Genomic DNA, 113,507 nt, shown 5'->3' with positions numbered 1-113,507 from the left:
ACCAGGATCGCCAGGCCAGGCGGCATCGTCGCGCGCCGGCAGCGGGCGCAGAACGGGCTGATCGCGCTGATGTTCCTGCTCGTGCAGGTCGTCGTGTGGCTGGTCTGGTGGTCGTGGTGGGCCAGCCTGGCGGCGCTGGTGCTCTCCGTGCTGTTCGTCCCCGTTGTCATCACTCTTGCTTTCGACCGGAGGAACTGATGTCGCTCGTATTGCTGCCCGCCGTCGACGTGGCGGGCGGCCAGGCCGTACGCCTCGTGCAGGGGGAGGCGGGCACCGAGACCGGCTACGGCGACCCGCTCGCCGCCGCCCTCGCCTGGCAGGAGGCGGGCGCCGAGTGGCTGCATCTGGTCGACCTGGACGCCGCGTTCGGCCGCGGCTCGAACCGCGACCTCATCGGCGACGTGTGTAAGAGGATGGACATCAACGTCGAGCTGTCCGGCGGCATCCGCGACGACGCCTCGCTGGAGGCCGCGCTGGCCACCGGGTGCCGCAGGGTCAACATCGGCACGGCCGCGCTGGAGAACCCCGAGTGGTGTTCCAGGGTCATCGCCGAGCACGGCGACCGGGTGGCGATCGGGCTCGACGTGCGCGGCACGACGCTGGCCGGGCGCGGCTGGACGTCCGAGGGCGGCAACCTGTGGGAGGTTCTCGACCGCCTGGAGGCCGACGGGTGCGCCCGTTATGTCGTGACGGACGTGACCAAGGACGGCATGCTCCAGGGCCCCAACCTCGACCTTTACCGCCAGATCTGCTCCAAGACCGACAAGCCGGTCATCGCCAGTGGTGGCGTTTCCTCGCTCGACGACCTGACCGCGCTCGCCTCGCTCGTCCCCGATGGCGTCGAAGGTGCCATCGTGGGGAAGGCGCTGTACACCCAGGCGTTCACGCTTGAGGCCGCGCTGGCCGCGGTCGGAGGGGTGGGATGAGCATGGAGCGCGTCGGTGCGAGGGTGTTCTCCGGGGGGATCTGGGAGGACAAGTACGGCTATGCCAGGGCGGTCGTCGTCGGATCCAGGGTGCTGGTGTCCGGGTGCACGGCGACCGTCGAGGGCGAGGTGCGCAATCTCGGTGATCCGTACGGTCAGACGAAGACGGCCATCGGGATCGCGCTGGAAGCGGTGGAGAAGGCGGGCCTGACCCGCGAGGACGTGGTGATGGTCCGCTACTACGTGGTCGACCAGCGCCACTTCGACCAGGCGGGCTCCGCCATCGGCGAGGTGTTCGGCCAGGTCCGTCCCGCCTGCACGGGCGTGCGGGTGGCCGGGCTGGTGGACCCGCAGATGCTGGTCGAGGTCGAGATCGAGGCGGCGAGAGCATGACGGTCGCGGTGCGGGTCATCCCCTGCCTGGACGTCGACGCGGGGCGGGTGGTCAAGGGCGTCAACTTCGAGAACGTCCGCGACGCCGGCGACCCGGTCGAGCTGGCCAGGCGCTACGACGAGGAGGGCGCGGACGAGCTGACCTTCCTCGACATCACCGCCTCCTCCGGCGAGCGGGACACGATGTTCGACGTCGTCCGGCGTACGGCGGAGCAGGTGTTCATCCCGCTCACGGTCGGCGGCGGCGTGCGCAGCGTGGACGACGTCAACCGGCTGCTGCGCGCGGGCGCCGACAAGGTGTCGCTGAACACCGCGGCCATCGCCAGGCCCGAGCTGCTCACCGAGGCGTCGCGGCGCTTCGGCGCGCAGTGCGTGGTGCTGTCGGTGGACGCGCGGCGGGCTCCCGGCACGGCCAGCGGGTTCGAGGTGACCACGCACGGCGGCAGGCGCAGCGCCGGCCTCGACGCGGTGGAGTGGGCGGCCAGGGGGGAGGAGCTCGGGGTCGGGGAGATCCTGCTCAACTCCATGGACGGTGACGGCACGCTCGACGGCTACGACCTGGAGCTGATCCGGCTGGTCCGAGCCGCCGTCCGGGTGCCGGTGATCGCCAGCGGGGGAGCGGGCAAGCTCGCCGACTTCCCGCCCGCGGTCGCCGCGGGCGCGGACGCGGTGCTGGCTGCGTCGGTCTTCCACTTCGGCACCCTCAAGATCGCCGACGTGAAGGACACGCTGCGCCGGGCGGGCCACCCGGTCCGCTGACCCTTCCCGGCGCTTCCCTGGCGCCGTTACGGCGGCACGCCACCGCCGCTCGGTGACGCGTCCCTTGGAGGGACGGGTCCCCGTGCGGCGGGAGGCGGAGGGAACGGCCTGCCGTACCCCCTGGGGGTTTTCAGAAAACGCGCAGGTGGTTGAACGTCTCGTAGGCGGCGTCCTTGCCCTTGAAGGCCGTCGCCTCCGAGCGTTTCACCGCCAGATAGGCGGTACGGCGGAGCGGCCCGAGCGCCTCCATGAGCACCTCGTCGGCCTCCAGCGCGTCGAGCGCCTCGTCCAGCGACGCGGGCAGCCGCTGGTAGGCCGCCGGGTTGGTGTCCGGGTCGATGGTGACCGCCTCGCCAGGGTCGAGGCGGCGCCTGATGCCGTCCAGCCCCGCGTGCAGCACCGCCCCCAGCGACAGGTACGGGTTGGCGGAGGAGTCCGACGGCTTGAGCTCCAGGTTCTCCCCGCCCTCGCCCAGCGCCGAGCACACCCGCACGGCCGCCTCCCGGTTGTCCGGCCCCCACACCGCATAGGCGCTCGACCACATCCGGGGCGCCAGGCGACGGAAGCTGTTGACGCTGCCGCAGGTCAGCGCCGTCAGCGCGGGCAGGTGGGCGATGAGCCCGCCGACGAAGTGGGAGCGCAGGTCCGACTCGCCGTCGAACAGGTTGCGCGTGCCGTCCCACAGCGACAGGTGCAGGTGGCAGCCGTTGCCCGCCTGGTCGGCGATCGGCTTGGGCGCCAGCGACGCCCACATCGCCATCCGCAGCGCGACCCCGCGCACCGTCTCCCGGTAGAGCACCTGGTTGTCCGCTGCGCGCAGCGCGGGCGCGTGCCGTACGGACAACTCCTGCTGGCCCGCGCCGAGCTCCGGGTAGTAGTGCTCCACCTGGAGCCCCTGCCTCTCCAGCGCGCGGATCAGCCTCACCGTGTAGTCGTGCGCGGTGTCGAAGCCGGTGCCCGCGTAGCAGAGGCTGTCGTCGAGCGGCGCCAGCCGGTCGGGGCCGCCCGCCGGGTCGGGCAGGCGGCGGCCCAGGGTGAACTCCGGCTCGAACGCCGCGACGGCGGTGTAACCCTCCCCGGCCAGCTCGGCGATCGCGTCCTTCAAGAAGGTGCGCGGGCAGGCCGCCCACGGCGAGCCGTCCTGCGTGCGCAGGTCGGACAGCATGGCTGCGCCGCCGGGAGCATAGGGGAGGGGGACGAAGGTCGACGGGTCGGGTGTGATGCGCACCTCGCCGACCGGGCCCATCTGCTCGACCTCCTGGAGCTGGTCGAGCATGTTCATCGCCATCATCGCGACCGTGTGGCCGATCCCGGTGCCGATCCGCTCACCGAGACGCGACCTGGACGTGGCCTTGCCGCGAATCACGCCGCCATGGTCGGCGTAGAGGAACCGGACGAGCTCGATGCCCTCGATCTCGGCCCGTTCGATGACACGCTGCACGACCGGGTCGGTCGGGGTGTGGCGATCTCTCATCATCCTGTCTGCGTAACACGAACACGAGCGTCAACGCCAGACAGAGGCGGTGCGTCAGGTCAGAACAGCGCTAAAGAATGTGGCCAACTGGTTGGCGCCGTTGACAATCCCATCGAACACGCCGTTCACCGCGGCGGCGGCTTGAGCCGGCCGGGTGAACAGATAGAAGACCACGAACGCCACGAGCACGTACGTGAGTATCTTCTTGACCTGCATGGGGGGCCTCCTGCAGTCCGTTCCCAGCCGTATATACCCGGATCTGGGCGATCACTGGCACCTTCTTGAAGATGTTCTTGATCCTAACCGGGGGGCGTCTTTCCCGAGCCATGGTACGGGCAGAAGGTCTGGTGATCCGTGTCGGCGCGCCGAGCGGTCAGGCGGACGAGGAAGTACAGCGGCAGCGCGATCGGGGACAGCAGGACGGTGAACACCAGCATGGGCGCCATGACCAGGGGATGGACGCCGCGCTCCCGGCTGTCGAGATACATCCAGCGGCCGACGAACAGGTCCCAGGCGATGATCTGCGCCCACAGCGCGGCCAGGGCGTCCGGGTCGGTCACCAGCCGCTGCAGACCTTCCAGTGAGGGTCTCGTCACCACCGGCCAGAAGTCGGCGAACAGCGGCAGCATCAGCACCAGGTTCACCGCCACGGCAGGCAGGACGATGAGCGGTGAGGCGGCCACCCGGCGGGTGACCGACCACGTGGGCGCCAGGATCATCAGCGCCCAGAACGGGGCGGCCACGTAGAAGCTGAGGTCGAACAGGGTCATCGGACGGGTTCCTTACGGGTGACGGAGGCGGCGGCGCCGCCCAGGGTGACGACCAGCAGTACGGCGAGCGCGCTCAGGGTGAGCGCGTCGGGGTGGACGAGTGACTGGCCGCGCAGCGCCTGCCAGGTCACGATGCCCAGCAGCCCGGCGTAGGCGACCGTGGCCACCGCGGTCAGCCGCAGCGCCACGGCGGGGGAGACCAGGCGGGTCAGCGCGAACGCCAGCAGCGGCAGCAGTTGCAGGGCGTGCATGCCGATGAAGTGCGGCACCCGCAGGTCGCCGCCGACGGTGCTCCAGCCGAACAGCGGGAGCCCGGCCCCGCCGTCCTGGACGCCGACGCTGTGCGCGCCGGCCATGTCCTCGGCCCACGACTGGCCGGGGACGTGGACGACCATGAGGCCGCCGAGCGACAGGCCGATCGCGGAGATGACCAGGCCGGCGCGTACGGCCCAGGTCATGACGCGGTCGGCCTGGCGCTCCAGGAGTAAGAGGATCGCGGCGACGATGTTGGCCAGCAGCAGGACGCCGATGGTGACGCCCATGGCCTTCCATAGGGCGGCGTCGAGCTCGGTGGCCTCGTTGAAGTGGCTGTGCCTGTTCCTGGCCGCCTGGCCGAAGATGATCGCCACCTCGGCCGCGCCGGCGATCACCAGGGCGGTGCCCATCCACCAGCCCGTCCTGCTCGCCCGGTGGCGCAGGGAGAGCAGCCAGGCCCAGGTGAAGGAGTAGATGGCGAAGGAGGCGGCGAACTTGAGCGGCTTGGCCCAGAGGGGGACGCCGCCGAGGGTGCGCGGGTCGGTGAAGAACAGGACGAGGAAGACGGGGGTCAGGATCGCCATCAGGACGGCGAAGAACATGAGGGGACGGTGCCAGCGAAGCATTGGGGGGTCTCCTTAGATAGTGGATATTGCCACTTACTACTATCTATAGCTAAGCTATCCACGTACGGCAAGAGGGGATGTGAAAGAACGTGCGGATGGCGGAGCTCAGCCAGACGACAGGAGTCCCGGTCCCGACGATCAAGTTCTACATACGTGAGGGCCTGGTGCCCGCGGGGACGCCCACGGGGCGCAACCAGGCTGACTACGTGCAGGAACACGTGCGTCGGCTGCGGCTGGTGCGGGCGTTGACGCAGTACGGCATGGCGATCTCGGTGGTGCGGGAGCTGGTGGCGGCGCTGGATGATCCTGATCTGCCGCTGTTCCTGTTGCTGGGGGCGGCGCAGAAGACGATCACCGAGGTGGTGGAGCCGCCGGTCGGGGTGTCCAGGGAGAAGGCTGAGCGGCGGATGCTCGAGTTGCTTTCGGCTCGGGGGTGGCAGACGGAGCCGTTGGACGCGGGGACCCGGGCGGCGATCGGGGTGCTGGCGACGTTGGAGGAGCTGGGTCGGCAGGACGTGATCGATCGGTTGGACGATTACATGGCGGCGGCTGAGCAGCTGGCTTTGGCGGATCTGCGGGCGTTGGGGGATGTGAGTGATCGGGAGCGGGCTATCGAGCTGGTCATCATCGGGACGGCTCTGGGGGATGCGTTGACGGCTGCATTGCGGAGGATCGCGCAGGCGAACCTGGCGAAACCCCTTCTGGAGGCGGAGTCATAGCCCACCCCGAGGGGTCCTGAGAGGGCAGCGACCCCTGTGAGGGCCGAAGAGAGGGCACACCCTTCCGAGGGCCACCTTCCGAGGGGCGCCTTCCGAGGGGCGCCTTCCGAGGGGCGCCTTCCGAGGGGCGCCTTCCGAGGGGCGCCTTCCGAGGGGCGCCTTCCGAGGGGCGCCGTTCGAGGGGCGCCGTGGGGCCACCCCTCCCGAGGAAGTCGCTCGCCCTTCTGAGCGGGCGGCCCTCAGGAGCTCTCGAAGGTTCCGGGGTGTGGGGATTTCGGGGGCGCGGGGCCCCGGGGTGCAGGGGTGTGGGGTTTTCGGGGCTGCGGGGTCCCGAGGCGCCAGGGCCCCGGGTGCGGGGTTCCGGGGCCGCAGGGGGTGTGGGGTCCCGGGGTGTGGGTTCCGGGGTTCCGGGTGTGAGGGTTGGGGTGGTTAGAGGCCGAGGGGGGCGTTTGTGAGGCGGGCTGTGGCGGCGGTGTCGCCGGACAGCGTGACCTTCGCGTGAGCCTGCCGTCCGAAGCAGAACAGCAACAGCTCGCTGGCCTTCCCCGTCACCTCCACCTTCGGCCCCTCCTTGGGTCCGCCGAGCACCACCCCGCCCTCCGCCCGGTGCAACACCACCCCCACCGGTGACCTACGCAGCAGGACCCGAGCCCCCACGCTGAGCCGCTGCCAGAACAGGCGCTCCAGCTCGTCCGGCAGCTCCCGGGGCTCCCACGACGGCTGCGCCCGCCGTACGTCCTCGTGGTGGATGAACAGCTCAAGGGTGTTGACCAGCTCGTCGAGAAAGGGCATCAGCCCGTACACCCCGCCAGGCCGCCGCATCATCGACACGAGCTCAGGAAAGGGGTGCTTGGCCTTCATCCCGTCCTGCACGGAGGCCGTGTACCCGGCGAGCTGCTTGATCGTGATGCCCGGCCCGGCGTCCAGCCGCCGCTCGCGGGTCACCACATGAGCGGCCAGGTCGTAGGCGGACCACCCCTCGCACAACGTCGGTGCGTCTGGGCCGACCTGAAGGAACAGATCGCTGAGGGCGGAGCGTTCGGCGCGAGCGTGATTCACGTCCTCATCCTATGGAGGGAATAACCAGGTGATCTGACGTGATAGTCACTTGTATACAAGTTTTCCCCCTGTTGGAAGGATTCCCCCCGAGTGGCGAGCAAAGTCACCACCGCTGTCATGCGTCAAGGGCTCCGCGTACTAGGGGTGGCGATCCGTACGGAGAAGGCCGTGTTCGCGGCTGCCGTGCTGTCCAGCGCCCTGTATGGCGGAATGACCGTCGCCTCGGCGTGGGCGCTCGGCTGGGCCACGGAGAACGCCGTGCTGCCCGCCTTCTCCAAGGGTGAGATCACCTCCGGTGTGTTGTGGGCCGGAGTGCTGTTCATCATGGGGACCGCGCTGCTCAAGTCGATCGGCGTGGCCGGCCGCCGCATCTTCGCCGGGGTCCTGCAGTACCGCATGCAGGCCCGCTCCAGGCGCGACGTGACCAAGCAGTACCTGCGCCTGCCGCTGGCCTGGCACCACCAGCACCCGACCGGCCAGCTCCTGTCCAACGCCAGCTCCGACGCCGAGGCCGCGTGGGCGCCGCTCGCGCCGCTGCCCATGGCGGTCGGCGTGGTCGTGATGCTGTTCACCGCCGCGATCGGCATGCTGGTCGTCGACCCGGTGCTCGCCTTGGTCGGCTTCCTGATCTTCCCGGCCATCGCCGTACTCAACCTCGTCTACCAGCGCCGCCTCTCGCCGCTCGCCACCCGAGCGCAGCAGCTGCGCGCCGAGGTCAGCGAGATCGCGCACGAGAGCTTCGACGGCGCGCTGGTGATCAAGACGCTGGGCCGGGAGAACCTGGAGACCGAGCGGTTCCAGCGCCGCGCGCACGAGCTGCGCGACGCCAACATCGCCGTCGGCCGGGTGCGCGGGCTGTTCGACCCCATGCTGGAGGCGCTGCCGACGCTGGGCGTGCTCGCCGTCCTCATCGTCGGGGCCGTGCGGCTGTCCGGCGGTTCGATCAACTCAGGCGAGCTGGTGCAGGTCGCCTACCTGTTCACGCTGCTGTCCTTCCCGATCAGGGCGCTGGGCTGGGTGCTGGCCGAGCTGCCGCGCAGCGTCGTGGGCTGGACCCGGGTGCAGGCCGTCCTGGAGGCGACCGGCTCGATGGAGTACGGCTCGCGCAAGCTCGACAACGCCGAGCCGGCCAAGCTGGAGGTCGAGGGGCTCTCCTACTCCTACGGCGAGACCGAGGTGCTGCACGACGTCACCTTCGACGTCCCGGCCGGCCGTACGGTCGCCCTGGTCGGACCCACCGGGTCGGGCAAGTCCACGCTCGTGCAGACGCTGGTGCGCCTGGTCGACCCGGCCGAGGGCGCGGTCCGCCTCGACGGCACCGACCTGCGGGAGATCGCCTACGGCGGCATCGCGGACTCGGTGGCGCTGGTGCCACAGCAGACGTTCCTGTTCGACGACACCGTGCGCGGCAACATCACGCTCGGCCTGCCGCTGGACGACCAGGAGGTGTGGGCGTCGCTGCGGGTCGCCCAGGCCGACGGGTTCGTCAGCAGGCTGGCCTCGGGGCTGGACACGCGGGTGGGGGAGCGCGGAACGACGCTGTCCGGCGGGCAGCGGCAGCGGCTGGCGCTGGCCAGGGCGGTCGTGCGCAGCCCGCGCCTGCTGATCCTGGACGACGCGACCTCCAGCGTGGACCCGCAGGTGGAGGCCAAGATCCTGCGCGGGCTCTCCAGCCGGAGCGCAGGAGCTCCGGCGGAGAGAGCGAGGAACGATGCCAACGGAGCCGGAGCGGGCGCGACCATGGGCGCAGCGGCGTCGACGGTCGTGGTCGTCGCCTACCGGCTGGCCACGATCGCGCTGGCCGACGAGGTGGTCTACCTGGAGCACGGTTGCGTGGTCGACCGGGGCAGCCACGACGAGCTGATCGTGCGGTGCGTCGGCTACCGCAACCTGGTGACCGCCTACGAGCGGGAAGAAGCTGAACGCGCCGCCATCGATGCTGAGGAAGAGGTGAGCGCCTGATGGCTCTGCAGGGAGTGGAGCGCTCGGCGCTGGCCACCGTACGGCGTGGCCTGTCGCTGACGCCGGAGTTTCGCAACGGGCTGATCGGCACGATGGCGCTGGCCGTCGTCGCCACGGTCGGCAAGATCATCGTGCCCATCGCGGTGCAGCAGACCATCGACACCGGGCTGAAGAGCGGCACACCGGATATTCCGTACATCACGAAGGCTGTTCTGCTCTGCGCGGCTGCGGTCATCCTGACGGCCCTGGCCGGGTACGTCATGAACGTCCGGCTCTACAAGGCGACCGAGTCGTCGCTGGCGACGTTGCGCGTGCGCGGCTTCCGCCACGTGCACGACCTGTCCGTCCTCACCCAGAACACCGAGCGCCGTGGCGCACTTGTCTCCCGCGTCACCAACGACGTCGACCAGATCAGCACGTTCATGCAGTGGGGCGGGCTGATGATCATCGTCGCGTTCGGCCAGCTGTTCGTGGCCAGCGTGCTGATGTTCGTCTACTCCTGGCAGCTCACGCTGCTCGTCTGGGTCTGCTTCATCCCGCTGATGATCGCGCTGCCGCGCTTCCAGCGCTGGCTGTCGGCCGCCTACACGACCGTACGGGAGCGTACGGGCGACATGCTGTCGGCCGTCAGCGAGTCGGTCGTCGGCGCGGCCGTCATCCGCGCCTACGGCGCCGAGCGGCGCACCGCCGAGCGCGTCGACACCTCCGTCGACGCCAACAGGACGGCGCAGATCAAGGCGCAGACCATCGTCGGGTTCGTCTTCCCGCTCACCGAGATCGTGGCGGCGCTGGCCATCGCGGGCATCGTCCTGCTCGGGGTCAAGCTGGGTATCTCGGGCGACATCTCGGCGGGCAAGCTGGTGGCGTTCCTGTTCCTGGTGACGTTGTTCGTGTCGCCGCTGCAGATCGCGACCGAGGTGCTCAACGAGGCGCAGAACGCCGTCGCCGGGTGGCGGCGCATCCTGGGCGTCCTGGACACGCCGCCCGACGTGGCCGACCCGGGGGAGTCCGGGGTCGAGCTGCCGCGCGGGCCGATCTCGGTGGCGTTCGAGGACGTGCACTTCAACTACCCGGGCGGCGCGCCGGTGCTGCGCGAGCTGTCGCTGACCATCCCGCCGCGCTCGCGCATCGCGGTGGTCGGCGAGACGGGGTCGGGCAAGACGACGTTCGCGAAGCTGCTCACGCGGCTGATGGACCCGGTGTCGGGTCGGGTAACGATCGACGGCTCTGACCTGCGTGAGGTGCGGTTCTCCTCGCTGCGGGAGCGGATCGTGATGGTGCCGCAGGACGGGTTCCTGTTCGACGGGACATTGGCGGACAACATCCGGTACGGCAAGCCGTCGGCGACGGTCGCGGAGATCGAGCTGGCGCTGACCGAGCTGGGGCTGGCGGACTGGCTGGAGGGGCTGCCCAACGGGCTGTCCACGGCGGTCGGGCAGCGGGGGGAGTCGTTGTCTGCGGGGGAGCGGCAGTTGGTGGCGTTGGCGCGGGCGTATCTGGCCGACCCTGACCTGCTGCTGCTGGACGAGGCGACGTCGGCTGTGGACCCGGCTACGGAGGTACGGCTGGCGCGGGCGTTGGAGGGGGTTACGCGGGGGCGTACGGCTGTGTCGATCGCGCACCGGCTGTCGACGGCGGAGAACGCCGACGAGGTGCTGGTCTTCGACGCGGGCCAGCTGGTGCAGCGCGGCTCCCACGCGGACCTGGTCTCCGAGCCAGGTGTGTACGCCGACCTGCACGCCTCCTGGATCTCCGCCGCCCATTCCTAACCACCGCCCCACCGCTCACCCGCCCGCCCGCCCACCCACCCATCCACACGCCTCGCCCCGTCCCGCCTCGCCCGCGTGCGCCGCCCTTCTGACCCCAGCCCCGAGCCGGGGTCGGCAAGGCGGCGCGCCCCGGCCGTGCGTGGCCCTGGGGCGCTCCGAGGGCCCTCGCTCCGGCACCCCGCTCCTGTCCTGGGGTCCGCAAGGGCAGGGGAAGGGGTGCGCCTTCGGGCCCGTGTGAGGGCACTCGCTCCGTGTGTTCCTACCGAGAGCAGGAGCGAGGAGGGCCGGAGTCTTTGGACCCTCACCCGCGTGCAGGGTGGGGCGGGGACTGTCGGGTCCCTGCGGCACAATGAACGGCATGTCTCTTGACCCCAAGGTCGCCGAACGGCTCAAGCGCAACCCCGACGGCCTGGTCCCCGCCATCGTCCAGCAGCACGACACCGGCGAGGTGCTCATGCTCGCCTGGATGGACGACGAGGCGCTGCACCGCACGCTCACCACGGGCAGAGGCACCTACTGGTCGCGCAGCCGCGGGGAATACTGGGTGAAGGGCGCCACCTCCGGAAACGTCCAGCACGTCAAACACGTCGCGCTCGACTGCGACGGCGACACGATCCTGGTGAAGGTCGACCAGGTCGGCGCCGCCTGCCACACGGGTGACCGTACCTGCTTCGACGCCGGCGACCTCGAGGTGTCATGAGGAGGGAACTGACCGCCTGGATCGCCCTCACCGTGCTCGGCAGCGTGCTCGTCCTGTGGGCCTCCGGGCGCGCATGGGTCGAGTCGAGTACGGCGGGGCCGGGGGTGATCACCGCCTCCGGGAGTGAACTGAGTCCCGTGCTCACCCCGCTGGCCCTGGCCGTGCTCGCCGGGGTGGTGGCGGTGCTGGCCACCAAGGGCCTGGCCAGACGGCTGGTCGGCGCGCTGGTGGCGCTGTGCGGAGCGGGCGCCGCCGTCGCCGCCTGGCGGGCCACGGACACCGTCACGGTCCTGGACGCGGTCGGTGGAAAGATCACCGCGTGGGACACCACCGTCTGGCAGTGGGTGGCGGTCCTCGGCGGCGTGCTGATGGCGGCCGCCGGTGTGCTGGCCGTACTCCGCGGTAGCCGGTGGACCGGCATGTCGGGCCGGTACGATCGCCCAGGACCGCGCGAGGCCCGCCAGGACGACCGGTCCCTGTGGGACGCCCTCGACCGCGGTGACGATCCCACTTCCGAGGAGCACTAGATGGCCGATCACGACCACGGCAACACCCCAGCGGCCTGGACGGCGGTTTCGATCATGATGGTCGGTTCCGTGGTGAGCGGGATCGGCCTGATCGCCGGGTCCACCCTCTCCTTCGCCGCCGGGCTGGCCGTCGTGGCGGCGGGCGCTGCGGTGGGCAAGGTCATGCAGATGATGGGCCTCGGCAAGCAACCGGCGTGAGCCGTTCTTGCAATCCTGTTACAGATTGTCCACGCACTAGGCGTTTCTCCACGTGGATAGTGCTTTGTCGCTATGCTGCCGGGCGCAACTCGCCACACGATGACGACATGAGGAGTCATTAAAATGAGCTATGGGAACCAGGGCGGCAGCGGGGGTTACGGTGCCCAGCCCCCCGGCAGCGGGGGCTACGGCGCTCAGCCGCCCGGTGGCGGCGGTTACGGCGCCCCGCCGCCCGGCAGCGGCGGCTACGGCCCGCCCCCCGGCGGCTACGGCCAGCCCGGCGGTTACGGCGCCCCGCAGACCCCGCCCAACAACCACCTGGTCATGGCCATCCTGACCACGATCCTGTGCTGCCTCCCGCTGGGCATCGTCTCGATCGTGTTCTCCAGCCAGGTGAACTCCAAGTGGGCCGCGGGCGACTACCAGGGCGCCATCGACTCCGCGGAGAAGGCCAAGAAGTGGTGGATCGCCTCCCTCGCCACGGGCGTGGTCGTGGGCATCCTCTACATCATCCTCGTGGTGGGTCTCGGCATCTTCAGCGCCTCGACTTCGGGATACTGATGGCATGAGCTTGACGAGCGCCGAGCGGCGCGGCACGGACCGGCTGAAGTCCCTGCTGGCGCCGCTCGGGGTCGCCGCGGCCACCGGCGCCGTGGTGGCGTACGTCGGCTCGGTCGACCCCAACGAGGCAGGTCACTACCCGACCTGCCCCTTCCTGTTCCTGACCGGGCTCTACTGCCCGGGTTGCGGCTCGCTGCGCGCCATCCACGCGCTCGCGCACCTCGACGTGGTCGGTGCGCTGGACATGAACCCGCTGGCCGTGGCCGTACTCCCGTTCCTGCTCTTCTGGTGGGTCAGGTGGCTGGTGCGTTCCTGGCAGGGACGGCCGAGCCGGACGAACCTCGCGCACCCCAACTGGGTATGGGGCTTCCTGGCGGTCGTCATCCTTTATTGGATCGTCCGAAATCTGCCCTTTGGCGCCTTTCTTGCGCCTTAAGCGCAACCCTGTGGTGAGCTGGCCTCGGTGGGGCCGATACCATCGCAAGAAGGCCGGGTGACGTGACTCCTCAGCCACCCCCAACATCGTCGACCGGAGGGATCCCAAGCGCGTGAGTGAGCGGATCGAAGGGCCCAGTGTGCTCGACGACATCCTCGACGGGGTGCGCGCCGATCTGGCAGCACGGCAGCAGGAAGTCTCGCTCGAGCAGCTCAAGGAGCGCGCCGAGCGCGCGCCCTCGCCCAGAGACGCCTATGCGGCGCTGGGCGGCGAGCGGGTCTCGGTCATCGCGGAGGTCAAGCGCTCCAGCCCGTCCAAGGGCGCGCTCGCCGCGATCGCCGACCCAGCCGCGCTGGCGGCCGACTACGAGCAGGGCGGGGCGCACGTCATCAGCGTCCTGACCGAGCGGCGCCGCTTCGGCGGCAGCCTCGACGACCTGGCGGCCGTGCGCGCCCGGGTCGACATCCCCATTCTTCGCAAAGACTTCATCGTCACCTCCTACCAGCTGTGGGAGGCCAGGGCTTACGGCGCCGACCTCGCGCTGCTCATGGTCGTCTCCCTGGAGCAGGAGGCCCTGGTGTCGCTGATCGAACGGGCCGAGTCCATCGGGCTCACCCCGCTCGTCGAGGTGCACACCGAGGAGGAGCTGGAGCGGGCGCTCGCCGCCGGCGCCAGGATCATCGGGATCAACGCCCGCAACCTGAAGACGCTCGAGGTCGACCGCGACGTCTTCGCCAAGCTGGCGCCGAAGATCCCCGACGACGTCATCAAGATCGCCGAGTCGGGAGTGCGCGGCCCGCACGACCTGCTCGCCTACGCCAGGGCCGGCGCGGACGCCGTGCTCGTGGGCGAGAGCCTGGTCACCGGCAAGGACCCGAGAAAGGCTGTGGAGGCGCTGGTCACGGCCGGCGCCCACCCCGCGACGCGCCCCGACCACACCGCAGAGGGATAATCAGTGAGCGAGATCCTCACCCCCGCCGACCTGGCGGGCAACGGCGCCTACGGCAACGACCCGGATCTGCACGGCAAGTTCGGCATCTTCGGCGGCCGCTACGTGCCCGAGGCGCTCATCCCGGCGCTCGACGAGGTGGCCGCGACGTATGAGAAGGCCAAGAACGACGTCGGCTTCATCCGCGAGTTCGACCACCTGCTGCGCACCTACGCCGGGCGGCCGACCACGCTGACCGACGTGGCCCGCTTCAGCGAGCAGGCCGGCGGCGCGCGGATCATCCTCAAGCGCGAGGACCTCACGCACACCGGCGCACACAAGATCAACAACGTGCTCGGTCAGGCCCTGCTGACCAAGCGCCTGGGCAAGAAGCGCGTCATCGCCGAGACCGGCGCAGGACAGCACGGGGTGGCCACGGCCACCGCCGCCGCCCTGATGGGCCTGGAGTGCGTCATCTACATGGGCGCGGTCGACTGCGAGCGCCAGGCGCTCAACGTGGCCAGGATGAAGCTGCTCGGCGCCACCGTCGTCCCGGTGACGAACGGCTCGCAGACGCTGAAGGACGCCATCAACGAGGCGTTCCGCGACTGGGTGACCAATGTCGACACCACCCACTACCTGTTCGGCACCGTGGCCGGCCCGCACCCCTTCCCGGAGATCGTGCGCGACTTCGCCCGCATCATCGGGGTCGAGGCGCGCCGCCAGATGCTGGAGCTGACCGGCAAGCTGCCCGACGCCATCTGCGCCGCTGTCGGGGGCGGCAGCAACGCCATCGGCATCTTCCACGCCTTCCTCGGCGACAAGGACGTGGCGCTGCACGGCTACGAGGCCGCCGGGCGCGGCCTGGAGACGGGCGAGCACGCGCTCACCCTGACCGCCGGTTCGATTGGCGTGCTGCACGGCTCGCGCACCTACGTGCTGCAGGACGACGAGGGCCAGACGATCGAGTCGCACTCGATCTCGGCCGGTCTTGACTATCCGGGCGTCGGCCCAGAGCACGCCTGGCTCAAGGACAGCGGCCGCGCCACCTACCACGGCATCTCCGACGCCGAGGCCATGGACGCCTTCTCCCTGCTGGCCAGGACCGAGGGCATCATCCCCGCGATCGAGTCCTCGCACGCCCTGGCCGGCGCGCTGAAGCTGGGACGCGAGCTCGGTCCCGAGGCTACGATCTTGGTCAACCTGTCGGGCCGCGGTGACAAGGACATGGGCACCGCCATGAAGTACTTCGGACTGGGGTCATGACTACGCTGAAGGACGTCTTCGCCAAGGCGAAGGCCGAAAACCGCGCCGCGCTCATCGGCTACCTGCCCGCCGGGTTCCCGACCAAGGAGGGCGCGATCAAGGCGGCCACCGCCATGGTCGAGGCGGGCTGCGACGTCATCGAGATCGGCCTGCCCTACTCCGACCCGCTCATGGACGGTCCCACCATCCAGGACGCGGTGCACCTGGCGCTGAGCAACGGCACCCGCATCGCCGACGTGATGCGCACGGTCGAGGGCGTGGCGGCCAGCGGAGCGGCGACGCTCGTCATGACCTACTGGAACCCCATCGACCGCTACGGCGCGGCCAGGTTCGCCCAGGACCTCGCCAGCGCGGGCGGCTGCGGGACGATCACCCCTGACCTGACGCCCGAGGAGTCGGAGCCGTGGCGGCAGGCCTCGGCCGACGCCGGCATCGACACCGTCTTCCTGGTCGCGCCGAGCTCCACGCCCGAGCGCATCAAGGCGGTCACCGACTGCTGCACCGGCTTCGTCTACGCCGCCTCGCTCATGGGCATCACCGGCGCCCGCGACACGGTCAACGCCGCGGCCGAGGGGCTGGTGGCCCGCACCCGCGAGCACACCGACCTGCCGGTCTGCGTGGGCCTGGGCATCGGCACCGGCAGGCAGGCCGCCGAGGTGGCCGGTTACGCCGACGGCGTCATCGTCGGCTCGGCCTACATCCGCCGCCTGCTCGACGCCCCCGACGAGGCCGCCGGCCTGGCGGCGGTGTCGGAGCTGGGCCGCGAGCTGGCCGAGGGCGTCCGCCGCCCGTGAGGTTCGTCGACCTGGCCGAGAGGGAGATGACCGCCCTCCTCTCCGGTGAGCTGCCCATGCCCGGTCTCAGTGACTACTTCCTTGACGACCGGGCGCAGTGGTTGTGGCGCTACCGGCTCGGCCAGATGGCCGCCGACCCGGCCAACACCGCCTGGATGGTACGGCTGGCCGCCTACGACTCCGACGGGATGGCCGTGGGCCACTGCGGCTTCCACGGGCCGCCGGACGAGCACGGCATGGTCGAGATCGGCTACTCGGTCGCGCCCGAGTTCCGCCGCAGGGGGTACGGCAGAGCCATGCTCGTCGAGCTGCTGCGCCGGGCCGCGGCCGATCCGGGGGTCGCCGTCGTTCGGGCGACGATCGCGCCGGACAACGTGGCCTCGCTCGCCACGATCGCTGGGTTCGGCTTCGTGGAGACCGGCGAGCAATGGGACGAGGAAGACGGGCGCGAGATCATCTTCGAGGTGGCGCCCGCGCGCTAAGTGCAAGCACTGCGCCTGTTTGTCCATGGCTCTGGTGTGGTCCGCGCGGCCATCGTTGCGGCACACCAGATGCCTAGGAAAGGACGCTGATGCGTCGAGTTTCCGCTGCCCTCGTCGGCGTGCTCGCCTTAGCCCTTCCGGCCACCGCCACGGCAGAAACCGCGGCACAGCCGGACCCCGCAGCGACGAGCAGCCCGGCCGCGGGCGCCCCAACGCCGAGTGACGCGCCGCCCGACGTGCGCACCGCCGTACCGACCCCGTCACAGCAGGCGCCGACGGCCACCGCGAGCATCCCGGCCGTGGCGCCCACCACGGTCGCCGCCCCTGAAGTGGTGGCCTCGGAGCGGCTCAAGGTGGAGCTGGACCCGGCCTTTCCCCGCGTCCTGACCTACACCGACCTCGCGACCGGCGCCCAGCTGGGCGCCAGCACCACCCCGGTGGCGAGCGTCGTGCTGAACGGCAAGCCGTACCAGGTCAGTGCGGCCCTGACCGCCAACGACGGCAAGCAGGCCAGCTATACCCTGAAATTTCAGGACCTGGTGGGGGTTGAGCTGGACGCCTCCATCGGCGTCAACGACCGGGTGACCACCTTCAGGATCGACGCCGTCAGAGACACTGAGGCGTTCCGGGTCGGCACCATCGACATCCCCGGCCACGACCTCGTCTCCGTGGGCGCTGGCGGCGCGACCGCGTTCACCAGGCTCGACCCCAACTCCACCCGCACCGCCGACGTCTTCACCCAGGTCACCCCGCAGACCCCGGCAGAGGCGGCCCCGGCAGGAGCGGCGTACGCGATCGTCAGCACCGATCGCCTGGCCGCCGCGATCGAGTCCAACTCCACCTACGACAAGCCGAGCGGCCCCACCGACAGGGACGCCGCCCGCTTCTGGCACCAGGCGCGCAAGGACGCGGCGGGCAACGTCAGGGTCGGCGTGTGGAGCGGCCAGTGGACCTACCGGGCCACCACGGCGCCCTTCACCGAGGAGCTCCCGTGGACCAAGGTCGTCGTCACCCCCGACGCCAACGGTGACGGCGCGGTCGACTGGCAGGACGGCGCGATCGCCTTCCGCACCGTCGGCGTCAAGCCGCTGGGCGCCGACCAGACGAAGGACCGGGTGGTCGCGCACATCCCGTTCAACTTCGCCAGCCAGGCCACCCACCCGTTCCTGCGCACCCTCGACGACGTCAAGCGCATCTCGCTGTCGACCGACGGCCTGGGCCAGTTCGTGCTGCTCAAGGGCTACCAGTCGGAGGGCCACGACTCGGCCCACCCCGACTACGGCGGCAACTACAACAAGCGAGCCGGAGGCCTGGGCGACCTCAACGAGCTGCTGAAGAAGGGCAAGGGCTGGGGCGCGACGTTCGGCGTGCACGTCAACGCGACCGAGGCGTACGCCGAGGCGAAGGCGTTCGACGAGACGCTCGTCGACAGGAACGCGCGCGGCTGGGACTGGCTCGGCCAGTCGTACTACATCAACCAGCGCCGCGACCTGGCCAGCGGCGACCTGGCCAGGCGCTTCAAGCAGCTGCGCGAGGAGACCGACCCCAACCTCGCCCTCGTCTACCTCGACGTCTACTACAGCCACGGCTGGATCGGCGACCGCACCCAGGCCGAGCTGCGCAAGCAGGGCTGGCAGGTGGCCAGCGAGTGGTCGGACAAGCTGGAGCGCTCGTCCCTGTGGTCGCACTGGGCCAACGACCTCAACTACGGCGGAGCCGACAACAAGGGCCTGAACTCGCAGATCATCAGGTTCATCCGCAACGACCAGAAGGACGTCTGGAACACCCACCCGATCCTCGGCAACGCCAGGATCGAGGACTTCGAGGGCTGGACCGGGCACAACGACTGGAACAAGTTCCTGAAGAACATCTGGGAGAACAACCTCCCGGCCAAGTTCCTCCAGCACTACCCGATCATGGACTGGAACTCCAACGAGATCGTTTTCGAGGGCAACGTCAGAGGCACCTTCACCAACGGCAGGCGGGAGCTGTTCGTCGGGCAGGACAAGGTCCTCGACGGCGGCACATACCTGCTGCCGTGGGACGGCAAGTACTACCACTACAACCCGACCGGCGGCGCGACCACCTGGAACGCCGCCGGGAAGATGCGCCTCTACAAGCTCACCGACCAGGGCAGGGTCGCGCTCGGCCAGGTCGCGCCGGTGAACGGCCAGATCACCCTGCAGGCCGAGCCAGGCGTGCCGTACGTCCTATATCCGGACAAGCCCGCCAAGTCCGAGAAGCCGGAATGGGGCGAGGGCACCGACGTCGTCGACCCGGGCTTCAACGACGACGCGCTGCGCAAGTGGGACACCACCGGCGCGGTGTCGATCGAGAAGAGCGCGACCGGCCAGCGCGTCGCGTTGCTCGGACCCGGCCAGCCCGCCGCCATCGAGCAGAACCTCAAGGGCCTGACCCCCGGCCAGACCTACAGCGCCTCCGCGTGGATCGAGGTGGAACCGGGCAGGAGCCGCCGCACCACCGTGGAGATCGGCGACCAGCGCGTCGCCTTCGACCGGTCGACGGCGAGGAACTACGTCGCGGCCGACGAGAAGCACGGCACGTTCTTCCAGCGCGTCAAGGTCGTCTTCACCGCGAGGAAGAGCCACGCCGTCCTCAGGATCGGCGCGGAAGCGGGCGAGGCGGCCGTCCGGGTCGACGACGTCAGGCTGGTCACCACGGAACCGGTGACCGCGACCGAGGGCTTCGAACACGTCGACCAGGGCTGGGGCCCCTTCGTCAAGGGCGACGCGGGCGGCAGCACCGACCCGCGCACGCACCTGGCGCAGAAGCACGTCCCGTACACGCAGGCCGGATGGAACGGCAAGCTCGTCGACGACGTGCTCGGCGGCGAGGAGTCGCTCAAGGCGCACGAGGAGCGCAGGGGCATGGTCTACAGGACCGCCCCCTGGACGGCGCGTTTCGAGCCCGGCCACGCCTACGAGGTGTCCTTCGACTACCAGGCCGCCCTGCCCGGCACCTACGCCTGGGTCACCGGCTACGACAAGAACGGCACGTCCGTCGAGATCAGGCAGACCCCGATCGAGCAGCGACGCACCACGGCCCGCTTCTCCGAGCGCGTCGTGGCCGGGTGCGGCGACGTCTTCGTCGGCCTGCGCTCGTTGCAGGCCGAGCGCGACGGCGCCGACTTCGTGCTCGACGACTTCGCCGTCAAGGACCTGGGCCCGGCCCAGGAGCAGCTCGCTTGCGCCTCCCTGCGGGTGACCCCGCCGGGCGAGACGGTCGAGCAGGGCACCGCCAACGACGTCACCACGACCTTCACGAACATGGAGGATGTGGCCGCAACCGACGTCAAGGTCACGCTGGCCGTACCGGAGGGCTGGACGGTCACGGGCGACGGAACGGCGGCGAAAGTCGAGCCCGGCGGCGAGCTGGCCACCACATGGAAGGTCACCCCGCCCATCGACGCCCCCTACCAGGCATATCCGCTGAAGGCCACGGTCACCTATCAGGGCAAGTCACTCCAGGCGGCCGCAACCGTCAGGACCATGCCGCCGCCGCCCACCGCCGACGCGTACGTCAGCGACGTCGACTGGGTGTCGTCGGCCAACGGCTGGGGACCGGTCGAGCGCGACCTGTCCAACGGCGAGCAGGGCAGCGGGGACGGCAAGCCGATCACGATCGGCGGCCGGGCCTTCGCCAAGGGCCTCGGCACCCACGCTCCCGCCACGGTCCGCTACTTCCTCGGCGGGCGCTGCACGGCGCTGCACGCCTGGGTGGGCGTGGACGACGTGCAGGCCACCCGCGGCTCTGTGCAGTTCACCGTCAAGGCGGACGGCGCGCAGGTGGCGCAGACGCCGGTGCTCAAGGCGGCGGACGCCGCCTACGAGCTGAAGGCCGACCTGACCGGCGCCCGCTACGTCGACCTGGTGGTCGGCGACGGCGGCGACGGCAACGGCAACGACCACGCCGACTGGGGCGACGCCCGCCTCACCTGCGGCTAGCCGAGGTCGGGCGCCGAGCGGATCTCCAGCTCGGCGCCCGCCCTGTCCAGCTCCAGCACGACCAGCTCGTTCGTCCCCGCCCGCAGCAGCGGCGCGGGGACGTACAGCGTGCGCTGCGGCCCGCGCTCCCAGTAGCGGCCCAGCAGGAACCCGTTCACCCACACGTAGCCCTTGCCCCAGCCGGGCAGCGCCAGGAACGCGTCACCGGGCTCGGCCACCTCCAGCGCGGCGCGGAAGTAGGAGCGCGGCTCGCCGGTGAACCCGGGCTCGAAGACCAGCTTGGAGATGTCGTCGACCGGGATCGGGACGGCCGAGACGCCGTTGAGGTACTGCTGGGTGTGCAGGATCCCGCCCAGGATGCCCTTGCCCTCGCCCAGCTTGGGGCCGTAGTTGGTCCTGCCCATCGACTCGACCAGCAGCTCGATCTCGGCGGGCCCGCCGATCTCCACGACCGGCGCCTCGACGTCCCGCTCCAGCACCGCGGTCAGCTCGCCGTCCACGAACAGGTGGGCGCGGTCGTGCAGGCCGTCCACGGTCAGCTTGTACGGCTGGCGCGGTCCTGGGACGCGCGTGCCGTACAGGACCAGGCCGTGCTCCAGGCCCAGCTCCTCGAAGGTGGGCGGCGTCGGCCAGAGCGACGCCTCGCCGAGCGTGTCGCGCAGCCGTACGGACCCGGTGATCGCGAGCGTCGACGACGGCAGCGCGGCAGGTGTCTCGGGGACATCGGGGATGTCCGCGTTGTACTGGCTGAACACCTCGCGGAACAGCCAGAACTTCTCCGTCGGCGCGCCGCGCTCGTCGATCGGCGCGTCGTAGTCGTAGGAGGTGACCGTGGGGCGGTGCTCCTCGTGGCGGTTGGCGCCCGCCCAGGTGCCGAAGTTGGTGCCGCCGTGCGCCATGTAGACGTTCACCGAGCCGCCCGCGGCCAGGATGCGCTCCAGCGTGTCCGCGGCGTCGGCCGGGTCGCGCCTGTGGTGCTCGTGGCCCCAGTGGTCGAACCAGCCACACCAGAACTCCATGCAGAACAACGGGTCGTCCGGACGGAACTCGCGCAGCGTCGCGAACGCCTTCTCCGGCTCCGAGCCGAAGTTGACCGTGGCCAGCGCGCCGGGCAGCGTACCGCCGGTGAGGTAGTAGTCGGCAGGGCCGTCCGAGGTGAACAGCGGCACCTCGATCCCGTGCCCGATCAGCTCGTCGGCCAGATGCCGCAGGTAGGCCTGGTCGCTGCCGTAGGAGCCGTACTCGTTCTCGATCTGCACCATGATCACGTTGCCGCCCCTGGTGACCTGGCGCTCGGCCACCGACGGCAGCAGTTCGCCGAAGAAGCGGTCGACGTAGGCGAGGTACTCCGGGTCGCTGGTCCTGAGGCGCCCGGTCAGCCAGGACGGCAGCCCGCCGTTGTCCCATTCGGCGCAGATGTACGGCCCGGGCCGCACGATCGCCAGCAACCCCTCCTCCGCAGCCGCGTCGAGGAACGCGCCCAGCTCGTCCATCCGCTGGAACTCGCCGGAACGCGGCTCGTGCAGGTTCCACGGCACGTACGTCTCCACCGTGTTGAGCCCCATCGCCCGCAGCATCCGCAGGCGGTGCCGCCACTGCTCGGGCAGGACCCGGAAGTAGTGGAGCGCCCCGGAGAGCACCCGGAACTCCTGGCCGTCCAGGCGGAACGTTCCACCCTCGATCGCGAACTGTCGCATAAGTGTCCTTACGATATGGTTCTTCAGCTTTTCAGCCTGCCCGGTTACCGGGCGGCACGGCCATGGACAAAGCGCGGGGAGTTGTTGGACGTTGTCGTTCAGGCGGTGGATGCACTACCTCACCCCCGGCGCCGCGCACCGGCGGCTCGGCCTGGTCTGCCTCGGCGTCGGCCACCAGGACGGCAGGCTCCCCACGGTCGGCCCGCGCACCATGCAGAACCACGTCGCCGTCGTCGTCACCCAGGGCAAGGGCTGGTTCAGGCAGAACGACGAGCCGGTCGTCGAGGTGGTCGCCCCGGCCGTGATCTGGCTCTTCCCCGGCGTCCAGCACCACTACGCCGCGCACGACCCGGGCTGGACCGAGTGGTTCGTCGACTTCACCGGGCCGGCCGTCACCGCCTACGCCGAGCTCGGCTTCCTCGACCCGGTCAACCCCGTCACCCCGCTGACCTCGGCCGAGGGGGTCTCCCACGCCATCGGCCGCATCGCGCAGGCCTGCCGCAGGCGCTCGCCGTACCTGGAGGTCGAGACCTCGGCCATCGTGCACGAGGTGCTCGTCGCGCTGCGCCACGCCCGCGCCGACGAGGACCCGCACGGTGACCCCGTGCTCGCCTCGCTCGCCCGCGACGCCTGCCTGCCCATCTCGGTGGCCGAGCACGCCAAGCGGCTCGGCATGCCGCTGGCCGACCTGCGGCTGGCCGTACGCAGGCTGGCCGGGTGCAGCCCCAAGGACTACGTGCTGTCGATCAGGCTCAACCGGGCCAAGGACCTGCTCGCCACGGCCGACCTGTCGGTCGCCTCGATCTCCCGGCGGGTCGGCTACGACGACCCCGCCTATTTCACCCGCATTTTCACCCGGCGGGTCGGCATGCCGCCCACCGAGTTCAGGGCCCAGCAATACCAGAGTTTCCAGGTAGGACACGCTTAGCCGAGCCTTATCCCGGGCGTGATCAGATGTCCTCCAGTAACGTGCGCATCCCGGGATGCGCAATCAGAGGAGAGGCCAGTGACCGCGTCGCAACCGTCACATAGCGTTAGTTCAGCGATACCCTGGGTGACGACCGCCGCCCGGTTGATCGTGGGCGTGGTGCTGATCGTGGCCGGCTGGCTCAAGATCGGCAACCCGCCGCTGTCCGCCCAGGCGGTCAAGGCGTACAAGCTGCTCCCCGACTCGGTCGCCACGATCGTCGGCTACGGCCTGCCGATCCTGGAGATCGTCGTCGGAGTGCTGCTGGTCGTCGGACTGCTGACCAGGGTGGCCGGGCTCATCGCCGGGCTGCTCATGCTGGCCTTCGTCTTCGGCATCGCCTGGGCGTGGGGGCACGGCTACAAGATCGACTGCGGCTGCTTCGGCGGCGGCGGCGAGCTGCCCGCCGGTCAGGAGCCGTCGTACCTGCTGGACATCCTGCGCGACTTCGGACTCGTACTGCTCAGCGCGTGGGTCGTGCGGTTCCCGCCTGGACGCTTCGCGCTCGACGCCGCCCTCGGGCTGGCCGGCGAGCGTCAGACACGTGATATCGAGGAGGACGACTGATGGGCAAGGCCGAGCGGGAGAAGTCGGCGCGCGACCGGATCAAGGAGCAGCAGGCCGCCGACCGCGCAGCGGAGAAGCGCAAGCGCCTGATCACCTACGTGGCCGTGGGCGTCGTCGCCGTCGCCGCCATCGGCGCCGGGTGGTACATGGCCTACAGCAGCAGCAAGTCGGAGGCGGCCGGCGAGGGCCTGCCGCCCGCGACGGTGAACGCCGACGGCTCGGTCTCCATGGGTCAGGCCGGGGTCGCCAAGCCGGTCGTCGACATCTACGAGGACTTCCAGTGCCCCGCCTGCAAGCAGCTGGAGGAGGTCAGCGGCACCACCTTCAGGAACCTCGCCCTGGAGGGCAAGGCCAAGGTCGTCTATCACCCCATCACGATCTTCAGTCAGGAGCCGACCAAGTCGAACTCCATCAGGGCGGGCGCCGCCGCGCGTTGCGTCAGCGACGGCAAGCAGTGGCTGAAGTACCACGACACGCTGTTCAAGAACCAGCCCGACGAGACCGTCGAGGGCTTCAAGATCCCCGACCTCGTGGCCTGGGGCAAGGCAGACGGCGTCACCGCCGAGGGCTTCGACGCCTGCGTCACCACCCAGAAGCACGCCGCAGCGCAGGCCGCCTACAGCGAGAAGATCAACAAGGAGCAGAAGATCGAGGGCACGCCCACGGTCAAGCTGAACGGCGTGGTGATGGACAACGAAACCGCCTTCAGCCCGAAGCAGCTGCGCCAGGCCGTGCTTGATGCGGCCAAGTAGCCCGCCGTCCGCTACTCTCACGTGACATGCCCCTTGCCTCGATTCCCAGCCCTTCCCAGGGGGTCTGGTACCTCGGCGTGATCCCGATCCGGGCCTACGCGCTGTGCATCGTCCTCGGCGTCATCGTCGCCGTCTGGCTGAGCGAACGCCGCTGGCGCGCACGCGGCGGGACGCCCGGCACGATCGTCGATCTCGCGGTCCCCGCGGTGATCTTCGGACTCATCGGCGGACGGCTCTACCACGTCATCACCGACTGGAAGCTCTACTTCGGCCCCGACGCGCCGAACAAGCCCTACGAGGCGCTGTTCATCTGGAACGGCGGGCTGGGCATCTGGGGCGCCGTCGCGCTCGGCGGCGTCGGCGTGTGGTGGTGGTGCCGCAGGCACGGCATCTCGGTCACCGCCGTCGCCGACACCGTCGCGCCGGGCATCGCGATCGCCCAGGCGATCGGGCGCTGGGGCAACTACTTCAACCAGGAGCTGTACGGCGGGCCGACCACCCTGCCGTGGGCGCTGGAGATCGACAACGGCAAGGACCACGGGCTGTTCCACCCGACGTTCCTCTACGAGTCGATCTGGGATCTGGTGCTGGCGTTCGTCCTGATCTGGGCGGGCAAGAAGTTCGCGCTGCACTACGGCAGGCTGTTCGCGCTCTACGTCGCCGGTTACACCCTGGGCAGGTTCTGGATCGAGGGGCTGCGGATCGACCCGGTCGGCGGCGTCGACCACGCGGCGATGTTCCTCGGGCTGCGGCTCAACCAGTGGACCTCGATCGTCCTGTTCGTCGGCGCGTTGATCTACATCTATCTGACCAGGAACAAGACCGGCGAGGAGATCGTCGTCTCGCCGTCGGCCGAGGTCGCCGACCCCGCGCACACGGCCGAGGTCGCCGACGCCACCGAGACGGCTCCCGCCACGGATGCTGACGCCGTCGCCGAGCCAGACACCGAGCCACACGCCACAGCAGTGCCTGACGCCGATGCCGAGTCCGCGGACGCGGTCGAGGAGGCGTCAGCCGTACCGGAAGAGAAGAAGACGACGTGAGCCAGCGCGCGGAGCGGCACCACCAGCATCGCGACGTCACCGGAGGCTGGTTGCGGCCGTCGGTGTTCGGGGCGATGGACGGGCTGGTGTCCAACTTCGCGCTCATCGCCGGTGTCGCGGGCGGCACCGGCGACACCAAGGTCATCGCCCTCGCGGGCATCGCCGGGCTCGCCGCGGGCGCGTTCTCCATGGCCGGTGGCGAGTACGTCTCCGTGGCCAGCCAGCGCGAGCTGGCCCTGGCCGAGATCGCCATCGAGAAGCGCGAGCTCGAACGCCACCCCGAGGCCGAGCAGGCCGAGCTCGCCGACGTCTTCGTCGGCCAGGGCGTCGAGCCGGTGCTCGCCGCCGAGGTGGCCAGGCAGATCTCCCTGCACCCCGACACGGCGCTGGCCGTCCACACGCAGAACGAGATCGGCGTCGATCCGGCCGACCTGCCCTCGCCCAAGGTGGCGGCTGTCTCGTCGTTCCTGTCGTTCAGCGTCGGCGCCATCCTGCCGCTCCTGCCCTACCTCCTCGGCGTCACCAGCCTCGTCGTGTCGGCCGTGCTGTCGAGCGTCGCGCTGTTCGGCGCGGGTGCGATCGTGTCGACCGTGACCGCGCGCAGCTGGTGGTACTCCGGGCTGCGCCAGCTGGTCGTAGGGGCGGTGGCGGCCGGGTTGACCTTCGGCCTGGGCAACCTGATCGGGGCGAGCGGGCTGTGACCATGACGACACGCAAACGGCGCCGCACGCCGCCCTCGGACTGGCAGCTCCCCGTCCTGACCGGGTGGGGGTTCACCCCCAAGCAGCAGCGCCTCCTCGTGGTGATCGGTTCGATCGCGGGCGTGTTGCTGCTGGCCCTGGGCATGGTGGCGATCGTCGCCTCGATCAACAGCTCAGGCTCCACCTCCCGGCCCGTGAGCGCCGCCGCGCCGGGCTTCGGGCAGGCCATGCCGGAGGAGTTCCACGGCTGGCAGTCGCCCAAGGGCCTCGAACCCATCGCCGACCGTGCCAAGGACGCGAAGCCGTTCACGGAGAAGGAACTGTTCGCGCAGAAGAACCTCGTCATCGACAAGAAGCGCTCGCTCAAGCTCGCGGGGGGCGCGGTGGCGGCCGAGTGCGCGTCCTCCTTCTGGGGGCAGGCGCTGGTCGACGCGCTCGGGGCCGCCGGGTGCACGCAGGTGGCCAGGGGGGTCTACCAGAGTTCCGACCGTCGTTACGTCGCGCAGTACACGCTGCTCAACCTGCGTGACGCCAAGGCGGCGGGGGAGCTGGTGACCGCGCTGGGCACGTTGCACCGGGGTGGCTGGGTGCTGCCACTGGAGCAGGCCGGGGGCGCTTTCGTGTCCGGCGGCTACAGCCAGGGCGGCGCTTACGCGCTGGGTCACTACGTCGGGCTCGTGTGGATCGCCAAGGCGGACGGCAGCGAGCCGACCGCCAAGGACGACCTGACCGCGCTGGCGCTGACGGTGCGCGGGGCGGAGAAGCCCATCTACCGGCGGGTCGTGGCGATCACCGGGCCGGGGGCGTGATGGTGCGGCGGGTGCTGATCGGGGTGGCGCTGGTCGCGGTGGCCGCCGGGTTGTGGCTGTGGTGGCCCCGCGGTGGGCCCGATCGTCCTGCGACGTTGCGCAGCGAGGGGACGTCGGCGTTGTACTCGCTGATCGACTCCAGGGAGCGGGACGCCTCGCCGCTGACCGTGTCCGAGGTTTTCGGTCCTGGTACGGCTTCGCTGGGCGCGTTGACGCGGGGGGACGCCGAGGAGCTGACCGACTGCGGGGAGGCGTTGGACGGGGTCTCCGCGCCGGGGTGCACGCAGGCTTTGCGCGCCCGGTACGCGGGGGGTGCCGCGGCGGGGGAGTTCGTCATCTTCAACCTGCCTGACGGGCGGGCGGCGGACGCGCTGGTGGCGGCGTTGGGGAAGGACGGGTTCGTGCGGCGGACGGCTGACTTCGACACGGGGCGGAGTTGGGCGCAGGTGCGGGCGATGGGGCATTACGTGACGGTGAGCTGGGTGGGGCCGGTTGCGGCTGGGGCGGACCTGACGGGGCCGCAGGTGGCGCTGGACGGGCTGACCAGGATCGTGCAGTCCCGCGTGGTCAACGCTTCATAACCGCTTTCCGGGCGTCGCTCACCCATGCCCCGCGTGAGAGGGCATTGCACGCTTTGGGGACGGTCATCCCCTGGAAGACCCACCCTGAGAGGGACCCACGGTCGTGGGGCGGCCCCGGCGGGCTCGTGTTGCAGGGTGGAAGGCCTTATGGGGTGGTCAGGGTGGTGGTGACTGTCTCTGCGAGGGTCGTCAGGCGGTGCAGCGGTGCGTCCAGGGGGGTGACGTGCTCGGCCCACGGGGCGTGTTCCCTGATCACCGCCCGTGCCTCGTTCTTCGTCAGCCCCCGAGCCTTGATCAGCGCCTCCCGCCACGTGTTGGACACCTTCCCGTGCCCGTTGTCCAGGATGCGCCGCACGATCCGCCCCACCTCGTCCTCCGGCACGGCCCGCCGTACCGCGGTGACCGTCTGACCGTCGACGGCGACCGAGTACACCGGCGAGACCGCGTCCAAGGAAGGCGCGGCACCGGCCAGCACCGCGTGGACGTGCCCGGCGCGGGTGGCCAGCAGGAGCCGGGGCAGCGCCGCCTCCATCCCCGCGGGCACCGCGACCGCCACCCGCTCGTGCGCCGCCGCGTACGGCTTCGCCAGCCACGTCGCCAGCTTGACCCTGGGCTGCGGCAGGTCCTTGGGCCAGTCGCCGACCAGCAGGTCGAACCCCTCGCCACCCCCGCCGACCGGCGACGGCGCCGACTCCACCGACTGGGGGCCGTGCGTGTAGATGGCCGTGCCGTACCTGTCGACCCGCGCCGACACGGCGGGCCTGGTCTTGGTGGTGGGGCGCAGGATGTAGAGGTCGGCCGCGGAGCCGATGGCTTCGGCGCCGAAGTAGCGATTGAAGTCCGGATATATCGCCTCATAGGCGAGGTTGAGGTCCGACAGCGACTGCTGGACCTTGAACGCCAGCATCGGCATGCGCTCCCCGGCCCCGTACGCCAGCAGCACCCGCCCGTCGTCCGTCAGCCCCTCCACGGCCCGCGCCACGAACAGGCCGACGCCCTCGGGCGTGTAGGGCGGGTCGGTGATCGCCAGGTCGTGGCCGGAGGCCGGGATCCCGAGGCGCAGGTCGGCCCAGTGGGTGCGGACGCCGAGGTCCTGGGCGTCGATGTAGGCGAGGATGCGGTCGTCGACGTCGACCACGGTGACCTCGGCCTCCGGGTGCACCAGGCGGATGGCCAGGGAGGTCAGGTCGTGGTCGCCCACGCACAGCACCTTCGCGCCGGTCAGCCAGAACCTGGCGCCCAGGAGCAGCGCCCTGCGCAGGACGGTCTCGGGGGTGGCCGAGACGTGGTCGAGCTGGAGGCGGGCGCGCGGGGCCTTGGCGACGAGCCCTTCCAGGCGGTCGAGGACGTGCTGGTAGTGGGGGAGCAGGTGGGCCACGGGGTCGGCGGGGGGCGGGGCGACGGCGAACAGGTGCTGGTAGTCGGGCGTGTGGTTCAGCGGGACGCGGAACCGGTCGCCTTCGTGCTCCAGCTTGGTCTCGCGCATGAGCGCCTCGATGCCGCGGCGGGAGGTGGCGCTGTCACGGACGAGGTCGCCGAGCGTCCACCATTGGCCGTCGCAGAGCAACATCAACGCATGCCGCAGCCGCCGCCCATCCACGCCCGCACTGGACAGATAGCTTTCCAGACCCCCGAGCTCCATCCCCGCACTCTATCGGTGCCCGCTCCACCCCCTCTCGCTCCCGTCAAGACCACAACCCTTCTTGTACGGCTGTCGCCAGGGGACGCCCACTCGCCGTCGTGGGCTGGCCTCCGTCCAGGGGCACGGCCGACGGGCGCGCACCTACCCGCCGCAACGCCCGCCCGTGCCACCCCGAGGACACCCTCCCTTTGAGGGGCAACCCCCAAAAGGAGAGGGGAGGAGCGCGAGGCCCTCCCGGGGGCGCAAGGAAGCCTTGTGCGCGGGCTCTCGAAGGGTGGGAAAGCGTGGGTCCTTGTGGGGCGAGGCTCGCGAGCGCCGACCGCGAGGCCCTGCCCATCGCGCCACTCCCACGTCCCCCCCACCCACAGCCCCGGGCGCCACCGCTCTGGAGGCGGGTGACGGGTGTGTCGTGCTCAGGGGCGCTGGGTGGGTGGGCGGCCTGCCGTACGCGCGAGGGGGTTGAGCTGGGGGTGTGGGCTTTGGGGTGGTTTGGGGGGTGCGGGTATGGTGGGGTGTGTTTCGGGTTGTGGGACAGAGTCGTCCGCATGCCGGAACGCCGGAAATGTTCGCAATGTGGACCTGGCGGGCACCATTCCGACAGCGTGCGGTAATCTCTACCCACAACGCAGCAGGGCCAACGTCGTCCCCGCCTGTAAGCAGTTCAGACAGACGATGACGACGGGAGGGATTCAATGCCTGCTGCCCACCTCGGGTTCCCCGAGCCCCAGGGCCTCTATCACCCCGCCAACGAGCACGACGCCTGTGGTGTCGCGATGGTCGCGGATGTCGCAGGGCGATGCGGCCATGGAATCGTGGTGAAGGCTCTGACGGCCTTGCTCAACCTGGACCACCGGGGGGCCAAGGGTAGCGAGCCGGACACCGGCGACGGAGCCGGGATCCTGACGCAGATCCCCGATGCTTTCTTCCGCGCGACCACCGAGTTCGCGCTGCCCGAGGCGGGTAAGTACGCCGCGGGCATGGCCTTCATGCCCAGCGACCCCGAGGCGCGCGAGATCGGCGTGCGCATGATCGAGGAGATCGCGGCAGAAGAGGGCCTGACGGTGCTCGGCTGGCGCGACGTGCCGGTCGACTACCAGCTTCCCGGGCCGAGCGCCCGCGCGGTCATGCCGTTCTTCCGCCAGCTCTTCGTCTCCAGCCCCAACGGCGAGGAGGGCGTCGAGCTGGACAGGCTCGCCTTCTGCCTGCGCAAGCGCGCCGAGCACGAGGTCGACTGCTACTTCCCGAGCCTGAGCAGCAGGACGATCGTCTACAAGGGCATGCTCACCCCCGAGCAGGTCGAGCCGTTCTTCCCCGACCTGTCCGACGAGCGCTACGAGACCGCGATCGCGCTGGTGCACTCGCGGTTCTCCACCAACACCTTCCCGAGCTGGCCGCTGGCCCACCCCTACCGCTACATCGCGCACAACGGCGAGATCAACACGGTCAAGGGCAACCGCAACTGGATGCGCGCGCGCGAGGCGCTGCTGTCCAGCGACCTGATCCCGGGCGATATTTCGCGACTTTTCCCGATCTGCGACCCGGACGCCAGTGACACCGCCTCGTTCGACGAGGTGCTGGAGCTGCTCCACATCGGCGGGCGAAGCTTGCCGCACGCGGTGCTCATGATGATCCCCGAGGCGTGGGAGAACCACACCGAGATGGATCCCAAGCGCCGCGCCTTCTACGAGTTCCACTCCTCGATGATGGAGGCCTGGGACGGCCCTGCCTCGATCACCTTCACCGACGGCACCCTGGCCGGAGCGGTCCTCGACCGCAACGGCCTGCGCCCTGGACGCTTCTGGGTCACCGAGGACGGCCTGGTCGTGCTCGCCTCTGAGGCCGGCGTGCTGGACTTCAAGCCCGAGGAGGTCGTCCGCAAGGGACGGCTGCAGCCGGGCCGCATGTTCCTCATCGACACCGCCCGCGGCAAGATCATCGAGGACGACGAGATCAAGGCGGAGCTCGCCGCGGCTCTGCCGTACGAGGACTGGCTGCACGCCGGGCTCGTGCGCTTCGAGGAACTGCCCGCGCGGCAGCGGGAGATCCCGACCCACGAGGCCCTGATCAAGCGCCAGCAGACCTTCGGCTACACCGAGGAGGAGCTGCGCGTCATCCTCGCGCCGATGGCCAGGACCGGCATCGAGCCGATCGGCTCCATGGGCACCGACTCGCCCGTCGCGGTGCTCAGCGAGAAGCCCAGGCTGCTGTTCGACTACTTCAGCCAGCTCTTCGCCCAGGTCACCAACCCGCCGCTGGACGCCATCCGCGAGGAGCTGGTGACCAGCCTGGCCAGCGTCGTCGGCCCGGAGGGCAACCTGCTCGACCCAGGTCCCTCGTCCTGCCGCCAGCTCGTGCTGCCCTACCCGGTGCTCGACAACGACGAGCTCGCCAAGATCATCCACATCAACGACGAGGGCGGCCTGCCCGGCTTCCACCCGCACGTCGTCTCCGGCCTCTACACCGTGGCGGGCGGCGGCGAGGCGCTGCTGGCCAGGCTCGACGAGATCCGCGCCGAGGTGTCCGAGGCGATCGCGCAGGGCGCACGGGTGATCGTGCTGTCCGACCGCGGCTCCAACGAGACCCTGGCCCCGATCCCGTCGCTGATGCTGACCGGCGCGGTGCACCACCACCTCATCAACGAGAAGACCCGCACCAAGATCGGTCTCGTCATCGAGACCGGCGAGGCGCGCGAGTGCCACCACATGGCGCTGCTCATCGGCTACGGCGCCGGAGCGGTCAACCCCTACCTCGCGATCGAGACCGTCGAGGACATGGGCCTCGGCCACAAGGGCGTGCGCAACCTGATCAAGGCGTACGGCAAGGGCGTCATCAAGGTCATGTCCAAGATGGGCGTGTCCACCGTCGCCTCCTACACCGGCGCCCAGATCTTCGAGGCGCTCGGTCTCGGCAAGGACGTCATCGACACCTGCTTCGCCGGCACCACCTCCAGGCTCGGCGGCGTCGGCTTCGACGTCCTGGCCCGCGAGGCCGCCGAGCGGCACCGCCACGCGTACCCGCGGGTCGAGCACGCCCACCGCAAGCTGCAGGTCGGCGGCGAGTACCAGTGGCGGCGCGAGGGCGAGCCGCACCTGTTCAACCCCGAGACCGTCTTCAAGCTGCAGCACGCCACGCGCACCAGGCGTTACGAGATCTTCAAGGAGTACACGAACCTCGTGGACTCCCAGGCGGAGAAGCTCATGACGCTGCGCGGCCTGTTCACCTTCAAGGACCGCACGCCGATCTCCATCGACGAGGTCGAGCCCGTCGAGAGCATCGTCAAGCGCTTCTCCACCGGCGCGATGTCCTACGGCTCCATCTCGATGGAGGCGCACGAGACCCTCGCGATCGCCATGAACCGGCTCGGCGCCAAGTCGAACACCGGCGAGGGCGGCGAGGACCCCGAGCGCCTCTACGACCCGGTGCGCCGCTCCGCGATCAAGCAGGTGGCCTCCGGCCGGTTCGGCGTGACCAGCGAGTACCTGGTCAACGCCGACGACCTGCAGATCAAGATGGCCCAGGGCGCCAAGCCGGGCGAGGGCGGCCAGCTGCCCGGCCACAAGGTCTACCCGTGGATCGCCAAGACCAGGCACTCCACCCCCGGCGTCGGCCTCATCTCGCCGCCGCCGCACCACGACATCTACTCCATCGAGGACCTCGCCCAGCTCATCCACGACCTGAAGAACGCCAACCCGGTCGCCCGGGTGCACGTGAAGCTGGTCGCGGAGGTCGGTGTCGGCACGGTCGCCGCCGGAGTCAGCAAGGCGCACGCGGATGTCGTCCTCATTTCGGGCCACGACGGCGGCACCGGGGCCTCGCCCCTGACGTCGCTCAAGCACGCGGGCGCCCCCTGGGAGCTCGGTCTGGCCGAGACGCAGCAGACGCTGCTGCTCAACAACCTGCGCGACCGCATCACCGTGCAGGTGGACGGCCAGCTCAAGACCGGGCGCGACGTCGTCATCGCCGCGCTGCTGGGCGCCGAGGAGTACGGCTTCGCCACCGCTCCGCTGGTCGTCTCCGGCTGCGTCATGATGCGCGTCTGCCACCTGGACACCTGCCCGGTCGGCGTCGCCACGCAGAACCCGGAGCTGCGCAAGCGGTTCAGCGGCAAGCCGGAGTTCGTGGTCAACTTCTTCGAGTTCATCGCGCAGGAGATCCGCGAGTACCTGGCCCAGCTCGGCTTCCGCTCGCTCGACGAGGCGATCGGCCACGCCGAGGTGCTGGACACCACGGCGGCCGAGCACCACTGGAAGGCGGCCGGCCTCGACCTGCAGCCGATCCTGCACCAGCCGGACGTCGGCCCCGGCGCCCCGCTGCGCAAGGTCATCGAGCAGGACCACGGCCTGCGGCACGCCCTGGACAACACCCTCATCCAGCTCGCCGAGGGCGCGATCCAGTACGGCGAGCCGGTCGTGCTCGACATGCCGATCCGCAACGTCAACCGCACGGTCGGCACCATGCTCGGCCACCACGTCACCAAGAAGTGGGGCGGCGAGGGCCTGGCGGAGAACACCATCGACGTCAGCTTCACCGGTTCGGCCGGCAACTCCTTCGGCGCGTTCATCCCTCGCGGGGTGACGCTGAGGCTGACCGGCGACGCCAACGACTACCTCGGCAAGGGCCTGTCGGGCGGGCGCATCACGCTCCGCCCGCACGAGGTGGCCCCGCTGGACGGCCACATCATCGCCGGAAACGTCACCCTTTATGGTGCGACGTCGGGCGAGGCGTTCATCCGCGGCGTCGTCGGCGAGCGGTTCTGCGTCCGCAACTCGGGCGCGACCGCGATCGTCGAGGGCGTGGGCGACCACGGCTGCGAGTACATGACCGGCGGCAAGGTCGTCGTGCTCGGCCAGACCGGGCGCAACTTCGCGGCCGGGATGTCCGGCGGCATCGCCTACCTGCTCGACCTCAACGCCACGCGGGTCAACCGCGAGATGGTGGCGATCGAGGAGCTGACCGAGGACGACGCCGAGTTCCTGCGCGAGAGCGTGGAGAAGCACTTCGCCGAGACCGGCTCGACGGTGGCCAAGGCGCTGCTGGCCGACTGGGACGGCGCGCTCACCCGGTTCAGCAAGATCATGCCGACCGACTACAAGCGGGCCATGCTGGCGGCCGAGACCGCCCGCATCGAGGGCCGCGACATCGACGAGGCCGTCATGACGGCTGCGGTCCAGGGATAGGGGGCGTTTCCGAAATGGCTGACCCGAAGGGTTTCCTCACGCACGACAGGGAGCTGCCGTCCCGCCGTCCCGTGGATGTGCGCATCCGCGACTGGAAGGAGGTCTACGTCGACTTCCCGAAGGAGAAGCTGACCAAGCAGGCCTCCCGCTGCATGGACTGCGGCATCCCGTTCTGCCACAACGGCTGCCCGCTGGGCAACCTCATCCCCGAGTGGAACGACCTCGTCTACCGCGACGACTGGCAGGAGGCCATCGAGCGGCTGCACGCGACGAACAACTTCCCGGAGTTCACCGGGCGGCTGTGTCCCGCTCCGTGCGAGCAGGCGTGCGTGCTGGGCATCAACGCCGACCCGGTCGCGATCAAGCGGGTCGAGGTCGAGATCATCGACCGCGCGTTCGCCGAGGGCTGGGTCGCGCCCCAGCCCGCCGGTCTCAAGACGGGCAAGCGCGTCGCGGTCGTCGGCTCCGGCCCCGCGGGCCTGGCGGCGGCCCAGCAGCTCACCCGTGCCGGGCACGACGTGGTCGTGTTCGAGCGGGCCGACAAGATCGGCGGGCTGCTGCGGTACGGCATCCCCGAGTTCAAGATGGAGAAGCGGCACATCGACCGGCGGCTCGAGCAGATGGCGGCGGAGGGTACGGAGTTCCGTACCAGCGTCAACGTCGGGGTCGACGTCACGGCGGCGCAGCTCCGCGCCGAGTTCGACGCGGTCGTGCTGGCGGGCGGGGCCACGCAGTGGCGCGACCTGCCGGTGGCCGGGCGCGAGCTCAAGGGCATCTACCAGGCGATGGAGTTCCTGCCTCCGGCCAACAAGGAGTTCGGCGACTCGCCGATCTCGGCCGAGGGCAAGCACGTGGTCGTCATCGGCGGCGGTGACACGGGCGCCGACTGCATCGGCACCGCGATCCGGCAGGGCGCCGCGTCGGTGACGCAGCTGGAGATCATGCCGCGGCCGCCGGAGGACCGGCCTGGGTCGCAGCCGTGGCCGACGTTCCCGACGCTGTTCAAGATGGAGAGCGCGCACGAGGAGCTCGCCGACGGTGGCGGGGACCGGGTGTATGCGGTCTCCACGACGGAGTTCGTCGGGGATTCTTCCGGAAATGTCCGCGCATTGCGCCTGGTGGAGGTCGAGGGGCCGCAGAACGGCTTCAAGCCCGTCCCCGGGACGGAGCGGGAGATCCCGGCTGACCTGGTGACGCTGTCGATGGGCTTTGTGGGCCCGGAGAAGGGCGCGCTGCTGGAGGACCTGGGCGTGGACTACGACCCGCGCGGCAACGTGGCGCGGGACCGGTCGTACATGACCAACGTCTCCGGGGTGTTCTCGGCGGGCGACATGGGACGGGGGCAGTCGCTCATCGTCTGGGCCATCGCCGAGGGCCGCGCGGCCGCGTCTGCGGTCGACCAGTTCCTCACCGGCGAGACCGCGCTGCCGTACCCGATCCTCCCGACGGCCCGCCCGCTGGTGTAGGGCGTCGGGTCCCGCTGCAAGAGTCGGCCCGGCCGGACGGCCGGGCCCCCGCTCAGGAGAGGCGAGGACGGCTCTCCTGAGCAAGGATCCCCAGCGGGGCGGGCCTCGGTCCGCCCCGAGCCGGACATCGGTGCGGCCAGGAGGTGGGCAAAGGTGCCCACGATCGACGAACTCTGGTGGCTTTCCGTCGCGACAGCGGGTCTCGCCGTCATAGGTCCTCCGTCCCCGCCGATCGACCCGTGACTCTTGGGAACCCCCACGGGCTGGGCGCCGTCATGCGTGCCTGCGGCCCGCTGTTCCCGCCGCTACCGAGCGAACCGCTCCACCAGGCCCCGGGGCGCATCGTCCGCCGGGAGCTCTAAGGTGGGTGGGTGCTGTGGGGGTTCGTGGGTGGAGCGACGCTCGTCGTCGGCGCGCTGATCGCGTGGCTGGTGGACGTGCCGCGCCGCGCGATCGGCTGGGTGATGGCCTTCGGCGCAGGAGTGCTCACCTCCGCGCTCGCCTTCGACCTCATGGACGAGGCGGAACGCAAGGGCGGCCTCTGGCCCACGGCGGCCGGGTTCACCGTGGGAGCCGTCCTCTACCTGGCCGCCAACGCCTACCTGGCCACCCGCGGCGCCAGGCACCGCAAACGGTCGGGTGCGCAGCAGCCGAGCGAGACCCAGGCCCCCGGCAGCGGCGCCGCGATCGCCGTAGGTGCGCTGCTCGACGGGATCCCTGAGTCCGTGGTCCTCGGCCTGTCGGTCGCGCACGGCGGCACCGTCGGCCTGAGCATGATCGCCGCCGTCGCCATCTCCAACCTGCCCGAGGGCATGTCCAGCGCCGCGGGCATGAAGCAGGCCGGCCGCTCGGCCCGCTACGTCTTCACCGTCTGGATCGCCATCGCCCTGGCCTGCGGCCTGTCCGCGCTGCTCGGCGCGCTCGCCCTCCAGGCCGCGCCCCCCGAGGTCGTCGCGCTCATCACCGCCGTCGCGGCCGGGGCCATCCTCACGATGATCGCCGACACGATGATCCCCGAGGCGTTCGAGGACGCGGGTCAGCTCACCGGGCTCCTCACCGCCGCCGGATTTCTCATGGCTTTCGCCCTCGAAAGAATTGCATAGTCTGCAAAAAGTGCATAGAGTGCAAAGCGTGGAGAGTCCGGAAGCGCGGAGAGAACGCCGCAAAGCGGAGAAGCGACAGGCCATCAAGATGGCCGCGGTACGGCTGGCGCTCGACAAGGGGCTCGACGCCGTCACCGTGGAGGCCATCAGCGAGGCAGCCGACATCTCGCCGCGCACGTTCTTCAACTACTTCGCCGCCAAGGACGACGCCCTGACCGTGGATCCCGTCCTGGACCCGGAGGAGGTGGCCGGTGCGCTGGCCGCCCGCCCGGTGGGCGAGCCGGTGATGGAGTCGTTCCGGATCATCATGCGCGACGTGGCGGACAAGCTGACCCGCGCGTTCGCCGCGCTCGGCCCGGTCCAGGAGCTCCACCGGCGCCACCCCGAGCTGGCACGCCGGGGCAACGCCGTCGACCAGCAAGAACTGATGACCACGATGCTCGGCGTCGTCCGCGAGCGGTTGGGCGACGGCGACGGCCTGCGCGCCAGGCTGATGCTCATCGCGCCCTTCGGCGTCACTCTCGCCGCTGTCCAGGAGGCGATGGAGCATCCAGAGGGACCACCGCTCGAGGATCTGCTGACGCGCGCGTTCGACCTGCTCGAACAGGGTCTCTGACCGTAACAACAAAGCGCGGCGACCGGGGTGGCACCCCCGATCGCCGCTGATTCCCCCTGCCCTCCGGCAAAGAAAAGCAAGGAGTCCTGTCATGGTATCGACCACGGCCGCCCCCGCGGCCGCTCCTCCCCAGCGCGGCCTGCTGGTCAACATGGCCGCCCTCATGTTGATCATGTTTCTCGCGGTCATCGACCAGACCGTCGTGGCGACCGCCCTGCCCGTCATCGCGACCGACCTGCACGGCTTCGACCAGGTCGCCTGGCTGGTGACCGCGTTCTCCCTCACCTCGGGGATCTCCGGCCCGCTGTACGGCAAGCTCAGCGACATGTTCGGCCGCAAGCGGCTGTACCTGTTCTCCATCGCGCTCTTCCTGGCCGGTTCCGCGCTGTGCGGGCTGGCCGGGTCGATGGGTCAGCTCATCGCCTTCCGCGCCGTGCAGGGCGCCGGGGCCGGCGGGCTGATGGTGCTCACCATGGCCATCGCCGCCGACCTGACCACGCCCAAGGAACGGGCGAGGTTCCAGGGCGTCTTCGGCGCCCTCTTCGGGCTCGGCGCGATCGCCGGGCCGGTCATCGGCGGGTTCCTCACCGACCACCTGTCGTGGCGGTGGATCTTCGCCATCAACCTGCCGCTCGGGGTGCTGGCGCTGGTCGCGGGCGCGGTGACGCTGAAGCTGCCCCGCCGTACGTCACCGCACCGGATCGACTGGGCCGGGTTCGCGCTCATCTCTGGCGTGTTGACCTGCCTGACGCTGCTCGCCTCGTGGGGCGGGGCCGAGTACGCGTGGTCGTCGCCGGTGATCCTCGTGCTGGGCGCGGGCGCCGCCGTACTCACCGGGTTGTTCGTGTGGGTGGAGCGGCGGGCCGAGGAGCCGCTGCTGCCGCTGCGGCTGTTCCGCGACGCGACGTTCACGCTCGGCTCGGCGGCCATGATCCTGCTGGCCACCGGGATGCTCGGGGCGGTCACGTTCCTGCCGATGTTCCTGCAGCTCGTGACCGGCGCCAGTGCGTCGAACTCGGGGCTGCTGCTGATGCCGGTGATGCTCGGGATGGTCGTCTCGTCGTTCGTGACCGGGCAGCTCGTCACCCGGATGGGCCGCTACAAGTGGATCTCCGTGGGCGGCGCGGCGCTGGTCACGAGCGCCGCCGGGCTGTTCGCCACGATGGGCCCCTCCACCTCGCCGCTCGTCTCCGGCGCGTACATGGTGGTGTTCGGCATCGGGCTCGGCATGTGCACGCAGAACCTGACGCTCGCCATGCAGACCAGCGCGCCCGCCGCCGACCGCGGCGTCGTGACGTCGGCGGCGGGCCTCAGCAGGAACGTCGGGGGAGCGGTGGGGGTCTCGCTCCTCGGCGCCGCGCTCGCGAGCCACCTGTCCGGCGGGATCGCGACAGGGCTGAGCACGGTGTTCGCGTGGACGGTCCCGATCCTGGCGCTCGGCGCGCTGGTCCTGGCCTTCCTGCCCGACCTGCGCCTCGCGGGCAAGTAAAGACGTGGGGTACGGCCCCGCCGTACCCCACCCAATATGTGTGGCTAAGTTGCATCTCGCGTGCGCCGTCGGGAAGATGCAAGTTCGGCAGTGGCGTGAGATAGGAGCAGTATGCGGCGGATGACCAGCGGAATCACGGTGGCCGCCCTGGCGGTCGCGCTAGCCTCCTGCTCCTCCACGGCAGCGCAGTCCGAGAGCACCGAGTACCTGGTCTTCTACGCCGACGGCGCCCAGGACGCGGCCACCGCCGCCATCAGGCGCGCCGGAGCCACGCCCGTCAGCACCGACACCAAGCTCGGCTACGTCATCGCCAAGGGCGGGGACGAGCTCGCCGACACCCTCGACGCCGACCCCAGCATCGCCGGGGTGACCACGGACAGGGAGATCGGCAGGAAGGCCGGTTTCGCCGCATTCCCCGACGCCCGCGCGCTGGAGAGCGGCGGCGGCGGCGAGCCACTGGCGCGCCGCCAGTGGGACATGCGGATGATCGGCGCCGACCAGGCGGCCAAGACGGCACCGGGCACCAAGGAGGTGCTGGTCGGCATCCTGGACACCGGTGTGGACGGCAAGCACCCCGACATCGCCCCCAACTTCAACGCCGAGCTGAGCCGCAACTTCGTCACCGACCGGCCCACGGACGCGTCCGGCGAGACCCTCGACGGGCCCTGCGAGCACGAGGGGTGCAAGGACCCGGTCGACGAGGACGACGACGGTCACGGCACGCACGTGGCCAGCACGATCGGCTCCCCGGTCAACGGGCTCGGCGTCGCGGGCGTCGCCCCCGGCGTACAGCTGGTGAGCCTCAGGACGGGGCAGGACTCCGGCTACTTCTTCCTCAAGCCCAGCCTCGACGCCCTCACCTACGCCGCCGACATCGGCGTCGACGTGGTGAACATGAGCTACTACATCGACCCGTGGCTGTTCAACTGCGCCCACAACAAGTCGGACAGCAAGAAGCAGCGCCAGGAGCAGCGGGCCATCGTCACCGGCATGCAGCGCGCCATCGACTACGCCCGCAAGCGCGGCGTCACGATCGTCTCCGCGCTCGGCAACGGCTCCACCGACCTGGGCAAGCCCAAGATCGACTCGTCCAGCCCGAACCTGCCCAAGGGCAAGGAGCGGACCAGGCACATCGACAACTCCTGCCTCAACGTGCCGGCCGAGTCCGACGGGGTCATCTCGGTCAGCGCCGTCGGCCCGTCAGGGCGCAAGGCCGTCTACTCCGACTACGGCACCGAGCAGACCGACCTGGCCGCGCCAGGCGGGGACGCGCTCGACGGCAAGGGTGAGTCGGCGACCCGCTCGATCCTGGCCGCGGCCCCCGAGGCGGCGCTGCGCCGCGAAGGCAAGATCGACAAGAACGGCAAGCCGACGACGAGCGAGGTCGTCCGGCAGGGCGGCGCCTACTACCAGTACCTCGACGGCACCTCCATGGCCTCCCCGCACGTCGCGGGCGTCGCGGCGATCCTGGTCAGCCGCTTCGGCAAGCCGGGCAAGGGCGGGCTGCAACTCGACCCGGCCACCGTCGAGCGCCTGCTGTACGCGACGGCGACCAAGACGGCCTGCCCGGCGCCCAGACGCTACGTCTACAACGTGTACGGCGACAAGCAGACGCACCTCTGCGAGGGCGGCAAGTCCGATAACGGTTTCTACGGCCACGGCATCGTCAACGCCCTCAAGGCGGCTACCGTCAAGCCATGATGTACCGGGTCATCGCGGACGCCGTGATGGTCGTGCACTTCGCCTTCCTGGCCTTCATGGCGGCGGGCGGGTTCGTGGCGTGGCGGTGGCCGAGGGTGATCTGGGCGCATCTGGCGGTCGTCGCGTGGGGCGTCGTCTCCATCGTTACCGGAGTGGAATGTCCGCTGACCGTCGCCGAGGACTGGGCGCGCAGACATGCGGGAATGGCGGGCCTGCCGCCCACAGGCTTCGTCGACCACTACATCGAGGGCGTCATTTATCCAGAGGAATACACGAACCTGGCCAGGATCGGGGTGGCAGTTCTCGTACTGTTCTCCTGGGTGGGCTACCTGTGGAGGCGCCGTCACCGGGAATTCGCCTGAGCCGTGACTGCCAAGTGGTCTGTACCAATTAAGGTAGGACTCGTGACTCGTCGCGCGAAAATCGTCTGCACCCTCGGCCCTGCCACTTCGTCCAAGGAACGGCTCAGCGAACTCATCGCCGCCGGGATGGACGTCGCCCGGTTCAACCTCAGCCATGGCAGCCATGAGCTGCACGAAGAGGTCTTCCACCGGGTCAGGGAGGTGGCGGCCGAGCTCGGCCGCGGTGTAGGCATCCTCGCCGACCTGCAGGGCCCCAAGATCCGCGTCGGCACGTTCGAGGAGGGTCCGGTCAGGCTCGCCTTCGGCGACGTCTTCACCATCACCACCGAGGACGTGCCCGGCGACCGCGAGCAGGTGTCCACGACGTACAAGGGCCTGCCCAACGACGTCACCCCCGGCGACACGATCCTCGTCGACGACGGCCGCCTGGTCCTGGAGGCCACCCGCGTCGACGGCCAGCGCGTGACCACCCGCGTGGTCATCGGCGGCATGATCTCCGACAACAAGGGCCTCAACCTGCCCGGCGTCAACGTCACCGCGCCCGCGCTGACCGACAAGGACGAGGCCGACCTGCGCTGGGCGCTGCGCATCGGCGTCGACATGATCGCGCTGTCCTTCGTGCGCCGCCCCTCGGACGCCGACGTGGTGCGCAACATCATGGAGCAGGAGGCCGTACGGCTCCCGCTGCTCGCCAAGATCGAGAAGCCGCAGGCCGTCGAGCGGCTGCCGGAGATCGTCGAGGCGTTCGACGGCATCATGGTCGCCCGTGGCGACCTGGGTGTGGAGCTGCCGCTGGAGCAGGTGCCGATCGTGCAGCGGCGGATCATCGAGCTGTGCCGCGAGAAGGCGCGGCCGGTGATCGTGGCCACGCAGATGCTCGACTCGATGATGAACGCGCCGCGGCCCACGCGCGCCGAGGCGTCCGACGTGGCTTACGCGGTCATGGACGGGGCCGACGCGGTCATGCTGTCCGGGGAGACGTCGGTGGGCAACTACCCGATCGAGACCGTGGCGACCATGGACCGGATCGCGTGCGCGGCGGAGAACGCGTCCCTGCACGCCACCCACAGCCTGGAGCGTTTGCCCGAGACCACGGGCGGGGCGATCGCCCGTGCGGCCGCCGAGGTCGGGGCGATCGTGGGGGCGAAGGCGCTGATCGCGTTCACGATGTCGGGGGAGACGGCTCGGCGGCTGGCCCGTTATCGCTCGCCGATCCCGCTGCTCGCCTTCACGTCGGCGCCGCACGTTCGTGGCCAGCTGTCGCTCACCTGGGGCGTCGAGACCTTCCACGTCCCGTTCGTGCACCACACGGATGACATGGTGCGGCAGGTGGAGGCGTCGCTGCTCTCGCTGGGGCGGTTGGAGAAGGGCGACAAGGTGGTCATCGTGGCCGGTTCGCCTCCCGGAACGCCCGGCAGCACCAACGCCCTGCGCGTCCACACGATCGGCAGCGCGGTCTCACACGCGCAGTGATCTTTTGAAGGACCCCAGCTATGGGGTACGGCTGACGCCGGTGAAGGGCCACCCACCGCCGTGGGTGGCCCTCCTTTTGTTGTGGCGGTAAGTGGCGTCCCCAGCAGGTCTGTCAGTTGGCGTGGAGGGCCGCGTTGAGTTCGATCGCTCCGCCCGTGCGGGGGGTCGCCTCGACCGCGCCCGTCTGGGAGTTGCGGCGCAGCAGGATGCCGTCGCTGCCCGACAGCTCCTTGGCCTTCACCACGCGGCCGTCCGGCAGCGCGACCTTGGTGCCCGCGGTGACGTAGAGCCCCGCCTCCACCACGCAGTCGTCACCCAGCGAGATCCCCACCCCGGCGTTCGCCCCCAGCAGGCAGCGTTCGCCGATCGCGATGACCTCCTTGCCGCCGCCCGACAGCGTTCCCATGATCGAGGCCCCGCCGCCCACGTCGGACCCGTCGCCCACGACCACCCCGGCCGAGATGCGCCCCTCGACCATCGACGCGCCCAGCGTGCCCGCGTTGAAGTTCACGAACCCCTCGTGCATCACCGTCGTCCCCGGCGCCAGGTGCGCGCCCAGCCGCACCCGGTCGGCGTCCGCGATACGCACCCCGGACGGCAGCACGTAGTCGACCATCCTGGGGAACTTGTCCACCCCGAAGACGGTGACCGAGCCGCTCTTGGCGCGCAGCCGTACCCTGGTCTGCTCGAACCCCTCCACCGCGCACGGCCCCTCGCTGGTCCACACGACGTTGGCCAGCAGGCCGAACACGCCGTCCAGGCTAAGCCCGTGCGGGCTGACCAGCCGCGAGGACAGCAGGTGCAGCCGCAGGTAGGCGTCGTGCGCGTCCACCGGCGCCTCGGAAAGCTTGGAGATGCCGGTGCGCACGGCCACCACCTCGACGCCGCGCGCCGGGTCGGGACCGACCAGGGCGGCGAGCTCGCCCGCCTCGTCCGCGCTCAGCCGTACGGTGCCCTGAACGGGAGGGTCGCCGAGCGTGGGGGCGGGGAACCAGGTGTCGAGGACGGTGCCGTCGGCGGCGATGGTGGCCAGGCCGACGCCGTGGGCGCCGGTAGCGGTGGGATCGATAGTCACGCGCCCCAAAATACCGTCACTCCTCGTCGACCAGGTGGTCCAGCAGCACCTGGTGGATCTCCCTGAGCTGCTGGAGCTGCTCTGGCGTGAGCAGGTCGACCAGGTGGGCGCGCACGCTCTCCACGTGGCCGGGCGCCGCTGCCTCCAGCGCCGCCATGCCCTCGTCGGTGAGTACGGCCAGCCAGCCGCGCCGGTCGGCGGCGAAATGCTCGCGCCGCACCCATCCGGCCTGCTCCAGCTTGTTGACGGCGTGGGAGATGCGGCTGGGCTTGGAACGGGTGAAGCGGGCCAGGTCGCTCATGCGCCTGGTCCGGTCGGGGGCCTCGGAGAGGATGACGAGCAGCTCGTAGTAGGTGACGGGCATGTCGGACTGGCTCGTCAGGTCCCGCTCCAGGCGGTCGAAGAGCAACCGGGTGGCCGAGGAGTAGGTGCGCCACGCGAGCTGCTCGTCGTCGGTGAGCCAGTTGGTCATGCGGGAAAAGTATCACGCGAAACTGTTGTGAGCTGGACTACCTTGCGCGCCGGTAGGCTGATCGGGCCGTGGACATCACCCATCACCTCACCGCCTCGCTCGAGGCCGCGATCGCCCTCGCCAACTACGCGGGCTCCCGTCACAGTCGCGGGCGCGAGCACGCCCCGGCGGCGGGGGAGGCGGGCCTGCGCGAGGTCGAGGCCGTCCTGCGCCTGGCCACGAACCGGGTCCCCGCCGTCGACGCGGCGGCCTTCGAGGCGCTCAGGGCCGGTGGCCTGCGCCTGTACGCCGCGCTCGGGCACCTGATCGACGGCGACGAGGACGGCGCGGCCGAGTCGGTCAACGGCCTGCTGGAGGCGGTGCGCGCCACGCCGAGGCTGGTACGGCACGACAACGCGCCCTGGCACCTGCACTTCGCCGCCCCGGCCGACACGGGGGCCGCCAGGTGGCTGGCGGACCTGGCGACGGCCGTGGCGTTGCTGCTGGGCAGCGCCGAGGTGAGCAGGCTGCACCGGTGCGCGGCCGAGCGGTGCGACAACCTGTTCCTGGACGGCACGCGCAGCCGTACGCGGCGGTTCTGCTCCAACGCCTGCCAGAACCGGACGAAGGTCGCCGCCTTCAGGCAGCAACGCGCGATGTGAGTACGGCCGCCAGCGGGGTCCAGCCGAGCGCGGTGTAGAGCTGCTCGCCCTCGTGGGAGGCGATGAGCAGGCCGGTCTTGGCTCCGCGGGCCACTGCTTCCGCTGCGAGTGCGGCCATGATGCGGGTGCCGTGGCCCCGGCGCTGGTGCTCGGGGTCTGTCCTGATGGCGTGGGCCACGGCTGATGCGCCTGCCAGGCCCATCATGCCGGTGGCGGCGATCTGGTCGCCCACCGTGATCCGCGCGGTCAGGACGTCGCCTTCCGCTGTCACGGTCACGCCTTCCGCCGTGGGGTGGGTGGGGAGTTCGGTGGTCATCAGCCGTTCTGGTGGGCCGAGGGGGACCAGTCCGGCCTGCTGGAGTGTGGTGCTGTCCTCTTCCGGGTGCTGGGTGGGGACGGTCAGCCAGGTCGGCTCCTCGGCGGTCGCCACCCGGGCGGCCAGGTCGGGCAGGGCTCGGCGGTCGAGCACGATGATCTCGTGGGTCCTTCCCGGGAGGCCCAGGGTGACGAGCAGCCCGCCGTCTATTTCCTTGGCGGGGTCCAGCCCTCGGCACAGTCCCCAGCCCGCCTGCCAGTTCCGGATATATCGGTCCATGGGGAGGATTGTAACTGTTGTTTGGGTTAAAGTCAGTTACATGTCGCGCCTCTTCTTTCTGCTGTGGTTGGGAAACGCCGCGGGGACGCTGAGCATGGTGCTCTTTCCCGTCGCGCTGGCCCTGGCGGTGCTGGATCTGGGTGGGCGTCCTGACGTTCTGGGGGTCGCGCTGGCGGCGAAGACGGTGGGGTTCCTGGTGGCCACGCCGTTGGGTGGCGTGCTGGCGGATCGCTACCGTCCTGGGCCGGTGCTGGCGATTTCCGGGCTGGTGGCGGCGGCGGGGACCGGGGTGCTCGCGCTGCTCCTGGACGGGGCTGTGGCTCCCGTGGTGGTGGCCTCGCTGGTGGCCGGGGGTGGGCAGGGGTTGTACCGGCCCGCGCACCAGTCGGCGGTGGCGGGGGCCGTCGCGGTGGAGCGGCGGCAGCGGGCCAACGCGCTGTCCTCGGTGAGCGGCCGGATCGTCTCGATGGCGGCGCCGGCGCTGGCGGCGGGGGTGGCAGCGGCGGCGGGCGCCCGCACGGTGCTGGCCATCTCGGCGGCCCTCTGGCTCCTCACGGCCCTCGGCCTCCGCGCCACCGGCACGGCCCGCGCTACCTCCCCAGGTGCCTGCATCCCCTCGTCTTCCTCCTCCGCCTCTCGAATGCCGGGGTTCGGAGGGTCCGCCGCCCGAGGGCCTGCCTCCCCGGGACCTGGCCCTCAAGCGGCCGGGGCAGGGCGCGGGTCCTTAAGGGCCGGGTCCTCCGGGTTTCTTGGGGGTGTGAGGGAGGCGGGGAGGCATGCGTGGTTTGTTGCTGGGCTGGCAGCGCTCTCCATCGAGGCCGCCACCGGGTATGCCGCCACCCAGGTGCTGCTGCCCGTGGTGTCGCGGGAAGAGTACGGGGGCGATGCGCTGCTGGCCGCCGCGCTCACCGCGCTCACCGCGGGCGCCCTGGCGGGAGCCGTACTCATGCTGCGCTGGCGCCCCCCAGCGGCGGGCTGGATCGCGCTCGCCGGGCTCGCCGCCTACGGTCTGGCTCCGCTCTCCCTGGCCGTCTCCGCACCGGCGCCCGCGATCGTCTCCTGCTACGCGCTCGCCGGTTTCGGCTCGTCGCTGTTCAACATCACCTGGTTCACCGCCACCCAGCGCGAGATGCCCGGCGAGCTGCTCGCCCGCGTCTCGGCCGTCGACTTCCTGTTCTCCTACGGCCTGGCCCCCCTGGGCCTGCTGGCGATCGCCCCGCTGTCCGAGGCCCTCGGCCCGACCCCCGTCCTGTACGGCTGCGCCGCAGCGTGCCTCCTCGCCCCGCTGGCCGCCGCGCTGGTCCCCACCTCGCGCGGGTTCACCGGAAATCCCGTTGCACCCGCAGACTCGGCTTTGCGACCCTCGGAGGCGTCGAGGGACAGCGCCGGAGCGGGAGAGCCGGGCCTGACTGTAAATCAGGTGCCATCGCGCTGAGGGGGTTCGAATCCCTCCTGTCCCACCTCGCTACTCCGGGCAGTCCCGGGGCCCGACGTCCTGCCCGTCGACCGTGACCTGGGCTGGAGGGCTCTCCGGCACCGTGGCGGCAGCCGTACAAGCGATCTGCCGGATCGCCAGCGCCGGCAGCTGCCCCGCCGGGGTGGACAGCGTCACCACCAGCCGGCCCGCCGGTTCGACGGTCACCGTGAACGGCCCGGCCTGGGGCGGGACGCGGGTGGTGAGGCCCTGCGCCTGCTCCGTCGTGGTGGGCCCCGCCGCCAGCAGCGCGAGGGTGTCGGTCTGGGACAACGGCCCGCCCGGCCGGGTCACCGCGCTGAGCCGGTCGCCGTTCACCAGGTAGAGGGTGATCTTCCTGGTGGCTTCGACGCGCCCGCCGGGCGGGTCGCCGCCGGTGATGACGCCGCTGGGCCGTACGCCGCAGCCGGTCAGGACGAGCAACGCCGCCAGGATCGCGGCCGGGGTCTTCACGATGTGTCCGCGTCGCGTGGCAGGCGCAGGGTGAACACCGCGCCACCGCCTGGCGCGTTGGCGACGGACAGCTCGCCGTGGTGCAGGCGGGTGTTCTCGCGGGCGATGGCCAGGCCCAGGCCGCTGCCCTCCGACCTGGCCCTGGCGGCGCTGGCCTTGTAGAAGCGGTCGAAGACGTGCGGCAGCACCGCCCGGTCCAGCCCCGGGCCGTGGTCGCGGACCTGCAACGTGATCCACTGCCCGTCGGCCGCCAGCCGTACCGACACGGGAGGACGGCCGTGGCGCAGGGCGTTGGCGACCAGGTTGGCGAGGATGACGTCCACCCGGCGGGGGTCGAGGCGCGCGGTGACGTCGGGTGCGAGCTCGGTGCCGACCTGCTGGGTCCAGCCGCGGGTGCGCAGGGTGGCGTGCACGAGCTCGGCCATGTCCACGTCGTTCAGGGTGAGGGCGGCGCCACCGGAGTCGAAGCGGCTGATCTCGATGAGGTCGTTGACCAGCTCGGTGAGGTTGAGCGTCTCCTGGCTGACCAGACGCGCGGCGGTGGCGGCGGGTTCCGGCAGCCCGGCCGCCTCCTCCTCCAGGACGTCGGCGACCGCGGCCAGCGCGGCCAGCGGGGTGCGCAGCTCGTGGGAGACGTCGGCCACGAACCGCCGGGCGTCGGCCTCCATCTCGCGCAGCTGCGTGACGTGCTGTTCGAGCTGCTCGGCGGTGGTGTTGAAGGTGCGGGCCACCTCGGCCAGCTCGTCGGAGCCCGCGACCGTGATCCTGGTGCGCAGCTCGCCCTGGCCGAGCAGGCGAGCGCCCCGGCCCAGCTCGCGCACCGGGCCCAGCACGCCGCGCGTGGCCAGCCACGCCAGCACGACCGCGAACGCCAGCGCCGCCGCGCCGGTGAGCCAGGCGGAGACGGCGAGCTGGTCGATGCTGCGTTCTTCCGGGAGCAGGCTGCGGGCGATGTAGACCTCGATGCCGGACAACCGCTTGCTCTGGTCCGCTTCGACGATCATCAGCGGGGTGCCGATGATCAGGATGGGCGCGCCCTGCCACACCACGCGCTGCCACGCCAGGGCGCCCCCGGCCACCGCGCGGCGCAGCTCTTGCGGGATCACCGCGGGATCAAGTCCGGCCGGTGAGCGCTCCCCGTGGTACACGGCGACAGCCAGGCTGTAGCGGTCGGTCACCGTACGGGCGATCTCACCGAGCTGCGCCGGGCCCGGCGTCGCGGTCGGCAGCGGGAACAGCGCCCCCAACCTGCTGGTCATCGTCTGCACGCCCGCGTCCTGGGCCCGCTGCAGGATGGCGTTGCGCGCCTGCACGTAGATGCCCCCGGCCACCGCCGCCGCCGTCACCACGCAGAGCAGCGCGAACGCGAACAACAACCGGGCACGCAGCCCCCAACGCCGCCCCGACGCCACCAAGGGCTCACACCGGCCCGAACCGGTAGCCGAACCCCCGCACCGTCTGCACGTACACCGGCGACACGGAGTCGTCCTCGATCTTGGCGCGCAACCGCTGCACGCACGCGTCCACCAGCCGCGAGTCGCCGAAGTAGCCGTGCTCCCACACCGACTCCAGCAACTGCTGGCGCGAGTGCACCCGCCCAGGCGTCCCCGACAGCTCCAGCAGCAGCCGCAACTCCGTCGGCGCCAGGCCGACCGGCACCCCGCGCACGGACACCACCAGACCGGCGCGATCGATGGTCAGGTCGCCGTGCCGCTCCAGCTCCGCCTGGTCGCGCCCCGTCCGCCGCAGCACCGCGCGGATGCGCGCCTCCAGCACCCGCGGCTGCACCGGCTTGACCACGTAGTCGTCGGCGCCCGCCTCCAGCCCGGCCACGACGTCCATGTCGTCGCCGCGGGCGGTCAGCATGATGATCGACACCTCCCCGACGGCCCGGATCCGGCGACATACCTCGAACCCATCCATACCCGGCAACATCAGGTCGAGCACCACCACGTCCGGAGGGTCGGTGCGCAGCCGCTCCAGCCCCAGCTCGCCGGAGTCCACCGCCCGCACCCGATGCCCGTGCCGGGACAGGGCCAGCTCCAGCCCCTCCCGCACGGCCGGATCATCCTCGATCAACAACACTCGCGACACGCCGCCGAGTATCACAGAACACCGCGCAACTCGCCCAACGATCAGCCGTCGAGAAACGGTGACATGGGGCGCACTTCTCATGAGCGAACCACGACCCGCGGTGACCTGGGCCTGCCGCGCGCCGCGGGTGGCTGTGGAGTTGTGAGTGCCCCGAGTGGGATTCGAACCCACACTGGATGGTGTTTGAGACCACTGCCTCTGCCGTTGGGCTATCGGGGCATATTTCCGGACTTGTCCGGTTCCTCAGTGCCGTAGCTTACCGTCCGCGACGATCAGCAGGGGCACCGGCGTGGATCTAATCTAGCGGACGTCGGTACTCTTCTGCTCGTGAGTACGCAGCGGCGAGTGGTGATCGCAGAAGACGAGGCCCTGATCCGGCTCGACCTCAAGGAGATGCTCCAGGAGGACGGCTACGTCGTCGTGGGTGAGGCCGGTGACGGGGAGCAGGCGATCCAGCTGGCCACCGAGCTCCGCCCGGACCTCGTCATCCTGGACGTCAAGATGCCCGTCCTGGACGGCATCTCGGCGGCCGAGCGGATCGTGTCCGACCGCATAGCACCATGCCTGATCCTCACCGCCTTCTCCCAGCGCGACCTGGTCGAGCGGGCCAGGGACGCGGGCGCGATGGCCTACCTGGTCAAGCCGTTCACCAAGGCCGACCTGGTGCCGGCGATCGAGATGGCGGTCAGCAGGCACGAGGAGATGGTCGCCCTCGCCAAGGAGGTCTCCAACCTGTCCGACAGGCTCGAGACGCGCAAGCTGGTGGAGCGCGCCAAGGGCCTGCTGATGACCGGCCAGGGCTGGACCGAGCCCGAGGCCTTCCGCTGGATCCAGAAGGCCTCCATGGACCGCAGGCTGAGCATGCGCGAGGTCGCCCAGATCGTCGTGGACGACGCCGCCTCCAAGAAGAGCGAGGGCTAACCGACGCCGACGCCGCAGGCCTTCACCGCGTAGAGGTTGAAGGCCACCTGCACCTCCTTGGGCGGCACCACGATGACCACCCGCTCCTCGTCCTGGTCCAGCGAGGCCCTGAACGGGAACAGGTTGGCCTTCTTGGCCTCGGCGAAGGCGTGCCCGTCGCACCGCGACGGGTTGATCTCCACCGGCACGCTCACGCTCTGCTGTGAGGGCTCCAGGACGGCCCACGGCTCGCCGCCGGAGACCCGGCGCACCGTGTAGTGGGTGGTGGCGTCGATGGTCCGCAGCGTCACCTTGCGCGTGCTGCCCGGCTGCCTGGTCAGCGTGACCTCGCCGCGCAGGAACTCGCCCGCGCGCTTCCACGACGTCCCCCACGAGAACGTGGCCGCCGCCTTGACCAGGAAGGCGGAGCACTCCGCCTTGAGCAGGCGGGTCAGCAGCGGGTCGGGGTGCGGCACCTGGAAGACCACCTTGCGCAGCGGCTCGTCGCCGGTGCGCACATTGGCCGTGACCGTCGCCGGCTGGACGGGGGGTACGGCCTGCGGATCGCATTGGGCCTCGCCGTACGGAACCCGGAGGTCGGTCTGCTCCGTCCGAGGGAACGTGGTGTCGATTTTCTCCGGAGGGAGGGTCTTGAACGAAGCGGTGACGAGCTGCACGTCGGCGATGTAGACGGGGGTGTCCGTCGCGTTGCGCACCGAGATCTCGAGCGCGTGCAGCGGCTCGTCCGAACGCTGCTGGGTCAGGAAGACGGAAACCCCCGGCGGCGGCGCCGTCGAGGGCGCTGCGGCAGGGGAGGGCCCGCTACAGGCGGTCAGCAGGACGGCGCCGAGCACGGGGAGGATGATCCGCTTCACCCGAGCACTCTAGGCGCGGAGAGATGTCAGGTTCATCACGACTCTGCATCCCCTCGCCACGGGCTGCATGATGACAGAGGATAGGCGAGGGCGGCGCAGCCCTGTCACATGCTCAACAGCCATGCCCGCTTCCGGTATGCGAGATTTTGCGATCAGAATACGAGACGCTGTCACGCATTGTCCCTGCACAAGCCGGAAACCGGCCCTTAGGTTGAGGACTGATTACGACTCCGCATCCAAGTGTCCTCACTTCGGTCAGATGTCTAGATCGCGACGTCAGGGTTTTGTACGTTTCCAACATTCGATCGGGACGGTCGGCCGCGCTGACGTATCCCGGCCTTGGATGAAGGAGACACTTCATGATCCGCATTGCCCCCCTCGGGCGCGCGCTGGCCGTCGCTGCGGCGGCGAGCCTCGCCCTGACCGCCTGTGGCGGTGGCCAGGAGACGGCCAAGCCCGCGGCCTCGACCGCGCCGAGCGCCTCGGAGAGCGCGTCCGCTCCTGCCGCGGCGGCGGGCGACGGCACGCTCACGATCGGCACGCTGCTGCCGCAGACCGGCGACCTGGCCTTCCTCGGCCCGCCGGAGTTCGCCGGCGTCCAGCTCGCCATCAACGAGATCAACGAAGCCGGTGGCGTGAACGGCAAGCCCGTCACGAAGATCGACTCCGACTCCGGCGACACCAAGACGGACATCGCCTCCCAGTCGGTCGACAAGCTGCTCCAGCAGAAGGTCGACGTCGTCCTGGGCGCCGCCTCCTCCGGTGTCTCCCTGACGGTCATCGACAAGATCGTGAACGCCGGCGTGGTCCACTTCTCGCCCGCGAACACCTCGCCGACCTTCACGACCTACAACGACAAGGGCCTGTACTTCCGTACTGCTCCCTCTGACGTTCTCCAGGGCCGCGTCCTCGGCGACCTGATGATCCAGGACGGCAGCGACAGCATCGCCATCCTCAACCGTCAGGACTCCTACGGCACCGGCCTGGCCGCCGAGGTCAAGAAGTCGGTCGAGGGCGGCGGCGGCACCATCGCCGCCGAGGTCGCCTACGACCCGTCGGCCGCCGACTTCGCCGCCGACGTGGCGAAGATCAAGGCCGCCAAGCCGCAGGCGCTCGCGCTGATCGCGTTCGAGGAGACCAAGAAGCTCATCCCCGAACTCAAGAAGCAGGGTCTCGGCCCCGACAAGATCAAGATCTACTTCGTCGACGGCAACCTGTCCGACTACTCGAAGGACTTCCCGAAGGGCACCCTCACCGGCGTCAAGGGCACCCAGCCCGGCGCTGCCGTGAGCGATGACCTCAAGGCCAAGCTCCTCAAGGTGAACCCGGACCTCAAGGACTACAACTACGGTCCCGAGTCCTACGACGCCACGATCCTGTCGGCGCTGGCCGCCGTGGCCGCCAAGGCCGACGACGGCAAGTCCATCGCCGCCAAGCTGCCCGAGGTCAGCAAGGGTGGCGAGAAGTGCAAGGACTTCAAGACCTGCGCCGACCTGCTCGCCGCCGGCAAGGACATCGACTACGACGGTGTCTCCGGCCCGATCGAGTTCAGCGACGCCGGTGACCCGACCGAGGCCACCATGGGCATCTACCAGTACGACGCCACCAACAAGCACAAGAACGTGGCGTACCTGCCCGGCAAGATCTAAGCCGAGTTAGAGAGGACCCCGGCCCGTCGGGCCGGGGTCCTTTCGCGTCTACGCACAACCCTTGGTGACCGCTTCCGCCGCCGCGCGGTACTCGCGCAGCAGCTTCACCTGCTCCTCGTGCGGGGTGTCAGCGGGCGACAACCCCTGGGTGGTACGGCGGAGCGTCTCCTGCTGCTGCTGGAGCGCCTGGGGGAGCTGCGGGCCGTACCTCTGCACGGTGCCCCACACGTAGGAGAGCCTGCCGCGCGCGTCGTCGTCGAACTTCTGGCTCTCCTCCTGCCCGGCGGGCACCAGGCTGAAAGCCGCGTAGCCGATCGCGGACACGACCTTGCCGCACGGACTCTCCGTACCGTCCGACTTCTTGGCCGCGACGGTCGCCGGCGGGTCACCGGTCGCCGGTGAGCAGGACAGGAGCGCCAGGAGCAGAACGACTGGGGGGATCATCCATCTCATAGCGGCCATCGTGGCAAAGGAAAGAGCCCCGCCGGAAGGGGGGTTCCGGCGGGGCTCGGCTCGTGGACGCGTCAGGCGCGCGCGAGGGTTCCCAGGTAGAGCTCGATCACCTTGGGGTCGTTGATCAGGTCGCGGCCGCTCGCGGTGTAAGCGTTGCGCCCCTGGTCGAGCACGTAGCCGCGGTCGCAGATCTGCAGGCAGCGGCGCGCGTTCTGCTCGACCATGACGACCGTGACGCCGGCCCTGTTGATCTGCTGGGTCTGGATGAACACCAGGTCCTGCAGCTTGGGCGACAGACCGGCGGACGGCTCGTCCAGCAGCAGCACCGACGGCTCGGTCATGAGCGCGCGGCCCATGGCGACCATCTGGCGCTCGCCGCCGGACAGCGAACCCGCCCGCTGCTTACGCCGCTCGTTGAGCGCGGGGAAGATGTCGCAGACGAATGCGAAGCGCTCCTTGAACTTGCCCGGGGCCTGGAAGGCGCCCATCTCGAGGTTCTCCTCGACGGTCAGGCTCGGGAACACGTTGTTGGTCTGCGGCACGAACCCCACGCCGCGCGAGACGAGCGCGTGCGCCTTGAGCCCGGTGATGTCCTCGCCGTTCAGCGTGATCCCGCCGCTGCGGACCTCCACGAGCCCGAACAGCGCCTTGAGCAGCGTCGACTTGCCTGCGCCGTTGGGGCCGATGATGCCGATCAGCTCGCCCTGCTTCACGTACAGGTCGCAGCCGTTGAGGATGTTCACCCCGGGCACGTAGCCGGCGACCAGCTGGTCGCAGCGCAGGAGCGCGCCCTCGGCCGCCTCCAGGTGATCGCCCCGGTCGGTGACGGCGGCGTCGGACTCGACTCCGGCCTCGGCGACCCTGGTCACCGCGTCGTCTTCGAACTCGGTCACTTGGCCGGCTCCTTTCCGCTCTCGTCGACCGTCTCCGACTCGACCTCGAGCTCGGCCTCGGCCTCGTGGAGCTGCTGCTCCTCTTCCTCGGCCGACAGCGGCGCGTCGTGGTGGGCGCCGAGGTAGGCGTCGATGACGCGCGCGTCCGACATGATCGTGTCGGGCGGACCCTCGGCGATCACGCCGCCCTGGGCCATGACGATGACCCAGTCGCTGATGTCGCGGACCATGTCCATGTCGTGCTCGACGAACAGGACGGTCATGCCCTCCTCGCGCAGGCCCTTCACGTGGCCGAGCAGCGACTGGGTGAGCGCCGGGTTCACCCCGGCCATGGGCTCGTCCAGCATGACCAGCTCGGGCTGGACCATGAGGGCGCGCGCCATCTCCAGGAGCTTGCGCTGGCCGCCGGACAGGCTCCCGGCGAAGTCCTCGCGCTTGGTGTCGAGCTTGAACCGGGCCAGGAGCTCGTCGGCCCTGGCGGTGATCTCGTCCTCCTGCTTCTCCCAGAGCGCGGAGAACAGGGCGCGGAAGAAGTTCTCGCCGCGCTGGCCCTGGGCGCCCAGGCGCATGTTCTCCAGCACCGTCAGCTTCGACAGCGCCTTGGTGAGCTGGAAGGTGCGGACCATGCCCATGCGCGCCACCTTGTGGGCGTGCACGCCGTTCATCTGCTTGCCGTTGAACGTCCACTGGCCGGAGTCGGCCGTGTCGAAGCCGGTGAGCTGGTTGAAGAACGTGGTCTTGCCTGCGCCGTTGGGGCCGATCAGCGCGGTGATGGAGCCGCGCTGGACCTCGATGTGGTTGACGTCGACAGCGGTGAGACCGCCGAAGCGGCGCACCACGTTGTCGACGACCAGGATCGGGTCAGGCTTGGCGACGCCTGGCTCGGACTCCAGCCCCTTGAAGGCCGCCAGGGCAGCCGCTTTGCGGGATTCGTCAGCGTGCATCGAGCGCGATCTCCCTCTTGTCGCCGAAGATGCCCTGTGGTCGGAAGATGAGCAGGAGCATCAGGCCGAGTCCGACGAACATCAGGTTGATGGCGCCGACCTGGTTCACCGTGATGAAGGTGATGGCGCCGGAGTTGACGGCCTCCTCCAACCCTGTCTTCACGAGGATAAGCAGCACCCAGAAGATGGCGGAACCCACGATCGGGCCGAGGATCCGCGCGGTGCCGCCGAGGATCAGCACGGTGTAGGCGTAGAACGTCAGCTCGGTGCTGTACAGGTCGGGCTGTACGGCGGAGCGGCTGAGGGCGAAGATGAAGCCCGCCACGCAGCCGATGAGACCGCCGATGACCAGCGACTGCATCTTGAAGGCGAAGACGTTCTTGCCCAGGCTCCGCACGGCGTCCTCGTCCTCGCGGATGGCCTTGAGCACGCGGCCCCAGGGGCTCTTCATCACCAGGTAGAGAACGAAGCTGATGAGGACCACGAACACCCAGCCGACCGTCAGCACCCACATGGTGCGGTGGTCGAAGCTGATGAGCTCGCCGAGGCCGTAGGCGCCGGGGGAGTAGGGGTTGAGCGCGTAGAAGCTGTCGGAGAAGGCCTGCAGGCCGTCCGTGCCGCCCAGCGTCTCCTCCAGGGCCACCGAGCGCACGATCATGCGGATGATCTCGGCGGCCGCGATGGTGACGATGGCCAGGTAGTCGGCGCGCAGGCGCAGGGTCGGGATGCCCAGCAGCAGCGCCATGAGCACCGACAGGACGATGCCGATGCCGACGCCGAGGAAGAAGGGCAGGCCGAAGGTCGAGACGGTGACGGCGATGGCGTAGGCGCCGATCGCCAGGAAGCCCGCCTGGCCGAAGTTGAGCAGTCCGGTGTAACCGAACTGGACGTTCAGGCCGATCGCCGCAAGAGCGTAGATGACGGCCTCGGTGCCGATGCCGGCTTCGAGAGCCCGGCTGATGACGAGAAACCAGTCCATGTCGCCTCCTTAGCCAATCCGCTCGCGACGGCCCAGGATGCCCTGCGGCCTGACCAGGAGCACGAGGATGAGCACCACCAGTGCGCCGACGTACTTCATCTCCGGCGGGATCCAGAGGGTCGACACCTGGACGAAGACGCCCACGACGAGCGAGCCCACGAGGGCGCCGAAGGCGGTGCCGAGACCGCCGAGGGTGACGCCGGCGAACATGAGCAGCAGGAGCTGCTGGCCCATCACGAACTGGAGCGTCTGGGTGGTGCCGAGCAGGATGCCCGCGAGGGCGGCGATGCCGGCGCCCGCGGCCCAGACGAGCCTGATGACCCGGTCGACGTTGATCCCGGAGGAGGCGGCCAGGGCGGGGTTGTCCGCGACGGCCCTGGTGGCCTTGCCCATGCGGGTGCGGGTGAGCCAGAGGCCGACGGCGATGAGGACGACGATCTGGATGGCCATCGCGACCAGGCTCTTGGGCGTGGTGGTGATCGGGCCGATCTGGATGCCGTCCTGGGCGACGTACTGCACGTACGACAGGCTCCTGCCGCCGAACAGGAAGAGCACGAGGTAGCGCAGGAAGATCGCCAGGCCGATCGAGATGATCATCATGCTGATCAGCCCGGTCTTGCGCTTGCGCAGCCAGCCCCAGAAGAAGCGGTCCTGGCCGTAGCCGAGCGCGGCGGCGATGAGCACGGCGATCGGGGCCGCGATGAGGAGGTGCAGGCCGAACGTGGCGTTGAGGACGTACGCCAGGAACGCGCCGATGGTCAGCAGCTCGCCGTGGGCGAAGTTGGTCAGGCCCGTGGTGCCGAAGATGAGCGACAGGCCCACCGCGCCGAGCGCGATGATCAGGCCCAGGCTGAGACCTTCGAAGGCGAGCTGCGCCACCCGGTCCCAGTAGCTCGAGGAGTCGCCCTGGTTCGTGGCCGCCGTCGTCGTGGTGCCCTTACCGGTGACGAGGGCGAACAGGACCGTCTTCTCCTGGTTGACCGCGACGGGGACGGTCAGCGTCCCCTTGTCGGTGAACTTCAGCGAGACGCCGCTGGGAAGCGTCTTCGCGTCGAGGGTGACCTTGTAGGTGGCCGGCTTGGGTACTGGGATCTTCCAGACTCCCTGGGCGTCCGTGGTGGCCTCGCCGACGGGCTTGCCGCCCTCGTCGACCGCACTGATCTTTACGCCGTTCACTGGCTGGCCTTGGTTTTTGAGTGTGCCCTTCAGGCCCTCGCCGTCCGCCCAGGCTGCGCTGGTGCTGGCGGAGAGCAAGAAGATGAGTCCACCCAGGAAGGCCGTGAACGCGATCACGGCTCTGCGCAATGGTGCTCCCTATGAGGTCATGGCGGAGTCGCCCCCCGCCATCCCGACACGCCGCATCGCAAAGGATGGCTGCAATGCTGTGGCCGGAGCTTATTCCCGAACGCCCGGTTCAGGGTCGTTCGTCACCAATCAGTGACCACTGTGTGTCGAGTACGTGAGCAAAGGTCACGGCAGGTCAGGGGCTAAATACCTCAACACCCATGAGGCGGTTGAGAACAGAATTGCAACAATCGCCAAAAATGTCGGCGGAAAAGTGGCGCGTTATGTGTGCGGGGAGCTACAGGCTCTAACCCTTTGACACGGTACGGCGGCGCATTTCGGGCATTAAGGGAGCCCGAGGGGGACCTTTGGGACCATGTGTGGCTTCCCCGGCCTCACACGTTATCTACTCGGCCTCCCCGCGGGCTCTGCTCGGACCACCGTAGCGACCAACGGGCGTCCTGTGCAAAGAGACGCCAGAGTTGGTGATGTTTCTACCGGTCGCGCAGCATGCAGGTGAGGCGGGAGGTGCAGATGCGGCGCCCCTGCTCGTCGGTGATCTCGATCTCGTAGGTGGCCAGCGTGCGGCCGCCGTGGATCCGGGTGGCGACGCCGGTGACGTGACCCTCCGTGGCCGAGCGGTGATGCGTGGCGTTGATCTCGATGCCGACGGCGATGCGGTCGGGGCCCGCGTGGATGGCCGCGGCGACCGAGCCGATCGACTCGGCCAGGACGACCGACGCGCCCCCGTGCAGCAGGCCGTACGGCTGGGTGTTGCCCTCGACGGGCATGCGGCCGACCACCCGCTCGGGCGACGCCTCGACGAACTCGATGCCCATGCGCTCCGCCAGCGTGCCCTTGCTCATGGCGTTGACCATGGAGATGTCGAGCGGTTCCGTCATCGTCAAGGAGAGGCCTCCTGTCCTTCGAGCTCAGGTTTTCTGTCGCACTCGCAGACTAGGCTGCCTGTGTGCCGAAGAGTGAAGCGACCCCCGCCCGGCCCCGTCTGCTGCTGCTGGACGGGCATTCCCTTGCGTACCGGGCCTATTACGCGCTCAAGGAAGCGGACCTGAGGACGACGGACGGCCAGCCGACCGCTGCCGTCTACGGCTTCACGTCGATGCTGACCAACATCCTGCGCGACGAGCAGCCCACCCACGTCCTGGTGTGCTGGGACCGCAGCGAGCCGACGTTCAGGCACGAGGCGTACGAAGAGTACAAAGCGGGCCGCTCGGCCACGCCGGACGACTTCCGGCCGCAGATCCAGCTCATCTTCGAGCTGCTCGACGCGCTGAAGATCCCCTACACCTCGCTGGCCGGATACGAGGCGGACGACCTGATCGCGACGCTCGCCGTACAGGCGACCGCGCAGGACATGGACGTGCTGATCGTCACCGGCGACCGCGACGCGCTGCAGCTCGTCAACGACCACGTCACCGTGCTGATGACGCGCCGTGGCATCAGCGACATGACCCGCTTCACCCCCGCAGCGGTGGAGGAGAAGTACGAGCTGACCCCCGCGCAATACCCTGACTTCGCGGCCATCCGCGGCGACTCCAGCGACAACCTCAAGTCCATCCCCGGTGTCGGCGAGAAGACGGCCGCCAAGTGGATCCGCGAGTTCGGCTCGCTGGAGGAGCTGGTCAACCGGGTCGACGAGGTCAAGGGCAAGGTCGGCGACAAGCTCCGCGAGCACCTCGGCCAGGTCATGATGAACCGCAGGCTGACCGAGCTCATGCGCGACGTGCCGCTCGCCGTCCAGATCGAGGACCTGCGCCAGGGTGCCTGGGACCGCGGCGAGATCGACAAGCTCTTCGACACCCTGCAGATCCGCGGCGAGCTGCGCGAGCGGGTGTTCAAGGTGCTCGGCACCAACGAGGCGGAGCCCGACCAGGGCTTCGAGGTCGAGACGTTCATCCTGGGCCCCGACCGGGTCTCCGGCTGGCTGTCCGCGCTGCCCGCCGGGCGCGCCGGGCTGGCCTTCAGGGGCGCGTACGGTTCCGGCACGGGGCGCATCGACGCCATCGCCATCGCCTCGCCCGACGGCACCGCAGCGCACATCGACCCCACCAAGCTGACCGAGGCCGACGAGGCCGCGCTGCGAGCGTGGCTGGCCTCCGACGATCACCCCAAGGCGGTCCACGACGCCAAGGGGCCGATCCTGGCGCTCTGGGCGCAGGGCATGGAGCTGGCCGGGCTGACCTGCGACACCGCGCTGGCCGCCTACCTGGCCATGCCGGGGCAGCGCTCGCCCACGCTCGAAGAGCTGGCCAGGCGCTACCTCAACCGTGACCTGCGGGCTGAAGAGGTGCCCGACGCGCAGGCGGCGCTGTTCGGCGACGACGACGACGCTCCGGCCAAGGACCTCGCGCTGCGCGCCCACGCGGTGCGCGAGCTGGCCACCTCGCTGGAGGAGTTCCTGTCCCAGCGCGGCGGCACCCAGCTCATGACCGACGTCGAGCTGCCCCTGGTGGGCGTGCTCGCCGAGATGGAGCGGGCCGGGATCGCTGCCGACCGCGAATACTTCGCCGGGCTGGAGTCCGAGTTCGGCGCGGCGGTCAAGCAGGCGGTCGAGGAGGCGCACCGGGTCGTCGGCGAGCCGTTCAACCTGGGCTCGCCCAAGCAGCTCCAGGAGATCTTCTTCACCAAGCTCAACCTGCCCAAGACGAAGAAGACCAAGACCGGCTACACGACCGACGCCGACGCGCTGGCCTGGCTGGCCACGCAGACCGAGCACGAGCTGCCCACGATCATGCTCCGCCACCGCGACCAGCAGAAGCTGCGCACCACGGTCGAGGGGCTGATCAAGGAGATCTCCGACGACAGCCGCATCCACACCACCTTCAACCAGATCGTGGCGGCCACCGGCCGGTTGTCCAGCGAGAAGCCCAACCTGCAGAACATCCCGATCCGCACCGCCGAGGGGCGGCGGATCCGGCAGGGCTTCACGGTCGGGGCCGGTTACGAGACGCTGCTGACGGCCGACTACAGCCAGATCGAACTGCGCATCATGGCGCATCTGTCGGGTGACGAGTCGCTGATCGAGGCGTTCGAGTCCGGGCACGACTTCCACCAGGCGACGGCGGCGCGGGTGTTCGACATCCCGCCGGAGCAGGTCGACGGGGAGCTGCGGGCCAAGATCAAGGCGATGAACTACGGGCTCGCCTACGGTCTGTCCGACTTCGGGCTGTCGGGGCAGCTCAACATCCCGGTGGCCGAGGCCAAGGCGCTGAAGGACGAGTACTTCGAGGAGTTCGGCGGGGTTCGCGACTTCCTGCAGGCGATCGTGCAGCAGGCGCGGACGGACGGGTACACGGAGACGATCATGGGGCGGCGGCGATACCTGCCGGACCTCACCTCCGACAACCGGCAGCGGCGGGAGATGGCCGAGCGGATGGCGCTGAACGCGCCGATCCAGGGGTCGGCGGCGGACATCATCAAGGTCGCGATGCTCAACGTGCGGCAGGCGCTGCGCGAGGAGGGGCTGGGATCGCGGATGTTGCTGCAGGTGCATGACGAGCTGGTGTTCGAGGTGGCTGGTGGGGAGCTGGAGGTGCTGACGCAGCTGGTGCGGGACCAGATGGCGGCGGCTTACAGCCTGCGCGTGCCGCTGGACGTCTCGGTGGGCGTGGGACGCACGTGGGAGGACGCGGGCCACTAGCGGGCCGGTTCTTCTTGGTACGGCTCGCGCCAGGCGACGCCCACCGCCGATGTGGGTGGGCGTCCCTCCGGGGGTCCGCCCGGCAAGGCGCCGCCGTGACGCCCACCCGCCGACGAGGGCTGATGTTCCTCCAGAGGCACGCCCGACGGGCGCCCATGCGCGCCCTCACACCCACCCCCGGCTCGCCCCCGTAAAGAGCGAGCCTCTCCATAAACCCCGCGTGTGGCCCCGCGTGTGGCCCCGCGTGTGGCCCCGCGTGTGGCCCCGCGTGTGGCCCCGCGTGTGGCCCCGCGTGTGGCCCCGCGTGTGGGGTCCTGCGGGGGCCTCTTCTTCCCTTGAGGGGGTGGGTGGGGTGGGGTGCAAGGCGGGTTTTGTTTGGGGATAAGCGGCTAGGGTGGGGTTTCAGCGGTCACCACAACTGGCACTGGAGTTCTGTGCGGAGTTCAGCGTCCCTCACGCGGATCATCGGCATCGCCAACATCGTGGTGGTGGTCATCGCCGCCGTGGCTCTCTTCCTCATGCCCGCCGCCGACGCCCCCGAGGTCGGCCGCCAGGCGGTCGCGCAGACCCAGCCGACCCAGCAGCCCCAGCCCACCCTGCCCAGCGCCGAGCAGCCGCCGCCCGTCGTCGCCTCGCCCGAGTTCGCCAAGCAGGTCAAGGCCAACGAGCTCGGCAAGGTCCCCGTGCTCATGTACCACCGCATCCTGAAAAAGCGTCTCGCCTCCATCGACAGGACCCCGTCCCAGCTGCGCAAGGAGCTGGAGCAGCTCGCCAAGCAGGGCTACGTGCCGATCACCGCCCGCGAGTTCGCCACCGGCGACATCCGGGTCCCGGCGGGCAAGTTCCCCGTCGTGCTCACCTTCGACGACGGCCACCAGAGCCACTTCGCGCTCGACGCCGACGGCATGCCGAAGAAGGACACGGCGGTCGACCTGATCTACCGGGTGGCGCGGGAGTACCCGACCTTCCGCCCCGTGGCGACGTTCTGGATCAACAAGCGCCCCTTCGGCCTGGACGACCGCGACGAGCAGGTCAAGGCCGTCCAGTGGCTGACCCAGCACGGGTTCGAGGTCGCCAACCACACCTGGTCGCACCCGGATCTCCGTACGCTCTCCAAGAAGAAGGTCCGCGAGCAGCTCGTGCGCCTGGAGCGGCTGCTGAAGAAGCTCGGCGTCGGGCCGGCCAAGACCATGGCCCTGCCGTTCGGCTCGATGCCCAGGAGCAAGAAGCTGGCCAGGACCGGCTCGTGGGACGGCACGTCCTACGACTTCGGGGGCGTTTTCCTGGCCGGGGCGGAGCCGTCGCTTTCGCCGTACGCGAAGAAGTTCGACCGCGGCGCGATCCAGCGGATCCAGAGCAACGGCAAAAAAGGTGAATGTCGTAAGTGGTGCTCGGAGTACTGGCTCGGGTGGCTGAACAAACACCCTGGTGAGCGCTACGTTTCGGACGGCGATCCGCTCCGGATCTCCATCCCGCAGGCACTTCGGGGTAATATCGCACCGAAGCGGGCCTCCCAGGTCAACGCCTACTAGGCGCGATCTTGCCGTGGTGTTCGCGTGCCCTCGGATTGACCAGGCCACTCAGGTCTCATATGCTGATCGCTGCGCTGTGGGCTCGCGCGCGCCTCAGACGGAGCGGGCTCGCGCTCGGTCTCGTCGATGACGCTAATCCTCGGCTTGATGCGGAAGAGGGCCTGCCGCGCATCCGCCACATCGACATCTGTCCGCGTTCGGAGCAATTCCACACATGACGTCCAGCACTGAGGCCACCTCGAGCACCCCGCAGGTAGCGGTCAACGACATCGGGTCCGAGGAAGAATTCCTCGCAGCGATCGACGAGACCATCAAGTACTTCAACGACGGCGACATCGTCGAGGGCACCGTCGTCAAGGTCGATCGAGACGAGGTTCTTCTCGATATCGGCTACAAGACCGAGGGCGTCATCCCCTCGCGTGAGCTCTCGATCAAGCATGATGTCGACCCCGCGGACGTCGTGGAAGTCGGCGAGCACGTCGAAGCCCTGGTTCTCCAGAAGGAGGACAAGGAAGGGCGCCTGATCCTGTCCAAGAAGCGTGCTCAGTACGAGCGCGCCTGGGGCACGATCGAGAAGATCAAGGACGAGGACGGCATCGTCACCGGCACCGTCATCGAGGTCGTCAAGGGTGGTCTCATCCTCGACATCGGCCTCCGCGGCTTCCTCCCCGCGTCCCTGGTCGAGATGCGCCGCGTGCGCGACCTGCAGCCGTACGTCGGCCGTGAGCTCGAGGCGAAGATCATCGAGCTGGACAAGAACCGCAACAACGTGGTTCTGTCCCGCCGCGCCTGGCTTGAGCAGACGCAGTCCGAGGTTCGCCAGACGTTCCTCAACACGCTGCAGAAGGGCCAGGTCCGCAAGGGCGTCGTGTCCTCGATCGTCAACTTCGGTGCCTTCGTGGACCTGGGTGGCGTCGACGGCCTCGTCCACGTGTCCGAGCTCTCCTGGAAGCACATCGACCACCCGTCCGAGGTTGTCGAGGTCGGCCAGGAAGTCACCGTCGAGGTTCTCGACGTCGACATGGAGCGCGAGCGCGTCTCCCTCTCGCTCAAGGCGACGCAGGAAGACCCGTGGCAGCAGTTCGCCCGTACGCACCAGATCGGCCAGGTCGTTCCCGGCCGGGTCACCAAGCTGGTGCCGTTCGGTGCGTTCGTCCGCGTCGAAGAGGGCATCGAGGGTCTGGTCCACATCTCCGAGCTGGCCGAGCGCCACGTGGAGATCCCGGAGCAGGTCGTCCAGGTCGGCGACGAGATCTTTGTCAAGATCATCGACATCGACCTCGACCGCCGTCGCATCAGCCTCTCGCTGAAGCAGGCCAACGAGGGTGTCAGCGGCGCCGAGGTCGAGTTCGACCCGACGCTGTACGGCATGGCAGCCACGTACGACGACCAGGGCAACTACATCTACCCCGAGGGCTTCGACTCGGAGACCGGTGAGTGGCTCGACGGCTTCGACAAGCAGCGTGAGGAGTGGGAGCGCCAGTACGCCGAGGCGCAGACCCGCTTCGAGGCTCACAAGAAGCAGATCGAGGAGGCTCGTAAGGCTGAGGCCGAGGCGGGCGAGGTCCCCTCGACCTACACCGGTGAGACCGCTCCTGCTTCCAGCAGCAGCTCGTCGTCCTCCTCGGCTCCGGCCGGTGGGGCGCTCGCTTCCGACGAGGCGCTCGCGGCTCTCCGCGAGAAGCTCGCCGGCGGCCAGAGCTAGTCGCTCGCAGTAGCCCGTAGATCGCGGCCCCGCCCTCCTGGGCGGGGCCGCTTTCTTTTTCCCAACCCAACCTTGGAGAGGGTGCAGGCCTCTCATAGAGGTCTCTTAAGGGACCCCGGGCCGTGTGGAGTGCGGGTCTCAGGGGGCGGGCGCCTCTCGAGGGCTATGGTCCTCAAAGGGACCCCGGCCCGTGTGGAGGGTGTGGGCCGTGGAGGCGTGCGGGTCTCAGAGGGCGGGGGCCTTTCAAGGGCTGCAGGTCCTCAAGAGGGCCGCTACGGATCGTCCAGGGGACCGATACGGTAGGCGGGTGGTCATCGAACGCGCCGTCACCGGCGACGCAGGGGAGATCCTCACCCTGCAGCGCGCCGCCTATGTCACCGAAGCGCAACTCTACGGGGACCCCTACATCCCCCCACTGGTCGAGTCCGTAGAGCAGGTACGCAAGGTCATCGACACCGCCACCGTCCTCAAAGCCGTGGAAGGCACCAGGATCGTCGGCGCCGTACGCGGCCAGCTCCAGAACACCACCTGCCTCGTAGGAAGGCTCGTGGTAGCCCCGGACAGGCAGGGAACGGGCATCGGGACCGCGCTCCTGAACGCCCTGCACGCCGAGCTCCAGGACGCCGAGGCGTTCGACCTCTACACCGGCCACCTCTCCGACGGCAACCTGCGCCTCTACCGCAGGCTCGGCTACCGGGAAACGAGCAGGGAAAGGATGGACGACCACCTGACCCTGGTGCACCTGCGAAGAACCCCCTGACGCGTATGCTGCGATCATGCTGAAGGTGGGGCTCACCGGCGGGATCGGGTCGGGCAAGAGCGAGGTGTCCAAGCGGCTCGCCGCCAAGGGCGCGGTGGTGATCGACGCGGACAAGATCGCCCGCGAGGTGGTGCAGCCGGGCACGCAGGGGCTGGCCAGGATCGTCGCGGTGTTCGGCGACGAGGTGCTGCATCCCGACGGTTCGCTCAACAGGGAAAAGCTCGGCACGATCGTCTTCGCCGACCCCGACAGCCTGGCCACGCTGAACAGCATCGTGCACCCGCTGGTGGGCGCCAGGGTGGCGGCGTTGCAGGAGCGGGCGGCGCAGGACGCGATCGTCGTCTACGACGTCCCGCTGCTGGTGGAGAACAAGCTGGCCGCCATGTACGACGTGGTCATCGTGGTGGACGCCGCCGACGAGACGCGGATCGAACGCCTGGCAACGTACAGGAACATGCCGGAGGAGGACGCGCGCGCCCGGATCGCCGCCCAGGCGACGCGGGAGGACCGCCTGAAGGCCGCCACCCTCGTCATCCCCAACGAGGGCACGATGGACGATCTGGACGCCCGGGTGGACGAGGTGTGGGCCACCCTCAAGGACCACGCGGGCTGACAAAAGGGAAGTCGGGGGGCTTCTATGGACAGTTCCATAACAGGTGACGGGGTCACCGACGACACGGCCGCGATCCAGCGGGCGATCGACGCGGGCGGCAGCGTGCGGCTCCCCGAGGGGGTCTTCGTGCTCACGAGGCCGCTGGCGCTGAGGCCAGGATCGACGATCACCGGAGTGTCGCCCACGGCGTCGATCCTCAGGCAGACGGCGCCCGACGCCGACGCCCTGTCCGGCACCGACGTGCACACCCTCAGGATCGAGAACCTCACCCTGGAGGGCCCGGGCACGGGTTCCGGTACGGGGCTGCGGCTGGTCAGGGAGCGGGAGCCCAACACCAGGTACGTCACGCTCCAGGACCTCTACATCCGCCGGTTCGGCCGCGACGGCGTGGACGTCTCCAACGGCATCGTGTCCGCCTTCACCCGCGTGGTCGCGGAGAACAACGGCAGGCACGGCTTCTACCTGTACGGCGTGCCCGGCGGCGCCGCGGGCACCAGCGTGTCGCTGATCGCCTGCTACGGCAACACGAACGACGGCACCGGCATCTACCTGTTCAACATGGCCTACTGCGCGCTCAACGCCTGCGCCAGCGAGGGCCAGCGGGTCAACTACCTGCTGCAGGGCTGCCAGGGCGTGTCGGTGGTCGGCTGCGGCGCCGAGTTCACCGCCCCTGGCGGCGACGGCTTCGTGGTGGACGGCGGGTTCGGCAACGTGCTGGCCGCCTGCTGGAACTACGAGAACGCGGGCCGCGCCTATGTGGTGACCGGCGGGGCGTTCGCGATCACCCTGGCGGGCATCGTGGAGAACTCCCCGGTGGCCGGAGCCACCGCGTCCCTGGTGGTGGACGAGGGGTGCCGCGCGGTGAGCGTGGTCGGCCCGTCCTACGACAGCCCGCTCGTCCTGGCCCCGGGCTCGTCGACGGTGATCAACGGCGGGACCCGCCCGGTGGTGGGCGGGTCCCGCCAGGGCAACGCGGCCCTGGCCGAGCTCCTGTCGGCGCTGGACGGCCTGGGCCTGATCACCGACGTCTCAGCGCCCTGAGTGCGCGTAGACGATGATGTTGTCCTCGTAGTGCCTGGTCGACTGGTTGAACTCGCCGCCGCACGTGATCAGCCGTAGCTGCGCGTCCGGCGTGGGGTCGTAGACCTTCGAGGTGGGGAAGCGGTCCTTGTCGACCTGCTCGACGGAGTCCACGGTGAAGGCGACGTCCTTCCCGTCGCCGCCCTTCACCGTCACGGTGTCGCCCTTGCGCAGCTCGCCCAGCCGGAAGAAAACGGCCGGCCCGCGGTAGGTGTCCACGTGCCCGACGATCACCGCGGGTCCCGGCCGGCCGGGGACGGATCCGTAGCGGTACCAGCCCGCCTTCATCACGTCGGACAGCGCGGGCACCTCGATGGTGCCGTCTGCGTTCTGCCCGAGCTGGACCAGGCTCGTCTGTACGCCGATGGCGGGGATGGTCAGCGAGACCGGGGCGGACGAGGCCGCAGAAGCGGGCACGGCGAGGGCGGCGACCACCAGAAGGCCGGCGAGCAGCGCCGCGATCCGCCTCATCGTTCCCGCTTGGGCAGGATCCTGGCCACCGCCAGAGCGGCGGAGAACAGCGCGAACGCGCCCAGGGCGACCCAGAGCGGGCTGGCTCCGACGAGCGGCGCGGCGGCGGCTCCTCCGAAGCCCGCGGCGACCCCTCCGATCGGGTTGTTGTACACGACTACCATTTCCTTTCTCGATTCCAGGCGGCGTCCCAGAACGCCTTGGCCTGGGCCACCTGGAGGAAGACGTCGAAGACCATCTCGACGACGAGGGTCGCGGCCAGGAGCATCTGCCCAGGACCGCGTGAGCGTACGGTCACCACCCGCTCGACCACGAAGATCGCGGTGATCGCCAGCCACAGCGGCGCGACGCTCACGGACCCGGTGACGGCCAGCGCGTAGCCGACGGCGGCCAGGTAGGTGAAGATCACGATGACGCCGACGAACGACAGCAACTGGCGTCCCCAGTACTTGCGGGTCGCCGGGGTCCAGCCGTAGTCGACGAGGTTCTCCAGCGCCCCGCGCTTCCATCGCAGCCGCTGGCGGAACAGGTCCCGCCAGGTCGGCATGACCTCGGTGGTCAGCGCGCACTCCGGCGGGCACAGGATGCGCAGCCCGAGGTGCAGGATGGCGAGCGTCAGCTCGTTGTCCTCGGTGAGCACCCGGACGTCGTAGACGTGCGCGGCCCCTGGCAGCTCACCCGACGCCCGCGCGGCGACGACCCGCTGCAGGGTGGTGGCGCGGAACAGGGTGGCCGTGCCGGTGAGCACGAGCGCCTTGCCGCGCAGCCTGCGCACGTCGCGGGCGTACCTGGCGTACTCGTTGCGCTGGAAGACGCCGACGAGGCCGCCGCCCGGCTTGCCGGTGAAGGTGCCGCCGACGGCGGCGAGGTCCTCGGTGGCCAGCCGTTCCGCGCCGTGCGCGATGAATCCTGGGGCCAGGGCGGAGTCCGCGTCCATGACCAGGACCAGGTCACGCTCGTCCATGGCGGGCAGGAGGCGATCGAGCACCTGGTTGAGCGCTCCGGCCTTCTTGTGCGCGTTGCCCTCGGTGACCACGACCTCGGCGCCGAGCCCCGCCGCGATGGCCGCCGTGTCGTCAGTGCAGTTGTCGGCAATGACGATCAGCCGGTCGGGCGCCTGTTCCTGGGCCCGCAGCGAGGCAAGGGTTTCGGCGATCTGATCGGCTTCGTTGTGGGCGGGGACCAAGGCAAGGACACGGAACGATGGGGACACAAGGGAAAAACGCTCCCTAAACGCCCAATCGTCCCATAAATACCATAATGTTACTCGCTGGTAGGGATCTCTTTAGAATTGGGCTTCCCCTGGCACTTGCCGTACCGCGGTCAGGTGAGCGTCAAGTTCTCCTGGCTCGAACCTGCACATCCCGATGGTGTGCCAGAACTGCCCCGCCACCTCCCCCTCCTGCTTGTAGCGCCCGTCCGGGGCCAGCGCCGCCCACCCCTCCGGCAGCCCGAGCAGGGTGAACCGCAGCGACGGCGCCTCGGTCACGTTCCACACCATGGCCACGCCGTCGTCCCCCGAGCTCGCCAGCAGGTCGCCGCCGGGCGAGAACGCCACCGACCACACCCGGCGCGAGTGCCCCGCCAGCTCGTGCACCAGCCGTCCGGAAGCCACGTCCCACATCCGCACCACCAGGTCGTCGCCGCCGGTGGCCAGAGTGCGCCCGTCCGGGCTGAACGCGGCCGTCCAGAGCCGCCCCTCGTGCGGCAGTGTGTGCAGGAGCACGTCGCCGCGCCAGATGGAGGCGCGGCCGTCGTTGCTGGCGCTGGCCAGCAGCTCGCCGTCCGGGCTGAACCGGACGCTGTAGACGCGGTCGTCGTGGCCCTCCAGGTTCTGCAGCAGCTCGCCTGAGGCGACGTCCCACACCCGCACCCGCCGGTCGTCGCACCCGGTGGCCACCCGCGCGCCGTCCGGGCTGAAGTCGATGGAGCGCACCCGCCCCTTGTGCTCGGTCAGGTCGGTCACCAGCCGCCCGGTGGGCCGGTACCAGATGCGGACGCTGTCGTCGTCGTTGGCCGTGGCCAGATGCTCGCCGTCGGGGCTGAACGCCTCGGCCCAGACGTGGTCGGTCTCGGCGTTGAGCTCGCGCTCGTAGTCGCCGGTCGAGGCGTTCCAGAAGTGCACGCCGCCGTCGTTGCTCGCGGTGGCCAGCACCGGCTCGGTGGGGGAGAAGAGGGCGGAGATGAGCCGGTCGGCCGAGCCGGTGAACTCGCGCAGCCGCCGCCCGGTCTGCGGGTCCCACACCCGGACCGTTCCGTCGTTGCCGTTGGTGGCCAGCATGGTGCCGTCCATGCTGAAGCAGACCGAGGTGATGCGCCGCCCGTGCCCGCGCAGCACCCGCACGCACTGCCCGGTCGCCGGGTCCCACAGCCGGGTGGTGCCGTCGTTGCCGCTGGTGGCGAGCTGCTCGCCGTCCGGGCGGAAGGCGAACGGCCACACCGCGCCCCGGTGCCCGGTCAGGTCGCGCCGCTCGCCGCCGGTGTGGAGCTGGACGGCGCCGTCGGAGTCGGCCGTCGCCAGGCTCGCGCCCGACGGGCTGAAGGCGACCTGGTAGACCGACGCGCCGTGTGTGGTCGCCACGCCGAGCGACTCGCCCGTCGAGGGCACCCACAGGCGCACCACGCCGTGCGTGTCACCGGTGGCCAGGAGCGTGCCGTCGGGGGAGAAGGTCAGGCTGTAGATGCGCCCGGTGTGGCCGGTCAGCTCGTGCACGACCGCGCCGGTGTCCCTGTCCCAGATGCGCACGGTCCCCTCCCGGTCTCCGGCGGCCAGCAGGTTGCCCATCACGGCCACCCGGTAGACGGCGCCGCCGTGGCCTTCCAGCACCCGCGCCAGCGTGCCGCTGGCCAGGTCCCACACCCGGATGACGGCCGCAGCGTCGCCGGTCACCAGCAGCCCGCCGGTGAACACCGCGGTGTAGATGGGCGCCTGGTGACCCTCCAGCTCGTGCACCAGCTCGCCGGTGGCGGCGTTCCAGACGCGCATGACGCCGTCCGCGCCGCCGCCGGAGATCAGCGTGCCGTCCTGGCTGAACAGCACCGGCCACACGCCCTCCTCGTGCGCGCGCAGCACGTGGCGCGGCGCGCCGGTGGCCGGGTCCCACAGCCTGATCGTGCCGTCGCTGGCGCCCGTGGCGAGCTGGTCGCGGGAGAAGACGACCGCGTAGACGCGGCCGCGGTGCCCGTGCAGGGTGCGGATCGGCAGCCCGCTGGCGCTGTCGCAGAGCAGCACCCCGCCGTCCTCGCCGCCGATGGCTAGGATCCCGCCGTCCGGGCTGTAGGCGACCGGCTGGGGCAGCCTGCTTGTCTGGAAGTGATATCCGTACGGCACGCCGAGCGCGGCAGGCGCTAGCTGCGTCTCGATCGGCATGCCCGGCGCCACGGCCGCGCCGTACAGCGTGGGGAGGGTGCCGGTGACGGCGATCAGGGCCGCGCGGTCCCAGCGGCTGCCCTCGAACACCGCGTCGGACAGATCCGTCCTGGCCAGCCTCGCCCGGGAGAAGTCGGCCCCGCGCAGGTCGGCGCCGGTCAGCCTGGCGTGGTCGAGCCGCGCGTCGACCACCTTGGCGTCGCGCAGGATCGCCCTGGACAGGTCGGTCTCCACCAGCGTCGCGCCGGTCAGGTCGACCCCGGTGAGGTCCACGCCGGACAGGTCGCGCCCGGACAGGTCCTCCCCGCGCAGGTCGGCGCCGCGCAGGTCGGCCTGCGACGGGGTGCGCAGCCTGGTGCTGATCTTGACGGCGTTGGCCCGCGCCACGTCGTCGGCGTTCTGGTCGCCCAGCACCGAGGCCACCCAGGCGTGGCAGGCGCGCGCGTCGGCCAGGTCGCACAGGAACTCCACGGTCAGCGCCGACAGCGGCCGGCGCGACAGCACCTCCCAGCGCCCGCCAGCGATGTGCCTGGCCAGCAGCCATTCCATGACCGAGGAGTGGATGAAGCCGAACATCCCCTCATCGGTGCGCACCATCAGGCTGCCCGTGCCCATCGCGTGCGCTGCCTGGGCGCTGGTGAGCTGCCCGTCGGCCAGCCCCGTGAGCGTCTCGGCGATCTCGGTGAGCTCGGCCAGGCCCAGGAACGCCTCGCCGGAGTCCCACAGGCGCAGCGCGAGCGCCGTCACCGCCTGCCACAGCTCGTCGGTCGTCAGCGTGCTGGGCGAGCCGGGCACGAGGGTGCGCTGCTCCTCGAAGGCCAGCCACGAGCTGAGGATCTCCTCGTACAGCAGGGCAGGGCTGATCGTGTGCCGCGCGGTGGCCACCGCGCGCAGCCGGTCGGCGTCGAGGTCGGCGATGAAGGTGAGCATGCGCGGGTTCTGCGCGAGGTCGATGAGGTCCTTGATGCCTTCGAGCAGCGACATGCGCGCCGTGGCCTCGTCGGCGTCGGTGAACCGGTTGGCCAGGTAGGAGCGGATCTGGTCGTGGGTGAAGTCCTCGACGCTGAAGACGCGGCGCTGCGGCAGCACGCCGAGCATCTCCCCGAGCGAGGTCAGCACCTGGCTGTGCGACTTGAAGTGCTGGGTACGGCTGGCCACCACGATCTTCGCCTTGTCCTCCGCGGCGGCCAGCAGCGTGGCCAGGTGGTCGGCCGCCCTGTCGTAGGTGACGCGGGTGACGAGCTCGTCGAACCCGTCGAACAGCAGCACGATGCGGCCCTGGCGGAGCAGGTAGTGGAAGGCCTTGAGGTCGATGACCTCCTCGCCGTGGTTGGCCAGGTGCGCGGCGACCAGCCCGTCGACCGAGTGCGCCTTGTCCAGGGCGCGCAGCTCGATGAGGATCGGGATGAGGTGCGGCAGCTCCGCCGGGATGCGCCTGGCCAGCTCGCGCAGCGCGAACGTCTTGCCGTGCCCGAAGTCGCCCAGGACCATGACGAACCTGCCGTGGTCGCCGCCGAGCAGCCGCATCAGCTCGTCGGTCAGCCCCGGCTTGATCTCGTGCCCCGGGCGGTCCATCTCGCGGTAGCGCTGCGGCACGTACAGGTCGGGCGGGTAGCGGCGGTCCGTGCGCAGCCGTACGGTCTGCTCGGCCACGTAGCCCGACAGGTCGAGCAGGCCCTGGAACTCGGTGAAGCTGCGCAGCCGCACCCCGCGGCGCATCAGGTCCTCGCGCAGCGCGCGGGGCGGCTGCGGGCCCTGGTAGACGAGCTCGGCGGCGAGGCCGGCGGCGTGCGCGAGCCGTACGAAGTCCTCGACGTCGGCGGCCGTGGGCTCGCCCACCAGGGCTCCGATCATCGTCTGGCGCACGAAGCCGCTCTCGGGGTGGGTGAGCACCAGGTGGGTGCCGAAGCGGCGGATCCTGGCCCGCTCGTGCCTGGCCTCGCACACCTCGGTGATGCGGTCCAGCAGCAGCTCGACCGGGGTGGGCTCGGGCGTCACCGGGTCGGGGGCGCGCTCCTCCCTGCGCCGGTCCTCGCCGGTGAAGGTGGCCTCCACGGCGTGCCAGGTGCGCCGCGTGCGCTCGGGCTCCGGCGCGGACGGCAGCCAGGTGCGCAGGCCGTCCCTGGTGATCTCGACGAGGCGGTGCCTGGCGATCGGTTCGAGCAGCAGGTTGACGCGGTTGCCGAGCAGGCGCTGGAAGGAGGGCGCGTCGCTCAGCCGCTCCGCCGGGTGGCCGAGCACGCCGAGGCGCAGCCAGGCGTCCTCCTCGTAGGGGCGCAGCCGTTCTGCGAACCAGGCGGCCTGGCCCTCGCCGACCAGCGGGTAGGCGTCCTTCTCCAGGTGCGTCATGGCCATCGTGGAGTTGAGCCCGGCGGCGACGACCTTGAGCTCGGGGATCTCGAACAGCGTCCACGGCTGGGTGCCGTCGAAGACCCGGTCGTCCAGGCCCTGGTAGAGCTCGTGGAACAGGCCGGAGTAGTGGCGCCACTTGGGCCAGTAGGGGGCCTGCGGGTGCTCGTCCTCCGCCTCGCAGGTCAGGAAGTAGGCGCTGGCCAGGGCCTTGTTCACGTCGCGCGGCCCGGGGACGACGAGCAGGCGCTGCGGCTCCAGGCCGAGCAGCAGCCGCAGGTCGGTGAGGAACCTGGTGGCCTTGCCGAACTGCCCCAGGCTGCCCGACTCGGTCAGGTCGCCGCAGACGGCCATCAGGTCGGGGCGCGGCGCGCCCCTGTCGTAGAGGCTCGTCAGGTCGGCCCAGATGCGTTCCTGCATGTCCTCGGGGGTGAACGGCTCGCCCGGGTCGGGCAGCGCGCGGCCGAACCTGGGACCGCCGAGCTGCAGCACCGTGAGCGACTCGCGGCCCTGGTCGGGCGCGGTCTGCGGGGGGAAGCGTGGCGCGGTGCCCGGCGCGCGGCGGTTGCGCGCCTGGGGGCGGGGGAGGGTGGGCACCGGGTGCGGCTCCGCGTTGTTGGTGGGGAAGCTGGGGGCTCTCTCCGGCTTGGCCCGGCCGGACATCGCCTCGGCCACCCGCGTCATCAGCAGCGCCCTGGCCTGGTCGGGGTCGTTGACGCCCACCAGGTCCACCCAGGTGATCGTGGACAGCAGCCCTTCGAGCGGGACGTCCTCCAGGCGGATGGTCACGAGCTTGTTGGACGGGTTGACCGGGTCGGCGCGCAGCGCGGCCTGCCACTCCAGGCGGCCGTAGGTGGAGGTGAGGTAGTTGCGCGACAGGACGGCGATGACGATCTGCGCCTCGCTGACGCCGCGGTCCATGAAGTCGATGAAGTTGGTGCCGGGCACGAAGTCCCAGGCCTGGATCATCGTCTTGTACCCGGCCGCCTCCAGCTCCCACGCCAGCCAGGTGGCCCAGGCCGTGTCGGCGGGGGAGTAGCTGACGAAGATGTCGGTCGGCCTACCGTCACGTGCCATCTGCCCAGTATCTCCGGTGGCGTCGCGGTTGTGGAGCGGTTCGATCAACAGAACGCCCTCGCGTGCGATCATGTCTACTGCCGCGAAGGGAGCGGGGACCATGAAGCAGACACGCCGGCGCGACACCGGATCGATGAGGGGACCGGGGTGCTGAAGCGGCTGGGCATGCTCGACTGGATCAGGATCGGGCTGCTCGTACTCGGGATCGTTTTCGTGCTGACCGGCCTCCTTCCGCTGGAGAGCGCGGTGGAGAGCCTGGACGACATCGGGCCCCTCCTGGTCTTCCTCGTCGGCGTGATCGTGCTGGCCGAGCTGACCAAGGAGGCCCAGGTCTTCGACGCCATCGCCGCCCGCATGGCGGTCGCGGGCCGCGGCCACTACCTGGCGCTCTTCTTCCTGTGTACGGCTTTCGCGTCCTTCGTCACCATCTTCCTCAACCTCGACACCACGGCCGTCCTGCTCACCCCCGTCATGCTGGCGCTCGCCCCCAGGGCCAGGATCGCCGCCCTTCCCCTGGCGATGACGACCATCTGGCTGGCCAACACCGCCAGCCTCCTGCTCCCGGTGTCCAACCTGACGAACCTGCTCGCCATGGACCGCATCAACCTGCGCCCCGAGCAGTTCGCCGCGATCATGTGGGCCCCCCAGCTCGCCGCGATCGCCGTCACGATGCTGCTCCTGTGGGTGTTCTACTGGCGGCTCAAGCAGCGCGGCGAGGTGCGTTACACCCCGCCCGTGGTCCAGCCGGTGCCTGACCGGGTGCTCTTCGGCGCCGCCTCGCTGGGGTGCCTGCTCTTCATCGGCCTGCTGTTCGCCGTGGACCCGTGGATGGCCGCGCTGCCCGGGGCCGTGATCGTCGTGGTCGCCTACGCGGTGCGCGACCGCAAGCGGCTGACGTGGAGCCTGGTGCCCTGGCAGCTCCTGATCTTCGTGACCGGGCTGTTCCTCGTGGTGCCGACGCTGTCGCGCTACGGGCTGGCCGACCTCATGGGGTGGATGCTCGGCACGAACGGTGATCCGTACAGGACGGCCTTCGTGGGGGCCGGGCTGGCCAACTCGATCAACAACCTGCCCGCCTACAAGGCCCTGGAGGGGGTCATCCCCTACACGAGCCGGCAGCAGCTCTTCGCGCTGCTCGTCGGCACCAACGTCGGGCCGGTGATCACGCCGTGGGCGTCGCTGGCGACGCTGCTGTGGTTCGAGTCGTGCAGGCGGCACGGCGTGCGGGTGCCCATGCGGCGCTTCCTGGCCACCGGCGCGCTGCTGGCGGCGGTGGCGCTGCCCGTCTGCGTATGGGCACTCGTCATGTGATCGTCATTCTCCATAAATGGTCTGGTTTCCTACCTTTGGGACGCTGATCACCATGTCACCCTCACGCCGCCAATTTCTGGCCATCGGCGCCGGCGTAGCCGCCGGTTCCCTCCTGCCCCCCTCGTTGCACCGGGCCATGGCGATGCCCATCGCCCCTGGCGGGCTGTCGGCGATCAAGCACGTCGTCTTCCTCATGCAGGAGAACCGCTCCTTCGACCACTACTTCGGCACCATGCGCGGGGTGCGCGGGTTCGGCGACCGCAACGCCGTCACCCAGCGCAACGGCAAGCCGGTCTTCGACCAGAGCGGCGTGCTGCCCTTCCCGGTGCGCGAGGCGGCCGACCTGGTCGGCAAGGACCTGCAGTGGATCTCCGCGCTGGCGCACGGCTGGAACGACGGCCAGGCGGCCGCGGCCAAGGGCTGGCACGACGGCTGGATCGCGGCCAAGAGCCAGGCGACCATGACGCACTACACGCGCGCCGACCTGCCCCTGCAGTACGAACTCGCGGACACCTTCACCGTCTGCGACCAGTACCACTGCTCGGTGCTCTCCTCCACCAGCCCCAACCGCAACTACCACGTCTCCGGCCACACCGGCTACGAGCCCGGCACCAGCAAGCGGGCCATCGACAACGCCGCGTACTCGGAGAACACCCACGCGGGCTACACCTGGTCGAACGCGGGCGAGATCCTCCAGGCGGCCGGCCGGTCGTGGAAGGTCTACCACGAGTGGGACAACTACCAGGACAATAATCTCGAATTTTTCGCTCGCTTCAGGCAGATCGCGCGCAAGGCGCTGCTGGGCGACTTCAAGAGCATGGACTCGTTCTACGGCGCGCTGCGCGGCGCGAACGAGACCAGGCGCCAGCAGCTGCTCGCCCGCCTGGAGGAGGGCGTCGCCACCCTCACCGCCGAGGAGCGGGTCCTGTTCGACCGGGGTCTGCGCCGCGTGCCGTCCAAGACGCTCGCCGCCTCCTTCCGCGCCGACGTCGAGGCGGGCACGCTGCCCGAGGTCAGCTACATCGTGCCGTCGGCCGCCGACTCCGAGCACCCCAGCGCCTCCTCGCCGATCCAGAGCGCGCGCATCACCTACGACATCATCGACGCCATCGCCTCGCACCCCGAGACCTGGGCGTCGACCGCGCTGTTCATCACCTACGACGAGAACGACGGCTTCTTCGACCACGTGCCGCCGCCGCTCCCGCCCGCCGAGCAGGCCGACGACTACTACAACGGCAACCCGATCGGGCTGGGCATCCGGGTGCCGATGACCGTCGTGTCGCCGTGGACGGCGGGCGGCTACGTCTGCTCGCAGACCTTCGACCACAGCTCCACGGTCAGGTTCCTGGAGACGTGGCTCGGCGTGCGCTTCCCCGACATCACCGGCTGGCGCAGGACCGTGGCGGGCGACCTCACCTCGGCCTTCGACTTCTCGGGTACGGCACAGCGGCCCGTACCCGCGCAGCCCGCCCCGGTGCCCGCGTTCACCGGCCGCTGGAAGCCGGCGCCTCCGGCGCAGCAGCGCATGCCCGTGCAGGAGGAGGGCACCAAGCCCGCCAGGGCTCTGCCGTACCAGCCGAACGCCTGGGCCCGCGTGCTGGGCAACGAGCTGGAGCTGACGCTGGCCAACAGCGGGCGGGAGAGCGCGCACCTGGCGCTCTACCCCTACGCCGGCGAGCTCGCCACGCCGCTGCACCTGGACGTGCTCGGCGTCACCACGCGCAGGGTGCCGGTGCCGACCGGTTCGTACGACCTGGTGCTGACCGGGCCGAACGGGTTCCGGCGCTCCTTCGCCGGGTCGCTGTCCGGCGAGGCGGGCCGGGTGCAGGTGTCGAGCGTGATCGACATCGACCCGCGCAAGCTGCGCGTCGAGATCGTCAACCTGGGGGAGGCGCGGGTGGTGCTGACCGTGCGTGCGCTGGCCTACGGGGACAAGACGCAGACCGTGCCGCTGCGTCCCGGGCAGTACCGGCAGGTGGTGTGGCCGCTGGAGGCCTCGCAGGGCTGGTACGACCTGGAGATCACCTGCGCGGGCGACGCGACCTTCCACCGGCGGCTGATGGGTCACGTGGAGAACGGGCGGCCCAGCGTCACCGGCTAACCTCGGGATCATGGATATCGACGCGGTGACCGGGATCCTGCGCGAGGCGGCTTCGACGGCGATTGTGCCCCGGTTCCGGGCGCTGGCCGACGGGGACGTGTCGGAGAAGTCGCCCGGCGAGGTGGTGACCGTGGCGGATCGTGAGGCCGAGGAGCTGATCTCGGTACGGCTGCGCGGGCTGGTCGACGCGCCCGTCGTGGGGGAGGAGGCGGCCTCGGCCGACCCGGGGCTGGTGCGGGCGCTGGTGGAGGCGCCGGTCGCCTGGCTGGTCGACCCGCTGGACGGGACGGCCAACTTCGTGGCAGGGCGGCCGGAGTACGCGGTGATGGCGGCGCTCGTGCGGCACGGGGTCACGGTCGCCGCGTGGATCCTGCGGCCGGTCTCGGGGACGGTCTACGTGGCCGAGCGCGGATCCGGGGCGTGGCGTGACGGTTCCCGCGTCGTGCGTAAGCCCGCTCCCTCTGACGTCTCGTCCCTTCACGGGGTGGCGCTGACCCGGTTCCTGTCGCCGCAGGACCGGGCGCACGTGGAGGCCTCCTCGCCGCTCTTCGGGTCGGTGGGGCCCGGGTCGCGGTGCGCGGGCGTGGACTACCCGCTGCTGGTGGACGGCGAGCTGGACTTCGCGCTCTTCCACCGCACCTTGCCCTGGGACCACGCCCCGGGCACATTGCTGCTCGCCGAGGCGGGCGGGGTGCCCCTGCGCCCTGACGGCTCTCCCTACGCGCCGGGAGACGACCGGGTGGGGTTGCTGAACGCCGTGGACGAGGCCTGCTGGGACACCGTGCGCGCCCTCCTCATCCCGGAGGGTGTTCGCGGGTGAGGGAGAGCAGGAGGGGGATGGCGTCGGGGTGGGCGGCCACGAAGCTGCGGTCCTCGGCCGTGCCGTCGATGCGCTCCTCGAACGGCCCGCCGTCCAGCGCCCTGATCTCCATCCCCGCCTCCTGCGCGATCAGCGCACCTGCGGGCAGGTCGACCGCCTCGGCGTGGTAGCCGACGATGCCGTCGATGTCGCCCCTGGCCAGCATCACCCACGACAGCAGCGGCGCCCACAGCTGCAGCACCCGCCGCGCCGCCACCTCCAGCGTCGCCTTCATGGAGATCACGCCGGTGTCCGCCCTGGCCACGCCGTACCCCTGGGTCCAGGCCAGCAGCGGCCCGTGCCGCGACGGCCGGTAGGCGGGCGCCAGCCGTACCCCTGAAGGCCCCAGGGCCCCCTGGCCGCGCACGGCCGACCAGGTCTGACCGGCGACCGGGTCGTGCACCACGCCCAGCACCGGACGCCCCGAGCGGCACAGCGCCAGGCCCACCACGTAGGCGGGCAGGCCGATCGCCACGTTGTTGGTGCCGTCGAGCGGGTCGACCAGCCACGTCCACTCGCTCTCCGCCGCTCCGAGCAGCCCGGACTCCTCGGCGATCACCGAGTGCGCCGGGTAGTCGGTCAGGATGCGCTCCACGAGCAGCTTCTCCGAGGCGAGGTCGAGCTCGGTGACCACGTCGCCCGACTCGCCCTTCGCCTCCACGCCGAACCCGGCCACGGTGCCGGCGCGCAGCAGGGCGCCCGCGGCCTCCGCCGCGTCCACCGCCGTCCTCCTGGCGTGTTCCAGGTCCATCAGGCCTCCTCGGTCAGGCGCGTGCGGAGCAGGCGTACGGCCAGCGCCGTCTCGTCGGCGTCGAGCGGCTTCCTGGCGACGTGGTGCCCGCCGGTGTCGAGGGGGCCGAGCGACAGGTCGTGGCTGCCGGGACGGCCCCGCCCGAGCGCCACGGTGACCGCCTCGCCGCCCTCGGGGATCACGCTGCTGTGGAAGCGTCCGGCGCCGAGCGTATAGGTCTGGCCGGTGCCGAACACCTCGACCAGGCCGGTGGAGTGGCGCACGGTGCGCCTGGTCGGCCGGATCCGGTCGCCGTCGCTGCCGCTCACCACCTCGAACACCCGGTGCGTGGCGTCCTCCGCCGCGTCGCGCACCACGGCGTGCACGTTGCGCACCTGGCCGTAGAGGACGTGGCTGACGAGGTCCCAGCTGTGGCAGTGGATCTGCGAGGTGGTCGTCTCCGCGTGCGTCAGCGCGTCCGACCACAGGTGCAGGCACACGCCCTCGCCGCCGTCCCGCTCCAGCGGCAGGCAGACGAAGCCGAGCGGGTGCCGTACGGGGGTGACGCCGCGCAGGTCGGCCAGCGCCTTCAGCGCCCACTGCCCGGCCCTGCCCACCGTCACCTCCTCAAGGACGCTTCGGTAGCTCATAGGGATCCTTGGGCCGCAGGGCCTTCATGGCGATGTCGACCACGTCGCGTTCGTTGTAGGACTTGGGCAGGGGCAGCCCGATCCGCTGGAACAGCTCCTCGACCTCTTCCGTCGTGGGCTCCTCGCTCAGCGGCACGGTCTTGTACAGCTCCAGCGGCACCCGGCGCGCCTGCTCCAGGCTCAGCCGCAGCTCGGTGTCGCAACTCTCGTAGTAGAAGGTGCCGGCGAGTGCGGTCATCGCCCGGTTGGGGTCCTCGATCGTCATGATGAGGCGGGTGGCCGAGATGTCCCAGCGGAAGGTCGTCATCGTCGACGACAGCCCCACGCCGATGTCGAGCAGCCCGTAGCGCTGGCGCTGCCAGAAGGCGGCCAGGACCGTGGCGTACGACTCCTTCCTGGCCCGGTCGGCCGTCCACACCTCGCCGGTGCCGTCCGGCGCGTCGGACAGCGAGCGGCGGTAGTGGGCGTAGGCCTCGCACACCTCGGCGTTGGTCGGGTCGATGACCTCGATCCTGACCGTGAGGTGGCGCTTGTCCTTGCGGGCCGCCGCCACGGCCTGGGGGAGCGTGACGGCGCGCAGGTAGGTGCCTGTGCCGCCCTTGAAGCTCCACCTGGTGGTGTCGCGGCGGGCGTCGGCGTGCGCCTGGGCGATCTCCTGGGGGCTGGCGAGCACCCGGACGAGCTGGATCTCGTCGAGGGCGCGGCGGGTGCCGGTGATCAGCGTTTCGAGCTGTTCGAGCTTCTGCAGGCGGATGGGCAGCTCGGCGAAGGCCTTGGAGGTGATCGTCGCCTCGACGGGCGCCTGCCTGGCGCGGTCGCGCAGCAGCGCCGTCGCCACCAGCGCGAGCATCACCAGCGTGGCCGAGCTGATCAGGGTGGGGGGCACCTCGATGGGCATGATGCCCAGCGCACCCACGACGATGGCCAGGCCGAGCGCGATGGCGCCGTCGGCGTTCTGGGACGCCCACGGGGCGATCCGCTTCAACCCCGCGATGAGCCGCGTCATGCCTCGCCCCGCATTCCGACGGTCAGTCAGTCCCCATGGTCATCGTAACGAGCCGGTCATGGGACGGCCAGCGCATAATCATGTCGCCACCCCCTACCAAGGTATGAGGGGTAAGTCAGCCTTTTAGCTAAAGAAATTGGAATCCTCAGCATTTACCCTGGTGGTCCGGGGGTGTGAATGAGGGGGATTCGTGCGTTCGCCGCGTCTGTCTTCGCGGTGGCGCTGGCTTTGATGCTGTGTTTCTTCGTCGTGCTCCCGATCCCGCCGGGCGCGGCGCGGGCGCTGCTGCCCAAGCCAGGTCCCGGCGAGCGGTTCTTCCAGGTCGTCGCGCACCCGGACGACGACCTGCTGTTCATGAGCCCCGACCTGTTCGGCGCGGTCGTGGCGGGGCGTCCCACGGTGACCGTGTACCTGACGGCAGGTGAGGGCCAGTCGGGGCTGGACGACGACCACGACCCCCGGGCGTACGCGCAGGACAGGGAGGCGGGCGTCAGGGAGGCCTACGCGTTCCTCGCCGGGGTGCGCGACGAGTGGACCAGCAGTCCCGTCGACGCTGGCGGCCTGCGGCTCAGGGTCGACACGCTCGCCCAGCGGCCCGACATCCACCTGATCTTCGCCGGGCTGCCCGACGGGGGCGACCCGCGCGCCGAGGGCGGGCGGGGGGCGTTGGGGCGGTTGTGGGCGCATACGGCGTGCGTGTCGCGGTTCACCGTGCGCGGGGGGTGCCTGACCGGCGGGAACGTGCTGGGGATGCTGCGGGCGCTCTACGAGCGGTTCCAACCGACGGTGCTGCGCACGCTCGACCCCTCGCCGCCCGACGTGGGAGCGGACCACGTGGACCACGTGGCGTCGGCCAGGTTCGCTCTGGCTGCGGCGCCGCCTTCGCTGGAGGTGCGGTCGTACCGGGGGTACACGATCAGCGACCTGCCGCCGAACCTGGCGCCGCCGATCAGGGCGCTGAAGCGGCAGGTGTTCCAGATCTACCGGCGGCACGACTACCGGGCGTTCATGGGGTGGCATTACCGGGCGTGGCTGGAGCGCATGTACCGGTGCAGGAAGCCCAAACCCACCCCCTACAACCCCCAGCCCTGAAGGCGCCTGGCCCGGACCGGCGGTCCTTCTGGCCAGCGGGACGCGCCCCCGCCGCTCGGGAAAGGCGGGGGCGCGAGCTCTGCTAGAACCAGCCGCGGTGCCTGGCCATCTGCTGCAGGCCGTTCTGCAACGCCTGGTCGGCCGATCCGGGGTTGTCGTTGTAGCGGATCGTGAACCGGTTGTAGGTGTCGTGGCTGGAGGACAGGAAGCCGCCGCGCTTGTCGGCCTCCAGGATCACGTCCATCTGGGCGGGGCCCGCGATGAACGTCAGCTCCAGCTCGTTGAAGTAGCGCCGCCAGTCGCCGCCCGCGTAATACTCGATCTCCTGGAAGAACGGCATCGTCGAGCCGTACAGCGTGCCACGCTCCAGGTCGGCCTTCTTGAAGCGGAACCCGGCCCGCTCCAGCGCGCCCAGCACGTGGTCCTGGGCCGGCAGCGGGGTGACGAACAGCGGGTCGAGGTCGCTCTTGTCCATCGCGCCCGCCAGCGCCAGCTCCGTCGAGACGCCCAGCCGCATGCCGCGCAGCGGCTGACCGGCGATCGCGCTGATCGGCGTCTCCCACGGCACCGGGATCTCGAACGGGTGCTGGTGCGCGGCACCGGCGGCCAGCTGGAACGGACCTGCCACCTGCTGGCGAAGGAAGCTGTACGTCGTGTGGTACTCGCTGTCGCCGCTCTCCACCTCGACCACGGCCGTCAGGTCGATGGTGATGCCCTCGACCTTGTAGTCGGAGCCGCCGCCGCGGAAGTGCACCACACCGCGCAGCCGCTCGCCGGGGCGCACACTCGTGCTGCTCAGCACCGTGTCGACTTCGACGCCCGCGCCGAACGCGGCCATCAGCTTGCGGAACACCATTTTTCTCGTCCTCCCTGGGGTTTATTCGACAACGGGCGGCTCGGCCCTGCCGTTCCCCATGACCTTGGGGAGCAGCTGGGCCAGCAGCAATGTCGAAAGGGCAGAGTCTCCCGAGCCGTTCTGGGTACGGACGACCAGCGGCTGCGGTGCGTTCTCGGCGAGCTTCGCACCGACGTCCAGACGGCGCCGGGCGAGCTCGTACTGCAGGACGGCGCGGTTGTCGCGGTACGACTCGGCGAGCCGTCCCAGCGCCAGCGCCTCGTTCTCGGCCGAGGTGAGCTCGGCCCTGCCGCGCGCCTCGATCTCCCAGCGCACCCGCTGCGCCTCGGTCTCCTGCTCCTCCAGCATGCGGGCGACGTTCATGCGCGCGGTGTTGTGCGCGGCCTTGACCTCGACGATGCGGGCGTCGCGGGTCTTCTTGGCGCGCTCGATCTCCATGAGTAGGGTGTCGATGCGGCGCTTGCGCGTCAGCTCCCACTCGCGCTCGTAGGCAGACAGCTCCTTGGCGACCTTCTCGCGGGTGGCCAGGTGCTGCTGGTACTGGTCGGGGAGCTGGACGTCGGGGATGTTCGCGCCGGTGATCCGTACGCCGTAGCGGGTGAGCTGGCGGTTGAGCGCCTCCTGCATGTCGCCCACGTCGGAGCCGCGCAGGTCGTAGGCGCGCTCGGTGTTGACGTGACGGCTGCGCTGCCTTATCGCGTCCTGCACGGCGCTGGACAGGACCAGGTCGAAGTTGCCCGCGCCGATCGTGCGGACGAACGCCACCGGGTCCACGATGCGGAACTTCAGGAAGAACTCGATCGACTTCAGCGGCACGTTCTCGGCGGTCGGGCAGGCCACGATCGGCGCCGAGTAGGGGATCTCGGTGGAGGTGTCGACCACGGCGTCCACCCGGTCCCAGGGCAGCCACAGGTAGTGGCGTCCCGGCGGGAGGGTGCCGGTGATCGCGCCCCAGCGGGAGCGCACGCCGGTGGTGCCCTCCTCGATCTCGATGATCGCCCGGCGCCACATCCAGACCAGCGCGACCAGCAGCATCGCCACGGCTCCCAGCCCGGCCAGGATGCTGACCGTGAGCACGGCCATCCCGGCGAAGTACAGCGCCAGGAAGATCAGCGCCATCCAGGAGAAGCCGCGCCTGTCCTTGGGGATGACGACGGGCACGAGCTGGCCCTGCTCGCCGCCGCGCAGCAGCTGGCGGATGTCGGACCAGGAGGCCACCGACTCCTTGATCTTCGAGAACTCGCGGCTCATCGGACCTCACCCTCGTTGACGGCCTTCGCGGTGGCGACGGGTAGTTCCATCTCCGGCTCTGCGGTGACCTCCGCTGTCACTCTCTTCAGCAGCGCGTCGATCTCCGCCGTCCTGCCCTCCACCCGCTCGCCGATCGCGCCCAGCCTGGCGCGGATGGCGGCCATGTCCTCGGGCGAGAACAGCACCGCGCCCTTGCCGCCGACCAGTTGCTGGGCCAGGGCCAGGAAGTCGATGTCGGTCTCCTCGCCGATCTGCACCACCTGCGGCAGCCTGGTCGCCACGGACTCCAGCTTGTCCAGCAGGTCCTTCTGGAAGCGGTAGTCGAGGATCTCGGGCGCCTCGGCCGCCGACAGCGCCCTGATGTCGAGCGCCTGGGCCTCCAGCAGCGCCGCGTTGGCGTTCGCGCCGGACTCCGCCTCGACGAGGCGCTGCCTGGCCTGGGCCTTCGCCTGGTGGCTCGCGCGCTCCAGCGCGGTGTCCATGCGCGCCTGGTGCCCGGCGATCTCCGCCTGGATCGCGCTCAGCGTCTCCTGCAGGCCGGCGAGCTCCTTGATCAGGTCGCCCTCGTTCTGCTCCTTGCGGAGCTGCAGCTCGTACTCGTAGGTGTAGGCCTCCTTGGCCACCCTGACCATCTCGGGGGCCGCGAGGTCCATGCGGTACTCCTGGCTGGACGGCTCGGCGTGGGTGATGTTCACGTCGGTCAGCCGTACGGCGGGCAGGAACTGCTGGTTCAGGTTGTCCAGCATGCCCAGGGTGCTCTCGCCCACCAGGTCGTAGATCTCCTCGGCGCGCTGGGCGTAGATGAGGGAGCGGGTGACCTCGCTGATGGCGTTCTGCAGCTTGGACTGGAAGCCGCTGACGCTGCCCAGGACGAAGATGAACTCCGCCGGGTTCTCGATGCGGAACTGCAGGAACAGGTCGACGCTCGCCTTGACGCCCTGCTGCGTCGGCGCCTCGCTGATGGGGGCGTTGAAGGGGTACTCGCGGGTGGTGTTGACGATGTAGCTGACCCGCTTCCACGGGTTGAACAGCGTCACCCGGCCCGGCTCCGCGATCTGCACGAGCTTGCCGAACTTGGTGATCAGCGCCTTGCAGCCCTCGGGGACCATGACGACGCTGCGCCGCCACCACAGGAACACCGCTGCCAGCACCAGGACGACCCAGTAGTGGATGCCGAAGATCACCTCGACGCCGGGGAGGATGCCGCCGAGCGCGCCGATCAGGCCCAGCACCACGAGGATGGCCAGGGGGATGAGCACCTTGGCCGTGCCGCTCTTGGGGATGACCACGGGCGAGATGACGTGCATGCCGTTCTCGCTGAAGCTGCGGTTGACGATCTCGCCGGCCTCGTTCAGCGACGCCGTACGGGCCTCGATGAGCGTGCCCACGGAGACGCTGCCGTCGCGCGCCGCGGCGAAGTCGTGGGCGTTGAGGGTGAAGCCCTTGGCCTGCTGCCCCAGGTCCCCGACCGCCTGGCCGACCGCCTGCCGGATATCACCACCCTGGACCACGGCTTGGGCCAGTCCCTGGCCCGCCTGGATCAGCGCTTCTCTGGGACGCGACATCGCACCTCTCTCCTTGGGGGTTCCTTTGGGGCGATACCAGACCGTACCGGGTCACACTTGCTGGACGCTTGCAAGAATTGTCGGAGCGATTGCCTACAGTGGGCTTCATGCGACCGGTCACAGATTTGCAGCGGAGCGTGGCGCCCTTCGAGGTCGTCACGGAGATGACTCCTTCGGGCGACCAGCCCACGGCGATCGCCGAGCTGGAGCGCCGCGTGAAGGCCGGGGACAAGGACAACGTCCTGCTCGGCGCCACAGGCACGGGCAAGACGGCGACGATCGCGTGGCTCATCGAGCGGCTGCAGCGCCCGGCTCTGGTCATGCAGCCCAACAAGACGCTCGCCGCGCAGTTCGCCAACGAGCTGCGGGAGATGCTGCCCAACAACGCGGTGGAATATTTCGTCTCTTACTACGACTACTACCAGCCTGAGGCGTACGTCCCGCAGAGCGACACCTACATCGAGAAGGACTCCTCGATCAACGACGAGGTGGAACGGCTGCGCCACTCGGCCACCAACTCGTTGCTGACCAGGCGGGACACCATCGTGGTCGCCTCGGTCTCGTGCATCTACGGCCTGGGCACGCCGCAGGAGTACGTCGACCGCATGGCCAGGCTGCGGGTCGGCATGGAGGTGGAGCGCGACCAGTTGCTCCGCCGCCTGGTCGACATGCAGTACACGCGCAACGACCTGGCCTTCACCCGCGGCACGTTCCGGGTGCGCGGCGACACGATCGAGATCATCCCGAAGTACGAGGAGCTGGCCGTACGCATCGAGATGTTCGGCGACGAGATCGAGAAGCTCTCCACGATGCACCCGCTGACCGGCGAGGTCATCAGCGAGGACACCGAGCTCTACATCTTCCCCGCCTCCCACTACGTCGCGGGCGAGGAACGCATGGCCAAGGCCGTGACCGGCATCGAGATCGAGCTCGCCGAGCGGCTGGAGGAGCTGGAACGGCAGGGCAAGCTGCTGGAGGCGCAGCGCCTGCGCATGCGCACCACCTACGACCTGGAGATGATGCGCCAGATCGGCACCTGCTCCGGCATCGAGAACTACTCGCGCCACATGGACGGCCGCGAGCCGGGCAGCGCGCCCAACACGCTGCTCGACTACTTCCCCGAAGACTTCCTGCTGGTGCTGGACGAGTCGCACCAGACGGTGCCGCAGATCGGGGCCATGTACGAAGGCGACGCCTCGCGCAAGCGCACCCTGGTCGACCACGGCTTCCGGCTGCCTTCTGCGATGGACAACCGGCCGCTGAAGTGGGAGGAGTTCCTGGAGCGCATCGGGCAGACGGTCTACCTCTCGGCCACCCCCGGCTCCTACGAGCTGGGCAGGTCCAAGGGCGACGTGGTCGAGCAGGTCATCCGCCCGACCGGCCTGATCGACCCCGAGGTGGTCATCAAGCCGACCAAGGGGCAGATCGACGACCTGGTGCACGAGATCCGCGAGCGCGCCGACCGGGACGAGCGGGTGCTGGTCACCACGCTGACCAAGAAGATGTCGGAGGACCTCACCGACTACCTGCTGGAGCTGGGGATCCGGGTGCGCTATCTGCACAGCGAGGTCGACACGCTGCGGCGGATCGAGCTGCTGCGGGAGCTGCGGATCGGTGAGTTCGACGTGCTGGTGGGCATCAACCTGCTGCGCGAGGGCCTCGACCTGCCGGAGGTGTCGCTTGTCGCGATCCTCGACGCGGACAAGGAGGGCTTCCTGCGGTCGGAGACGTCGCTGATCCAGACGATCGGCCGTGCCGCCCGTAACGTGTCCGGCCAGGTGCACATGTACGCCGACAAGATCACCCCGTCGATGGAGCGGGCGATCGACGAGACGAACCGGCGTAGGGCCAAGCAGATCGCCTACAACACCGCCAACGGCATCGATCCTCAGCCTCTGCGCAAGAAGATCGCCGACATCCTCGACTCGATGCGGAGCGAGGACGCGGACACGGAGCAGCTCATGGGCTCCGGGCGGCAGCAGTCGCGCGGCAAGGCCCCGGTGCCGGGGTTCGTGGCGAAGCAGGCGGGGGCGCACGCGCGGGCTATCGCGGGGGAGCTGCCTCGGGCGCAGATGGAGTCGTTGATCGAGTCGCTGACGGAGCAGATGCACCAGGCGGCGGCGGATCTGCAGTTCGAGGTGGCTGCTCGGCTGCGGGACGAGATCAAGGAGCTGAAGCGCGAACTCCGCGACATGCGCGAGGCAGGCGTCAACTAGCCCACCCCCACCACCCCACCCCCCAGTCACGGCCCACCCACACCTACGGAGCCACAGCCCACGGCCCGGACCCCGGACCCCGGACCCCGGACCCCGGACCCCAGGCACCCGGGCCACCGGGCCCCGGCCATGGCACCGTGTCATGGCACCCCGGCCATGGCACCCCGGCCATGGCATCCGGCCATGGCATCCGGCCACCGCGACGGCACCCGGCCCGCCTACGGTGCCCCCGGCCACGGCGCCTAGCCACCGGGCCGACCCCCGGCCACGGCCACCGGGCCGTCCACGGCGACCGGCCCGGCTACCGGCGCGCGCTGGACCACCCCTCCCTGGCGGGCCACCCGCCCGTCGGGGGGGCTCACGTTCCTGCCCGCCTGGACGTGCCTTGCCGCTCCCGCCCCGTCAGCGTGCTCGCCCTCGGGAGGCTGACCACTCCGCAGGACCGCCGACGCCGTGGAGCGCTCGCCCTGTAGGGTCGCTCACCCTTGTGGGTCGCGCACTCTGTGGGTCGCTCGCCTCCTCGAGTGGCTCACCCTTGGGGCGGGCCGTCTCCGGGATCATCGCTCATCCCGTCGGGTCGCTCACCCCGAGAGGCTGTCCACTCGGTGGGGCCGCTCATCCCGTGAGTCGCGGACACCGTCGGGCCGCCACCCCTGGGGCCGCCCACCCGTGGGGTCGTCCACTCGTGAGGTCGTCCATCCGTGGGGTCGCCGTCTCCGGATGGCCGCTCACCCGTGAGGTGCGGAGGTCGTCGGGCCGCCCACCTGTGGGGGCACCGACGACGTCTGGCCGTTCTGCTGTCTGGGTGTTCGTCTCGGGGGGTGTTGACTTCGTGGGCATGCCGTCAGGGGGAACCGTAGCCGTTGGTGGTGATGTGGTTGGCCATGGACTCATAAGCGGCTGGGTCGTCGGGGGCGATCGTGGCCAGGCCGTCCACGTAGCGGTTGAACATGCAGAAGGCTGCTGCGATCAGCACTGTGTCGTGGATCTCCTGGTCGGTTGCGCCCTCTGATCTGGCGTTGGTGACCTGGTGGTCGGTTACTGTTCGGCCGCCTTTTTGGACTGCTGCGGCGATGGTCAGTAGGGATCTCAGCTTTGGGGTGATGGGGGCGGTTTCGGGGGAGGTGTGGACCTGGTTGACCAGGTGCATGCCCTCGGGGAGTTGGGCGGCGGCGAAGGCTGAGTGGGAGTTGGCGCAGAACCTGCACTCGTTCAGGCCGGACACGTACGCGGCGATCAGTTCGCGTTCGCCGCGGGACAGGGTGCTGTCGCCGCGCAGGAGGACCTCGGCCAGTGCGTTCAACGGGGCTGCGGTCTCGGGGCGGTAGTGGAAGAGGCCTCGGATGCCTGGCTCGTTGGTGTGCAGTTCGATGTGGGGCACTAACGCTCCCTTGTGGGCTTGCCGTACAGGGGACGGTTTCATGGTTGATCGGGGTTGTTCGGGCGTCAACGGGTGCTTGTCGGTGGGGTGGGGGCGGCGTAGCGTCACCGGGGTGGGGCAATCCGTGACACAACCTCTTGGGAGGTGGGTTATGAGCGAACATCCTCACATCGCGGTCGCCGGTGCCTGCTACGACGCTCTTGCCAAGGGTGACCTCGATCATCTGCGTGACCAGGTGTTTGCTGACGACGTGGTCTTTCACGTTCCCGGGCGGGGGGCGCTGGCGGGGGAGTACCGGGGTAAGGACGCGGTGCTGGGGTATCTGGGGCGGCTCGCCGGGGTGACCGGGGGGACGCTGCGGTACGAGCCTGAGGCGTTCATGGTGGGGGATGGGTATGTGGCTGCGTTGCTGCGTATCCGTGGGGAGCGGGACGGTCGGGCGTTGGATGATCGTGGGGCTCAGGTGTTCCGCATCGTCGATGGGCGGATCAGTGAGCGGTGGAGTTATCCGCAGGATCCGTACACCGCGGACACATTCTTCGCGTAACTCTCGGCCCTGTCTGGGTGAGGTCTGACCAGCAGGGGCGCATGTGCGGGGTGCGGGCTCGAGGGTGGCTGTGGCCAAAGGTGCGGCGCGGGGGGCCGGAGGTGCCAAAAGCGGCTGGGAGGCGGTAGGGGTGGGGTGGGCAGGTCCTCGCTGGGGAGGGCCTGCCCAGAGACGTGCTACTGGCCGGACATGGCCGAGCTGTCCGGCAGGGCGCCTGAGGTCAGGACGTCCCCGATCCCCAGCCCCTTGATGAAGTTGCCGAAGAGCCCGCCGATCGGGTCGCCGCCGCCGAGGCCGGGCAGTGCCGCACCCAGCCCCCCGGGGAACGCCGCTCCCAACCCGCCAGGAACGCTGCCGCCCTGGCCGGTGAGGCCGCTGCCGAGCTGGCTGAGCAGGTCGGTCCCCCCGGTGGCGCTGTTGAGCGCGCTGCCGATGCCGCCGCCCGGTGCGGGCGGTGGTTCGGATACCGCTGCCGAGGCTGCCGAAGCGGTGCCGACACCCACGAGGCCGGCGATGGCCACGCCGACAAGAATACGACGAATCACGATTTCCCCCGAAGAATCAGACGCGCCGGTCCGCGCGACTTCTCCCTCCCGATTCCCGTTAACCCCACGCCCCAACAGCTGATTTCGGCAAACAAGGAATCGCGGCGCAGAAGAAGACCCGGGCATCAGCGGATCTTTAACCGATCGGGAGTTGACGGGAATACCGCACGGGGAAGCACCAGAGTGATCTGCGGGCTGGCTGAGGGCATTCGCGTCCAATGGATACCTGCGGTCATTTGGCAACCATGCGAATACGCGAAGAGGAATAGTCATGCCCGAGCCCACAGAGAACGACAACAAGCAACCGGACCGCAGGAAGTTCATCCTCGGCGCAGCCGCCATCGGCGCCGGGGCGGGCGGCCTGCTCGGCTCCGGCCTGGTCGCGCCCAAGCCGGCCATCGCCGCAGGCGCGGTGAACCTGTACGGCGCCAACGCCTTCGCCGGGCCGCACCAGTCGGCCGCCGACCTGGGCCTCACCAAGAGGTACCCGGTCGAGGGCTACCCCGGCGTCACCCTGCCCTTCCCGACCAACCCGGCGCAGTTCCTGCAGCTCGGCCTGAAGACGCTGTTCGGCGTCCTCCAGGTGTGCCTGTGCGTCACCCCGCAGGGCGTCATGCGTTTCGTGGGCATGGACAAGGTGTTCGACGCCACCATGAAGGGCGGCCTCGGCGTCACGATCGGCGAGGGTCAGTCGAAGGCGGGCAAGAACACGCTGGGGCAGCTCATCCACATCCTGTTCCACCCGACCGACCACTTCTCCGAGGGCCTCAGCACCGCGCTGGGCGTCATCACCTTCAGCCACGACGGCGACCGCCCGGTGCCGCCGAGCTTCCTGTCGCCGGTCGACCCAGGCCGCGTGCTGAAGGCGTTCGGCGACACGTTCCTCAACCCGCTGCAGTGGCCGAACCTGGCCGCGCGGTTCCTGAGGGACCCGATCGGGTTCTTCCAGGACTTCATCCGGATGTTCTTCCCTGGCCACCAGAACATGCGCTTCAACGTCAAGGTGAAGTGCGAGGCCTACCCGGACCTGGTGCTGGTCAACAGGAACACCATCGAGATGTCCAACAGCAACGTCAAGGAGTTCCCGCCGCGCAACGCGGGTTACGCCCCGGCGGGCACCGTGGAGCTGGTGGACATCAAGAACCCGACCGGTCCCACGGTCGTGGTGATCGAGCAGTTCAACTCGGTCGTCAGCCACAAGGAGGGCGCGCCGGCCAAGCTGGACAAGAACTTCATCAACGCCAACGTCGGCAGCGTGGTGACCGTCGACAAGTCGATCACCTTCCAGCCGGAGGCCTCCCGCCTGGCACTCGCCTAGGCGGAAAACAATGAGGGCCGCGCGTGTCGCGCGGCCCTCATTGCTGTACGGAAATCACCCGGCTGAGGCGCCGAGCAGGTGACCGGCGAGCGCGTCCCAGGCGGGCGAGCGTCCAGGCACGTCCAGGATGCGGCGCAGCACGTCGGCGTCGCCCGCGCAGGCCAGCCACGACTCCCGGATCGTCACCCCGTCCTGCGGGGTCCAGACGATCTCGCACGAGTCGCCCGAGGCCACGTCGCCCCCGCCCTTCCAGACGATGGGACGCAGGTAGACGCCGGGACGGGCCGCCTCCGCGAACCGCCCGACCCAGTCCTCCTGCCCCGTCCACGCGGCGAACGCCGCGCTGGGCAGCACCGGGCCCATCACCTCGAACCGGATGGTGCCCAGATACCAGAACTGCCCGATCAGCATCTCGCGCACGTCGATGCCGCGCAGCGTGAAGTTCTCGCCGAACGCTCCGGGAGCCAGCTCCGTGCCGAGTTGCCCGGCCCACCACTCGAGGTCCTCGGCGGCGTAGGCGGTGCAGGCGAAGTAGGGCCCGGTGTGGTCGGAGTCGACGTGCTCGTCGCCCTCCAGCCCCGTGCTCCCCATGGTCAGCCGATTCTGCACCGGCCGTTTGGGGCAGGCGCTGCGACCCCAAGGTGTGTCACTCGCCTGGGCGATGTTGACCGACTCGACTTTCACGTTCTATCCCCTCGAGAAGACGACAAGGTGAAAGTAGTGAGCGAAATGAGAACGTTCAAGAAAGACGCTCCGCGCCAAACGCAAAAATGGCCCGCGCCTGGGACCAGGCGCGGGCCTTTCACAAACTAGTAGACGTAAGGAGCGGGCTCAGGCTCGCCCGCGCCGACCACGAACGTGGTCTTCCACGTCTCGTTACCGACCTTGATCAGCACCATGTAGGTGCCGGGCACCGTCGCGTGGCCGGTGATCAGGCCGCCGGAGCTGACGCTGATGCCGGGCGGCAGGTTCGACGGGTCCACCACGGTGAAGCCCGTGCCGAACTGGGTGGGCAGGGCGAGGTTGGTGTCACCGCACGAGCAGATGGTGACCGTGACCTCGGTCGTGGTGACCGTCCCGTAGGTGGGCGCGCTCGCCAGGATCGTGATCGTCAGCGTCGTGTCGCCGCACGCCGTACCCAGGCAGACCCGCACCGGGAAGGTGAACGACCCCTTGACCTTGGGCACGCCGCTGAGCCTGCCGTCCGCACCGATGGTGATGCCGGGCGGCAGCTTGGTGGCGTCCAGGACGGTGAACGTGGCGCCGGGAGCGGTCTCCAGGATGTACCTGCCGGTCACCTGCTGGCCCACGTACCCGGAGAAACCGGTCAGCACGATGAGCATCTGCGTGCTGGAGCCGACGGTCAGCGTGATCGTCGTCGCGGCGCAGCCGCTTCCGAGGCACACCTTGACCGGCACGACGTACGTGCCCGCCTTGGTGGGCGTGCCGGTGATCCTGCCGTCCGTCGAGATCGTGATGCCCGGCGGCAGCTTGCCCGGGTCGGTGACCGTGTAGGTGACGGTCGTGCCGTACGGTGCCCCGGTCGCGGTGATCTGGCCGGTCGCGGGCTTGTCCACCGTCCCGTTGAAGCCGTCGACGACGAGCGACAGCGTGGTCGACTGGCCGGCGACGGTGATGGTGACCTCGGTCTCCATGCACGTGGTGCCGGAGCAGATCCGCACGGTGAAGGTGTAGGTGCCCGCCTTGACCGGTGTGCCGGTGATACGGCCGTCAGGGCCGACGGTGATGCCCGGCGGCAGCTTGCCCGGGTCGGTGACGGTGAAGGTGGGACGGGCACCGTACGGCGTGCCCGTGACGGTGATCTGGCCCTTCACCGGACGGCCGAGCGCGCCGTCGAAGGTGATGTTCACCGTCCAGTCCGGCGCGACCGGCTGGCCCACGGTGAGCGTGACGGACAGCGTGGTGCAGGTGCCGCCGGAGCAGACCTTGACCGGGAAGGTGTAGGTGCCCGGCTTGGTGGGCGTGCCGACGATCCTGCCGTCCGCGGTCACAGTGATACCGGGGGGCAGCTTGCCCGGCTCGGTCACCGTGTACGTGGGCCGTGATCCGTACGTGGACAGGCCGTTGACCCTGATCGTGCCCGAGCTGGGCTGGCCGGCGACGCCGGTGAAGGTCACCGTGAGCGTCCACGGGCTCGGCTTGACGGTGAAGATGATCGAGCCCTGGGCGCACTCGGTGCCCGCGCAGGCCTTGACCGGAACGGTGAACGTCCCGGGGGCGGTCGGCGTGCCGGTGATCCGGCCGTCGGCGCCGATGGTGACGCCCGGCGGCAGCTTGGAGCGGTCGAGCACGGTGTAGGTCACCGTCAGGCCGTAGGAGCCGGTGACGGTGAGGCTCGCCGTGACCCTGGTCCCGACCGTCCCCGTCACCTGCAGTGACGACGGGTCGAAGGCGAGCGGGTCCTCCGACCCCGGCGTCGCGTCGTCCGTCGGCTCAGGGCCGGGCGGCGTGTAGGGCCCGTACGGGTCGGGCGGCGGTGGCGGCGGGTAATCGGCCGCCTGGTGGCTGGAAGCGCTGGCATATACCGGCAGAGCGCCGAAGGCGGCCCCGCCGAGCGTGGCGACCAGCGCCGCGCCCAGCAGGAACCTGCCGGAACGTCTATTAGACATTGAAGTGTCCTCTATGTGATGGAGCTTTCATCACTTAGAGTAACTTGTCGGTCACAAAGAGACTTGCATGATTCCGTACGGGCTGCGGGGAGATCGATGACGCGGCAGCGGAAACAAGATCGGCGTGTGGACATTCTTCTGGCGCGCGCTCCTTGGGCTGGCTGTCGCCGCCTCAGCGCTGACGCCCCTTCAGGCCATGGCAGCGAGCACCTCGTGCTCCGAGGAGACCTACCTCGGCCGCGCGATCCGGCTGTGCCCCGACGCTCCCGCCTCGCACGGGCTGCTGGCGAGCAGCGTCTTCATCGACGACGTCGCCCTGGTTGTGCTGGTGCGTGACGGGCGGTACGTCACGGTGCTCAACCAGTACGTCTCCCACGCCTCCCTGCGCGACGCCGCGCGCGACGCGGTGAGCGTCCTCGGCGGCGCCGCGCTCGTCCCGCCGGAGGAGCAGGTCCTGCACCCCTGCGGGTGAAGATCTTGCGAAAGCCGTACGGAGCACAGAGAGAGCCCGGATGCGCGGACGGAAAGAAAGATCACGCATCCGAAACAGGGGGGATCTCATGGCAACTCCGGACAGGCGAGGTTTGTTCAGGTTGGCGGCGGGCGGGGCGGCTGCGGTCGTCGTGAGCAGGGCGGGAATGGCCCAGGCGGCGACGCCACCGCCCGTCCCGCTCCCGACGCTGCCGCCGCTCCCGTGCCTCGAACTCGTGCACAAGAAGAAAACGATCAAGATCTGCCCGCCGGGCAAGCTCAAGGACGGGCTGCTGCTCGACGCGATCCAGATCGACGGCGTCTCGCTCAAGGCGATGGCGCACAAGGGCAGGTTCGTCACCGTGCTCAACCAGCACGTCGACTTCGGCTCGCTGGAGGAGGCGGCGCTGCACGGGGCGGAGCTGCTGCGCGGCGCCAAGCTGTTCGAGCCGCCCGGCAAGAGCGGGCTCAAGCCGCATGCGCCGGAGCCGTGCAACCACCGGCTGCGGGCCGGTCAGGTGCGCAAGACCGCGTCGGCGCTCACCGCGGCGGAGCGCGCCGACTTCGTCAAGGCGCTGCTCACGCTCAAGTCGCAGGGCACCTACGACTGGTTCGTCGACGTGCACCGCAGGGCCTTCGACAACCACCAGTGGAACGCGCACATGCACGCCGGGTTCCTGCCGTGGCACCGGGCGTTCCTGCTGCTGTTCGAGGCGCAGCTGGAGCGGATCAAGCCGGGGCTGGCGCTGCCGTACTGGGACTGGAGCGTCCAGCAGTCACTGGGGGTCGCGCCGTTCACGACCGACTTCCTGGGCGGCAACGGCCGCGTGGAGGACGGCCAGGTGATGGACGGGCCGTTCGCCTACCGCAACGGCCAGTGGAAGCTCACGGTGCGCAACGACGACCGCGAGTTCCTGCGCAGGGAGCTGGGCAGCCGGGCGGCCAAGCCGTCCCCGCCGAGCGCGGTCACGGCGGCGCTGAGCAACACCGTCTACGACAGGGCGCCGTACGACTCGACGGTGACGGGCTTCCGCAACGCCGTCGAGGGGTGGCCGAGCGGGCCGACCATGCACAACAGGGCACACGTCTGGACGGGTGGCAGCATGCTGCCCGCCTCGTCGCCGAACGACCCGGCCTTCTTCATGAACCACTGCTTCGTGGACAAGATCTGGTCGGACTGGCAGACGAAGAACCCGAACGTGGCCCAGTTCCTGCCGCCGGAGCTGATGGACGTGCCTCTGGAGCCGTTCAAGAGCGAGGCGGGCTGGAGCATCACGCCGCGCCAGCTCCTCAACCACCGCGGCTGGTACACCTACGCCTGAGAGCCGGGTGGGCGTCCTTCGAGGTCTGCTCTCGCCGCGTCCTCCGCCGCCAGGAAGGGGTCTTCGCTCTCGGCCTTCGCGCGGAGGGCGGAGTCCTCCTCCTCGCCGGTCGTGTCCAGGACGTCGCCGCCGCCGTGATGGGTGGCGGGAACGAAGACCTGGTCGGGGTGCCTGGCCGCCTCGGCGGCCGCGGCGTTCTCCGCCGCCCCCGGGCGGAGGTTGGGGACGTTGAGCGAGGTGGCGGAGGTCTCGCTGCCGACCAGGGCCTCGTGCATGCCCACGTAGCCCGCTGTCTCGTCGACGAACTCCTCATGGCGTTCGTTTTCCGTCATTAGTGTTCCTTTCGGTGACATATCCCTCATCGGGGTTGTTCCCGGGCACGGGCGAGGCTACTCCTGGGACAGGAGCGCCTGGCCCAGGTCGCTGGCGGTGTAGTTGACCTCGTGCCGGTACCGGTGGCCGGTCACCAGGCCGGTGTCGCGCAGGACGGTCAGATGCTGGGAGACCGCGCCCAGGCTCAGCCCGGTGCGCGCGGCGAGCTGCGTCGTGGTGGCCGGGGAGCTGGTGAAGGCGAGGATCTGCGCCCTGCTGCGGCCCAGGAGCCGCGCCAGCCCCTCGCCGCCGTGCCGCCGCTCCCACAGGGTCCCGACGGCGCGCGCCGGGTAGACCAGCGCGGGCGCGGGATGCCCGGTCAGCAGGTGGCAGCGGGTGGCGAACGCCGTCGGGGTCAGGGTGAGCCCCGCGCCGCCCACGTCGGCGGGCAGGTCGGGAGCGACCAGTTCGCTGCCCGACCAGCGCAGGGTCGGGTGCAGCCCGGCGAACACCTGCTGGATGCCGTCCTCGGCGAGCTGCCTGGACCGGTGTGCGACGTCGGCCTCCAGGACGGCGCGGATGCGCGGCCAGTGCGGCTTGACGGCCGCCTCCCACCAGGCGAGGACGACCTCGGCCAGCTCGTGGCCAGGCGGCAGCTCCTGCTCGATCTCCGCCAGCGGGCAGCGCGGCGGCGTCAGCAGCCCGGACAGGTCCCCCGACAGCGCGGAGAACCTTGGGTGGAGGTCGCGGGCCGACCTGATCCACGACAGGTGTACGGCGTGCGCCCCCGGATCGTTGACCGCCCGGTAGGCGGCCAGGCTCTCCCACAGCGGCGAGATGGCGAACCGCACGTTCGCCAGATCGTGTGCCCCGAGCCGCACCCGCACCTCCCACAACTTTTCGCCCAGACTAAAACACTCGCCGCCCGAGCCGCGCAATGCTGATATTTCCGCTCATGACGTCGGACTTTCGTAGATTCTGGGCCGCTGACTCCGTGAGCCAGGCGGGCGCCGCCGTGACCCTCGTCGCCCTGCCGCTCGTGGCGATCGGCCTGCTCAAGGCCACGCCGTTCGAGACAGGGCTGCTGGTCATGTTCGAGTACCTGGCGTTCCTGGTCATCGGCCTGCCGGCGGGCGCGTGGGTGGACCGGGTCAGCAGCCGTCCCGTGCTGCTCGCCAGCGTCCTGGCCCGCGCCGCGCTCGTCGGGTCGATCCCCGTGGCGTACTGGCTGGACGTCCTGGCCCTGCCCCAGCTGTACGGCGTGGCCTTCTGCGTCTCGGTGTGCACGGTCTTCTTCGACGTGGCCTACCAGAGCCACCTGCCCCATCTGGTGGACGACGCGCAGCTCGTCGCGGCCAACGTCCGGCTGGAGGCCACCCGCAGCATCGCCCAGATCGGCGGTCCCGGCGCGGGCGGCGCGCTGGTGTCCGCCCTGACCGCGCCCGTGGCGATCGTCGTCGACGCGCTCGGCTTCCTGGCAGCGGCTCTGCTCCTGTCCGGCGTGAGCCGTACGACCAGGAACGCGGGAAGGCCGAGGCTGGGCCGGGAGATCGCCGAGGGGCTGCGGTTCGTCTTCGGTGACCCGCTGCTCCGGGCGATCACCATGACCGCGGCGATCTCCAACCTGTGCGGCACGATCGGCGCCTCGATGCTTCTGGTCCTGCTCAACAGGGAGCTCGGCCTGTCGCCCTTCCTCTGCGGCCTGGTGTTCACCGCCGAGGCCGTGGGCGGTCTGGTGGGCAGCCTGCTCACGGTGCGGATCGCGGCGTGGCTGGGCCAGGGCCCGGCCATGTGCCTGTCGGTGGTGCTCAGCGGCGTGTTGTGGCTGCTGGCGCTGCCGATGTACCAGGCCGACTGGCGGTTCGCGGTCGCCGTCGCGCTGCAGGCGCTGGGCTGGGTGGTGTTCATGACCTTCAAGATCAACTCGGTGGCGATCAGGCAGCAGATGTGCCCGAAGCCGCTCCTCGGCCGGATGACGGCGTCGGTCAGGTTCGTGGTGTGGGGCGTGATGCCGGTGGGCGCCCTGCTCGGAGGGGTGCTGGGGCAGCAGGCTGGCGTCCGCGAGGCCATGTGGGTCGGCGTCGTGGGGGAACTGCTGGCCGTACTGCCCCTGCTCCTGTCTCCGGTGCGGAGCCTGCGTGCCTCACCCGGCGCCGGCCTCCGCGCGTAGCAGCGCGGCGAGCCCGTCGGGGTCGGCCGCGGCCAGGCCCTTTCCGGCGAACCAGGTCGCCACGTTGCGCGCGTCGCGGTCGAGGAAGTCGAAGCCCGTCGGGTGCGCGATCACGTCCACGATCTGCGGCAGGTCGATGATGACCAGCCTGCCGTCCTGGACCAGGATGTTGTACGGCGACAGGTCGCCGTGCGCGAGGCCCTGGCGGGCCAGGGTCACCATGGCGTCGACGAGCTGCTCCCACAGCGACTCCAGGCCGTCGGACACCGCCGCCAGCCGCGGCGCCGCGTAGCCGTCCGGGGTGCCGACGAACTCCTCGAGGATCTCGGTGCCGACGATCTGCACCGGGTAGGGCACCGGCAGGCCCATCTTCCACAGCCGGCACAGCGCGTCGAACTCGGCCACGGCCCACTGCGCCGCGATGACCTGCTTGCCGAACGCGGTGCGCTTGGCCATCGCGCGGTTCATCCGGCTCTCGCGGGTCTGGCGGCCCTCCAGGTAGCCGGAGTCGCGGTGGAACAGCCGGTGCTCGCCCGCCCGGTACCGCTTGGCGGCCAGGAGGCAGACCCGGTCGGTGTCGGGGACGCCGCGGGAGATGAGGTGGACGTCGGCTTCCTTGCCGGTCTTGAGGATGCCGAGCTCGGTGTCGACGGCGGCCAGCTCGGTGACCAGCCATCGGGGGTGCGGCTTGGGGCCGCGCTCAGTGGGGGTGCTCTGGTCCCAGGTCGACCAGCGGTCGCCGGACGGTGGGCCTTCGAGCTCTTCTACGGTCGGGGCGCTGTCGAGCCATTCGAGGTCGTCGGCGTCGAGCGCGTTCTTGCCACGGGTACGGAATGCAGACTGCCGCTTGGGCACGGTGGTGATCTCCAAGAAAGAAGGGAGGGGCCCACCGGCGCGCGAGTCAGCTCAGCGTCGTCCCGGTGGGAAGGCAGAAGTCGCGGACAATCGTCATCACGGTCTCGCCCTCCCTTCAGATCAGGTAACGGGCATGAGTATGCCCACCCGAAATCGGATTGCGCAAGTCAATAAGGTCGGCCCCATGGACCGATGCCCGCAGTGCGCCTACCTGCAGCCCGCCGGCGCCCCCGCCTGCGCACGGTGCGCCGCCGTCGTGGACGCCCTGGTCGAGGCGGGGTGGCGCACGTTCGCTGAGGAGTACGGCACGGCCGACGAGACGGTGCTCGCCGAGATGGTCGTCGACGAGCCGGACCGGCACCCGTGGCGCGTGGTCGACGCCGCCTACGACCGCCTCGTCTGCCCCGGGTGCGGCGGCAGGCTCAGCAGGGGACCGGCCGGCTGCGCGCCGTGCGACCTCGCCAACGGGTTCCGCTACGTGGCGATCGAGATCGACCGGCCCGGCGTGCGGGCGGGCAACGAGCACGCGTTGCGGGTCAACGTCGCCGTGGTCCGCCGCCCGTACGGGATCTCCGCCGGTGAGCTCCTGGTCCGCCGGGCGGCTCTGCCGTACCTGCTGGCGGGGTTCATGCCGTCGACGGCGCAGGCGCAGGCGACCAAGGCGATGCTCAACGACGGGGCGTCCGAGGAGGAGCTCCTCGCCTGGATGGAGCGGAACTGGGCGGGTTAGTCCGGGCGTTCCTGCATCGTGCGGCGGTAGAGCTCGTCGATCTCGTCCAGGGGGTCGGCGGCGCGTCTGCGGGACTCCAGCTCCAGTTCGGTGCGCTGGTGCAGGTCGTCGAGGCTGGAGGCGGCGTGGTGCACCTGGTTGCCGAGCAGGTCGGCGCGGATGCGCGCGCACATGGCGTTGAGCTTGGCCTGGTGCTCGCGCAGCCGGTCGAGCGTGACGTGGTCGACGTAGGGGGAGACCCGGCGCTGCTGCGCGTACATGGCCAGCTGCGCGTCGTGCACGTCGGCCTGCCTGGCCAGCTCGGTCATCAGCTGCGGCAGCTCGCCGAGGCCCCAGCCCTGCGCGTGTGCCTGGTCGACGGCCTGCCGGGTGAGCGACACCTCGCGGCGCAGGTCGATGCGGAGCCGTTCCACCTCGGCGGCGTCACCGGGACCCATGGCGTTGACGTGCGTCGTCAACCGGGAGGCGGCGGTCCTGGCCGTCCTGGCGGCCTTCTTGCCGAGCTTGACCAGCACGTAGATCCCGACGACGCCGAACAGCAGCATCAAAGCCAGGATGACGAGAAGAACTTCGATGGCGCGCCTCCCCGCGGGATGTCGATGCCCAGACTCTATCCCTTGATAGGGCAAAGTCCGTGTGCCACCGTTCCGGGCATGACGGTAGATCCCACCACCCGCGCTGTCATCGACGCGATGACCGAAGTGTTCCCCAAGGTCGGCACCGAGGTCCTGGACGCGGCCGAGGCCAGGCGCATCCTGGCGGCGATGCCGTTCCCCGAGGCGGAGCCCGTGGGCAGGATCGAGGACAGGACGGCGGGCGACATCCCGATCCGCGTCTACTGGCCGGTCGAGCAAGGGCCGCTGCCGGTCGTCGTCTACTTCCACGGCGGCGGCTTCACCCTGTGCGACCTGGACACCCACGACGGCGTCTGCCGCGACCTGTGCAGAGGCGCGGAGGCGATCGTGATCTCCGTCGACTACCGGCTGGCCCCCGAGCACCCCTACCCGGCCGGGCCGGACGACGCCTACGCGGCCACCATCTGGGCCCACGAGCACGCGGCCGAGCTGGGCGGCGACCCGTCACGGCTCGCCGTCGCCGGTGACAGCGCGGGCGGCAACCTGGCGGCCGTCACCGCGCTCAGGGCGCGCGACCTGGGCGGCCCGCCGATCGGCTTCCAGCTCCTGATCTACCCGGCCACAGACGCCGCCATGGACACACCGTCGCACAAGGAGAACGCCGAGGGCTACTTCCTGACCGCCGCGCACATGCGCTGGTACTGGGACCAGTACCAGCCGAGCCCCGAGCGCCGGGCCGAGCCGTACAGCTCGCCGCTCCACGCCGACCTGCGCGGCCTGCCGCCCGCGCTGGTGCTGACGGCCGAGTACGACCCGCTGCGCGACGAGGGCGAGGCCTATGCCGTACGGCTCGCCGAGGCGGGCGTGCCCGTGCGGAGTGTGCGCTACGACGGCATGTTCCACGGTTTCTGGGGGATGGGCGCGTTCCTGCCCGCCGCGCAGGAGGCCATGGACCGCGCGACGGAAGGCCTGAGGGACATCGTGTGGGCGCCGGGTGGGGACCAGGAGCGCCCACACGAGTGAGTTCACCGTAGAAGCGCCAAATACCCGGGCGAATCCGTCACGAGGCGGACCTCGCGTCAGCCGCCCGGTTTACGCGCCGCGCGGAACCTGCGCACCTTCCTGACGCCCCACCACACCACCAGCCCCAGCAGCGCCAGCGCCGCGATCACCAGCAGCGGCAGGAAGATCGCGATCAGGCTCATGCCCAGCGAGCCCGCGTCCTCGACCGTGGACACGACGGGCGCGCCCACGCCAGCCGTACTCGCGTTGACCACCGGACGGGCCGCGGCCTTCATGGCGTGGACGGCCAGCGCCACCACGATGCCGATCAGCCACCCGAGCCAGGGGTTCTCCGCCATCCAGGTCGACTTGTCCAGCTCCGCTGCCGCCGCCGTGGCGCTGAAGACGACGCCGCCGGACGCCGGCCGTACAGCGGTCTGGATCATGTCGTTGACGCTGTCCACGGCCGGGATCTTGTCCAGGACCATCTCGGCCACCAGCAGCACCGCGAGCACGGCGAGCACGCCCCAGTTGGACAGCCACGCGTAGCCGTCCGGCAGCTTCACCCGGTCGGTGAAGTTGGCCAGGATCCCGACGACGAGCAGCGGGATGTAGGCGTTGAGACCGGCCGCTGTCGACAGACCGAGACCGGTGAGTGCGGCGAACATCCTTCCAGCATGCCCTGTGCTAAACGGTCTAGACCTTTTAGGGTGATCCCCATGAGCGAGTCGGCGCGGATCGTGGTCATCGGTGGCGGCGTCGGTGGGGCCAGCGTGGCCTACCACCTGACGGAACTCGGCGAGCGCGACGTGCTCGTCCTCGAACGGGACGAGCTGACGAGCGGCTCGACCTTCCACTCGGCCGGGCTGGTCGGGCAGTTGCGCGCCGATCCGACGCTGACGCGGATGAACCAGTACTCGGTCGAGCTCTACCGGACGCTGGACGGGTGGACCGAGTGCGGCGGGATCAAGCTGGCCTCCACGCCCGAGCGGATGGAGGAGATCAGGCGGCAGATCGGGTGGGCGCGGACGTTCGGGCTGCCGCTGGAGGAGATCTCGGTGGCCGAGGCCGTCGAGCTGTTCCCGCTGATGGACCCCGCCGGTGTGGTGGGGGCCGCCTACCTGCCGACGGACGGGCAGATCGACCCGTCGCAGCTGTGTTACGCGCTGGCGGCCAAGGCGCGGGCGGGCGGGGCGCGGATCCGCACGCACACGCGGGTGCTGGGGGTCGCCGTCGAGGGCGGGCGTGTCACGGGGGTGCGGACCGATCAGGGGGACATCTCCTGCGAGGTCGTCGTCAACTGCGGGGGGATGTTCGCGCCGGAGATCGGGCGGATGGCCGGAGTGCGGATCCCGATCGTGCCCATGTCGCACCAGTACGTGGTGACCGAGGGGTTCCACACCTTCGAGAAGCTCCCCACCCTGCGCGACCCCGACCTGCTGGTCTATTACCGGCAGGAGGTGCAGGGACTGGTCATGGGGGGTTATGAGCGTACGTCCGCGCCGTGGGTGGACCCGGTGCCGGCCGACTTCAACGGGAAGTTGCTGCCCGACGACTGGGAGCGGCTGGCCGACATTTCCCGAAATTCCGCGATAAGGGTGCCTGCGCTGGAGGAGGTCGGGATCCGGAAGCTCATCAACGGCCCTGAGGCTTTCACCCCGGACAACGAGTTCTGCCTGGGGGAGACGGAGGTGGGCGGGTTCTTCGTCGCCGCCGGGTTCTGCGCCCACGGCATCGCGGGGGCGGGCGGGATCGGCCGGGTGATGGCCGAGTGGATCGTGTCCGGCGAGCCCACCTGGGACGTGTGGCACATGGACATCCGGCGCTTCGGCCGCCAGTACCGCTCGCCGTCCTACACACGCAAGCGCGTGGTGGAGAACTACGAGACCTACTACGACATCCGCTACCCCGGCCACGAACGTTCCGCGGGCCGTCCCCTTCGCGTGTCGCCCGCCTATGCCTGGCACAAGGAGCACGGGGCCGTCTTCGGGGAGAAGTCCGGCTGGGAGCGGGTCAACTACTACGCCTCCAACGCCACCGGAGACTTCCCCCAGCCGCGCGGATGGGCGGGGAGGCACTGGTCCCCGGCGATCGGTGCCGAGCATCTGGCGACACGCTCGGGCGCCGGGCTCTTCGACGAGACCTCCTTCGCCAAGATCGAGGTCACCGGCCCGGACGCGGCCTCGTTGTTGCAGTGGGTGTGTGACAACGACGTGGCGCGCGGCGTCGGCGACGTCACCTACACCCAGGCGCTCAACGCCCGCGGCGGCATCGAGTGCGACTTCACCGTCACCAGGCGCGGCGAGGAGGAGTTCCTCATCGTCACCGGCACCGCTTTCGGCTCGCACGACATCGGCTGGCTGCGCAAGCAGGCCGCGGCCCGCGGGGCGCGCGTGCGCATCGCCGACGTCACCGGCCAGTACGCCTGCTTCGGCCTCTGGGGGCCAGCCGCCCGCGACATCCTCGCCCCCCTCACCGGCGACCCGATGACCGCGCCCTTCATGACGGCGCGCGAGCTGACCGTCGGCGACGTGCCGGTGCTGGCGCTGCGGGTGACGTTCGTGGGCGAGCTGGGCTGGGAGCTGTACTGCTCCAGCGAGTACGGCCTGGCCCTCTGGCGTACGCTCTGGGACACCGGCCAGGTCACCGCCGGCGGCTACCGCGCGATCGACAGCCTGCGCCTGGAGAAGGGCTACCGCGTCTGGGGCGCCGACATCGGCCCGGAGACCACCCCCTACGAGGCGGGCCTCGGCTTCTGCGTCGCCAAGGACAAGGACTTCCTCGGCCGGGAGGCGCTGACCAGGAACCCGGAGCGGCGCCTGAGGTGCGTGACGCTCGACGATCCCCGCTCGGTGGCGCTCGGCAACGAGCCGGTGCGGGTGAACGGCGAGGTCGTCGGCCGCGTCACCTCGGGCGGGTACGGCTACACCGTCGGCTCCCCGATCGCCTACGCCTACCTGCCCGTCGAGGTCGGCACCCGGGTCGAGGTGGACGTGTTCGGCACCTGGGTCCCCGGCGTCGTCGCCCAGGACCCCCTCTACGACCCCAAGTCCACCCGCGTCCGGGTATGAGCACGCCGGAGCTGCATCGCGGGATCGGCGTGCCCGCGCACGCCCAGATCGAGCAGTGGCTCACCGCCGCCATCGCCTCGGGCGAGCTCGCCGTCGGCGACCGGCTGCCCGCCGAGCGCGACCTGGCCGCCGACCTGGGCGTCAGCCGGATGACCCTGCGGCACGCGCTGGCCGCGCTGGAGCGGCGCGGCCTGCTGGTGCGTACCCCTGGACGGTCGGGCGGCGCGTTCGTCGCCAGGCCGCGCATCGACTGCGACCTCACCGGCCTGGCCGGGTTCACCGAGCAGATGCGCCGGGCTGGTCTGGCGGCGGAGGCGGCGATCCGCACGGCCGCGACCGTGGGCGCCGACGCGGCGACCGCGGCGGCGCTGGAGCTCGAGCCCGGTGACCCGGTCCACGAGGTGAGCAGGGTGCGGTCGGCAGAAGGCGCGCCGGTCGTGCTCGAACGCTCGCGTTTCCCCGCCGTACGCTTCGCCGACCTGCTGGAGCTGGACCTCAGCGGTTCCCTCTACACGCTGCTCAGGGAGCGGTACGACATGGAGCCGCACACCGCCGTCGAACACCTGGAACCCCGTCTCGCGAGCCCCGGCGAGGCAGCCGAGCTGGGCATCGCCGAGGGCACGCCGCTCATGCTGATCGAGCGCACCGCCTACACCGCGGACGGCGTGCCCGTCGAGTACGCGCACGACCTGTTCCGCCCCGACCGCGTCCGGATCTCGGTCACGAGTCGCTGGTCAGGCGGCTGAGCCGCTCGACGGCGTCGGCGAACTCGCTGACCATGTCGTACACGACGTCCCTGGCCGGGCGGATCTGGTCGAGCTGCCCCACGACCTGCCCGACGAAGTAGTTGGCCAGCTCGACCGCGCCGGGATCGCCGCGCTCCGCCGCCAGCGCGATGCGCGCCATCGCCCCCTCGGCCAGCAACATCTGCAGCGGCATGCCCAGCGGACCCGGGCTCTCCTGCGACGCGTCCCACTCGTCCGTCCAGGCCGACTTGAGCTGCCTGGCCGGTTTGCCGGTCCGCGAGCGCGAGCGGACGGTGTCCAGGGACGACGCCTGGAGCATCTTGCGCTTCACCGACGGCAGCGTCTCTGCTTCCTCGGTGGTCAGCCAGACCGAGCCGCACCACACGCCCTCGGCGCCGAGCGCCATCGAGGCCGCCATCTGCCTGCCGTTCGCTATGCCGCCCGCAGCCAGGACGGGGACCGGCGCGACCGCGTCCACCACCTGCGGGACCAGCACCATCGTGGCGATCTCGCCGGTGTGCCCGCCCGCCTCCGTGCCCTGCGCCACGATGATGTCCGCGCCCGCCGCGACCTGCCTGCGCGCGTGCTCGACCGTACCGACCAGCGCGGCCACCGGCACGTTCGCGGCCCGCGCCCTGGCCACCATCTCGGGCGGCGGCGGGCCGAGCGCGCTGGCGATCAGCCCGATCGGGTGCTTCAGCGCCACGTCGATCAGCCCGGTGGCTCCTGCGGCCGTCACCCGGCGCCCCACCTCGTCCGCCGACCCGCCGAAATCGCGGGCGGGGACGGCTATGCCGTACTTCGTGAACAGATGGGTGACGAAGTCGCGATGCCGGTCGGGGATGAAGTCGACCAGGTGCGCCGCCTTGTCCAGCGCGGAGGCGTCGATCTTGCCGGGCACGAGCACGTCCACCCCGTACGGCCGGCCGCCCACCTGCTCGTCGATCCAGGTCAGCTCGGTGTCCAGCTCGTCGGGGGAGTAGGCGATCGCCCCGAGCACCCCGAAACCGCCCGCGTTGGTGACCGCGGCCACCACGTCCCGGCAGTGGGAGAAGGCGAACAGGGGGAATTCGACGCCCAGGCGTTCGGTGATCGCGGTCCGCATGAACCGAACATAGCTCTAGGACTCGTCCTCGTCATCCTCGTCTTCCTCGACCGTCCAGTTGACCGAGGTGATCGTCGGTTCCAGGCTGAGACGGCTGGTGGCGCTCTCGAAGAGGTTCTCGTCACGGCGCAGGCTGTCCACGATGGCGTGCACCTCCACCTTGCCGCGAATGTCGGACTCGTGGCTGTGCAGGCTGCGCAGCCGCAGCTCCGGCCTCGTCAGCGCGCTGACGATCAGCTTGCGCACGTGCGCCTGCTCGTCCTCGCTGCACGTCACCTCGAACCGGTAGCGGGTCCTGCGCATGGCCCTGCGCCGGTCCAGCAACCGCCCCAGCGGCCGCATCGCCGTGTTCGCGCCCACGATCAGCAGCGTGCCCGCGACCGCCAGGATGTACATCCCGGCGCCCGCCAGCGAACCCACGGCCGCCGCGCACCACAACGTCGCCGCCGTGTTCAGCCCACGGATGTTGAACCCCTCGCGCAGGATCACGCCCGCCCCGAGGAAGCCGATCCCGGACACGATCTGCGCCGCCACCCGCGTCGGGTCGGCGGTGCCCGGGTCGCCGACGAAGCCGTACGCGCTGAGCAGCACGAACAGCGCCGACCCCACGGCGACCAGCAGGTTGGTGCGCAGCCCCGCCATCCTGGCGCGCCACTGACGCTCGATGCCGATCACCGCGCCGAGCACGCCGGCTGCGACCAGCCGGAGCATCAGCTCCCAGTCGACGACATCCACACCACGGGCGTTCCCCTTTACGGGGCGATGAGCCGGGGCGTTGCCGATCCCTTACCGGGTGCGTGCCAGCCGTTTTCCTCGGAATAGGTACGCACCAGCTTTCCCGGCACCCCGGCGATCACGCTGTGGTCGGGGAACTCGCCCCTGACCACGGCGCCGCCCGCCACCACGCACTGCCGCCCGATCCTCGTGCCCGGCAGGATGATCGCGCCGGTGCCCAGCCACGACCCGCTCCCGATCGAGACCGGGTTGTTGCGCGGCCACTGCCTGCCGATCGGCTGCTCCGGGTCGTCGTACACGTGGTTCTGGTCGGTGATGTAGACGTAGGGGCCGGTGAAGACGTGGTCGCCGATGTCGATCGACTGGTGGCCCACGATGTGGCTGCCGCGGCCGATCGAGCACGAGCCGCCGATCCGCACGATCGAGCCGGGGCCGAGCGGCGCGCCCGGCATCATCCCGCACGAGATCGAGACGCGTTCGCCGATGAGCGTGTGGTCGCCGATCTCGATCCACTCCTCGCCGAAGATCGCGCCCGGCGGGAAGGCGATGCTCACGCCCTCGCCCAGCCGCCCGAACCGGTACCCGGCGGGGTTGGCGGGACTGATCGCGCCCGCCGTGCGGATCCACGCGTATGCGCGGTGGATCAGCGCGCCCACTAGTGACATAGCGCTCTAGTATGCCGTTCGAGCATGTGGAGGGGGTTGTTTGATATCCTGAGAGCCCGTGGACGCATGACCACACCTCGAGCCACGGGAGCCTCCTTGCGCAGCGCATCGCAAACCAAGCATCTGTTCGTCACCGGCGGTGTCGCCTCCAGCCTCGGCAAGGGGCTCACAGCCTCCAGCCTCGGCCGCCTGTTGAAGGCTCGCGGGCTGCGGGTCACCATGCAGAAGCTCGACCCCTACCTCAACGTCGACCCGGGAACGATGAACCCGTTCCAGCACGGCGAGGTCTTCGTCACCGACGACGGGGCAGAGACCGACCTCGACGTCGGCCACTACGAGCGGTTCCTCGACACCGACCTGCACGGCTCGGCCAACGTCACCACCGGCCAGGTCTACTCCAACGTGATCGCCAAGGAGCGCCGCGGCGAGTACCTCGGCGACACCGTCCAGGTCATCCCGCACATCACCAACGAGATCAAGGACCGCATCCGCGGCATGGCGGGTCCCGACGTGGACGTCGTCATCACCGAGGTCGGCGGCACCGTCGGCGACATCGAGTCGCTGCCGTTCCTGGAGTCCGTACGCCAGATCCGGCACGAGGTGGGGCGCGACAACGTGTTCTTCCTGCACGTGTCGCTCCTGCCGTACATCGGGCCCTCCGGCGAGCTGAAGACCAAGCCGACCCAGCACAGCGTCGCGGCGCTGCGCAGCATCGGCATCCAGCCCGACGCGATCGTCCTGCGCTCCGACCGGCCGGTCACCAGCTCCATCAAGCGCAAGATCAGCCTGATGTGCGACGTCGACGAGGACGCCGTGGTCTCCGCGATCGACGCCGCCTCCATCTACGACATTCCGAAGGTTCTGCACTCGGAGGGCCTTGACGCCTATGTCGTCAGAAGGCTGGGCCTGCCGTTCCGCGACGTGGACTGGAAGGAGTGGGAGCAGCTCCTGCGCCGCGTGCACCGCCCGGCCAAGGAGGTCACGATCGCGCTGGTCGGCAAGTACATCGACCTGCCCGACGCCTACCTGTCCGTCACCGAGGCGCTGCGCGCCGGCGGGTTCGCCAACGACGCGCGGGTCAACATCCGCTGGGTCAAGTCCGACGACTGCGAGACCGACGAGGGCGCGGCCCGCGAGCTCGACGGCGCCGACGGCGTGCTGATTCCCGGCGGTTTCGGCGTGCGCGGCATCGAGGGCAAGATCGGCGCCATCAAGTACGCCAGGGAGAACAAGGTGCCGCTGCTCGGCATCTGCCTCGGCATGCAGGGCATGGTCATCGAGGCGGCGCGCCACCTGGCCGGGATCGACGACGCCAACTCCGCCGAGTTCGACGCCGACACCAAGCACCCGGTCATCTCCACCATGGCCGACCAGGAGGACGTCGTCGCCGGCGAGCGCGACATGGGCGGCACCATGCGCCTGGGCGCCTACACCGCCAAGCTCGGCGAGGGCACCCTGGCCCGCCAGCTCTACGGCGGCAAGGCCAAGGCCGACGAGCGCCACCGCCACCGCTACGAGGTCAACAACGCCTACCGCGAGCAGCTCGAGAAGGTCGGCCTGGTCTTCTCCGGTCTGTCGCCCGACGGCCGCCTCGTCGAGTACACCGAGCTGCCCGTCGAGACGCACCCGTTCTTCATCGGCACCCAGGCGCACCCCGAGTTCAAGTCGCGCCCGACGCGGGCCAACCCGATGTTCAAGGGCCTCATCAACGCCGCCCTGGCTTTCGCGGACAGCCGTGCGTCCGCCAAGGTGAGCAAGTGAGAGATCTTCCTGAGGAATGGGACGTCGTAGCGTCCAAGGACCACTTCCACGGCCGGGTCATCGGCGTGCGCACCGACACCGTGCGCATGCCGCGCGCCGCGGAGAGGGAGCCGAACCGGACACCGGGAGAAGCCCGCACGGACAGCAAGGTGCAAGGTGAGGCGGACTCGACCAATTGGGAACTCGCCGACCGTGACTACGTCGTGCACCCGGGGTCCGTCGCCGTCGTCGCGCTCGACGAGCAGGACCGGGTGCTGCTGATCAGGCAGTACCGGCACCCGGTGCGGCACCTGCTGTGGGAGCTGCCCGCCGGGATCCGCGACGTGGCGGGCGAGCCGCTGGCCGAGCTCGCCGCGCGCGAGCTGGCCGAGGAGGCGGGCTACGCGGCCGACACCTGGCACACGCTGGTCGACCTGATGAGCTCGCCGGGCATGACGGACGAGCGCATCCGGGTCTTCCTCGCGCGCGGGCTCCGCCGTACGGAGATCGACTTCGAGCACCGGCACGAGGAGATCGACATGCCGGTGGAGTGGGTGCCCCTGGCGGACGCGGTCGAACGCGCCCTGATGGGAATGATCCACAATTCCCCGGCCGTGGCCGGTATCCTCGCCGCATATGCGGCATCGGTGGAGGGGTTCGCGCTGTTGCGGCCGGCCGACGCACCTGAGGAGTGAGACTTCGTGGAGGCGGTGCTCTCCAGCTACCTCGCCCATCTGGCGGTGGAGCGGGGCCTGGCTGCCAACACTCTCGCCTCCTACCGCCGTGACCTGCGGCGCTACGTCGACCACCTCCGATCACGCGGCAGGCTCTCGTGGTCGGAGGTCGGCGAGGCCGACGTCCTCGACTTCCTGACCGCGCTGCGGTCGGGGGACGGCGAGCATCCCGCCCTCGTCGCCAGCTCGGCCGCACGCGCCGTGTCCGCGGTGCGCGGGTTGCACCGGTTCGCCCTGCGTGAGGGTGTCACCGGCCACGACCCCGCGCACTCGGTCAGGCCGCCCAGGCAGCTGCGCAGGCTGCCCAAGGCGATCAGCGTCGACCAGGTCGAACGGCTGATCGCCGCCTCAGGCCCCGCCGACGCCCCGCTGACCCTGCGCAACGGGGCGCTCCTGGAGCTGCTCTACGGCACGGGCGCCCGCATCTCGGAAGCCGTCGGCCTCGCCGTCGACGACCTCGAACCCGAGCAGGTACGGCTGCGCGGCAAGGGCGGCAGGACCCGCGTCGTGCCCCTCGGCCGCTACGCCCGCGAGGCCCTGGACGCCTACCTCGTCCGGGCCAGGCCCGCCCTCGTCGCCCGCACCCCCGCCCTGTTCCTCAACGCCCGCGGCGGCAGGCTCACCCGGCAAGGCGCCTGGGAGGTGCTGCAGGCGGCGGCGGAACGAGCCGGACTAGAAGGCATCTCTCCGCACGTCCTACGGCATTCGTTCGCAACTCACCTCCTAGACGGCGGCGCCGACGTTAGGGTGGTCCAGGAATTGCTCGGCCACGCCTCCGTGACGACCACCCAGGTCTACACACTGGTCACGGTCGACAAGCTCCGCGAGGTTTACGCCGCGGCGCACCCACGCGCCCGGCAGTGATCTATAGTCGTGCGACGTGCGGGAAGACGGCGTGCCGCCTTGCCGCTTAAGTGCTGACGCCATAGTGTCCGTCCGGACGGTCCGGTTCGAGACCGTCAGGGAGGTTCGAGCTGGTGACTGTGACCACCAATGGTTCGACCCCGGGGTCCCCCAAGAACCCCTGGGGCGACAAGAAGAGCAACACGCCCGTCGGCGTCAATCTCGGCCCGACCGGGCGGCCTCGTCCGGTGTTCCCCGATCCGGTCCCGCGCGAAGTGCACGGCCCGGCCAGGGTGGTCGCGATGGTCAACCAAAAGGGCGGCGTGGGCAAGACCACGACCACGATCAACCTCGGGGCCGCGCTGGTCGAAGCCGGGCTGAAGGTCCTGCTCGTCGACTTCGACCCCCAGGGCGCGCTGTCGGTCGGCCTCGGGATCAACCCGCAGACGCTCGACCTGACGGTCTACAACCTCCTCATGGAGCGCGAGGTCACAGCGTCCGACGTGTTGCTCGAGACCGGCGTCGACGGGCTCGATTTACTGCCGAGCAACATCGACCTGTCGGCTGCCGAAGTGCAGCTCGTCAGCGAGGTGGCCCGCGAGTTCGTGCTCGGGCGCGTGCTCAAACCGATGCTGCCCCACTACGACGTGGTGCTCATCGACTGCCAGCCGTCCCTCGGCCTGCTCACGGTCAACGCGCTCACCTGCGCGCAGAGCGTGATCATCCCGTTGGAGTGCGAGTTCTTCGCGCTGCGCGGCGTGGCACTGCTCATGGACACCATCAACAAGGTCCGTGAGCGACTGAACGAGGACCTCGAGATCGAGGGCCTGCTCGCCACCATGTACGACGCCCGCACCCTGCACGGCCGCGAGGTCGTGGAGAGCCTCATGGGCGCCTTCGGCGACAAGGTCTTCCACACCGTGATCAACCGCACCGTGCGCTTCCCTGACGCGACGGTCGCCGGCGAGCCGATCACGATCTTCGACTCGGGTTCGCTGGGCGCGAAGGCATACCGTGAGCTGGCCCGAGAGGTGCTTTCTCGCTGGCCCGCGCCTGCCACAATGGCGAGGTGACCTCAACCGAGCAGCAGCAGGGCTTCCAGGTCCATCTGGACGTCTTCGAAGGGCCCTTCGACCTGCTGCTCGGCCTCATCTCCAAGCACAAGCTGGACATCACCGAGGTCTCGCTGTCCCAGGTGACCGACGAGTTCATCGCCTACATCAGCTCGCGCGGGCCCGAGTGGGACCTCGACCAGACGTCGCAGTTCCTGCTGGTGGCCGCGACGCTGCTCGACCTCAAGGCGGCCAGGCTGCTGCCGTCCGGTGAGGTGGAGGACGAAGAGGACCTGGCGTTGCTGGAGGCGCGCGACCTGCTGTTCGCGCGGTTGCTCCAGTACAAGGCGTACAAAGAGGTGGCGAAGGTCTTCTCGGGGCTGATGGCCGCCGAGGCGCTGCGCTTTCCGCGTACGGTCACCATGGAAGAACAGTTCGCCAACCTCCTGCCTGAACTGGTGCTCGGCATCGGCCCCCTGGAGCTGGCGAAGATCGCCGGTCGCGCCTTCACCCCCAAGCTCCCGCCGACCGTGTCCGTGGGGCACATCTACCAACCACTCGCCAGTGTCCGCGAGCAAGCGGCTATCCTTGTCGAGCGGTTGCGGCGCATGCGCAAGGCGACCTTCCGGGCCCTGGTGGCCGACTGCGACGGCACTTTCGAGGTCATCGCCCGCTTTCTGGCGGTGCTTGAGTTGTTTCGGGAGTCGGCGGTCACGTTCGATCAGCTTGAGCCGCTGGGTGATCTGCATGTGACTTGGACGGGCGCCGACGACGGTGACGTGTCGGTGGGTGATGACTACGAAGAGAGCGCGGAGAAGCAGGCCGATGAATGACGACGCACTCCCGGCCCCCCGGCAGTCCGCAGAATCCCCCACCCACCCGACCGGCATCCCCCGAACTGGCGTCTACGCCCCCAAACCCACCCCGCCTTCCCCAGAGATTCCCCCCGCTATAGACGCCGCCAACCCCCCTACGTCTCACCCTGACGAGCCCGACCTCCCAGAGTCCCTGACAACGGACACACCAGAGGCGACAACCCCCGACACGACCCTTCCCGCTGAGGAGCCCCCCACGACGGCTTCCTCCCATGCGGCGGATCTTTCGAGCGCCGGGTCGGCGGGTCGTGGGTCGGTGGAGTCCGGCGCGATGCCCGCGTCCGGTGAGCCGGTCGTGGGGGAGGCGACGGGGTCTCCAGAGGGCGGTCCCGCG

At 70.0% G+C, this 113,507-nt stretch carries 102 protein-coding genes, 2 tRNA genes and 1 pseudogene (1 of these 105 running past the window's edge); 62 read left to right on the top strand and 43 right to left on the bottom strand.

Going from position 1 to position 113,507, the window contains the following annotated elements; translation table 11 throughout:
- The 4 genes in view from ACIBG8_RS16560 to hisF are tightly spaced (at most 2 nt apart) and all read left to right on the top strand, a layout consistent with a single transcriptional unit that may run on beyond the window.
- Window positions 1-198, top strand: partial view of a hypothetical protein gene (locus ACIBG8_RS16560; RefSeq protein ID WP_397343579.1) — the 3' portion only. 132 nt of this gene lie to the left of the window's left edge; only the last 198 of its 330 coding nucleotides appear in the window; the start codon falls outside the window, past its left edge; the stop codon is at window positions 196-198.
- Window positions 198-926, top strand: coding sequence for a bifunctional 1-(5-phosphoribosyl)-5-((5-phosphoribosylamino)methylideneamino)imidazole-4-carboxamide isomerase/phosphoribosylanthranilate isomerase PriA (priA, locus tag ACIBG8_RS16555; protein ID WP_397343578.1), 729 nt, complete (start codon window positions 198-200; stop codon window positions 924-926). Before ACIBG8_RS16560 ends, priA begins: the two co-directional genes overlap by 1 nt.
- A gap of 2 nt (window positions 927-928) precedes the next feature.
- On the top strand, window positions 929-1,318 hold the full coding sequence (locus tag ACIBG8_RS16550) for a Rid family hydrolase (RefSeq protein WP_397343577.1): 390 nt from the start codon (window positions 929-931) through the stop codon (window positions 1,316-1,318).
- A complete protein-coding gene (hisF, locus tag ACIBG8_RS16545) occupies window positions 1,315-2,076 on the top strand; it encodes an imidazole glycerol phosphate synthase subunit HisF (protein WP_397343576.1) in 762 nt (253 codons plus the stop codon). The genes ACIBG8_RS16550 and hisF overlap by 4 nt, the downstream gene beginning before the upstream one ends.
- A gap of 130 nt (window positions 2,077-2,206) precedes the next feature.
- Here hisF and ACIBG8_RS16540 read toward each other — a convergent pair whose 3' ends face one another.
- From ACIBG8_RS16540 to ACIBG8_RS16525, 4 genes are all read right to left on the bottom strand, one after another.
- Entirely contained in the window at window positions 2,207-3,553 is a 1,347-nt protein-coding gene (locus tag ACIBG8_RS16540; protein ID WP_397343575.1) for a glutamine synthetase family protein, read from the bottom strand.
- A gap of 51 nt (window positions 3,554-3,604) precedes the next feature.
- Entirely contained in the window at window positions 3,605-3,766 is a 162-nt protein-coding gene (locus tag ACIBG8_RS16535) for a hypothetical protein (protein WP_397343574.1), read from the bottom strand.
- An 83-nt stretch (window positions 3,767-3,849) separates the two neighbouring features.
- On the bottom strand, window positions 3,850-4,320 hold the full coding sequence (locus ACIBG8_RS16530) for an ABA4-like family protein (RefSeq protein ID WP_397343573.1): 471 nt from the start codon (window positions 4,318-4,320) through the stop codon (window positions 3,850-3,852).
- Window positions 4,317-5,201: a hypothetical protein gene (locus tag ACIBG8_RS16525; RefSeq protein WP_397343572.1), complete on the bottom strand. Its 885-nt coding sequence runs from the start codon at window positions 5,199-5,201 to the stop codon at window positions 4,317-4,319. Before ACIBG8_RS16525 ends, ACIBG8_RS16530 begins: the two co-directional genes overlap by 4 nt.
- A 95-nt stretch (window positions 5,202-5,296) precedes the next feature.
- Here ACIBG8_RS16525 and ACIBG8_RS16520 point away from each other — a divergent pair, with 95 nt between their 5' ends.
- A complete protein-coding gene (locus tag ACIBG8_RS16520) occupies window positions 5,297-5,920 on the top strand; it encodes a MerR family transcriptional regulator (protein WP_397343571.1) in 624 nt (207 codons plus the stop codon).
- Window positions 5,921-6,349: 429 nt separating this feature from the next.
- Here the strand turns inward: ACIBG8_RS16520 and ACIBG8_RS16515 are convergent, their stop codons facing one another.
- Window positions 6,350-6,979 carry a TIGR03085 family metal-binding protein gene (locus tag ACIBG8_RS16515; protein ID WP_397343570.1) on the bottom strand — a complete coding sequence of 210 codons (630 nt, stop codon included), beginning with the start codon at window positions 6,977-6,979 and terminating at the stop codon, window positions 6,350-6,352.
- A gap of 117 nt (window positions 6,980-7,096) precedes the next feature.
- Between ACIBG8_RS16515 and ACIBG8_RS16510 the strand changes: the two genes are divergently transcribed.
- From ACIBG8_RS16510 to ACIBG8_RS16455, 12 genes are all read left to right on the top strand, one after another.
- Complete coding sequence (locus ACIBG8_RS16510; protein ID WP_397343569.1) at window positions 7,097-8,941, top strand: ABC transporter ATP-binding protein; 1,845 nt, start codon at window positions 7,097-7,099, stop codon at window positions 8,939-8,941.
- Window positions 8,941-10,710, top strand: coding sequence for an ABC transporter ATP-binding protein (locus ACIBG8_RS16505; protein WP_397343568.1), 1,770 nt, complete (start codon window positions 8,941-8,943; stop codon window positions 10,708-10,710). The genes ACIBG8_RS16510 and ACIBG8_RS16505 overlap by 1 nt, the downstream gene beginning before the upstream one ends.
- Window positions 10,711-11,059: 349 nt before the next feature.
- On the top strand, window positions 11,060-11,410 hold the full coding sequence (hisI, locus tag ACIBG8_RS16500) for a phosphoribosyl-AMP cyclohydrolase (RefSeq protein ID WP_397343567.1): 351 nt from the start codon (window positions 11,060-11,062) through the stop codon (window positions 11,408-11,410).
- Window positions 11,407-11,937 carry a Trp biosynthesis-associated membrane protein gene (locus ACIBG8_RS16495; RefSeq protein ID WP_397343566.1) on the top strand — a complete coding sequence of 177 codons (531 nt, stop codon included), beginning with the start codon at window positions 11,407-11,409 and terminating at the stop codon, window positions 11,935-11,937. The genes hisI and ACIBG8_RS16495 overlap by 4 nt, the downstream gene beginning before the upstream one ends.
- Window positions 11,938-12,135, top strand: coding sequence for an HGxxPAAW family protein (locus ACIBG8_RS16490; protein WP_397343565.1), 198 nt, complete (start codon window positions 11,938-11,940; stop codon window positions 12,133-12,135). It abuts the gene before it with no gap.
- A gap of 123 nt (window positions 12,136-12,258) precedes the next feature.
- Entirely contained in the window at window positions 12,259-12,696 is a 438-nt protein-coding gene (locus ACIBG8_RS16485; RefSeq protein ID WP_397343564.1) for a CD225/dispanin family protein, read from the top strand.
- A gap of 4 nt (window positions 12,697-12,700) precedes the next feature.
- Window positions 12,701-13,132, top strand: coding sequence for a DUF2752 domain-containing protein (locus ACIBG8_RS16480; protein ID WP_397343563.1), 432 nt, complete (start codon window positions 12,701-12,703; stop codon window positions 13,130-13,132).
- Window positions 13,133-13,244: 112 nt separating this feature from the next.
- On the top strand, window positions 13,245-14,084 hold the full coding sequence (trpC, locus tag ACIBG8_RS16475; RefSeq protein ID WP_397343562.1) for an indole-3-glycerol phosphate synthase TrpC: 840 nt from the start codon (window positions 13,245-13,247) through the stop codon (window positions 14,082-14,084).
- Between the two features lie 12 nt (window positions 14,085-14,096).
- Window positions 14,097-15,326 carry a tryptophan synthase subunit beta gene (gene trpB, locus ACIBG8_RS16470; RefSeq protein WP_397343942.1) on the top strand — a complete coding sequence of 410 codons (1,230 nt, stop codon included), beginning with the start codon at window positions 14,097-14,099 and terminating at the stop codon, window positions 15,324-15,326.
- Window positions 15,323-16,120 (top strand): tryptophan synthase subunit alpha, encoded by a 798-nt coding sequence (gene trpA / locus ACIBG8_RS16465; protein ID WP_397343561.1) that lies wholly within the window; start codon window positions 15,323-15,325, stop codon window positions 16,118-16,120. Before trpB ends, trpA begins: the two co-directional genes overlap by 4 nt.
- A complete protein-coding gene (locus ACIBG8_RS16460; protein WP_397343560.1) occupies window positions 16,117-16,602 on the top strand; it encodes a GNAT family N-acetyltransferase in 486 nt (161 codons plus the stop codon). The genes trpA and ACIBG8_RS16460 overlap by 4 nt, the downstream gene beginning before the upstream one ends.
- An 89-nt stretch (window positions 16,603-16,691) precedes the next feature.
- On the top strand, window positions 16,692-20,567 hold the full coding sequence (locus ACIBG8_RS16455) for an endo-alpha-N-acetylgalactosaminidase family protein (protein ID WP_397343559.1): 3,876 nt from the start codon (window positions 16,692-16,694) through the stop codon (window positions 20,565-20,567).
- Here the strand turns inward: ACIBG8_RS16455 and ACIBG8_RS16450 are convergent.
- Window positions 20,564-22,264 (bottom strand): beta-galactosidase family protein, encoded by a 1,701-nt coding sequence (locus tag ACIBG8_RS16450; protein ID WP_397343558.1) that lies wholly within the window; start codon window positions 22,262-22,264, stop codon window positions 20,564-20,566. The two genes, ACIBG8_RS16455 and ACIBG8_RS16450, sit on opposite strands and share 4 nt — an antisense overlap.
- Window positions 22,265-22,355: 91 nt before the next feature.
- On the opposite strand from ACIBG8_RS16450, the gene ACIBG8_RS16445 reads away from it, so the two are divergent.
- From ACIBG8_RS16445 to ACIBG8_RS16415, 7 genes are all read left to right on the top strand, one after another.
- A complete protein-coding gene (locus ACIBG8_RS16445; protein WP_397343557.1) occupies window positions 22,356-23,192 on the top strand; it encodes an AraC family transcriptional regulator in 837 nt (278 codons plus the stop codon).
- 126 nt (window positions 23,193-23,318) lie between these two features.
- Window positions 23,319-23,798 carry a MauE/DoxX family redox-associated membrane protein gene (locus ACIBG8_RS16440; protein WP_397343556.1) on the top strand — a complete coding sequence of 160 codons (480 nt, stop codon included), beginning with the start codon at window positions 23,319-23,321 and terminating at the stop codon, window positions 23,796-23,798.
- The gene (locus tag ACIBG8_RS16435) at window positions 23,798-24,550 is read left to right on the top strand and encodes a DsbA family protein (protein ID WP_397343555.1); all 753 of its coding nucleotides are present in this window, start codon (window positions 23,798-23,800) and stop codon (window positions 24,548-24,550) included. The genes ACIBG8_RS16440 and ACIBG8_RS16435 overlap by 1 nt, the downstream gene beginning before the upstream one ends.
- Window positions 24,551-24,576: 26 nt before the next feature.
- The gene (gene lgt, locus ACIBG8_RS16430; RefSeq protein WP_397343554.1) at window positions 24,577-25,593 is read left to right on the top strand and encodes a prolipoprotein diacylglyceryl transferase; all 1,017 of its coding nucleotides are present in this window, start codon (window positions 24,577-24,579) and stop codon (window positions 25,591-25,593) included.
- Complete coding sequence (locus tag ACIBG8_RS16425) at window positions 25,590-26,294, top strand: VIT1/CCC1 transporter family protein (protein ID WP_397343553.1); 705 nt, start codon at window positions 25,590-25,592, stop codon at window positions 26,292-26,294. The genes lgt and ACIBG8_RS16425 overlap by 4 nt, the downstream gene beginning before the upstream one ends.
- Window positions 26,295-26,296: 2 nt before the next feature.
- Window positions 26,297-27,103, top strand: a complete 807-nt coding sequence (locus tag ACIBG8_RS16420; RefSeq protein WP_397343552.1) for a hypothetical protein — start codon at window positions 26,297-26,299, stop codon at window positions 27,101-27,103.
- An 11-nt stretch (window positions 27,104-27,114) separates the two neighbouring features.
- On the top strand, window positions 27,115-27,684 hold the full coding sequence (locus tag ACIBG8_RS16415) for a hypothetical protein (RefSeq protein ID WP_397343551.1): 570 nt from the start codon (window positions 27,115-27,117) through the stop codon (window positions 27,682-27,684).
- 145 nt (window positions 27,685-27,829) lie between these two features.
- On the opposite strand, the gene ACIBG8_RS16410 is transcribed toward ACIBG8_RS16415, so the two are convergent.
- The gene (locus ACIBG8_RS16410) at window positions 27,830-29,326 is read right to left on the bottom strand and encodes a bis-aminopropyl spermidine synthase family protein (protein WP_397343550.1); all 1,497 of its coding nucleotides are present in this window, start codon (window positions 29,324-29,326) and stop codon (window positions 27,830-27,832) included.
- Window positions 29,327-30,018: 692 nt separating this feature from the next.
- On the opposite strand from ACIBG8_RS16410, the gene gltB reads away from it, so the two are divergent.
- The 8 genes from gltB (at window position 30,019) to pyk (ending at window position 42,713) form a co-directional block, all read left to right on the top strand.
- Entirely contained in the window at window positions 30,019-34,503 is a 4,485-nt protein-coding gene (gene gltB / locus ACIBG8_RS16405) for a glutamate synthase large subunit (protein WP_397343549.1), read from the top strand.
- Between the two features lie 14 nt (window positions 34,504-34,517).
- Window positions 34,518-35,969: a glutamate synthase subunit beta gene (locus ACIBG8_RS16400; protein WP_397343548.1), complete on the top strand. Its 1,452-nt coding sequence runs from the start codon at window positions 34,518-34,520 to the stop codon at window positions 35,967-35,969.
- 371 nt (window positions 35,970-36,340) lie between these two features.
- A complete protein-coding gene (locus ACIBG8_RS16395) occupies window positions 36,341-37,072 on the top strand; it encodes a ZIP family metal transporter (protein WP_397343547.1) in 732 nt (243 codons plus the stop codon).
- Between the two features lie 28 nt (window positions 37,073-37,100).
- Window positions 37,101-37,688, top strand: a complete 588-nt coding sequence (locus ACIBG8_RS16390; RefSeq protein WP_397343546.1) for a TetR/AcrR family transcriptional regulator — start codon at window positions 37,101-37,103, stop codon at window positions 37,686-37,688.
- A gap of 91 nt (window positions 37,689-37,779) precedes the next feature.
- Window positions 37,780-39,177, top strand: coding sequence for an MDR family MFS transporter (locus ACIBG8_RS16385; RefSeq protein ID WP_397343545.1), 1,398 nt, complete (start codon window positions 37,780-37,782; stop codon window positions 39,175-39,177).
- Between the two features lie 120 nt (window positions 39,178-39,297).
- A complete protein-coding gene (locus tag ACIBG8_RS16380; RefSeq protein WP_397343544.1) occupies window positions 39,298-40,878 on the top strand; it encodes a S8 family peptidase in 1,581 nt (526 codons plus the stop codon).
- Window positions 40,875-41,240, top strand: a complete 366-nt coding sequence (locus ACIBG8_RS16375; protein WP_397343543.1) for a DUF2784 domain-containing protein — start codon at window positions 40,875-40,877, stop codon at window positions 41,238-41,240. The genes ACIBG8_RS16380 and ACIBG8_RS16375 overlap by 4 nt, the downstream gene beginning before the upstream one ends.
- Window positions 41,241-41,282: 42 nt before the next feature.
- The gene (gene pyk / locus ACIBG8_RS16370) at window positions 41,283-42,713 is read left to right on the top strand and encodes a pyruvate kinase (RefSeq protein WP_397343542.1); all 1,431 of its coding nucleotides are present in this window, start codon (window positions 41,283-41,285) and stop codon (window positions 42,711-42,713) included.
- Between the two features lie 112 nt (window positions 42,714-42,825).
- Here pyk and dapD read toward each other — a convergent pair whose 3' ends face one another.
- Together dapD and ACIBG8_RS16360 are read right to left on the bottom strand one after the other, a co-directional pair.
- Window positions 42,826-43,788, bottom strand: coding sequence for a 2,3,4,5-tetrahydropyridine-2,6-dicarboxylate N-succinyltransferase (dapD, locus tag ACIBG8_RS16365; protein WP_397343541.1), 963 nt, complete (start codon window positions 43,786-43,788; stop codon window positions 42,826-42,828).
- 16 nt (window positions 43,789-43,804) lie between these two features.
- On the bottom strand, window positions 43,805-44,260 hold the full coding sequence (locus tag ACIBG8_RS16360; RefSeq protein ID WP_397343540.1) for a MarR family winged helix-turn-helix transcriptional regulator: 456 nt from the start codon (window positions 44,258-44,260) through the stop codon (window positions 43,805-43,807).
- Window positions 44,261-44,328: 68 nt separating this feature from the next.
- Between ACIBG8_RS16360 and ACIBG8_RS16355 the strand changes: the two genes are divergently transcribed.
- Window positions 44,329-44,901 (top strand): CGNR zinc finger domain-containing protein, encoded by a 573-nt coding sequence (locus ACIBG8_RS16355; RefSeq protein WP_397343539.1) that lies wholly within the window; start codon window positions 44,329-44,331, stop codon window positions 44,899-44,901.
- Here ACIBG8_RS16355 and ACIBG8_RS16350 read toward each other — a convergent pair.
- Window positions 44,879-45,496 (bottom strand): GNAT family N-acetyltransferase, encoded by a 618-nt coding sequence (locus ACIBG8_RS16350; RefSeq protein WP_397343538.1) that lies wholly within the window; start codon window positions 45,494-45,496, stop codon window positions 44,879-44,881. The two genes, ACIBG8_RS16355 and ACIBG8_RS16350, sit on opposite strands and share 23 nt — an antisense overlap.
- Between ACIBG8_RS16350 and ACIBG8_RS16345 the strand changes: the two are divergent.
- Window positions 45,495-46,619 (top strand): annotated as a pseudogene (locus ACIBG8_RS16345) (MFS transporter); the annotation flags it as partial. The gene ACIBG8_RS16350 and the pseudogene ACIBG8_RS16345 overlap by 2 nt on opposite strands.
- Before the next feature lie 253 nt (window positions 46,620-46,872).
- A tRNA-Tyr gene (locus ACIBG8_RS16340) sits at window positions 46,873-46,956 on the top strand.
- 5 nt (window positions 46,957-46,961) lie between these two features.
- On the opposite strand, the gene ACIBG8_RS16335 is transcribed toward ACIBG8_RS16340, so the two are convergent.
- The 4 genes from ACIBG8_RS16335 to ACIBG8_RS16320 all read right to left on the bottom strand — a co-directional run bounded on the left by ACIBG8_RS16335 (window position 46,962) and on the right by ACIBG8_RS16320 (window position 49,736).
- Window positions 46,962-47,423, bottom strand: a complete 462-nt coding sequence (locus tag ACIBG8_RS16335) for a hypothetical protein (RefSeq protein ID WP_397343537.1) — start codon at window positions 47,421-47,423, stop codon at window positions 46,962-46,964.
- Window positions 47,420-48,799, bottom strand: coding sequence for an ATP-binding protein (locus tag ACIBG8_RS16330; protein ID WP_397343536.1), 1,380 nt, complete (start codon window positions 48,797-48,799; stop codon window positions 47,420-47,422). The genes ACIBG8_RS16335 and ACIBG8_RS16330 overlap by 4 nt, the downstream gene beginning before the upstream one ends.
- A gap of 43 nt (window positions 48,800-48,842) precedes the next feature.
- On the bottom strand, window positions 48,843-49,517 hold the full coding sequence (locus ACIBG8_RS16325; protein ID WP_397343535.1) for a response regulator: 675 nt from the start codon (window positions 49,515-49,517) through the stop codon (window positions 48,843-48,845).
- Window positions 49,518-49,663: 146 nt separating this feature from the next.
- Window positions 49,664-49,736: transfer RNA gene (locus ACIBG8_RS16320), tRNA-Leu, on the bottom strand.
- Between the two features lie 108 nt (window positions 49,737-49,844).
- Between ACIBG8_RS16320 and ACIBG8_RS16315 the strand changes: the two genes are divergently transcribed.
- Entirely contained in the window at window positions 49,845-50,438 is a 594-nt protein-coding gene (locus tag ACIBG8_RS16315) for an ANTAR domain-containing response regulator (protein WP_397343534.1), read from the top strand.
- Here the strand turns inward: ACIBG8_RS16315 and ACIBG8_RS16310 are convergent.
- On the bottom strand, window positions 50,435-51,292 hold the full coding sequence (locus tag ACIBG8_RS16310) for a hypothetical protein (RefSeq protein ID WP_397343533.1): 858 nt from the start codon (window positions 51,290-51,292) through the stop codon (window positions 50,435-50,437). The genes ACIBG8_RS16315 and ACIBG8_RS16310 overlap by 4 nt on opposite strands.
- Before the next feature lie 359 nt (window positions 51,293-51,651).
- Between ACIBG8_RS16310 and ACIBG8_RS16305 the strand changes: the two genes are divergently transcribed.
- Window positions 51,652-52,941: an ABC transporter substrate-binding protein gene (locus tag ACIBG8_RS16305; protein WP_397343532.1), complete on the top strand. Its 1,290-nt coding sequence runs from the start codon at window positions 51,652-51,654 to the stop codon at window positions 52,939-52,941.
- 48 nt (window positions 52,942-52,989) lie between these two features.
- On the opposite strand, the gene ACIBG8_RS16300 is transcribed toward ACIBG8_RS16305, so the two are convergent.
- From ACIBG8_RS16300 to ACIBG8_RS16275, 6 genes are all read right to left on the bottom strand, one after another.
- Window positions 52,990-53,394 carry a hypothetical protein gene (locus tag ACIBG8_RS16300; protein ID WP_397343531.1) on the bottom strand — a complete coding sequence of 135 codons (405 nt, stop codon included), beginning with the start codon at window positions 53,392-53,394 and terminating at the stop codon, window positions 52,990-52,992.
- 71 nt (window positions 53,395-53,465) lie between these two features.
- A complete protein-coding gene (locus tag ACIBG8_RS16295) occupies window positions 53,466-54,287 on the bottom strand; it encodes an ABC transporter ATP-binding protein (protein WP_397343530.1) in 822 nt (273 codons plus the stop codon).
- Window positions 54,284-55,231, bottom strand: a complete 948-nt coding sequence (locus ACIBG8_RS16290; protein ID WP_397343529.1) for an ABC transporter ATP-binding protein — start codon at window positions 55,229-55,231, stop codon at window positions 54,284-54,286. The genes ACIBG8_RS16295 and ACIBG8_RS16290 overlap by 4 nt, the downstream gene beginning before the upstream one ends.
- Window positions 55,221-56,210, bottom strand: coding sequence for a branched-chain amino acid ABC transporter permease (locus ACIBG8_RS16285; RefSeq protein ID WP_397343528.1), 990 nt, complete (start codon window positions 56,208-56,210; stop codon window positions 55,221-55,223). The genes ACIBG8_RS16290 and ACIBG8_RS16285 overlap by 11 nt, the downstream gene beginning before the upstream one ends.
- A gap of 9 nt (window positions 56,211-56,219) precedes the next feature.
- Window positions 56,220-57,515 (bottom strand): carboxypeptidase regulatory-like domain-containing protein, encoded by a 1,296-nt coding sequence (locus tag ACIBG8_RS16280; protein ID WP_397343527.1) that lies wholly within the window; start codon window positions 57,513-57,515, stop codon window positions 56,220-56,222.
- Between the two features lie 473 nt (window positions 57,516-57,988).
- Window positions 57,989-58,396, bottom strand: a complete 408-nt coding sequence (locus ACIBG8_RS16275; protein ID WP_397343526.1) for a PaaI family thioesterase — start codon at window positions 58,394-58,396, stop codon at window positions 57,989-57,991.
- 68 nt (window positions 58,397-58,464) lie between these two features.
- Between ACIBG8_RS16275 and polA the strand changes: the two genes are divergently transcribed.
- The 6 genes from polA to ACIBG8_RS16245 all read left to right on the top strand — a co-directional run bounded on the left by polA (window position 58,465) and on the right by ACIBG8_RS16245 (window position 66,806).
- Entirely contained in the window at window positions 58,465-61,155 is a 2,691-nt protein-coding gene (gene polA / locus ACIBG8_RS16270) for a DNA polymerase I (protein WP_397343525.1), read from the top strand.
- Window positions 61,156-61,589: 434 nt separating this feature from the next.
- A complete protein-coding gene (locus tag ACIBG8_RS16265) occupies window positions 61,590-62,687 on the top strand; it encodes a polysaccharide deacetylase family protein (RefSeq protein WP_397343524.1) in 1,098 nt (365 codons plus the stop codon).
- 214 nt (window positions 62,688-62,901) lie between these two features.
- A complete protein-coding gene (gene rpsA / locus ACIBG8_RS16260; protein ID WP_397343523.1) occupies window positions 62,902-64,392 on the top strand; it encodes a 30S ribosomal protein S1 in 1,491 nt (496 codons plus the stop codon).
- Window positions 64,393-64,699: 307 nt separating this feature from the next.
- Window positions 64,700-65,152, top strand: coding sequence for a GNAT family N-acetyltransferase (locus tag ACIBG8_RS16255; RefSeq protein ID WP_397343522.1), 453 nt, complete (start codon window positions 64,700-64,702; stop codon window positions 65,150-65,152).
- Between the two features lie 16 nt (window positions 65,153-65,168).
- Window positions 65,169-65,765 (top strand): dephospho-CoA kinase, encoded by a 597-nt coding sequence (coaE, locus tag ACIBG8_RS16250; protein ID WP_397343521.1) that lies wholly within the window; start codon window positions 65,169-65,171, stop codon window positions 65,763-65,765.
- A 24-nt stretch (window positions 65,766-65,789) separates the two neighbouring features.
- On the top strand, window positions 65,790-66,806 hold the full coding sequence (locus ACIBG8_RS16245) for a glycosyl hydrolase family 28-related protein (protein ID WP_397343520.1): 1,017 nt from the start codon (window positions 65,790-65,792) through the stop codon (window positions 66,804-66,806).
- On the opposite strand, the gene ACIBG8_RS16240 is transcribed toward ACIBG8_RS16245, so the two are convergent.
- The 4 genes from ACIBG8_RS16240 to ACIBG8_RS16225 form a co-directional block, all read right to left on the bottom strand.
- Window positions 66,795-67,316 carry a class F sortase gene (locus ACIBG8_RS16240; protein ID WP_397343519.1) on the bottom strand — a complete coding sequence of 174 codons (522 nt, stop codon included), beginning with the start codon at window positions 67,314-67,316 and terminating at the stop codon, window positions 66,795-66,797. The genes ACIBG8_RS16245 and ACIBG8_RS16240 overlap by 12 nt on opposite strands.
- Complete coding sequence (locus ACIBG8_RS16235) at window positions 67,313-67,480, bottom strand: hypothetical protein (protein WP_397343518.1); 168 nt, start codon at window positions 67,478-67,480, stop codon at window positions 67,313-67,315. Before ACIBG8_RS16235 ends, ACIBG8_RS16240 begins: the two co-directional genes overlap by 4 nt.
- Window positions 67,474-68,502 (bottom strand): glycosyltransferase family 2 protein, encoded by a 1,029-nt coding sequence (locus tag ACIBG8_RS16230; RefSeq protein WP_397343517.1) that lies wholly within the window; start codon window positions 68,500-68,502, stop codon window positions 67,474-67,476. Before ACIBG8_RS16230 ends, ACIBG8_RS16235 begins: the two co-directional genes overlap by 7 nt.
- 99 nt (window positions 68,503-68,601) lie before the next feature.
- The gene (locus ACIBG8_RS16225) at window positions 68,602-74,112 is read right to left on the bottom strand and encodes a TIR domain-containing protein (RefSeq protein ID WP_397343516.1); all 5,511 of its coding nucleotides are present in this window, start codon (window positions 74,110-74,112) and stop codon (window positions 68,602-68,604) included.
- 147 nt (window positions 74,113-74,259) lie between these two features.
- Between ACIBG8_RS16225 and ACIBG8_RS16220 the strand changes: the two genes are divergently transcribed.
- From ACIBG8_RS16220 to ACIBG8_RS16210, 3 genes are read left to right on the top strand one after another with little or no spacing between them, the layout of a single operon-like run.
- Window positions 74,260-75,423 (top strand): SLC13 family permease, encoded by a 1,164-nt coding sequence (locus tag ACIBG8_RS16220; RefSeq protein WP_397343515.1) that lies wholly within the window; start codon window positions 74,260-74,262, stop codon window positions 75,421-75,423.
- A 52-nt stretch (window positions 75,424-75,475) separates the two neighbouring features.
- Window positions 75,476-77,524: a phosphocholine-specific phospholipase C gene (locus tag ACIBG8_RS16215; RefSeq protein WP_397343514.1), complete on the top strand. Its 2,049-nt coding sequence runs from the start codon at window positions 75,476-75,478 to the stop codon at window positions 77,522-77,524.
- A 10-nt stretch (window positions 77,525-77,534) separates the two neighbouring features.
- Entirely contained in the window at window positions 77,535-78,344 is an 810-nt protein-coding gene (locus ACIBG8_RS16210; RefSeq protein ID WP_397343513.1) for an inositol monophosphatase family protein, read from the top strand.
- Here ACIBG8_RS16210 and ACIBG8_RS16205 read toward each other — a convergent pair.
- From ACIBG8_RS16205 to ACIBG8_RS16195, 3 genes are read right to left on the bottom strand one after another with little or no spacing between them, the layout of a single operon-like run.
- Window positions 78,319-79,134, bottom strand: a complete 816-nt coding sequence (locus ACIBG8_RS16205; protein WP_397343512.1) for an inositol monophosphatase family protein — start codon at window positions 79,132-79,134, stop codon at window positions 78,319-78,321. The genes ACIBG8_RS16210 and ACIBG8_RS16205 overlap by 26 nt on opposite strands.
- On the bottom strand, window positions 79,134-79,763 hold the full coding sequence (locus ACIBG8_RS16200; RefSeq protein WP_397343510.1) for a hypothetical protein: 630 nt from the start codon (window positions 79,761-79,763) through the stop codon (window positions 79,134-79,136). Before ACIBG8_RS16200 ends, ACIBG8_RS16205 begins: the two co-directional genes overlap by 1 nt.
- The gene (locus ACIBG8_RS16195) at window positions 79,741-80,769 is read right to left on the bottom strand and encodes a hypothetical protein (protein ID WP_397343509.1); all 1,029 of its coding nucleotides are present in this window, start codon (window positions 80,767-80,769) and stop codon (window positions 79,741-79,743) included. The genes ACIBG8_RS16200 and ACIBG8_RS16195 overlap by 23 nt, the downstream gene beginning before the upstream one ends.
- A 177-nt stretch (window positions 80,770-80,946) precedes the next feature.
- On the opposite strand from ACIBG8_RS16195, the gene ACIBG8_RS16190 reads away from it, so the two are divergent.
- A complete protein-coding gene (locus ACIBG8_RS16190; protein WP_397343508.1) occupies window positions 80,947-81,861 on the top strand; it encodes a PIG-L family deacetylase in 915 nt (304 codons plus the stop codon).
- An 82-nt stretch (window positions 81,862-81,943) separates the two neighbouring features.
- On the opposite strand, the gene ACIBG8_RS16185 is transcribed toward ACIBG8_RS16190, so the two are convergent.
- From ACIBG8_RS16185 to ACIBG8_RS16175, 3 genes are read right to left on the bottom strand one after another with little or no spacing between them, the layout of a single operon-like run.
- On the bottom strand, window positions 81,944-82,717 hold the full coding sequence (locus ACIBG8_RS16185; protein WP_397343506.1) for a sporulation protein: 774 nt from the start codon (window positions 82,715-82,717) through the stop codon (window positions 81,944-81,946).
- A 21-nt stretch (window positions 82,718-82,738) separates the two neighbouring features.
- A complete protein-coding gene (locus tag ACIBG8_RS16180; protein WP_397343505.1) occupies window positions 82,739-83,968 on the bottom strand; it encodes an SPFH domain-containing protein in 1,230 nt (409 codons plus the stop codon).
- Window positions 83,965-85,533 carry an SPFH domain-containing protein gene (locus ACIBG8_RS16175; protein WP_397343504.1) on the bottom strand — a complete coding sequence of 523 codons (1,569 nt, stop codon included), beginning with the start codon at window positions 85,531-85,533 and terminating at the stop codon, window positions 83,965-83,967. The genes ACIBG8_RS16180 and ACIBG8_RS16175 overlap by 4 nt, the downstream gene beginning before the upstream one ends.
- Window positions 85,534-85,640: 107 nt before the next feature.
- Here ACIBG8_RS16175 and uvrB point away from each other — a divergent pair, with 107 nt between their 5' ends.
- Window positions 85,641-87,749 (top strand): excinuclease ABC subunit UvrB, encoded by a 2,109-nt coding sequence (uvrB, locus tag ACIBG8_RS16170; protein WP_397343503.1) that lies wholly within the window; start codon window positions 85,641-85,643, stop codon window positions 87,747-87,749.
- A gap of 844 nt (window positions 87,750-88,593) precedes the next feature.
- On the opposite strand, the gene ACIBG8_RS16165 is transcribed toward uvrB, so the two are convergent.
- The gene (locus ACIBG8_RS16165; RefSeq protein WP_397343502.1) at window positions 88,594-89,130 is read right to left on the bottom strand and encodes a carboxymuconolactone decarboxylase family protein; all 537 of its coding nucleotides are present in this window, start codon (window positions 89,128-89,130) and stop codon (window positions 88,594-88,596) included.
- A gap of 151 nt (window positions 89,131-89,281) precedes the next feature.
- Here ACIBG8_RS16165 and ACIBG8_RS16160 point away from each other — a divergent pair, with 151 nt between their 5' ends.
- A complete protein-coding gene (locus ACIBG8_RS16160) occupies window positions 89,282-89,677 on the top strand; it encodes a nuclear transport factor 2 family protein (protein WP_397343501.1) in 396 nt (131 codons plus the stop codon).
- A gap of 176 nt (window positions 89,678-89,853) precedes the next feature.
- Here ACIBG8_RS16160 and ACIBG8_RS16155 read toward each other — a convergent pair whose 3' ends face one another.
- Window positions 89,854-90,198: a hypothetical protein gene (locus ACIBG8_RS16155; RefSeq protein ID WP_397343500.1), complete on the bottom strand. Its 345-nt coding sequence runs from the start codon at window positions 90,196-90,198 to the stop codon at window positions 89,854-89,856.
- A gap of 295 nt (window positions 90,199-90,493) precedes the next feature.
- On the opposite strand from ACIBG8_RS16155, the gene ACIBG8_RS16150 reads away from it, so the two are divergent.
- Window positions 90,494-91,540 carry a hypothetical protein gene (locus ACIBG8_RS16150; protein ID WP_397343499.1) on the top strand — a complete coding sequence of 349 codons (1,047 nt, stop codon included), beginning with the start codon at window positions 90,494-90,496 and terminating at the stop codon, window positions 91,538-91,540.
- Window positions 91,541-91,594: 54 nt separating this feature from the next.
- Here ACIBG8_RS16150 and ACIBG8_RS16145 read toward each other — a convergent pair whose 3' ends face one another.
- Window positions 91,595-92,224 carry an MOSC domain-containing protein gene (locus tag ACIBG8_RS16145; RefSeq protein ID WP_397343498.1) on the bottom strand — a complete coding sequence of 210 codons (630 nt, stop codon included), beginning with the start codon at window positions 92,222-92,224 and terminating at the stop codon, window positions 91,595-91,597.
- A gap of 125 nt (window positions 92,225-92,349) precedes the next feature.
- Complete coding sequence (locus tag ACIBG8_RS16140) at window positions 92,350-94,170, bottom strand: hypothetical protein (RefSeq protein WP_397343497.1); 1,821 nt, start codon at window positions 94,168-94,170, stop codon at window positions 92,350-92,352.
- A gap of 124 nt (window positions 94,171-94,294) precedes the next feature.
- Between ACIBG8_RS16140 and ACIBG8_RS16135 the strand changes: the two genes are divergently transcribed.
- Together ACIBG8_RS16135 and ACIBG8_RS16130 are read left to right on the top strand one after the other, a co-directional pair.
- Window positions 94,295-94,642, top strand: coding sequence for a tyrosinase family oxidase copper chaperone (locus ACIBG8_RS16135; protein WP_397343496.1), 348 nt, complete (start codon window positions 94,295-94,297; stop codon window positions 94,640-94,642).
- Window positions 94,643-94,730: 88 nt separating this feature from the next.
- A complete protein-coding gene (locus ACIBG8_RS16130; RefSeq protein WP_397343495.1) occupies window positions 94,731-95,963 on the top strand; it encodes a tyrosinase family protein in 1,233 nt (410 codons plus the stop codon).
- Here ACIBG8_RS16130 and ACIBG8_RS16125 read toward each other — a convergent pair.
- Window positions 95,954-96,295 carry a hypothetical protein gene (locus tag ACIBG8_RS16125; RefSeq protein WP_397343494.1) on the bottom strand — a complete coding sequence of 114 codons (342 nt, stop codon included), beginning with the start codon at window positions 96,293-96,295 and terminating at the stop codon, window positions 95,954-95,956. The genes ACIBG8_RS16130 and ACIBG8_RS16125 overlap by 10 nt on opposite strands.
- Window positions 96,296-96,352: 57 nt before the next feature.
- On the bottom strand, window positions 96,353-97,156 hold the full coding sequence (locus ACIBG8_RS16120) for a helix-turn-helix domain-containing protein (RefSeq protein WP_397343493.1): 804 nt from the start codon (window positions 97,154-97,156) through the stop codon (window positions 96,353-96,355).
- A 74-nt stretch (window positions 97,157-97,230) separates the two neighbouring features.
- On the opposite strand from ACIBG8_RS16120, the gene ACIBG8_RS16115 reads away from it, so the two are divergent.
- Window positions 97,231-98,445 carry an MFS transporter gene (locus tag ACIBG8_RS16115; protein WP_397343492.1) on the top strand — a complete coding sequence of 405 codons (1,215 nt, stop codon included), beginning with the start codon at window positions 97,231-97,233 and terminating at the stop codon, window positions 98,443-98,445.
- Here ACIBG8_RS16115 and ACIBG8_RS16110 read toward each other — a convergent pair.
- On the bottom strand, window positions 98,419-99,315 hold the full coding sequence (locus tag ACIBG8_RS16110) for a serine protein kinase RIO (RefSeq protein ID WP_397343491.1): 897 nt from the start codon (window positions 99,313-99,315) through the stop codon (window positions 98,419-98,421). The two genes, ACIBG8_RS16115 and ACIBG8_RS16110, sit on opposite strands and share 27 nt — an antisense overlap.
- A 169-nt stretch (window positions 99,316-99,484) precedes the next feature.
- Here ACIBG8_RS16110 and ACIBG8_RS16105 point away from each other — a divergent pair, with 169 nt between their 5' ends.
- Complete coding sequence (locus ACIBG8_RS16105; protein WP_397343490.1) at window positions 99,485-100,030, top strand: hypothetical protein; 546 nt, start codon at window positions 99,485-99,487, stop codon at window positions 100,028-100,030.
- On the opposite strand, the gene ACIBG8_RS16100 is transcribed toward ACIBG8_RS16105, so the two are convergent.
- Window positions 100,027-100,575, bottom strand: coding sequence for a hypothetical protein (locus ACIBG8_RS16100; RefSeq protein ID WP_397343489.1), 549 nt, complete (start codon window positions 100,573-100,575; stop codon window positions 100,027-100,029). The two genes, ACIBG8_RS16105 and ACIBG8_RS16100, sit on opposite strands and share 4 nt — an antisense overlap.
- 108 nt (window positions 100,576-100,683) lie before the next feature.
- Between ACIBG8_RS16100 and ACIBG8_RS16095 the strand changes: the two genes are divergently transcribed.
- Window positions 100,684-101,628, top strand: coding sequence for an alpha/beta hydrolase (locus ACIBG8_RS16095; RefSeq protein ID WP_397343488.1), 945 nt, complete (start codon window positions 100,684-100,686; stop codon window positions 101,626-101,628).
- A gap of 56 nt (window positions 101,629-101,684) precedes the next feature.
- Here the strand turns inward: ACIBG8_RS16095 and ACIBG8_RS16090 are convergent, their stop codons facing one another.
- The gene (locus tag ACIBG8_RS16090) at window positions 101,685-102,275 is read right to left on the bottom strand and encodes a DUF4126 domain-containing protein (RefSeq protein WP_397343487.1); all 591 of its coding nucleotides are present in this window, start codon (window positions 102,273-102,275) and stop codon (window positions 101,685-101,687) included.
- A gap of 51 nt (window positions 102,276-102,326) precedes the next feature.
- Between ACIBG8_RS16090 and ACIBG8_RS16085 the strand changes: the two genes are divergently transcribed.
- Window positions 102,327-104,678, top strand: coding sequence for an FAD-dependent oxidoreductase (locus ACIBG8_RS16085; protein ID WP_397343486.1), 2,352 nt, complete (start codon window positions 102,327-102,329; stop codon window positions 104,676-104,678).
- On the top strand, window positions 104,675-105,424 hold the full coding sequence (locus ACIBG8_RS16080) for a GntR family transcriptional regulator (RefSeq protein WP_397343485.1): 750 nt from the start codon (window positions 104,675-104,677) through the stop codon (window positions 105,422-105,424). Before ACIBG8_RS16085 ends, ACIBG8_RS16080 begins: the two co-directional genes overlap by 4 nt.
- Here ACIBG8_RS16080 and ACIBG8_RS16075 read toward each other — a convergent pair.
- Genes ACIBG8_RS16075 through ACIBG8_RS16065 form a run of 3 tightly spaced genes read right to left on the bottom strand, consistent with a single transcriptional unit; the run spans window position 105,399 to window position 107,929 of the window.
- Window positions 105,399-106,529: an NAD(P)H-dependent flavin oxidoreductase gene (locus ACIBG8_RS16075; RefSeq protein WP_397343484.1), complete on the bottom strand. Its 1,131-nt coding sequence runs from the start codon at window positions 106,527-106,529 to the stop codon at window positions 105,399-105,401. The two genes, ACIBG8_RS16080 and ACIBG8_RS16075, sit on opposite strands and share 26 nt — an antisense overlap.
- A gap of 15 nt (window positions 106,530-106,544) precedes the next feature.
- Window positions 106,545-107,264 carry an MgtC/SapB family protein gene (locus ACIBG8_RS16070; RefSeq protein WP_397343483.1) on the bottom strand — a complete coding sequence of 240 codons (720 nt, stop codon included), beginning with the start codon at window positions 107,262-107,264 and terminating at the stop codon, window positions 106,545-106,547.
- 17 nt (window positions 107,265-107,281) lie between these two features.
- On the bottom strand, window positions 107,282-107,929 hold the full coding sequence (locus ACIBG8_RS16065; protein ID WP_397343482.1) for an acyltransferase: 648 nt from the start codon (window positions 107,927-107,929) through the stop codon (window positions 107,282-107,284).
- Between the two features lie 96 nt (window positions 107,930-108,025).
- Between ACIBG8_RS16065 and ACIBG8_RS16060 the strand changes: the two genes are divergently transcribed.
- The 5 genes from ACIBG8_RS16060 to ACIBG8_RS16040 all read left to right on the top strand — a co-directional run bounded on the left by ACIBG8_RS16060 (window position 108,026) and on the right by ACIBG8_RS16040 (window position 113,131).
- Window positions 108,026-109,690: a CTP synthase gene (locus tag ACIBG8_RS16060; protein WP_397343481.1), complete on the top strand. Its 1,665-nt coding sequence runs from the start codon at window positions 108,026-108,028 to the stop codon at window positions 109,688-109,690.
- Window positions 109,687-110,364 (top strand): NUDIX domain-containing protein, encoded by a 678-nt coding sequence (locus tag ACIBG8_RS16055; protein ID WP_397343480.1) that lies wholly within the window; start codon window positions 109,687-109,689, stop codon window positions 110,362-110,364. The genes ACIBG8_RS16060 and ACIBG8_RS16055 overlap by 4 nt, the downstream gene beginning before the upstream one ends.
- Window positions 110,365-110,370: 6 nt before the next feature.
- The gene (locus tag ACIBG8_RS16050) at window positions 110,371-111,267 is read left to right on the top strand and encodes a site-specific tyrosine recombinase XerD (RefSeq protein ID WP_397343479.1); all 897 of its coding nucleotides are present in this window, start codon (window positions 110,371-110,373) and stop codon (window positions 111,265-111,267) included.
- Between the two features lie 113 nt (window positions 111,268-111,380).
- Window positions 111,381-112,319 (top strand): ParA family protein, encoded by a 939-nt coding sequence (locus tag ACIBG8_RS16045; protein ID WP_397343478.1) that lies wholly within the window; start codon window positions 111,381-111,383, stop codon window positions 112,317-112,319.
- The gene (locus ACIBG8_RS16040) at window positions 112,316-113,131 is read left to right on the top strand and encodes a segregation and condensation protein A (protein WP_397343477.1); all 816 of its coding nucleotides are present in this window, start codon (window positions 112,316-112,318) and stop codon (window positions 113,129-113,131) included. Before ACIBG8_RS16045 ends, ACIBG8_RS16040 begins: the two co-directional genes overlap by 4 nt.
- Window positions 113,132-113,507 lie beyond the last annotated feature (376 nt).

This window comes from Nonomuraea sp. NPDC050556 (genome assembly GCF_044457355.1).
Lineage (GTDB): Bacteria > Actinomycetota > Actinomycetes > Streptosporangiales > Streptosporangiaceae > Nonomuraea.
This window is presented reverse-complemented; position numbering and strand designations above follow the sequence as displayed.

Coding starts and splice junctions, on each gene's coding strand:
- ACIBG8_RS16540 (WP_397343575.1), bottom strand. CDS start 3,553: ATGATGAGAGATCGCCACACCCCGACCGACCCGGTCGTGCAGCGTGTC.
- ACIBG8_RS16080 (WP_397343485.1), top strand. CDS start 104,675: ATGAGCACGCCGGAGCTGCATCGCGGGATCGGCGTGCCCGCGCACGCC.
- ACIBG8_RS16530 (WP_397343573.1), bottom strand. CDS start 4,320: ATGACCCTGTTCGACCTCAGCTTCTACGTGGCCGCCCCGTTCTGGGCG.
- hisF (WP_397343576.1), top strand. CDS start 1,315: ATGACGGTCGCGGTGCGGGTCATCCCCTGCCTGGACGTCGACGCGGGG.
- gltB (WP_397343549.1), top strand. CDS start 30,019: ATGCCTGCTGCCCACCTCGGGTTCCCCGAGCCCCAGGGCCTCTATCAC.
- rpsA (WP_397343523.1), top strand. CDS start 62,902: ATGACGTCCAGCACTGAGGCCACCTCGAGCACCCCGCAGGTAGCGGTC.
- ACIBG8_RS16520 (WP_397343571.1), top strand. CDS start 5,297: ATGGCGGAGCTCAGCCAGACGACAGGAGTCCCGGTCCCGACGATCAAG.
- ACIBG8_RS16495 (WP_397343566.1), top strand. CDS start 11,407: ATGAGGAGGGAACTGACCGCCTGGATCGCCCTCACCGTGCTCGGCAGC.
- ACIBG8_RS16550 (WP_397343577.1), top strand. CDS start 929: ATGGAGCGCGTCGGTGCGAGGGTGTTCTCCGGGGGGATCTGGGAGGAC.
- ACIBG8_RS16410 (WP_397343550.1), bottom strand. CDS start 29,326: ATGGAGCTCGGGGGTCTGGAAAGCTATCTGTCCAGTGCGGGCGTGGAT.
- ACIBG8_RS16205 (WP_397343512.1), bottom strand. CDS start 79,134: ATGGACCTGGAACACGCCAGGAGGACGGCGGTGGACGCGGCGGAGGCC.
- lgt (WP_397343554.1), top strand. CDS start 24,577: ATGCCCCTTGCCTCGATTCCCAGCCCTTCCCAGGGGGTCTGGTACCTC.
- ACIBG8_RS16505 (WP_397343568.1), top strand. CDS start 8,941: ATGGCTCTGCAGGGAGTGGAGCGCTCGGCGCTGGCCACCGTACGGCGT.
- ACIBG8_RS16195 (WP_397343509.1), bottom strand. CDS start 80,769: ATGACGCGGCTCATCGCGGGGTTGAAGCGGATCGCCCCGTGGGCGTCC.
- ACIBG8_RS16115 (WP_397343492.1), top strand. CDS start 97,231: ATGACGTCGGACTTTCGTAGATTCTGGGCCGCTGACTCCGTGAGCCAG.
- ACIBG8_RS16200 (WP_397343510.1), bottom strand. CDS start 79,763: ATGAGCTACCGAAGCGTCCTTGAGGAGGTGACGGTGGGCAGGGCCGGG.
- ACIBG8_RS16225 (WP_397343516.1), bottom strand. CDS start 74,112: ATGGCACGTGACGGTAGGCCGACCGACATCTTCGTCAGCTACTCCCCC.
- ACIBG8_RS16140 (WP_397343497.1), bottom strand. CDS start 94,170: ATGTCTAATAGACGTTCCGGCAGGTTCCTGCTGGGCGCGGCGCTGGTC.
- ACIBG8_RS16420 (WP_397343552.1), top strand. CDS start 26,297: ATGACGACACGCAAACGGCGCCGCACGCCGCCCTCGGACTGGCAGCTC.
- ACIBG8_RS16485 (WP_397343564.1), top strand. CDS start 12,259: ATGAGCTATGGGAACCAGGGCGGCAGCGGGGGTTACGGTGCCCAGCCC.
- ACIBG8_RS16105 (WP_397343490.1), top strand. CDS start 99,485: ATGGACCGATGCCCGCAGTGCGCCTACCTGCAGCCCGCCGGCGCCCCC.
- ACIBG8_RS16245 (WP_397343520.1), top strand. CDS start 65,790: ATGGACAGTTCCATAACAGGTGACGGGGTCACCGACGACACGGCCGCG.
- ACIBG8_RS16090 (WP_397343487.1), bottom strand. CDS start 102,275: ATGTTCGCCGCACTCACCGGTCTCGGTCTGTCGACAGCGGCCGGTCTC.
- ACIBG8_RS16275 (WP_397343526.1), bottom strand. CDS start 58,396: ATGACGGAACCGCTCGACATCTCCATGGTCAACGCCATGAGCAAGGGC.
- ACIBG8_RS16510 (WP_397343569.1), top strand. CDS start 7,097: ATGCGTCAAGGGCTCCGCGTACTAGGGGTGGCGATCCGTACGGAGAAG.
- ACIBG8_RS16180 (WP_397343505.1), bottom strand. CDS start 83,968: ATGAGCCGCGAGTTCTCGAAGATCAAGGAGTCGGTGGCCTCCTGGTCC.
- ACIBG8_RS16455 (WP_397343559.1), top strand. CDS start 16,692: ATGCGTCGAGTTTCCGCTGCCCTCGTCGGCGTGCTCGCCTTAGCCCTT.
- ACIBG8_RS16240 (WP_397343519.1), bottom strand. CDS start 67,316: ATGAGGCGGATCGCGGCGCTGCTCGCCGGCCTTCTGGTGGTCGCCGCC.
- ACIBG8_RS16100 (WP_397343489.1), bottom strand. CDS start 100,575: ATGCTGCTGTTCGGCGTCGTCGGGATCTACGTGCTGGTCAAGCTCGGC.
- ACIBG8_RS16150 (WP_397343499.1), top strand. CDS start 90,494: ATGCCCGAGCCCACAGAGAACGACAACAAGCAACCGGACCGCAGGAAG.
- ACIBG8_RS16175 (WP_397343504.1), bottom strand. CDS start 85,533: ATGTCGCGTCCCAGAGAAGCGCTGATCCAGGCGGGCCAGGGACTGGCC.
- ACIBG8_RS16235 (WP_397343518.1), bottom strand. CDS start 67,480: ATGGTAGTCGTGTACAACAACCCGATCGGAGGGGTCGCCGCGGGCTTC.
- ACIBG8_RS16210 (WP_397343513.1), top strand. CDS start 77,535: ATGGATATCGACGCGGTGACCGGGATCCTGCGCGAGGCGGCTTCGACG.
- ACIBG8_RS16285 (WP_397343528.1), bottom strand. CDS start 56,210: ATGGACTGGTTTCTCGTCATCAGCCGGGCTCTCGAAGCCGGCATCGGC.
- ACIBG8_RS16385 (WP_397343545.1), top strand. CDS start 37,780: ATGGTATCGACCACGGCCGCCCCCGCGGCCGCTCCTCCCCAGCGCGGC.
- uvrB (WP_397343503.1), top strand. CDS start 85,641: ATGCGACCGGTCACAGATTTGCAGCGGAGCGTGGCGCCCTTCGAGGTC.
- trpA (WP_397343561.1), top strand. CDS start 15,323: ATGACTACGCTGAAGGACGTCTTCGCCAAGGCGAAGGCCGAAAACCGC.
- ACIBG8_RS16300 (WP_397343531.1), bottom strand. CDS start 53,394: ATGAGATGGATGATCCCCCCAGTCGTTCTGCTCCTGGCGCTCCTGTCC.
- ACIBG8_RS16305 (WP_397343532.1), top strand. CDS start 51,652: ATGATCCGCATTGCCCCCCTCGGGCGCGCGCTGGCCGTCGCTGCGGCG.
- ACIBG8_RS16350 (WP_397343538.1), bottom strand. CDS start 45,496: ATGGACCGATATATCCGGAACTGGCAGGCGGGCTGGGGACTGTGCCGA.
- ACIBG8_RS16190 (WP_397343508.1), top strand. CDS start 80,947: ATGAGGGGGATTCGTGCGTTCGCCGCGTCTGTCTTCGCGGTGGCGCTG.
- ACIBG8_RS16435 (WP_397343555.1), top strand. CDS start 23,798: ATGGGCAAGGCCGAGCGGGAGAAGTCGGCGCGCGACCGGATCAAGGAG.
- ACIBG8_RS16400 (WP_397343548.1), top strand. CDS start 34,518: ATGGCTGACCCGAAGGGTTTCCTCACGCACGACAGGGAGCTGCCGTCC.
- ACIBG8_RS16290 (WP_397343529.1), bottom strand. CDS start 55,231: ATGCACGCTGACGAATCCCGCAAAGCGGCTGCCCTGGCGGCCTTCAAG.
- ACIBG8_RS16065 (WP_397343482.1), bottom strand. CDS start 107,929: ATGTCACTAGTGGGCGCGCTGATCCACCGCGCATACGCGTGGATCCGC.
- ACIBG8_RS16085 (WP_397343486.1), top strand. CDS start 102,327: ATGAGCGAGTCGGCGCGGATCGTGGTCATCGGTGGCGGCGTCGGTGGG.
- ACIBG8_RS16375 (WP_397343543.1), top strand. CDS start 40,875: ATGATGTACCGGGTCATCGCGGACGCCGTGATGGTCGTGCACTTCGCC.
- ACIBG8_RS16450 (WP_397343558.1), bottom strand. CDS start 22,264: ATGCGACAGTTCGCGATCGAGGGTGGAACGTTCCGCCTGGACGGCCAG.
- ACIBG8_RS16185 (WP_397343506.1), bottom strand. CDS start 82,717: ATGGTGTTCCGCAAGCTGATGGCCGCGTTCGGCGCGGGCGTCGAAGTC.
- ACIBG8_RS16380 (WP_397343544.1), top strand. CDS start 39,298: ATGACCAGCGGAATCACGGTGGCCGCCCTGGCGGTCGCGCTAGCCTCC.
- ACIBG8_RS16130 (WP_397343495.1), top strand. CDS start 94,731: ATGGCAACTCCGGACAGGCGAGGTTTGTTCAGGTTGGCGGCGGGCGGG.
- ACIBG8_RS16525 (WP_397343572.1), bottom strand. CDS start 5,201: ATGCTTCGCTGGCACCGTCCCCTCATGTTCTTCGCCGTCCTGATGGCG.
- priA (WP_397343578.1), top strand. CDS start 198: ATGTCGCTCGTATTGCTGCCCGCCGTCGACGTGGCGGGCGGCCAGGCC.
- coaE (WP_397343521.1), top strand. CDS start 65,169: ATGCTGAAGGTGGGGCTCACCGGCGGGATCGGGTCGGGCAAGAGCGAG.
- ACIBG8_RS16535 (WP_397343574.1), bottom strand. CDS start 3,766: ATGCAGGTCAAGAAGATACTCACGTACGTGCTCGTGGCGTTCGTGGTC.
- ACIBG8_RS16480 (WP_397343563.1), top strand. CDS start 12,701: ATGAGCTTGACGAGCGCCGAGCGGCGCGGCACGGACCGGCTGAAGTCC.
- hisI (WP_397343567.1), top strand. CDS start 11,060: ATGAACGGCATGTCTCTTGACCCCAAGGTCGCCGAACGGCTCAAGCGC.
- ACIBG8_RS16360 (WP_397343540.1), bottom strand. CDS start 44,260: ATGACCAACTGGCTCACCGACGACGAGCAGCTCGCGTGGCGCACCTAC.
- ACIBG8_RS16160 (WP_397343501.1), top strand. CDS start 89,282: ATGAGCGAACATCCTCACATCGCGGTCGCCGGTGCCTGCTACGACGCT.
- ACIBG8_RS16095 (WP_397343488.1), top strand. CDS start 100,684: ATGACGGTAGATCCCACCACCCGCGCTGTCATCGACGCGATGACCGAA.
- ACIBG8_RS16490 (WP_397343565.1), top strand. CDS start 11,938: ATGGCCGATCACGACCACGGCAACACCCCAGCGGCCTGGACGGCGGTT.
- ACIBG8_RS16215 (WP_397343514.1), top strand. CDS start 75,476: ATGTCACCCTCACGCCGCCAATTTCTGGCCATCGGCGCCGGCGTAGCC.
- ACIBG8_RS16125 (WP_397343494.1), bottom strand. CDS start 96,295: ATGACGGAAAACGAACGCCATGAGGAGTTCGTCGACGAGACAGCGGGC.
- ACIBG8_RS16075 (WP_397343484.1), bottom strand. CDS start 106,529: ATGCGGACCGCGATCACCGAACGCCTGGGCGTCGAATTCCCCCTGTTC.